Source organism: Iningainema tapete BLCC-T55, from assembly GCF_014698965.1.
Lineage (GTDB): Bacteria > Cyanobacteriota > Cyanobacteriia > Cyanobacteriales > Nostocaceae > Iningainema > Iningainema tapete.
Map to the genome: position 1 here is coordinate 57672 of NZ_JACXAE010000118.1, position 110956 is coordinate 168627.

The 110956-nt window shown below is 41.9% G+C and carries 127 protein-coding genes and 3 pseudogenes (2 of these 130 only partly in view); 79 read left to right on the plus strand and 51 right to left on the minus strand.

Annotation, left to right across the window (positions count from 1 at the left end):
* Positions 1 to 840, plus strand: partial view of a GAF domain-containing sensor histidine kinase gene (locus tag ICL16_RS38515; protein WP_190836848.1) — the 3' portion only. It extends 798 nt beyond the left edge of the window; the window shows 840 of its 1638 coding nt (coding positions 799–1638); the start codon falls outside the window, past its left edge; the stop codon is at positions 838 to 840.
* Between the two features lie 2 nt (positions 841 to 842).
* Complete coding sequence (locus tag ICL16_RS38520; protein WP_190836849.1) at positions 843 to 1469, plus strand: response regulator; 627 nt, start codon at positions 843 to 845, stop codon at positions 1467 to 1469.
* On the opposite strand, the gene ICL16_RS38525 is transcribed toward ICL16_RS38520, so the two are convergent.
* Both ICL16_RS38525 and ICL16_RS38530 read right to left on the minus strand, forming a co-directional pair.
* Positions 1464 to 2210, minus strand: a complete 747-nt coding sequence (locus ICL16_RS38525; protein WP_190836850.1) for an Ig-like domain-containing protein — start codon at positions 2208 to 2210, stop codon at positions 1464 to 1466. The genes ICL16_RS38520 and ICL16_RS38525 overlap by 6 nt on opposite strands.
* 9 nt (positions 2211 to 2219) lie before the next feature.
* The gene (locus ICL16_RS38530) at positions 2220 to 3407 is read right to left on the minus strand and encodes a hypothetical protein (RefSeq protein ID WP_190836851.1); all 1188 of its coding nucleotides are present in this window, start codon (positions 3405 to 3407) and stop codon (positions 2220 to 2222) included.
* A 309-nt stretch (positions 3408 to 3716) separates the two neighbouring features.
* Here ICL16_RS38530 and ICL16_RS38535 point away from each other — a divergent pair, with 309 nt between their 5' ends.
* A complete protein-coding gene (locus ICL16_RS38535) occupies positions 3717 to 4373 on the plus strand; it encodes an isochorismatase family protein (protein WP_190836852.1) in 657 nt (218 codons plus the stop codon).
* A gap of 115 nt (positions 4374 to 4488) precedes the next feature.
* Here the strand turns inward: ICL16_RS38535 and ICL16_RS38540 are convergent, their stop codons facing one another.
* On the minus strand, positions 4489 to 5604 hold the full coding sequence (locus ICL16_RS38540; protein WP_190836853.1) for a BUD32 family EKC/KEOPS complex subunit: 1116 nt from the start codon (positions 5602 to 5604) through the stop codon (positions 4489 to 4491).
* Between the two features lie 52 nt (positions 5605 to 5656).
* Entirely contained in the window at positions 5657 to 6391 is a 735-nt protein-coding gene (locus ICL16_RS38545) for a cobalt-precorrin-6A reductase (RefSeq protein WP_190836854.1), read from the minus strand.
* Between the two features lie 250 nt (positions 6392 to 6641).
* Between ICL16_RS38545 and ICL16_RS47060 the strand changes: the two genes are divergently transcribed.
* Both ICL16_RS47060 and ICL16_RS47065 read left to right on the plus strand, forming a co-directional pair.
* A complete protein-coding gene (locus ICL16_RS47060) occupies positions 6642 to 7145 on the plus strand; it encodes an ISAzo13-like element transposase-related protein (protein ID WP_190836855.1) in 504 nt (167 codons plus the stop codon).
* A 1-nt stretch (position 7146) separates the two neighbouring features.
* Complete coding sequence (locus ICL16_RS47065) at positions 7147 to 7836, plus strand: ISAzo13-like element transposase-related protein (RefSeq protein WP_337907203.1); 690 nt, start codon at positions 7147 to 7149, stop codon at positions 7834 to 7836.
* Between the two features lie 111 nt (positions 7837 to 7947).
* Here the strand turns inward: ICL16_RS47065 and ICL16_RS38560 are convergent, their stop codons facing one another.
* The 8 genes from ICL16_RS38560 to ICL16_RS38590 all read right to left on the minus strand — a co-directional run bounded on the left by ICL16_RS38560 (position 7948) and on the right by ICL16_RS38590 (position 12447).
* The gene (locus tag ICL16_RS38560) at positions 7948 to 8520 is read right to left on the minus strand and encodes a (2Fe-2S) ferredoxin domain-containing protein (RefSeq protein ID WP_190836856.1); all 573 of its coding nucleotides are present in this window, start codon (positions 8518 to 8520) and stop codon (positions 7948 to 7950) included.
* 85 nt (positions 8521 to 8605) lie between these two features.
* Positions 8606 to 8809, minus strand: a complete 204-nt coding sequence (gene nifT / locus ICL16_RS38565) for a putative nitrogen fixation protein NifT (protein ID WP_190836857.1) — start codon at positions 8807 to 8809, stop codon at positions 8606 to 8608.
* On the minus strand, positions 8806 to 9072 hold the full coding sequence (locus ICL16_RS38570) for a nitrogen fixation protein NifZ (protein ID WP_190836858.1): 267 nt from the start codon (positions 9070 to 9072) through the stop codon (positions 8806 to 8808). Before ICL16_RS38570 ends, nifT begins: the two co-directional genes overlap by 4 nt.
* Positions 9059 to 10192 (minus strand): homocitrate synthase, encoded by a 1134-nt coding sequence (nifV, locus tag ICL16_RS38575; protein WP_190836859.1) that lies wholly within the window; start codon positions 10190 to 10192, stop codon positions 9059 to 9061. The genes ICL16_RS38570 and nifV overlap by 14 nt, the downstream gene beginning before the upstream one ends.
* Before the next feature lie 106 nt (positions 10193 to 10298).
* Positions 10299 to 10427 (minus strand): hypothetical protein, encoded by a 129-nt coding sequence (locus ICL16_RS47070; RefSeq protein WP_273039911.1) that lies wholly within the window; start codon positions 10425 to 10427, stop codon positions 10299 to 10301.
* Positions 10428 to 10473: 46 nt separating this feature from the next.
* The gene (locus ICL16_RS38580; RefSeq protein WP_190836860.1) at positions 10474 to 10671 is read right to left on the minus strand and encodes a DUF2949 domain-containing protein; all 198 of its coding nucleotides are present in this window, start codon (positions 10669 to 10671) and stop codon (positions 10474 to 10476) included.
* A gap of 90 nt (positions 10672 to 10761) precedes the next feature.
* Positions 10762 to 11001: an Asr1405/Asl0597 family protein gene (locus tag ICL16_RS38585; protein WP_190836861.1), complete on the minus strand. Its 240-nt coding sequence runs from the start codon at positions 10999 to 11001 to the stop codon at positions 10762 to 10764.
* Positions 11002 to 11499: 498 nt separating this feature from the next.
* Positions 11500 to 12447, minus strand: coding sequence for an NAD(P)-dependent alcohol dehydrogenase (locus tag ICL16_RS38590; RefSeq protein WP_190837165.1), 948 nt, complete (start codon positions 12445 to 12447; stop codon positions 11500 to 11502).
* Between the two features lie 1053 nt (positions 12448 to 13500).
* On the opposite strand from ICL16_RS38590, the gene nifB reads away from it, so the two are divergent.
* The 5 genes from nifB to ICL16_RS38615 all read left to right on the plus strand — a co-directional run bounded on the left by nifB (position 13501) and on the right by ICL16_RS38615 (position 18176).
* A complete protein-coding gene (gene nifB / locus ICL16_RS38595; protein WP_190836862.1) occupies positions 13501 to 14943 on the plus strand; it encodes a nitrogenase cofactor biosynthesis protein NifB in 1443 nt (480 codons plus the stop codon).
* Positions 14944 to 15018: 75 nt separating this feature from the next.
* Complete coding sequence (locus ICL16_RS38600) at positions 15019 to 15363, plus strand: 4Fe-4S binding protein (protein ID WP_190836863.1); 345 nt, start codon at positions 15019 to 15021, stop codon at positions 15361 to 15363.
* A 91-nt stretch (positions 15364 to 15454) separates the two neighbouring features.
* The gene (gene nifS / locus ICL16_RS38605) at positions 15455 to 16663 is read left to right on the plus strand and encodes a cysteine desulfurase NifS (protein ID WP_190837167.1); all 1209 of its coding nucleotides are present in this window, start codon (positions 15455 to 15457) and stop codon (positions 16661 to 16663) included.
* A 103-nt stretch (positions 16664 to 16766) separates the two neighbouring features.
* Positions 16767 to 17669: a Fe-S cluster assembly protein NifU gene (nifU, locus tag ICL16_RS38610; RefSeq protein ID WP_190836864.1), complete on the plus strand. Its 903-nt coding sequence runs from the start codon at positions 16767 to 16769 to the stop codon at positions 17667 to 17669.
* 150 nt (positions 17670 to 17819) lie between these two features.
* A complete protein-coding gene (locus ICL16_RS38615; RefSeq protein ID WP_190836865.1) occupies positions 17820 to 18176 on the plus strand; it encodes a group I truncated hemoglobin in 357 nt (118 codons plus the stop codon).
* An 84-nt stretch (positions 18177 to 18260) separates the two neighbouring features.
* Here the strand turns inward: ICL16_RS38615 and ICL16_RS38620 are convergent, their stop codons facing one another.
* Positions 18261 to 18446 carry a hypothetical protein gene (locus ICL16_RS38620; RefSeq protein WP_190836866.1) on the minus strand — a complete coding sequence of 62 codons (186 nt, stop codon included), beginning with the start codon at positions 18444 to 18446 and terminating at the stop codon, positions 18261 to 18263.
* Here ICL16_RS38620 and nifH point away from each other — a divergent pair.
* From nifH to ICL16_RS38685, 13 genes are all read left to right on the plus strand, one after another.
* Positions 18445 to 19347: a nitrogenase iron protein gene (nifH, locus tag ICL16_RS38625; protein ID WP_190836867.1), complete on the plus strand. Its 903-nt coding sequence runs from the start codon at positions 18445 to 18447 to the stop codon at positions 19345 to 19347. The genes ICL16_RS38620 and nifH overlap by 2 nt on opposite strands.
* Before the next feature lie 165 nt (positions 19348 to 19512).
* The gene (gene nifD / locus ICL16_RS38630; RefSeq protein WP_190836868.1) at positions 19513 to 21012 is read left to right on the plus strand and encodes a nitrogenase molybdenum-iron protein alpha chain; all 1500 of its coding nucleotides are present in this window, start codon (positions 19513 to 19515) and stop codon (positions 21010 to 21012) included.
* A 102-nt stretch (positions 21013 to 21114) separates the two neighbouring features.
* The gene (gene nifK / locus ICL16_RS38635) at positions 21115 to 22650 is read left to right on the plus strand and encodes a nitrogenase molybdenum-iron protein subunit beta (protein WP_190836869.1); all 1536 of its coding nucleotides are present in this window, start codon (positions 21115 to 21117) and stop codon (positions 22648 to 22650) included.
* A gap of 209 nt (positions 22651 to 22859) precedes the next feature.
* A complete protein-coding gene (locus ICL16_RS38640) occupies positions 22860 to 23195 on the plus strand; it encodes a Mo-dependent nitrogenase C-terminal domain-containing protein (protein WP_190836870.1) in 336 nt (111 codons plus the stop codon).
* Between the two features lie 103 nt (positions 23196 to 23298).
* Positions 23299 to 24678, plus strand: coding sequence for a nitrogenase iron-molybdenum cofactor biosynthesis protein NifE (gene nifE / locus ICL16_RS38645; protein ID WP_190836871.1), 1380 nt, complete (start codon positions 23299 to 23301; stop codon positions 24676 to 24678).
* Positions 24678 to 25970 carry a nitrogenase iron-molybdenum cofactor biosynthesis protein NifN gene (nifN, locus tag ICL16_RS38650; RefSeq protein ID WP_190836872.1) on the plus strand — a complete coding sequence of 431 codons (1293 nt, stop codon included), beginning with the start codon at positions 24678 to 24680 and terminating at the stop codon, positions 25968 to 25970. The genes nifE and nifN overlap by 1 nt, the downstream gene beginning before the upstream one ends.
* A 101-nt stretch (positions 25971 to 26071) precedes the next feature.
* Positions 26072 to 26485, plus strand: a complete 414-nt coding sequence (gene nifX / locus ICL16_RS38655; protein ID WP_190836873.1) for a nitrogen fixation protein NifX — start codon at positions 26072 to 26074, stop codon at positions 26483 to 26485.
* The gene (locus ICL16_RS38660) at positions 26482 to 26958 is read left to right on the plus strand and encodes a NifX-associated nitrogen fixation protein (RefSeq protein ID WP_190836874.1); all 477 of its coding nucleotides are present in this window, start codon (positions 26482 to 26484) and stop codon (positions 26956 to 26958) included. The genes nifX and ICL16_RS38660 overlap by 4 nt, the downstream gene beginning before the upstream one ends.
* Positions 26959 to 27011: 53 nt before the next feature.
* Positions 27012 to 27233 (plus strand): CCE_0567 family metalloprotein, encoded by a 222-nt coding sequence (locus ICL16_RS38665; RefSeq protein WP_190836875.1) that lies wholly within the window; start codon positions 27012 to 27014, stop codon positions 27231 to 27233.
* Positions 27230 to 27547 (plus strand): nitrogenase-stabilizing/protective protein NifW, encoded by a 318-nt coding sequence (gene nifW, locus ICL16_RS38670; protein WP_190836876.1) that lies wholly within the window; start codon positions 27230 to 27232, stop codon positions 27545 to 27547. The genes ICL16_RS38665 and nifW overlap by 4 nt, the downstream gene beginning before the upstream one ends.
* Positions 27548 to 27557: 10 nt before the next feature.
* Positions 27558 to 28358 (plus strand): ThiF family adenylyltransferase, encoded by an 801-nt coding sequence (locus ICL16_RS38675; RefSeq protein ID WP_190836877.1) that lies wholly within the window; start codon positions 27558 to 27560, stop codon positions 28356 to 28358.
* A gap of 71 nt (positions 28359 to 28429) precedes the next feature.
* Positions 28430 to 28801 carry a HesB/IscA family protein gene (locus ICL16_RS38680; RefSeq protein ID WP_190836878.1) on the plus strand — a complete coding sequence of 124 codons (372 nt, stop codon included), beginning with the start codon at positions 28430 to 28432 and terminating at the stop codon, positions 28799 to 28801.
* A 49-nt stretch (positions 28802 to 28850) separates the two neighbouring features.
* Complete coding sequence (locus ICL16_RS38685) at positions 28851 to 29150, plus strand: 2Fe-2S iron-sulfur cluster-binding protein (RefSeq protein ID WP_190836879.1); 300 nt, start codon at positions 28851 to 28853, stop codon at positions 29148 to 29150.
* Positions 29151 to 29212: 62 nt separating this feature from the next.
* Here the strand turns inward: ICL16_RS38685 and ICL16_RS38690 are convergent, their stop codons facing one another.
* Positions 29213 to 29908 carry a DUF4142 domain-containing protein gene (locus ICL16_RS38690; protein ID WP_190836880.1) on the minus strand — a complete coding sequence of 232 codons (696 nt, stop codon included), beginning with the start codon at positions 29906 to 29908 and terminating at the stop codon, positions 29213 to 29215.
* Between the two features lie 315 nt (positions 29909 to 30223).
* On the opposite strand from ICL16_RS38690, the gene ICL16_RS38695 reads away from it, so the two are divergent.
* The 4 genes from ICL16_RS38695 to ICL16_RS38705 all read left to right on the plus strand — a co-directional run bounded on the left by ICL16_RS38695 (position 30224) and on the right by ICL16_RS38705 (position 31901).
* Positions 30224 to 30685, plus strand: a complete 462-nt coding sequence (locus ICL16_RS38695; RefSeq protein ID WP_190836881.1) for an ankyrin repeat domain-containing protein — start codon at positions 30224 to 30226, stop codon at positions 30683 to 30685.
* Positions 30660 to 31031, plus strand: coding sequence for a nitroreductase family protein (locus ICL16_RS47910; protein ID WP_420485327.1), 372 nt, complete (start codon positions 30660 to 30662; stop codon positions 31029 to 31031). Before ICL16_RS38695 ends, ICL16_RS47910 begins: the two co-directional genes overlap by 26 nt.
* Positions 31032 to 31278: 247 nt before the next feature.
* Positions 31279 to 31515 carry a nitroreductase family protein gene (locus tag ICL16_RS47915; protein WP_420485328.1) on the plus strand — a complete coding sequence of 79 codons (237 nt, stop codon included), beginning with the start codon at positions 31279 to 31281 and terminating at the stop codon, positions 31513 to 31515.
* A gap of 17 nt (positions 31516 to 31532) precedes the next feature.
* Positions 31533 to 31901, plus strand: coding sequence for a hypothetical protein (locus tag ICL16_RS38705; RefSeq protein WP_190836882.1), 369 nt, complete (start codon positions 31533 to 31535; stop codon positions 31899 to 31901).
* Positions 31902 to 31919: 18 nt separating this feature from the next.
* Here ICL16_RS38705 and ICL16_RS38710 read toward each other — a convergent pair whose 3' ends face one another.
* Together ICL16_RS38710 and ICL16_RS38715 are read right to left on the minus strand one after the other, a co-directional pair.
* On the minus strand, positions 31920 to 32384 hold the full coding sequence (locus ICL16_RS38710; RefSeq protein ID WP_190836883.1) for a hydrogenase maturation protease: 465 nt from the start codon (positions 32382 to 32384) through the stop codon (positions 31920 to 31922).
* A 12-nt stretch (positions 32385 to 32396) separates the two neighbouring features.
* Complete coding sequence (locus tag ICL16_RS38715; protein WP_337907204.1) at positions 32397 to 32930, minus strand: antibiotic biosynthesis monooxygenase; 534 nt, start codon at positions 32928 to 32930, stop codon at positions 32397 to 32399.
* A gap of 161 nt (positions 32931 to 33091) precedes the next feature.
* On the opposite strand from ICL16_RS38715, the gene ICL16_RS38720 reads away from it, so the two are divergent.
* Positions 33092 to 33685: a TetR/AcrR family transcriptional regulator gene (locus tag ICL16_RS38720; RefSeq protein ID WP_190836885.1), complete on the plus strand. Its 594-nt coding sequence runs from the start codon at positions 33092 to 33094 to the stop codon at positions 33683 to 33685.
* A gap of 32 nt (positions 33686 to 33717) precedes the next feature.
* Positions 33718 to 34635, plus strand: a complete 918-nt coding sequence (locus ICL16_RS38725) for a phosphotransferase (RefSeq protein ID WP_238361140.1) — start codon at positions 33718 to 33720, stop codon at positions 34633 to 34635.
* A gap of 40 nt (positions 34636 to 34675) precedes the next feature.
* Here ICL16_RS38725 and ICL16_RS38730 read toward each other — a convergent pair whose 3' ends face one another.
* Positions 34676 to 35935 (minus strand): RNA polymerase sigma factor, encoded by a 1260-nt coding sequence (locus tag ICL16_RS38730; RefSeq protein ID WP_190836886.1) that lies wholly within the window; start codon positions 35933 to 35935, stop codon positions 34676 to 34678.
* Positions 35936 to 36120: 185 nt separating this feature from the next.
* Between ICL16_RS38730 and ICL16_RS38735 the strand changes: the two genes are divergently transcribed.
* The 5 genes from ICL16_RS38735 to ICL16_RS38755 all read left to right on the plus strand — a co-directional run bounded on the left by ICL16_RS38735 (position 36121) and on the right by ICL16_RS38755 (position 39066).
* Positions 36121 to 36474: a YciI family protein gene (locus ICL16_RS38735; RefSeq protein WP_190836887.1), complete on the plus strand. Its 354-nt coding sequence runs from the start codon at positions 36121 to 36123 to the stop codon at positions 36472 to 36474.
* A gap of 49 nt (positions 36475 to 36523) precedes the next feature.
* Positions 36524 to 36961 carry a YybH family protein gene (locus tag ICL16_RS38740; protein WP_202895926.1) on the plus strand — a complete coding sequence of 146 codons (438 nt, stop codon included), beginning with the start codon at positions 36524 to 36526 and terminating at the stop codon, positions 36959 to 36961.
* Positions 36962 to 36990: 29 nt separating this feature from the next.
* Complete coding sequence (locus ICL16_RS38745) at positions 36991 to 37404, plus strand: VOC family protein (RefSeq protein ID WP_238361141.1); 414 nt, start codon at positions 36991 to 36993, stop codon at positions 37402 to 37404.
* A 12-nt stretch (positions 37405 to 37416) separates the two neighbouring features.
* The gene (locus ICL16_RS38750; protein WP_202895927.1) at positions 37417 to 38010 is read left to right on the plus strand and encodes a dihydrofolate reductase family protein; all 594 of its coding nucleotides are present in this window, start codon (positions 37417 to 37419) and stop codon (positions 38008 to 38010) included.
* 441 nt (positions 38011 to 38451) lie between these two features.
* Positions 38452 to 39066 (plus strand): hypothetical protein, encoded by a 615-nt coding sequence (locus ICL16_RS38755; protein WP_190836888.1) that lies wholly within the window; start codon positions 38452 to 38454, stop codon positions 39064 to 39066.
* A gap of 81 nt (positions 39067 to 39147) precedes the next feature.
* Here ICL16_RS38755 and ICL16_RS38760 read toward each other — a convergent pair whose 3' ends face one another.
* On the minus strand, positions 39148 to 39594 hold the full coding sequence (locus ICL16_RS38760) for a YybH family protein (protein ID WP_190836889.1): 447 nt from the start codon (positions 39592 to 39594) through the stop codon (positions 39148 to 39150).
* Between the two features lie 335 nt (positions 39595 to 39929).
* On the opposite strand from ICL16_RS38760, the gene ICL16_RS38765 reads away from it, so the two are divergent.
* A complete protein-coding gene (locus tag ICL16_RS38765) occupies positions 39930 to 40265 on the plus strand; it encodes a hypothetical protein (RefSeq protein ID WP_190836890.1) in 336 nt (111 codons plus the stop codon).
* A 59-nt stretch (positions 40266 to 40324) separates the two neighbouring features.
* Positions 40325 to 40732 (plus strand): VOC family protein, encoded by a 408-nt coding sequence (locus ICL16_RS38770; protein ID WP_190836891.1) that lies wholly within the window; start codon positions 40325 to 40327, stop codon positions 40730 to 40732.
* On the opposite strand, the gene ICL16_RS38775 is transcribed toward ICL16_RS38770, so the two are convergent.
* The gene (locus ICL16_RS38775; RefSeq protein WP_190836892.1) at positions 40717 to 41619 is read right to left on the minus strand and encodes a LysR family transcriptional regulator; all 903 of its coding nucleotides are present in this window, start codon (positions 41617 to 41619) and stop codon (positions 40717 to 40719) included. The two genes, ICL16_RS38770 and ICL16_RS38775, sit on opposite strands and share 16 nt — an antisense overlap.
* A 172-nt stretch (positions 41620 to 41791) precedes the next feature.
* Here ICL16_RS38775 and ICL16_RS38780 point away from each other — a divergent pair, with 172 nt between their 5' ends.
* A complete protein-coding gene (locus ICL16_RS38780) occupies positions 41792 to 42922 on the plus strand; it encodes an aldo/keto reductase (protein WP_190836893.1) in 1131 nt (376 codons plus the stop codon).
* A gap of 16 nt (positions 42923 to 42938) precedes the next feature.
* Here the strand turns inward: ICL16_RS38780 and ICL16_RS38785 are convergent, their stop codons facing one another.
* Positions 42939 to 43811, minus strand: a complete 873-nt coding sequence (locus ICL16_RS38785) for a helix-turn-helix domain-containing protein (RefSeq protein ID WP_190836894.1) — start codon at positions 43809 to 43811, stop codon at positions 42939 to 42941.
* A 160-nt stretch (positions 43812 to 43971) separates the two neighbouring features.
* On the opposite strand from ICL16_RS38785, the gene ICL16_RS38790 reads away from it, so the two are divergent.
* The 4 genes from ICL16_RS38790 to ICL16_RS38805 all read left to right on the plus strand — a co-directional run bounded on the left by ICL16_RS38790 (position 43972) and on the right by ICL16_RS38805 (position 46821).
* Positions 43972 to 44598 (plus strand): FMN-dependent NADH-azoreductase, encoded by a 627-nt coding sequence (locus ICL16_RS38790; protein ID WP_190836895.1) that lies wholly within the window; start codon positions 43972 to 43974, stop codon positions 44596 to 44598.
* Between the two features lie 122 nt (positions 44599 to 44720).
* Positions 44721 to 45620 (plus strand): helix-turn-helix transcriptional regulator, encoded by a 900-nt coding sequence (locus tag ICL16_RS38795; RefSeq protein ID WP_190837177.1) that lies wholly within the window; start codon positions 44721 to 44723, stop codon positions 45618 to 45620.
* Positions 45621 to 45765: 145 nt separating this feature from the next.
* Positions 45766 to 46572 carry a rubredoxin-like domain-containing protein gene (locus ICL16_RS38800; protein ID WP_238361142.1) on the plus strand — a complete coding sequence of 269 codons (807 nt, stop codon included), beginning with the start codon at positions 45766 to 45768 and terminating at the stop codon, positions 46570 to 46572.
* 81 nt (positions 46573 to 46653) lie between these two features.
* Positions 46654 to 46821 carry a XapX domain-containing protein gene (locus ICL16_RS38805; protein ID WP_190836896.1) on the plus strand — a complete coding sequence of 56 codons (168 nt, stop codon included), beginning with the start codon at positions 46654 to 46656 and terminating at the stop codon, positions 46819 to 46821.
* 5 nt (positions 46822 to 46826) lie between these two features.
* Here the strand turns inward: ICL16_RS38805 and ICL16_RS38810 are convergent, their stop codons facing one another.
* Positions 46827 to 47186: a hypothetical protein gene (locus ICL16_RS38810; RefSeq protein ID WP_190836897.1), complete on the minus strand. Its 360-nt coding sequence runs from the start codon at positions 47184 to 47186 to the stop codon at positions 46827 to 46829.
* A gap of 171 nt (positions 47187 to 47357) precedes the next feature.
* Between ICL16_RS38810 and ICL16_RS38815 the strand changes: the two genes are divergently transcribed.
* From ICL16_RS38815 to ICL16_RS38830, 4 genes are all read left to right on the plus strand, one after another.
* Positions 47358 to 47513, plus strand: coding sequence for a hypothetical protein (locus tag ICL16_RS38815; protein ID WP_238361143.1), 156 nt, complete (start codon positions 47358 to 47360; stop codon positions 47511 to 47513).
* Between the two features lie 24 nt (positions 47514 to 47537).
* Entirely contained in the window at positions 47538 to 48077 is a 540-nt protein-coding gene (locus ICL16_RS38820; protein ID WP_238361144.1) for a carboxymuconolactone decarboxylase family protein, read from the plus strand.
* A 100-nt stretch (positions 48078 to 48177) separates the two neighbouring features.
* Positions 48178 to 48588 carry a hypothetical protein gene (locus tag ICL16_RS38825; RefSeq protein ID WP_190836898.1) on the plus strand — a complete coding sequence of 137 codons (411 nt, stop codon included), beginning with the start codon at positions 48178 to 48180 and terminating at the stop codon, positions 48586 to 48588.
* On the plus strand, positions 48585 to 49472 hold the full coding sequence (locus tag ICL16_RS38830) for an RNA polymerase sigma-70 factor (protein WP_190836899.1): 888 nt from the start codon (positions 48585 to 48587) through the stop codon (positions 49470 to 49472). The genes ICL16_RS38825 and ICL16_RS38830 overlap by 4 nt, the downstream gene beginning before the upstream one ends.
* Before the next feature lie 186 nt (positions 49473 to 49658).
* Here ICL16_RS38830 and ICL16_RS38835 read toward each other — a convergent pair whose 3' ends face one another.
* A complete protein-coding gene (locus ICL16_RS38835; RefSeq protein ID WP_190836900.1) occupies positions 49659 to 50111 on the minus strand; it encodes a winged helix-turn-helix transcriptional regulator in 453 nt (150 codons plus the stop codon).
* Positions 50112 to 50212: 101 nt separating this feature from the next.
* On the opposite strand from ICL16_RS38835, the gene ICL16_RS38840 reads away from it, so the two are divergent.
* Positions 50213 to 51214 (plus strand): zinc-dependent alcohol dehydrogenase family protein, encoded by a 1002-nt coding sequence (locus ICL16_RS38840; RefSeq protein WP_190836901.1) that lies wholly within the window; start codon positions 50213 to 50215, stop codon positions 51212 to 51214.
* A 291-nt stretch (positions 51215 to 51505) separates the two neighbouring features.
* On the opposite strand, the gene ICL16_RS47920 is transcribed toward ICL16_RS38840, so the two are convergent.
* The 4 genes and pseudogenes from ICL16_RS47920 to ICL16_RS46450 all read right to left on the minus strand — a co-directional run bounded on the left by ICL16_RS47920 (position 51506) and on the right by ICL16_RS46450 (position 53611).
* The gene (locus tag ICL16_RS47920; protein WP_420485331.1) at positions 51506 to 52012 is read right to left on the minus strand and encodes a class I tRNA ligase family protein; all 507 of its coding nucleotides are present in this window, start codon (positions 52010 to 52012) and stop codon (positions 51506 to 51508) included.
* Positions 52013 to 52063: 51 nt separating this feature from the next.
* Positions 52064 to 52660 (minus strand): annotated as a pseudogene (locus tag ICL16_RS47925) (class I tRNA ligase family protein); the annotation flags it as partial.
* Positions 52661 to 52723: 63 nt separating this feature from the next.
* A pseudogene (locus tag ICL16_RS47930) lies at positions 52724 to 53428 on the minus strand (leucine--tRNA ligase); the annotation flags it as partial.
* Between the two features lie 27 nt (positions 53429 to 53455).
* The gene (locus ICL16_RS46450) at positions 53456 to 53611 is read right to left on the minus strand and encodes a hypothetical protein (RefSeq protein WP_238361145.1); all 156 of its coding nucleotides are present in this window, start codon (positions 53609 to 53611) and stop codon (positions 53456 to 53458) included.
* A gap of 118 nt (positions 53612 to 53729) precedes the next feature.
* Between ICL16_RS46450 and ICL16_RS38850 the strand changes: the two genes are divergently transcribed.
* The 4 genes from ICL16_RS38850 (at position 53730) to ICL16_RS38865 (ending at position 55070) form a co-directional block, all read left to right on the plus strand.
* The gene (locus ICL16_RS38850) at positions 53730 to 53933 is read left to right on the plus strand and encodes a hypothetical protein (RefSeq protein WP_190836903.1); all 204 of its coding nucleotides are present in this window, start codon (positions 53730 to 53732) and stop codon (positions 53931 to 53933) included.
* An 88-nt stretch (positions 53934 to 54021) separates the two neighbouring features.
* Positions 54022 to 54213: a hypothetical protein gene (locus ICL16_RS38855; protein ID WP_190836904.1), complete on the plus strand. Its 192-nt coding sequence runs from the start codon at positions 54022 to 54024 to the stop codon at positions 54211 to 54213.
* Positions 54214 to 54279: 66 nt separating this feature from the next.
* The gene (locus tag ICL16_RS38860) at positions 54280 to 54606 is read left to right on the plus strand and encodes a hypothetical protein (protein ID WP_190836905.1); all 327 of its coding nucleotides are present in this window, start codon (positions 54280 to 54282) and stop codon (positions 54604 to 54606) included.
* A 143-nt stretch (positions 54607 to 54749) separates the two neighbouring features.
* Positions 54750 to 55070: a pentapeptide repeat-containing protein gene (locus ICL16_RS38865; protein ID WP_190836906.1), complete on the plus strand. Its 321-nt coding sequence runs from the start codon at positions 54750 to 54752 to the stop codon at positions 55068 to 55070.
* 17 nt (positions 55071 to 55087) lie between these two features.
* Here ICL16_RS38865 and ICL16_RS38870 read toward each other — a convergent pair whose 3' ends face one another.
* Entirely contained in the window at positions 55088 to 55423 is a 336-nt protein-coding gene (locus ICL16_RS38870) for a XisI protein (RefSeq protein WP_190836907.1), read from the minus strand.
* Complete coding sequence (locus tag ICL16_RS38875) at positions 55411 to 55827, minus strand: XisH family protein (protein ID WP_190836908.1); 417 nt, start codon at positions 55825 to 55827, stop codon at positions 55411 to 55413. The genes ICL16_RS38870 and ICL16_RS38875 overlap by 13 nt, the downstream gene beginning before the upstream one ends.
* A gap of 65 nt (positions 55828 to 55892) precedes the next feature.
* Between ICL16_RS38875 and cobJ the strand changes: the two genes are divergently transcribed.
* On the plus strand, positions 55893 to 57605 hold the full coding sequence (gene cobJ / locus ICL16_RS38880) for a precorrin-3B C(17)-methyltransferase (protein WP_190837184.1): 1713 nt from the start codon (positions 55893 to 55895) through the stop codon (positions 57603 to 57605).
* An 84-nt stretch (positions 57606 to 57689) separates the two neighbouring features.
* Here the strand turns inward: cobJ and ICL16_RS38885 are convergent, their stop codons facing one another.
* Entirely contained in the window at positions 57690 to 58037 is a 348-nt protein-coding gene (locus ICL16_RS38885) for a hypothetical protein (RefSeq protein WP_190836909.1), read from the minus strand.
* Positions 58038 to 58343: 306 nt separating this feature from the next.
* On the opposite strand from ICL16_RS38885, the gene ICL16_RS38890 reads away from it, so the two are divergent.
* Positions 58344 to 58889, plus strand: a complete 546-nt coding sequence (locus tag ICL16_RS38890) for a hypothetical protein (protein WP_190836910.1) — start codon at positions 58344 to 58346, stop codon at positions 58887 to 58889.
* Here ICL16_RS38890 and ICL16_RS38895 read toward each other — a convergent pair.
* The 3 genes from ICL16_RS38895 to ICL16_RS38905 form a co-directional block, all read right to left on the minus strand.
* Positions 58882 to 59082, minus strand: a complete 201-nt coding sequence (locus ICL16_RS38895) for a LysM peptidoglycan-binding domain-containing protein (RefSeq protein ID WP_190836911.1) — start codon at positions 59080 to 59082, stop codon at positions 58882 to 58884. The genes ICL16_RS38890 and ICL16_RS38895 overlap by 8 nt on opposite strands.
* A gap of 156 nt (positions 59083 to 59238) precedes the next feature.
* The gene (locus ICL16_RS38900; protein WP_190836912.1) at positions 59239 to 60042 is read right to left on the minus strand and encodes a response regulator; all 804 of its coding nucleotides are present in this window, start codon (positions 60040 to 60042) and stop codon (positions 59239 to 59241) included.
* On the minus strand, positions 60035 to 62500 hold the full coding sequence (locus ICL16_RS38905) for a hybrid sensor histidine kinase/response regulator (protein ID WP_190836913.1): 2466 nt from the start codon (positions 62498 to 62500) through the stop codon (positions 60035 to 60037). Before ICL16_RS38905 ends, ICL16_RS38900 begins: the two co-directional genes overlap by 8 nt.
* Positions 62501 to 62986: 486 nt before the next feature.
* On the opposite strand from ICL16_RS38905, the gene ICL16_RS38910 reads away from it, so the two are divergent.
* A complete protein-coding gene (locus ICL16_RS38910) occupies positions 62987 to 64600 on the plus strand; it encodes a nucleoside hydrolase (protein WP_190836914.1) in 1614 nt (537 codons plus the stop codon).
* Positions 64601 to 65136: 536 nt separating this feature from the next.
* On the opposite strand, the gene ICL16_RS38915 is transcribed toward ICL16_RS38910, so the two are convergent.
* From ICL16_RS38915 to ICL16_RS38925, 3 genes are all read right to left on the minus strand, one after another.
* Entirely contained in the window at positions 65137 to 66513 is a 1377-nt protein-coding gene (locus ICL16_RS38915; protein ID WP_190836915.1) for an extracellular solute-binding protein, read from the minus strand.
* 80 nt (positions 66514 to 66593) lie between these two features.
* Positions 66594 to 67967, minus strand: coding sequence for an AAA-like domain-containing protein (locus ICL16_RS38920; protein ID WP_190836916.1), 1374 nt, complete (start codon positions 67965 to 67967; stop codon positions 66594 to 66596).
* Positions 67968 to 67971: 4 nt separating this feature from the next.
* Positions 67972 to 69306, minus strand: coding sequence for an AAA-like domain-containing protein (locus ICL16_RS38925; protein WP_190836917.1), 1335 nt, complete (start codon positions 69304 to 69306; stop codon positions 67972 to 67974).
* A gap of 169 nt (positions 69307 to 69475) precedes the next feature.
* On the opposite strand from ICL16_RS38925, the pseudogene ICL16_RS38930 reads away from it, so the two are divergent.
* Positions 69476 to 70490: pseudogene (locus ICL16_RS38930) on the plus strand (histidinol dehydrogenase).
* Between the two features lie 189 nt (positions 70491 to 70679).
* Here ICL16_RS38930 and ICL16_RS38935 read toward each other — a convergent pair.
* Positions 70680 to 70940 (minus strand): hypothetical protein, encoded by a 261-nt coding sequence (locus ICL16_RS38935; protein WP_190836918.1) that lies wholly within the window; start codon positions 70938 to 70940, stop codon positions 70680 to 70682.
* A 640-nt stretch (positions 70941 to 71580) separates the two neighbouring features.
* Here ICL16_RS38935 and ICL16_RS38940 point away from each other — a divergent pair.
* The 12 genes from ICL16_RS38940 (at position 71581) to ICL16_RS38995 (ending at position 81556) form a co-directional block, all read left to right on the plus strand.
* Positions 71581 to 71862, plus strand: coding sequence for a hypothetical protein (locus ICL16_RS38940; RefSeq protein ID WP_238361146.1), 282 nt, complete (start codon positions 71581 to 71583; stop codon positions 71860 to 71862).
* An 83-nt stretch (positions 71863 to 71945) separates the two neighbouring features.
* Positions 71946 to 72098, plus strand: coding sequence for a hypothetical protein (locus ICL16_RS46455; RefSeq protein WP_238361147.1), 153 nt, complete (start codon positions 71946 to 71948; stop codon positions 72096 to 72098).
* A 629-nt stretch (positions 72099 to 72727) separates the two neighbouring features.
* Positions 72728 to 73477 carry a hypothetical protein gene (locus tag ICL16_RS38950; protein ID WP_190836920.1) on the plus strand — a complete coding sequence of 250 codons (750 nt, stop codon included), beginning with the start codon at positions 72728 to 72730 and terminating at the stop codon, positions 73475 to 73477.
* Positions 73478 to 73778: 301 nt separating this feature from the next.
* A complete protein-coding gene (locus ICL16_RS38955) occupies positions 73779 to 74822 on the plus strand; it encodes a metal-dependent hydrolase (protein WP_190836921.1) in 1044 nt (347 codons plus the stop codon).
* Complete coding sequence (locus ICL16_RS38960) at positions 74815 to 75867, plus strand: TolC family protein (RefSeq protein ID WP_238361148.1); 1053 nt, start codon at positions 74815 to 74817, stop codon at positions 75865 to 75867. The genes ICL16_RS38955 and ICL16_RS38960 overlap by 8 nt, the downstream gene beginning before the upstream one ends.
* A 225-nt stretch (positions 75868 to 76092) precedes the next feature.
* A complete protein-coding gene (locus tag ICL16_RS38965; RefSeq protein ID WP_190836922.1) occupies positions 76093 to 76554 on the plus strand; it encodes a hypothetical protein in 462 nt (153 codons plus the stop codon).
* Positions 76555 to 77036: 482 nt separating this feature from the next.
* Positions 77037 to 77207, plus strand: a complete 171-nt coding sequence (locus ICL16_RS38970; protein ID WP_190836923.1) for a hypothetical protein — start codon at positions 77037 to 77039, stop codon at positions 77205 to 77207.
* Positions 77208 to 77326: 119 nt separating this feature from the next.
* Positions 77327 to 78013, plus strand: coding sequence for a GOLPH3/VPS74 family protein (locus ICL16_RS38975; RefSeq protein ID WP_190836924.1), 687 nt, complete (start codon positions 77327 to 77329; stop codon positions 78011 to 78013).
* Positions 78014 to 78342: 329 nt separating this feature from the next.
* Entirely contained in the window at positions 78343 to 78756 is a 414-nt protein-coding gene (locus ICL16_RS38980; RefSeq protein WP_190836925.1) for a hypothetical protein, read from the plus strand.
* Positions 78757 to 79720: 964 nt separating this feature from the next.
* Positions 79721 to 80506: a hypothetical protein gene (locus ICL16_RS38985; protein ID WP_190836926.1), complete on the plus strand. Its 786-nt coding sequence runs from the start codon at positions 79721 to 79723 to the stop codon at positions 80504 to 80506.
* 240 nt (positions 80507 to 80746) lie between these two features.
* Positions 80747 to 80950: a hypothetical protein gene (locus ICL16_RS38990; RefSeq protein WP_190836927.1), complete on the plus strand. Its 204-nt coding sequence runs from the start codon at positions 80747 to 80749 to the stop codon at positions 80948 to 80950.
* Positions 80951 to 81283: 333 nt separating this feature from the next.
* The gene (locus ICL16_RS38995; protein WP_190836928.1) at positions 81284 to 81556 is read left to right on the plus strand and encodes a GlsB/YeaQ/YmgE family stress response membrane protein; all 273 of its coding nucleotides are present in this window, start codon (positions 81284 to 81286) and stop codon (positions 81554 to 81556) included.
* A 139-nt stretch (positions 81557 to 81695) separates the two neighbouring features.
* Here the strand turns inward: ICL16_RS38995 and ICL16_RS39000 are convergent, their stop codons facing one another.
* The 3 genes from ICL16_RS39000 to ICL16_RS39010 all read right to left on the minus strand — a co-directional run bounded on the left by ICL16_RS39000 (position 81696) and on the right by ICL16_RS39010 (position 85700).
* Positions 81696 to 82337, minus strand: coding sequence for a glutathione S-transferase family protein (locus ICL16_RS39000; RefSeq protein WP_190836929.1), 642 nt, complete (start codon positions 82335 to 82337; stop codon positions 81696 to 81698).
* Between the two features lie 41 nt (positions 82338 to 82378).
* Positions 82379 to 84193: a beta strand repeat-containing protein gene (locus ICL16_RS39005; protein WP_190836930.1), complete on the minus strand. Its 1815-nt coding sequence runs from the start codon at positions 84191 to 84193 to the stop codon at positions 82379 to 82381.
* Between the two features lie 136 nt (positions 84194 to 84329).
* On the minus strand, positions 84330 to 85700 hold the full coding sequence (locus ICL16_RS39010) for a peptidoglycan-binding protein (RefSeq protein ID WP_190836931.1): 1371 nt from the start codon (positions 85698 to 85700) through the stop codon (positions 84330 to 84332).
* A gap of 149 nt (positions 85701 to 85849) precedes the next feature.
* On the opposite strand from ICL16_RS39010, the gene glpK reads away from it, so the two are divergent.
* The 4 genes from glpK to ICL16_RS39030 all read left to right on the plus strand — a co-directional run bounded on the left by glpK (position 85850) and on the right by ICL16_RS39030 (position 89268).
* Complete coding sequence (glpK, locus tag ICL16_RS39015) at positions 85850 to 87361, plus strand: glycerol kinase GlpK (RefSeq protein ID WP_190836932.1); 1512 nt, start codon at positions 85850 to 85852, stop codon at positions 87359 to 87361.
* An 80-nt stretch (positions 87362 to 87441) separates the two neighbouring features.
* Positions 87442 to 88278 carry a lysophospholipid acyltransferase family protein gene (locus ICL16_RS39020; RefSeq protein ID WP_190836933.1) on the plus strand — a complete coding sequence of 279 codons (837 nt, stop codon included), beginning with the start codon at positions 87442 to 87444 and terminating at the stop codon, positions 88276 to 88278.
* Between the two features lie 94 nt (positions 88279 to 88372).
* On the plus strand, positions 88373 to 88963 hold the full coding sequence (locus ICL16_RS39025) for a Uma2 family endonuclease (protein ID WP_190836934.1): 591 nt from the start codon (positions 88373 to 88375) through the stop codon (positions 88961 to 88963).
* 68 nt (positions 88964 to 89031) lie between these two features.
* A complete protein-coding gene (locus ICL16_RS39030; RefSeq protein ID WP_190836935.1) occupies positions 89032 to 89268 on the plus strand; it encodes a type II toxin-antitoxin system HicB family antitoxin in 237 nt (78 codons plus the stop codon).
* Positions 89269 to 89291: 23 nt separating this feature from the next.
* On the opposite strand, the gene ICL16_RS39035 is transcribed toward ICL16_RS39030, so the two are convergent.
* The 5 genes from ICL16_RS39035 to ICL16_RS39055 form a co-directional block, all read right to left on the minus strand.
* Positions 89292 to 90581 carry an SAM-dependent methyltransferase gene (locus tag ICL16_RS39035; protein WP_190836936.1) on the minus strand — a complete coding sequence of 430 codons (1290 nt, stop codon included), beginning with the start codon at positions 90579 to 90581 and terminating at the stop codon, positions 89292 to 89294.
* On the minus strand, positions 90578 to 91336 hold the full coding sequence (locus tag ICL16_RS39040; protein ID WP_190836937.1) for a PIG-L deacetylase family protein: 759 nt from the start codon (positions 91334 to 91336) through the stop codon (positions 90578 to 90580). Before ICL16_RS39040 ends, ICL16_RS39035 begins: the two co-directional genes overlap by 4 nt.
* Positions 91329 to 92546: an acyl-CoA dehydrogenase family protein gene (locus ICL16_RS39045; RefSeq protein WP_202895939.1), complete on the minus strand. Its 1218-nt coding sequence runs from the start codon at positions 92544 to 92546 to the stop codon at positions 91329 to 91331. Before ICL16_RS39045 ends, ICL16_RS39040 begins: the two co-directional genes overlap by 8 nt.
* A 170-nt stretch (positions 92547 to 92716) precedes the next feature.
* On the minus strand, positions 92717 to 93121 hold the full coding sequence (locus tag ICL16_RS39050; RefSeq protein WP_190836939.1) for a hypothetical protein: 405 nt from the start codon (positions 93119 to 93121) through the stop codon (positions 92717 to 92719).
* 129 nt (positions 93122 to 93250) lie between these two features.
* On the minus strand, positions 93251 to 93784 hold the full coding sequence (locus tag ICL16_RS39055) for a hypothetical protein (RefSeq protein ID WP_190836940.1): 534 nt from the start codon (positions 93782 to 93784) through the stop codon (positions 93251 to 93253).
* 165 nt (positions 93785 to 93949) lie between these two features.
* Between ICL16_RS39055 and ICL16_RS39060 the strand changes: the two genes are divergently transcribed.
* Positions 93950 to 94843: a Uma2 family endonuclease gene (locus ICL16_RS39060; protein ID WP_238361149.1), complete on the plus strand. Its 894-nt coding sequence runs from the start codon at positions 93950 to 93952 to the stop codon at positions 94841 to 94843.
* Positions 94844 to 94962: 119 nt separating this feature from the next.
* On the opposite strand, the gene ICL16_RS39065 is transcribed toward ICL16_RS39060, so the two are convergent.
* Complete coding sequence (locus ICL16_RS39065) at positions 94963 to 95208, minus strand: DUF4058 family protein (RefSeq protein WP_337907207.1); 246 nt, start codon at positions 95206 to 95208, stop codon at positions 94963 to 94965.
* 167 nt (positions 95209 to 95375) lie between these two features.
* Here ICL16_RS39065 and ICL16_RS39070 point away from each other — a divergent pair, with 167 nt between their 5' ends.
* Both ICL16_RS39070 and ICL16_RS39075 read left to right on the plus strand, forming a co-directional pair.
* Complete coding sequence (locus ICL16_RS39070) at positions 95376 to 95768, plus strand: hypothetical protein (protein ID WP_190836941.1); 393 nt, start codon at positions 95376 to 95378, stop codon at positions 95766 to 95768.
* Positions 95769 to 96013: 245 nt separating this feature from the next.
* Complete coding sequence (locus ICL16_RS39075; protein ID WP_190836942.1) at positions 96014 to 96916, plus strand: MvdC/MvdD family ATP grasp protein; 903 nt, start codon at positions 96014 to 96016, stop codon at positions 96914 to 96916.
* A gap of 60 nt (positions 96917 to 96976) precedes the next feature.
* Here the strand turns inward: ICL16_RS39075 and ICL16_RS39080 are convergent, their stop codons facing one another.
* From ICL16_RS39080 to ICL16_RS39100, 5 genes are all read right to left on the minus strand, one after another.
* Complete coding sequence (locus tag ICL16_RS39080) at positions 96977 to 98398, minus strand: PAS domain-containing sensor histidine kinase (RefSeq protein WP_202895930.1); 1422 nt, start codon at positions 98396 to 98398, stop codon at positions 96977 to 96979.
* 14 nt (positions 98399 to 98412) lie between these two features.
* Entirely contained in the window at positions 98413 to 98772 is a 360-nt protein-coding gene (locus tag ICL16_RS39085) for a PAS domain-containing protein (protein WP_190836943.1), read from the minus strand.
* Positions 98773 to 98972: 200 nt separating this feature from the next.
* Positions 98973 to 99587: a glutathione S-transferase family protein gene (locus ICL16_RS39090; RefSeq protein WP_190836944.1), complete on the minus strand. Its 615-nt coding sequence runs from the start codon at positions 99585 to 99587 to the stop codon at positions 98973 to 98975.
* Positions 99584 to 100822: a YbfB/YjiJ family MFS transporter gene (locus ICL16_RS39095; RefSeq protein WP_190836945.1), complete on the minus strand. Its 1239-nt coding sequence runs from the start codon at positions 100820 to 100822 to the stop codon at positions 99584 to 99586. The genes ICL16_RS39090 and ICL16_RS39095 overlap by 4 nt, the downstream gene beginning before the upstream one ends.
* Positions 100773 to 102617, minus strand: a complete 1845-nt coding sequence (locus ICL16_RS39100) for an FAD/NAD(P)-binding protein (RefSeq protein WP_238361150.1) — start codon at positions 102615 to 102617, stop codon at positions 100773 to 100775. Before ICL16_RS39100 ends, ICL16_RS39095 begins: the two co-directional genes overlap by 50 nt.
* Positions 102618 to 102977: 360 nt before the next feature.
* Here ICL16_RS39100 and cas10 point away from each other — a divergent pair, with 360 nt between their 5' ends.
* From cas10 to cas6, 6 genes are all read left to right on the plus strand, one after another.
* Complete coding sequence (cas10, locus tag ICL16_RS39105) at positions 102978 to 105224, plus strand: type III-A CRISPR-associated protein Cas10/Csm1 (RefSeq protein ID WP_190836946.1); 2247 nt, start codon at positions 102978 to 102980, stop codon at positions 105222 to 105224.
* Positions 105221 to 105694, plus strand: coding sequence for a type III-A CRISPR-associated protein Csm2 (csm2, locus tag ICL16_RS39110; RefSeq protein ID WP_190836947.1), 474 nt, complete (start codon positions 105221 to 105223; stop codon positions 105692 to 105694). Before cas10 ends, csm2 begins: the two co-directional genes overlap by 4 nt.
* Positions 105695 to 105761: 67 nt before the next feature.
* Positions 105762 to 106763: a type III-A CRISPR-associated RAMP protein Csm3 gene (gene csm3 / locus ICL16_RS39115; RefSeq protein WP_190837197.1), complete on the plus strand. Its 1002-nt coding sequence runs from the start codon at positions 105762 to 105764 to the stop codon at positions 106761 to 106763.
* 84 nt (positions 106764 to 106847) lie between these two features.
* On the plus strand, positions 106848 to 107924 hold the full coding sequence (gene csm4 / locus ICL16_RS39120) for a type III-A CRISPR-associated RAMP protein Csm4 (RefSeq protein ID WP_190836948.1): 1077 nt from the start codon (positions 106848 to 106850) through the stop codon (positions 107922 to 107924).
* Positions 107925 to 107932: 8 nt separating this feature from the next.
* Positions 107933 to 109162, plus strand: coding sequence for a type III-A CRISPR-associated RAMP protein Csm5 (gene csm5 / locus ICL16_RS39125; protein ID WP_190836949.1), 1230 nt, complete (start codon positions 107933 to 107935; stop codon positions 109160 to 109162).
* Between the two features lie 5 nt (positions 109163 to 109167).
* Entirely contained in the window at positions 109168 to 109974 is an 807-nt protein-coding gene (gene cas6, locus ICL16_RS39130; protein WP_190836950.1) for a CRISPR system precrRNA processing endoribonuclease RAMP protein Cas6, read from the plus strand.
* A 423-nt stretch (positions 109975 to 110397) separates the two neighbouring features.
* Here cas6 and ICL16_RS39135 read toward each other — a convergent pair whose 3' ends face one another.
* Positions 110398 to 110956: the 3' end of a UDP-N-acetylmuramoyl-tripeptide--D-alanyl-D-alanine ligase gene (locus ICL16_RS39135; protein ID WP_190836951.1), read on the minus strand. It continues 791 nt past the right edge of the window; the window shows 559 of its 1350 coding nt (coding positions 792–1350); the start codon falls outside the window, past its right edge; its stop codon occupies positions 110398 to 110400.

Here is a 110956-nt window from a genome sequence, read left to right on the forward strand (position 1 = left end):
GATTTAGCTAAGAATTTACACGAAAAAACTCGTAATTGGATGAGTGCAGAAGGTGTAAAATCTCTTTTGGTTGTACCTTTGCTCTTTAATGAGGAAATTGTCGGCACTTTTGGGATTCACAACACTAAATCTAACTATTGGCAACCAGAAGCGATCGAGCTAGCTCAAGCACTCGCTCAGCAAGCTACTCTCGCAATTCAGTTAACTCGACTGGCAGAGGAAGCAAAACAGGCAGCGCTGTTAGAAGAACGTAACAGATTAGCAAGCGAAATCCACGACACTCTCGCCCAAACCTTCACTGGCATCTCAATTCAACTAGAACTTGCCAAATTTCTGGTTCATCAAAATCCAGCAGAAGCTGAACAAATTCTGAATCGCATTGGCGAATTAGCGCAAACAGGATTGGATGAGGCACGACGTTCGGTTTGGACACTTTATCCAGCTACCAATGAGTATGCCGATTTGGCGCAAACACTCTCCGACAGCGTTGCTCAAATGACTAAAGGTACAGCTATTCATACTGAAGTCAAAATACACGGCAATCCCTATCCCCTTCTACCCTTCATCGGCAAAAACCTGTTACGTATTGCACAAGAAGCCATCACCAACGCTCTCAAACATGCTCAAGCAACCACTCTCTGGATTGAACTCACCTACGAATCTGCCTGTATTTACCTGTGTGTACGCGACAACGGTTGTGGCTTTTCGCTCGCGACAAACACCAATGGCTTTGGGTTAATTAGCATGTCCGAACGAGTCGATCGCATTGGTGGGCAATTAACTATTACAAGCCATCCAGGGGAAGGAACAGAGATTTTAGTTCATGTGCCGATAAGATAATTATGACTCAAGACTCTATCCGCGTTCTCATTGCTGACGATCATCCCGTTGTTCGTAGCGGTTTAGCTCGGATGATTGATTTTGGCGAAGGAATGAGTGCAGTCGCCGAAGCCGAAAACGGCACACAAGCGATTGAGTTATTCCACCAGCATCAACCCGATGTGGTTCTCATGGATTTGCGTATGCCGGAAATGAATGGAGTTGATGCGATTATCGCCATTCGACAAGAATTTCCTCATGCCCGCGTCATCATCTTAACTACCTACGACACCGATGAAGACATTTTTCGCGGACTACAAGCAGGAGCGTCGGGCTACCTACTTAAAGATGCTAAAATGAATGTTTTGTTAGATGCTATCCGCCAAGTTCATGCTGGAAAAAATTACATTCCCCCAGAGGTGGGAGCAAAGCTGGCAACAAGGTTGAGTAGCCCTAAATTAAGCGATCGCGAACTTGAAGTCTTGCAACATATAGCGCAGGGCAAAAACAACTCAGATATTGCTACTGTTCTTGGCATTAGCGAAGGTACAATCAAGTTTCACATCACCAACATTTTCAGTAAATTAGGGGTGAGCGATCGCACGCAAGCCGTTCTTGTTGCCATCAAACGCGGTCTTGTTACTCTATAATATCACAAACCCCAGATCGATCAAGCGATGGTGAACACCATGTGGTTGTTTGCCCACCACTCTATCAAATGGTTCGTTCAAATTGTTACCTGCTAAGTCTTCTAATCGAGTATTCACAACTAAAGTGTAACATCCTTGAGTCCAAGGATGCATTGGAGTAAAGCTCCATGTTTTGTCATAGTTGAGCAGATCAACCTCTCCTTCTATCCAGTTACGTCTATCATCTTCAACGTAAATAAACGTGATTAATGATACACAATCTAGAGGTTGAGGAAATTCTATAAACACTGGTTCTTGAGTGTTAGCCTTCGGTGAAACTACTTTCCAAGTATTAATATCAAGTATTTCAATATACTCATCGACTACAGTGAACTGCTTGGAAAAGTTGGATTGCAAAGGTTGTCCTTGGGCATCTAGCCAGTCTTGATCGACAACCAAATTGTAAGTTTCGCCCACTAATAATGCCCTTCCCATCTTTATATAGGCGCTAAGCCCTTTTTTGACTCTTCCTGGATGAAATAGCAAAGTGAGACGGGTTGTTGTGGGGTCCCACAGTTCTTCTACTGTATCAAGAAACACATCAAAAACTTCTTGATTTTGGGAGTTGAACAGATGGATGTGTTGTAAGGCGCTACCCCGTCGCATCGCGTTAGAAAAGTAGAAGTGAAACCGCAGTAGATTCTCAGGGAGACGATCGCACGAAGGATAGACTCTCACAAGCTGTGTTTTGGTAGAAGACACATCCATATCTTATTTGATCAGGTCTTGATAACCTTCATCTGTTTTGAGGATCTGATGAGCGTTGCGCACGTAGTTCTGCTGAAAGGCATTATCAGGATACGCATAGTCAGGAAAATCGTACTCATTAATAAAATCGCTGAGCCGGAAATAAAAGCCCTTTCTCAACGAGAGTAGATCGAGCCTACCCATATCCAAGTCGCGTCGAATCGTCAAAAAGAACTGCTCATCTTGATTGTCAATATGCATCACTCCAGCCAAAGGAACGGACGAAACAGCGACACCTGCAGTAACTTGATGCGGAAGTTGAACTGGTGTACTCAAACCAACTCCAGCATTGCTTTCCATAATATCCTTCAGCTTGAGCATCATACCGCTTCTTGCTTTATTGCTAATCAAGACATAATCTTCAACACCATCCGATCCCGGAGCGCTAAACCTAACCATATCGATAGGAGTATTACCATATCCTAACTCACCAATGGTCTTTCCCTTAACGTGCGCACCATCAAGTAGTTGATCGACCGGAATTGTCACTAGTGGTGTGCAGGTGTATGCGGCAAGCACATGAAGTTTTCCATTTAAATCCACCACTGAAAGTGTACGAATTGGCGCTCTAGTTTCATTTTGGTTGTGTACAGCGTGATAGATTTCTACGCTACTGGCTTTAATATCATCTTTAAATGGATAAGGAATCCGATACAACGTAGATGCGAAATTCCCATTTGACAATCCTGCAACATAAATCTCTCCATCAGCGTATTCAATGTCAGTAATTGTCAAACTTTGTGCTGGAACTTTGTGCCAGAAGGTAATGCGATCTGGCTGGTGATTGAGGGCGATGTGGGAGTACTTGAGGCTATCCCATTCAATGTTGCGAATCTTGCCTGCTTGGTTCACAACCAAGATAATTGGAATTGCTTGTTTACCATGACCGCGAGTTACACCAATGTAGGCTTCATGCGTGAGGGGATGCACTGCCAGATCGTTTACAGTAACTAGGTCTACGGATACGCCTAAGAAACTGGCGATTCTTTGATCGAGTCCGTAAATGTTGTATGTTAGGGATTCGCTTGCTGGCTTTTCATCTTCTAGCTCGAATGCAAAGACCTTACCACTGTAGGAATCACCGACGAATAAAATGTTATTCGCTCCGAATGTTAAAACACTGATTGATTCTATCGTTGGTGCAGTTGTCATTACTAGTTAAATATTCGTCGTCAAGCTAGTATCTCATCTTATAACTATCTGTTGCAAGGGAAGATTGACACATTAAGCAAGAACTTAAACTAGAGAAATTGGGCGATCGCGCCACCTCGATGGGGAGTATGTGAGTTTTGCACGTCTGTTGTTTATTGTGGTGTGTGGCACTAAGCGCCCACCCAAACGATCTATAGGATTTTCTCAAAATTAAGTTCTGCCTTATCTTGTTAATCGTACCTGGTTAAAACGTAGGTAGACGCCAAAACTAGATATGAAGATTTCTGGCGATCTTAAGGAATAAAAACAATGACAGTTGAAAATTCTGCTACTGCGCGGTTTTACGAACAACTAACACCACAAAACGCAGCCATGCTGCTGATCGATCACCAAGTTGGAACCTTATCTTTTGGCATCACTGACATTGATCCAGTTAATCTCAAAAACAACGCCCTTTATCTAGCTGAGGTTGCGAAGCTGTTTAACTTGCCAACACTGCTAACTACCAGCAATCCCAATGGTGCAAACGGTCCTCTTTTTCCTGAATTAATCGAGAGCCTACCAAATGTGCCGCAAATCGATCGCGTGATTATCAATGCCTGGAACGATCCTAACTTTGTTACAGCAGTAGAGCAGACAAACCGACCCAAGTTGATTATGGCAGGTGTAACAACAGATGTGTGTCTGGCGTTTCCAGCCATTTCTGCCGTGGGAGCAGGTTATGACGTGTACGCAGTAATCGATGCTTCGGGAACATGGAATCAGACAACTCAAAATGCGGCGATCGCCCGCATGAGTCAAGCTGGAGTTAAATGTGTCAATACTATTGCAGTTGCAGCCGAATTGCAGAAGGACTGGACACTGGCAACAGCACCAGGCATGGGCAAAATCTTTGCCAATCGCTTACCTAACTTCGGGTACGTCTTAACCACCATAGAACATACCAAAGAACTAGCTGCTCAATAATTCTTAATCTAAGCTTAACAACGCTCTGAGGCAGCCGCCCGCACAGTTCCTCGTACCAGACAGAGCATGGTAACGAGGAACATGAAGTAAGTTCATTGCCTGCTCAAGTAGTAATCTATTTAGCACCAGGAATAAACGCCGTTTCTTTGAGCAGCAGCTGTAGTTTTGCGTGATCGAGTTTCGTGTCCTTCAAGTTATTTCCCCACATATCAGAAAAGAAATCTTGCATCAGCGCAATTATGCTGCGATATTTAACGATGCTGGCAACATAGAAATCATCTAACTTCATCACCCCGTCAGCATGTATCTGTTTGATGTTGTCGAGTAATATGGCTCGCACTTCATAAGGTTGTAACCCTTCTTTTATGCCATATTTTTCCATTATCATGCGTTGATCGTTTTCCGAACATGAATAATAGGATGGTTGAATCAGGTGTCCAAGATTCCGCAGGACTTCTCCGTAGTCGTAAAATGTGTTCTGCTCAAAGAAAGACTCTTCATCTAGAGTCAAGGCAAAACTCTTGTCAAGTACCAAACCAAAATCGGTCAAATATATCTGCTCGCCGTCAGTGACGACGTTGCGAAAATGCGCGTCGAAGTGAATGATTCCCTTCGTCCTCAAAAAGTCAATCGTCATGCGTAAGTCATCCAGGGTTTTCTCAAGTTTGTTAGGGTTTTCCCGCAGCCATGTTTCCAGAACATGCGGTATATACTCTAAGAACAGAACCAACTCATATTTGGCGTTCGCTCTATCTAACAGATAATTGCCGGCGTTCACACTATTGCCCCAGCACTCCACATAACTTTTTACATGCTCCTGATTCACATCCGCCCGCTGCCCAGAGAACGGAATAATCCGATAATGGTACATTAGTGGGAAGGTGGCGCGAGCTTCCTCCAATACCCAGTTGGTAGTCTTGATATAAGTCACGAGTTCACGGAAAACCCCAAAACCAGTAGAACCTAAGTTGTAATTACAGTAAGTCGGCAAGTCATAGAGGTTTTTGGTGGAGAACAAGTTGTCATATTCGATGTTCGTAACCGGAAGGCGTTTCACAAAAACCTTGGATTGCCCAAGGACGATGGTGTGATTCATCCCCGAACCCGTGTTCGATTCACTCGACTCACTCTTGTCAAACAGAGAACGCAATTGCGCATTATCCAACTGAGCGATTTGTGAACTGAGCTTGAAGTATAGCTTCCTTCTCTGTTCTATACGATTCTTAGCCATTTTCTTCTGAAAAGCCACAGCATTCTTAAACTGGAATGACCCGATTTCTCTATCAATCGCTCATCCATTTTAAAGCATTCTCCACATCTGCGACTTGCTCTCCTGCTGGCATTGTGGGACGTTTAACCATGACTACTTTTATACCTAATTCCCGTGCAGCGATAATTTTAGCATAAGTGGCATCACCACCACTGTTTTTGCTGACGACGGTATCTATATTATATTGTTGGACTAGCGATCGCTCTGCAACAAGCTCAAATGGTCCTTTGTCGTATAACAGCATTCCTTTGGGTACTAAAGCATCTGGTGATGGAGGATCGATCATCCGCATCAAAAACCAAATATTCTCAAGGTGAGCAAAAGCACCAAGTTCTTGCCTACCAACAGTGAGGAAAACTTGCTTTGCTATACTGGGCAAAACTGCGGCTGCTGCTTCAGTATTATCTACTTCTATCCAATTGTCTCCCGCAACTGGTTGCCATTGTGGTCGAACTACCATGAGTCGTGGTATACCCAATTCAGTCGCCGCTGCCGCTGCATTAAAGGAGATTTGTGCGGCAAACGGATGGGTAGCGTCAATCAGCAAATCAATTGCCTCATCACGCAAATATGCAGTTAAACCGGATACTCCTCCAAATCCTCCAATCCGTACATCCCCTGATACATCTTTTGGTTGACGTGTGCGCCCTGCTAGGGATACCTTCACCTCAATCCCTGGAAGATTTGCGGCTAGTGCTGCTAGTTGAGAGGCATCACCCGTTCCACCTAGAATTAGTACGCGCTTCATATATGAACTAATTGTCAAGTTGACACATGGTTGACTGTCAACTTAACACAAGTTGAGTCGAGGCGGAGCCTTAAGCAATGCATTCCCAGTCGGAGACTGGGAACGAGGGGAACGAGGGGAGACTGGGAACGAGGATGTAGCCCGCGCAGGCGGGCTTAGGGACTTGCAAACAAATAAGATACCAGGTAAGCTAAAAAACTAACAACCCGGAGTGGGTCGAAATAATTGAACAGAGTCATCAAAGCAAGTCATGTTAAGTGAAAAAATCAAACAAACTCTTAAGGATGCAGCCACAAAATTGACCGGGCCAAAGAAAAGAGCTTTTATGGCAGAGGTGACTTTAGACTATTTTGACGCTTCAGCACGTAAAACGGAAACTTATTTAGGATGGAATCGTCAAGCAATAACTTTGGGGCTGAAGGAGAAAGAAACCGGGATAATCTGTATAGATAATTACCAAGCCAGAGGGAGGAAGAAAACCGAATTTTTGCTACCAAATCTAGAAGCAGATATCCAGAGTTTAGTCGATTCAAAATCACAAGCCGACCCAAAGTTCCAAACAACTTTTCGTTATGCACGTATTAGTGCTAGGGCGGTGATGTCAGAATTAATATCCCGAAAAGGATATGAAGAAAATCAACTGCCAAGCCGCCAAACCATCGGAGAAATTTTGAATAGAATGGGATATATTTTAAAAAAACTGTCAAAACAAAACCAATCAAAAAAATCCCAGAGACAGATGCAATATTTGTAAAGTGAAAGCTGCTAATAGCTCTTCAGATAATAATCCTAAATCATTGAGAATATCAATTGATTCAAAAGCTAAAGTTAAGATTGGGAATTTGTCTAGAGATGGTTACGACCGTACTATAGAGGCAAGAAAGGCTGACGACCACGATACTGAATGGTCAGCAGTGTTAGTTCCACTTGGAATTTTAGATGTGCAAAGTGATCGATTATCAATTTATTTTGGTCAGTCCGCAGAAACCAGTGATTTCGTAGTAGATTGTTTATCAACTTGGTGGTCAGAAAATAAATCACTTTATCGCGGATTAGAAGAGTTAGTAATTAATCTTGATAATGGTTCTGCTGTGAGAAGTGACCGTACTCAATTTATCAAACGGATGGTTGAGTTCTCTCAAACAACCCAATTAAAAATCAAACTGATTTACTATCCTCCTTACCACAGTAAATATAATCCCGACGAAAGGTGTTGGGCAGTTTTAGAAAACTATTGGAACGGAGGTATTTTAAACTCCATTGAAGCTGCTATTGCTTGGGCTAGTAATATGACTTGGAACGGTGTTTCTCCAGTAGTCAAATTATTTGAGGGTAGTTATGAAAAAGGTGTTACTGTTGGCTCTGAAGAATTAGAAATGTTAAAACACTTCTGGCTACGCTCTGTTGATTTGCCCAAATGGGATGTTACTGTAGTTCCTTGCTGATCGGTATTTTATTTACGCGCAAGTCCCTTAGTTCTTATAGCCACAGCATTCCATGCTGTGGCGTTAAATACAGATTTGGTGTAATTGTCTTCTATAACAATCGATTTCAGGTTAACTCAAGTGTTCTTCTAACAGGGATGCGATCGCCTCTGGATGAATGCGTGTGTATTGTTTGTTACCTAAGTGTAAAACATAGTTGGGGGCGCTGCTACAACGTTTTTGGCAGCCTGTATACTCAATCGTCACTTGTTCTAGAAGATTGCGCGAACGCAAAGCACTTTCGAGTTCTAACAATAGACTTGTTCCACCCCGCTTGCGGCAGCCAGACTTTTGACACACGAGAATCCTAGCTTTAGGAGCATTGCGTACAGGATCTTTTGAAGATTGTTCTTCCGTAGACATTTCTTCGGGTAGGTAATTACCAGTTGGTGACACCCCATAAGCCTTAAGTTTAATTTCGCCTGTGTGTGAGTCTAACTTACTAATTCCGAAAACACGAATTTGATCGCCTGGTACTAAAGATAAACAAACAGAATGCCGCAACTCTTTAGGAATTTTAATTTGCAACTCTTTTGACTCTAACGCCAAACGCAAGTATTTAAATTTACCAGGTGTATCACCAACAAAACCAAGTAACTTTCCTTCAACATCAAATTCTGATAATGATATATGTTTATCACTCATAAAATTCTGTATTTTAGATTGATATTGTTAGTTGTTAACTGCTAACTGTTAACTGTTAACTGTTAACTACTAACCAGTAAGCAGTTTAAGAAAGACGTTTTGCTTCTACAGTCTGGGGTAATTCTAAAGGATCTGGTAAATCAGGAAACACTAACTCCCAACCATTTGCTAAGGTAAAAATTTTCCCCTCTGCACCTTCTGTTTCCTTAACAACTTCTTCCTCAAGATCTTTTTTTGCAACATATACAACCAAGGTTCCGGCGGCATTTTGACGTAGCATGACTTTCATTTTGCTTCCTCAACTAGTTCTAGTTCTTTTTTGCGACAACCGACGATGAACCCTGTTTGTAAGAAATGGACGGCATAAATATAGGACGATTGTAAATACGTGCCTATACTGACGACGTAGCCAATATCTCCCTTTTTCGCTAAAACTGCACCGACTTCTTGACCTGGAAAAGTGCCATCATTCTTAATTAGCTTACGAAGTTGGACTTTATCACCGATTTCAAAAGCAGGCGGTTCCCCTAGCTCCAATTCATCCAATTGCATGGTAGTACCTCTGTTCTTGTACTAAGTTCAACAGTTCTTCAATACTCAAGCTGCGTTTTTTCTCAATCGACTGCTGTCGTACTGCGTCTAAAACAGACTGGGTTTCTTGAGCATTGAGAAAGATACCGTGTTCTTCTAACAGACTAGACACTAAATGTCGTCCAGAATGTTTACCTACAACTAAACGTCGCTGCCAACCCACTTCTTCAGGTGAAAATGGTTCGTAGGTGAAGGGATTTTGCAGTACACCGTGAGCATGAATACCCGATTCGTGGGCAAAGGTATTTTCACCAACGATCGCCTTCCAAGGTGGTACACTCGAACATGATGCAGCTGCTACCAGTCGCGACAGTTCTAGCAAACGTGGAGTATCTATCCCTAAATTGACGCCATAGATGCGCTTGAGAGACATGACAACTTCTTCTAAAGCTGCATTTCCGGCTCTTTCGCCTAATCCGTTGACTGTTGTATTCACCGATGTTGCACCGGCTCTAATTCCAGCCAAAGCGTTAGCAGTTGCTAAACCAAAATCATTATGCGTGTGAATTTCTACAGGAATTGTTAAAGCAGTTACCAATCGCTTAACTCGTGCAAAAGTGGCGAAGGGGTCAAGAATTCCTACTGTATCACAGAAGCGAAACCGCGATGCACCCCATTCTTGAGCGTAAAGTGCTACGTCTAACAAAAAGTTTTCATCTGCTCTGGAAGAATCTTCTCCTCCCACCGCAACCCAAAGACCATGATCGACTGCAAAGCTGATACTATCTCTAAGTTGTTGTAGAGTAATCCGCCATTGTCCTTGAAATTTGGCAGAGATTTGGATTCCCGATACGGGGATAGAAATATGCATTCGCTCCAAACCACAAGCCATCGAAGCTTGAATATCTGAGATGACAGCACGGTTCCAACCTAGTAGCTTGGCTTGCAAACCTAAGTTGGATATTGCGGCGATGGCGAATGTTTCTTCCTTACCCATCGCCGGAATACCTACTTCTATTTCATGTACGCCAATTAAGTCGAGAAAAGAAGCGATCGCTACTTTCTCTTGTAAGTTGAAGGCTACTCCAGCTGCTTGTTCTCCATCCCGCAGTGTGGTGTCATTAATAATAATTTCATGCATTGTAAAAATACCTCTAGGGAAGTGATGAATTATGAATTATGCACTTCATTATTTCTTATTCATAATTCATAATTATTCATCAATCTGTATAGTAACAGACCAGTTATTATTTCAATGGCAAATCATTCTTTTGATTTGAATCTGAGATTTCTCCAAGTAGCATGTAGCTAATATAGGTATTAGCAAGTCCAGAAAAAAGTAATAAGCTAAATCCGGCAATTAATGCTGAAATCATTGTGATATCCTCTGTAATTAAGTAGTGAGGGAGTGGGAGTGCCCTTTTATTCTTGGTTTTCCAGCCAATCAAAAATCTGCTCTAGCTGCTCAATTGAAACTAAGCCATACTGCCAAAGAAGCATTGGTAATGGATCGTGATCTAATTTCCGTTTTCGCAATGCTACAGCAATATCTCTAATTGAAAGTGCGAGTTCGTTTTGCAAAAAATTGATGAATTTTCTATCATTCGGACGCACTTCCATATTAATATGAATGTTACTTTTTTAAATGTAAATGCGCAGCGGTAAGGCAGCGCGAATGTTTGTCCTACTGTGAGGAATGTTATACACACATCAAAGCTGCCAACATCTCTCTAACCAACATACCAATTCTTGGCGAGGTGCTGTAAATTGCATTACAGCACTGCGGACAAGAATTGCTGTGAGACAATTATTGACTTGCACCCGCAAAGAACCATCTTTGTGACATTTGCACTGAATCGTCAACTCTTGTAAACGTTGGTAGATTTGCCAGCGATCGCTGACAGGAATGTGCAATATATGATCGCTACAATGAGAACTACTTTGCAACATGGTTAAAGTTCCTACTTTGCTGAAATGTCTGTTGCATCGGTACTCTCTAGTTGAAAGATCCGTGCGTTATTTTTCTGCTTATATCAGGTGACTCCAAAAACAGCAGTTTACTCTATGCCGATTGAATTTATTGGATTGATTAAGGTTGTACTCACCATCCTCAACCCATGACTTAATAGAAATTTAAAATTTTTCTTGGGGTAGGGGTGCTAGTATTTTTATGCTGGGGGTTCTAGTGTTTATGGGGCAAGGGCTAAGAATTTCTGTACTCTAGATACAATCCTTTACCTGTAAGACTTTGCTGCAACTTGGGCAAGATAATTTCGCATAACTTAACATGTACTCATCCACCCACAGAATGAGTCAAATAGCGTTAAAAGTTAGATATTTTGTATATGCAGCTACTTTTATATATTGTAAGGCTGAATCGTTGAAAACACAAGTCCTGATATTTGATCCCCCCACCCCCCCTTAATAAGGGGGGGATCTACCATTGGGTTATGCGGTAACAGCGATCGCGATTTTGCCCACAGTTCGTTCGCTTTCGCTGTAAGCATGAGCGGCGGCTAGTTCTTGTAAGGGAAAAGTACGATCAATCACGGCGCGGATTTTGCCTGCCTCAATTAACTCTTTGAGGTAAGCCAAATCTAGAGTATTGGGGTTTTCGACGATCAATTTGGCTTTTTTACCGGGAAGCAACGCTGTGAACAGAAACGGCACAAAGTTTTCGGCACTTGGTAGTGTGGTGACGTAAACTCCGTTGGGTTTGAGGACTTGCTGACAGCGAGAAAATGATTGGTTCCCAACGGCATCCAAAATGATGTCGTACTTTGTCGTGTCTTGGGTAAAGTCTTGTTGCTTATAGTCAATGTGGCGCGTGGCTCCCAAAGATTTGACTAATTCCCAATTTTTTGTACTACAAACGGCAGTCACTTCTGCTCCCAAAGCCTTGGCTATTTGCACAGCAAAAGTACCTACACCTCCAGAAGCACCATTAATCAAAACCGTTTGTCCTGACTTCAGGTGCGCCTTGTCGCGTAGGGCTTGTAGTGCTGTGAGGGCAGCTACAGGTACAGAGGCTGCTTCTTCATAGGTCATATTTTGCGGTTTAAGGGCTGCACTTTTGGATGGAAGAGCAGCAAATTCTGCATAAGATCCTCCTTTACCAACGCCAAGGCTGCCATAGATTTGGTCTAGTGGTTTGAAGTTTGTTACAGCAGAACCAACTTCTACAACTTCCCCTGATAAATCAAACCCTAAAATCATCGGGAATTTGTTGCCTGTAATAAATCTCAACATTCCCTGACGGATTTTCCAATCTACGGGATTGACGCAAGTAGCGTGAACCTTGACGAGTAATTCGTCTGGCTTGATTTTCGGCTGCTCCACCTCTTCGTACTGCAATTCCTGAGGGGAACCATAACGACGGATTACGACTGCTTTCATAACTTTTCTCTGATTTAATAAACAACGCTCCAGATCCCCGACTTCTTCGAGAAGTCGGGGATCTTGTTGATCGCGAAAAAACAACGCCACAAAATAATTTTGTTGTTTAACTAGCAATTTTGCATTTACCTGCGATAAGATGTCATTAAGCTAGGGCATGACTATTTGACAGATAATTTACGCCTGTGGGCAGATGGGGGATTGTAGAGAGGCGATTAATCGCCTCTCTACCAAAAACCGGGGGAAAAATAAAAAAAAGATAAATTGCATTTTTTCTCTCAAAAAAATGATATCTTGAATACAGAATTGAATTTCGCATTTTTCTGGATTTGTAGAGGCGCAGTATGCCTCTACAATCCGGATTTCCAGGTTACAAATCTCCCTGCGAGTATAGTTATGGGCGATCGTTTATCAGCCTTTGAGTACAAGCGAGGGGAGCTTAAAAAAAGCTAAAATTTTGCTCAAATCCTTGTCAAGGTAGACTTTGGGCTGAGTACAAAAATACTTGTCCCCATTTCTATAAATACTCGTACCCCAGTGGAAAAATACTAGTACCCCCTCCCAGAAAAAAATTTTGCGATTTGTTAAACGCAGGGAAAATGGTGGTTTGGGAGATTTGAGTACAAGCATAATCAATTCAATAAATCTTATTCGGGACACACTTGCTGCCTCTGCTTGGGACGGCTGTTATAAAACTTATATCGCCAATCACTCAAGGCGCTAACACAAAGAGCGCAGTGAGTGAGTGGAGGGATGAGATAGCACCATGCCCCTGTGAACCGAAGTCGCGACTCCAAGAGCGCAAATTCTCTGTCTTCAGCATTTGACACACACCAGCACGCAGACAATAGGATTTATGCCTGTTTTGTAGAGAAGTTGCCGACAACATCTTTACTCAAAACCAACGGGCAGCGCACTAGACGCGACTTCATTCTTGGGTTAAAGACACAAGTAAAAGGTAAAAGTAACAAGTCAAAAGAATTCTATGAATGCTTGACTTCTTACTTTTAACTTTGAACCAGCCAGTAGTCCACCGAAAGAATGCGAAATTCAATGACACAGTCTACCGGACTCCTTCACCCTCTCGTTACCGAATCTGCCCCAGCAAAATCCAGTGGTTGCGGATGTAGCAGCACTACTGTAGAAATGGACGAGAAACTCAAACAACGCATTGCCAACCATCCCTGCTACAGTGAAGATGCACATCACCACTACGCCAGGATGCACGTTGCAGTTGCCCCTGCTTGTAACATTCAATGCAACTATTGCAATCGTAAATATGACTGCGCTAACGAAAGCCGCCCCGGAGTGGTTAGCGAGTTGCTAACTCCAGAAGAAGCAGCACATAAAGTTTTGGTGGTAGCAAGCAAGATTCCCCAAATGACTGTGTTGGGTATTGCAGGTCCTGGCGATCCACTGGCGAATCCTGAAAAAACTTTCCGCACTTTTGAGTTAATTGCCGACAAAGCACCTGATATCAAGCTTTGTTTGTCAACCAACGGTTTAATGCTTCCCGAATATGTCGATCGCATTAAACAATTGAATATCGATCATGTGACGATTACTATTAACATGATTGACCCAGAAATCGGGGAAAAGATTTATCCTTGGGTTCACTATAACCGCAAGCGCTACAGAGGTATTGAAGGTGTAAAGATTCTGCACGAGAAGCAGATGGAAGGCTTGCAAGCCCTCAAGGAAGCTGACATCTTGTGCAAAGTTAACTCGGTGATGATTCCGGGTGTTAACGATCACCACCTGAGCGAGGTTAACAAGGTTATTCGTGAAAAAGGTGCTTTCCTGCACAACATTATGCCGTTGATTTCTGCTCCAGAACACGGCACTCACTTCGGCTTAACCGGTCAGCGCGGTCCTACACCTAAAGAACTCAAGGAAGTTCAAGACAACTGCGCTGGTAATATGAAAATGATGCGTCACTGCCGTCAATGTCGGGCAGATGCGGTAGGCTTGCTAGGCGAAGATCGCAGCCAAGAATTTACTAAAGATAAGTTCTTGACAATAACGCCAGAATATGATATAGATAAAAGACAGGAAGTACACGCAGGCATTGAAAAGTTTAAAGCAGAAATCAAAGCCGCCAAAGAAAAGGTTGTAGAAACACAAAATGCCGCGTCTGTGCAACACGATCCAATCCTAGTTGCAGTGGCAACAAAGGGTGGCGGATTGGTAAATCAACACTTCGGTCATGCCAAAGAATTCCAAATTTACGAAGTGAGTGGTAAGGGAGCTACCTTTGTTGGTCATCGCAAAATTGACCTGTATTGCCAAGGTGGATATGGCGAGAAAGCCACTCTAGAAAATATTATCCAGGCGATCGCAGATTGCAAAGCAGTGTTAGTAGCGAAGATTGGCGAATGTCCCAAAGAAACACTGCAAAAAGCTGGCATCGAAACTGTTGAAGCTTATGACGTGATTGAGAAGGTTGCTGGTGAGTTTTACTCACAATACGTGCAGCAACTAGAAACTGAGAATTAAGAAATTGGAATTTGTTAACTGTTAACTGTTGACAGTCAACAGTTAACAATTCCCAAGTTATTCAGGAGGATAGTGATGGCTTATAAGATAACCAGTGAGTGTATTTCTTGCAACGTTTGCCTTTCTGCTTGTCCCACAGGTGCAGTGAAAGTAGTTGAAGATCGTGTTTGGATTGACCCTAACCTTTGTACTAATTGCGTTGGTAGTGTGTACACTGTTGCTCAATGCAAAGCAGTTTGTCCTACATCCAACGGTTGTGTGAAGCAGCCTGCAGATTATTGGGAAGGTTGGTTTACCACTTACAACCGTTTAATTGCAAAGTTAACAAAAAAACAAAACTACTGGGATAAATGGTATGAATCTTATTCCCAGAAATTCTCCGAACAATTATCTCGCCGTCAGGGTGCAGTACACACCTAATCGATTATGTAGAGACGTTCCGCCGGAACGTCTCTACCGGGACGGAATTTATACAGACGTATTACGAGAAAAACCCTTTAAATTGGAAGCGATGCAAAACAACTGCATTTATTTAGACAATAATGCTACTACTAAGGTAGATCCACAAGTTGTAGAGGCGATGATGCCCTACTTGACTGATTATTATGGCAACCCCTCCAGTATGCATACTTTTGGTGGGCAAGTTGCTTCATCCATGAAAGTGGCGCGGGAACAAGTTGCATCTCTTTTAGGTGCAGATGAAACAGAATTGATTTTTACCAGTGGTGGTACAGAAGGTGATAACGCTGCTATTCGCTCCGCACTGTTGGCACAGCCAGAAAAGCGCCATATCATTACTACTCAAGTAGAACACCCAGCAGTACTTAATGTCTGCAAACAGTTGGAAAGCCAAGGGTACAGCGTTACTTACCTGGGTGTGAATCGTCAGGGGCAGTTGGATTTAGATGAACTAGAAGCCTCGCTCACAGGTAATACTGCTCTAGTGACGATTATGTATGCTAATAACGAAACTGGTGTAGTGTTCCCAATTGAACAGATTGGCTTGCGGGTGAAAGAACGAGGTGCATTGTTCCACGTTGATGCGGTGCAAGCTGTGGGCAAAATCCCATTGAATATGAAGACTAGTACTATAGATATGTTAACTATGTCTGGTCATAAGATTCATGCACCAAAAGGAATTGGCGCTTTGTACGTGCGACGCGGTGTGAGATTCCGCCCAATGTTGATTGGCGGAGGGCAACAACGCGGGCGTCGGGGAGGAACAGAAAATGTTGCCGGATTGATTGCATTAGGCAAGGCAGCTGAGCTAGAATTAATTCATCTGGAAGAAGCGACAACTAGAGAAAAGCGGTTGCGTGATCGCCTAGAGAAAACTATCATCTCGACCATTCCTGATTGTGAAGTCAATGGTCATCCAACTCAGAGGTTGCCAAATACCACTAACATTGGCTTTAAATATATTGAAGGTGAAGCAATTCTCTTATTATTGAATCAATACGGTATTTGTGCTTCGTCTGGTTCTGCTTGTAGTTCTGGTTCTCTAGAACCTTCCCATGTCTTACGGTCAATGGGTTTACCCTACACCATTTTACACGGTTCGATTCGCTTCAGTCTTTGCCGTTACACTACAGAAGCAGAAATCGATCAAGTTCTCGCGGTAATGCCCGGTATTGTAGAACGTCTACGCGCCCTCTCGCCTTTCAAAAGTGATGAAGCAGGCTGGTTGCAAGAACAAGAACAAGCACTCGCTCATCGTTAATGGTTAATGGTTAATGGTTAATGGTTAATAACAATTAGCAATTAACCATTAACCATCAGCAATCAATCTAAAATCTAAAATCTAAAATCCAAAATCTGCTATTATGTGGGACTATACAGATAAAGTATTAGAACTTTTCTACAATCCAAAGAATCAGGGTGTATTGGAAGAAACCGGCGAACCAGGAACTAAAATAGCAACTGGAGAAGTAGGTAGTATTGCTTGTGGAGATGCTCTGAGATTGCACTTGAAAATTCAGGAAGATACTGATCAGATCTTAGATGCACGCTTTCAAACTTTTGGCTGCACAAGTGCGATCGCTTCTTCTGAGGCTTTGGTAGAGTTAGTTAAGGGTAAAACCTTGGATGAAGCTTTGAATGTTACCAATAAGGAAATTGCCGGCTACCTCGGTGGACTGCCAGAAGCAAAAATGCATTGCTCGGTGATGGGACAAGAAGCACTGGAAGCTGCTATATTTAATTATAGAGGTATTCCTCTGCAAACTCATGACGATGATGATGAAGGCGCTTTGGTTTGCACCTGCTTCGGGATTAGCGAGAAGAAAATTCGCCGCGTGATTCTAGAAAACAATCTTTCTACTGCTGAAGAGGTAACAAACTACGTTAAGGCTGGTGGTGGTTGTGGCTCTTGTTTAGCAAATATCGATGACATTATCACATCCGTACATCGTGAAGCTGCCACTGTTGTGGGTAGTGCCGCAAGCAAGACTACTGCTGTAATTACTCCAGTAAAACCACTGACACCAGTGCAAAAAATTGCACTAATTCAGAAAGTTCTAGATGAAGAAATTAGACCCGTTTTAATTGCTGACGGGGGAGATGTGGAACTGTATGATGTAGAAGGCGACCGTATAAAAGTTGTACTGCAAGGTGCTTGTGGTTCGTGTTCTAGCAGTACTGCAACTCTGAAGATTGCCATTGAAGCAAGATTGCGCGATCGCGTCAGCAAAAACTTGGTAGTTGAAGCAGTTGAGCCAATGCTTTAAACTAGCACTCCGTTCAATCAAGGCAGATCAAATCACTTCCCTTGTGCCCTCTGCCTGATAATATGCATCATCCTGAAACACCAAGTAGGATTTGACTCGTAAACGACCATAATTCAGTTCGATATCCAACTCGCTTCAAAGGACAAGGATATGAGTACATTATTCGACAAACTTGGTGGACAGCAGGGTATTGAGCAATTAGTCGATGATTTTTACAAACGGGTAATGGCTGACAGCACCCTAAATCACTTTTTCGCTCATACAGATATGGACAAGCAGCGTCGTCATCAAGCTGCTTTCTTCTCTCTGATTTTTGATGGTCCAAAGCAATACACGGGTCGTCAAATGGAAGTTACACACACGGGGATGAATTTACAAGAGCCACACTTTGAGGCGATTGTAAAACACTTTCGTGAGTCACTAGCCTTGGGTGGGGCGTCGTCAGATGACATCAATGCTGCAGTTGATCGCGTCGCTACTTTGAAAGGCTCGATTTTGAACAAGTGATCTGATGAACTAATTCGTAATTATTTCTCGTTACCTTCAATTACGAATTATTCAGTCCTACTTGGTGTTTCAGGTTGATGCACATTAAAGCATATTTGTAAAGAGTAATCGAGAGAATTTTAACGAGGAAACAGATGATGCAAAAAATAGTTGTTGTAGTAGGGCGATCGCCTCCAGCGACGTTCTATAGCTGGTCACCGTTGTAACGCTACAGACGTGACTTAGATCAACTAAACCCACCAACCAACCAATTGCAGGAGAAATCATCATGTCAGTTGATGAAAAAATCAGACAAATAGCATTTTACGGAAAAGGCGGTATCGGTAAGTCCACCACCTCCCAAAATACTCTTGCTGCTATGGCAGAAATGGGTCAGCGCATTTTGATTGTAGGTTGCGACCCTAAAGCAGATTCCACACGCTTAATGCTGCACAGCAAAGCTCAAACCACCGTATTGCACCTAGCAGCTGAACGTGGTGCTGTAGAAGACTTAGAACTCGAAGAAGTAATGCTCACCGGGTTCCGTGGTGTACGTTGCGTAGAATCTGGTGGTCCAGAGCCTGGTGTAGGTTGCGCAGGTCGGGGTATCATCACCGCTATTAACTTCTTGGAAGAAAACGGTGCTTACCAAGATGTAGATTTCGTATCCTACGACGTATTGGGTGACGTTGTGTGCGGTGGTTTCGCCATGCCAATTCGTGAAGGCAAAGCACAAGAAATCTACATCGTTACCTCTGGTGAAATGATGGCGATGTACGCTGCTAACAACATCGCTCGTGGTATTCTCAAGTACGCTCACACTGGTGGCGTGCGCTTAGGTGGTTTAATTTGTAACAGCCGTAAAGTTGACCGGGAAATCGAACTGATCGAAACCTTGGCAGAACGGTTAAACACCCAAATGATTCACTTCGTACCTCGCGACAACATCGTTCAGCACGCAGAATTGCGCCGGATGACTGTTAACGAGTACGCACCTGACAGCAACCAAGGCAACGAATACCGCGCATTAGCCAAGAAGATCATTAACAACGACAAGCTCACCATTCCTACACCCATCGAGATGGACGAGCTAGAAGCCCTACTGATTGAATTCGGTATCCTCGAAAGCGACGAAGAAGCTGAAAAGCTAATTGCTCAGGCTCAGGCTGCTGCCCAAGCTCCTGTAGCATAAATCGCTGCTAAATAAGTGATGCCCTAAGAAAAGGAAAAAGGAAAAAGGAAAGAATCTCAGGTCTTACCTTTTACCTTTTACCTGGTTCCCTTGATCTTCCCCCCAACACAACAGGGAGCTAAAAGTTCCCTATATACGCATCTTTACCAGCAATAAAGGCAGAATATGACACCTCCAGAAAATCAGAAGAACATCATAGAAGAAAGAAAAGAACTAGTTAAAGAAGTTCTAGAAGCTTACCCCGAAAAAGCTAAGAAAAAGCGGGAAAAGCACATAGGCGTATACGAAGAAGGTAAGTCCGACTGCGGCGTTAAGTCTAACATTAAGTCCCTTCCTGGTGTAATGACCGCTCGTGGTTGTGCCTACGCAGGTTCTAAAGGTGTGGTTTGGGGTCCAATTAAGGATATGATCCACATCAGCCACGGTCCTGTAGGTTGCGGTTACTGGTCTTGGTCTGGTCGTCGTAACTACTACATCGGCACCACTGGTGTTGACACCTTTGGCACCATGCACTTTACCTCCGACTTCCAAGAAAGAGATATCGTCTTCGGTGGTGATAAAAAACTCTTAAAGCTGATCCAAGAACTCGAAGAACTATTCCCTCTCAACCGTGGTGTTTCAATTCAATCTGAATGTCCCATCGGTCTAATTGGGGATGACATTGAAGCTGTAGCCAGAAAAGCATCTAAAGAGATTGACAAGCCCGTTGTACCTGTACGTTGCGAAGGCTTCCGGGGTGTTTCCCAGTCTCTTGGACACCACATTGCTAACGACATGGTTCGTGACTGGGTGTTCACCAGAGCAGACAAAGAGAAAAAAGAAGGGAAGTTACAATTCGAGTCTACTCCCTACGATGTAGCAATTATCGGTGACTACAACATCGGTGGTGATGCTTGGGCTAGCCGCATCCTCCTAGAAGAACTCGGCTTGCGCGTAGTCGCTCAATGGTCTGGTGATGGCACCATCAACGAGATGTTGCAGACACCAAACGTGAAGATGAACCTCATCCACTGCTATCGGTCGATGAACTACATCAGCCGTCACATGGAAGAAGCATACGGTATACCCTGGTTGGAATACAACTTCTTCGGTCCCACCAAGATTGCTGAATCCTTGCGGGAAATTGCTTCTAAGTTTGACGAGAAAATCCAAGAAAACGCTGAGAAGATCATCGCCAAGTATCAGCCTGTAATGGATGAAATTATTGCTAAGTATCGTCCAGGCTTGGAAGGCAAGACTGTCGCTATGATGGTTGGTGGTTTGCGTCCCCGTCACGTCGTTCCCGCATTCCAAGACTTGGGTATGAAGATGATTGGTACTGGTTATGAGTTCGCTCACAACGACGATTACAAGCGTACCACCCACTACATCGAAAACGGCACCATCATTTACGACGACGTTACTGCTTACGAGTTTGAGGAGTTCATCAAAGCACTCAAGCCAGATTTAGTTGCTTCTGGTGTGAAAGAGAAGTATGTCTTCCAAAAGATGGGTTTACCTTTCCGTCAAATGCACTCTTGGGATTACTCTGGTCCATACCACGGCTACGACGGCTTTGCTATCTTCGCTCGTGACATGGATTTAGCACTCAACAGCCCAACCTGGGGACTAATCGGCGCTCCTTGGAGTAAGAAAGCTGAAGCTAAGGCTAAAGTTGCTGCGTAGGGAATAACCCATTCCCCATGCCCCACACCCAACAATTTGTAGAGACGCCCCGGCGGGGCGTCTCTACCCCACCGATCAACCAACCTAGCAAGAGATACGACAATGCCACAGAATCCAGAGAACATTAAAGACCACGTTGAGTTATTCCACCAGCCGGAGTACCAGGATCTATTTCAGAATAAAAAGCAATTTGAAAACGGACATGACCCTGAAGAAGTAAAAAGGGTTGCAGAATGGACCAAGAGTTGGGAGTATCGTGAAAAGAACTTCGCTCGTGAAGCATTGACTGTTAACCCTGCTAAGGGTTGCCAACCACTAGGAGCAATCTTTGCTGCTGTTGGTTTTGAAGGTACTCTACCTTTTGTTCAAGGTTCTCAAGGTTGTGTTGCTTATTTCCGTACTCACCTCACCCGCCACTACAAAGAACCATTTTCTGGTGTGTCTTCTTCAATGACTGAAGACGCAGCGGTGTTTGGTGGACTGCAAAACATGATTGATGGCTTGGCAAATTCCTACACTCTCTACAAGCCCAAGATGATTGCTGTCTGCACAACCTGTATGGCAGAGGTAATTGGAGATGACTTGCAGGCTTTTATCAACAACGCCAAGAATGCAGGTTCAGTTCCTCAAGATTTCCCAGTACCTTATGCTCACACTCCTAGCTTTGTTGGTTCCCACATCACTGGCTACGACAATATGATGAAGGGTATTCTTTCTAACCTGACTGCAGGTAAGAAGAAGGAAACCAGCAATGGCAAAATCAACTTTATCCCTGGTTTTGATACCTATGTTGGTAATAACCGGGAAATCAAGCGGATTTGTAATCTGATGGGTATCGAGCACACGATCCTGGCAGATAACAGCGACTATCTGGATTCTCCTAACACAGGTGAATTTAATATGTACCCAGGTGGTACTACCCTGGAAGAAGGAGCAGATTCAATTAATGCCGATGTCACAGTCGCTCTCCAAGCATACAGCACTGTCAAGACTCGCGAATACATTGAAAAAGAGTGGAAAAAACCAACAGTAGTTTCTCGTCCTTGGGGTATTAAGGGTACTGATGAGTTCTTGATGAAACTCAGTGAACTAACTGGTAAACCCATTCCCGAAGAACTGGAAATTGAACGCGGTAGAGCAGTTGATGCGATGACTGACTCCCATGCATGGATTCACGGCAAGCGCTTCGCTATCTACGGTGAACCGGATCTAGTGTACAGTGTAGTGGGCTTCATGCTGGAAATGGGTGCTGAACCCGTGCATATCCTTGTCCATAACTCCAACGAAGTGTTTGAGAAAGAACTTAAAGAGTTGCTAGATTCTAGTCCTTTTGCTAAGAATGCAACTATCTGGCCTGGTAAAGACTTGTGGCATCTGCGATCGCTGTTGTTCACAGAACCCGTAGATTTGCTCATCGGTAACACCTACGGTAAGTACCTGTGGCGTGATTGCAAAGTTCCCCTCGTCAGAATTGGCTATCCCATCATGGATCGTCACCACTTGCACCGCTACGCTACCATCGGTTATCAAGGCGCGATCAACTTGCTCAACTGGATCGTTAATACCATCTTCGAGGAAATCGATCGCAACACCAACATTCCTGCTAAGACCGATATTTCCTACGACTTGATTCGGTAGAAAGTTAGGAATTAGGAGGCGCGGAGTTAGGAATTAGGAAACAGTTGGGAATTCTTTATTACTGAATTCTAAATTCTTGATTCATAACTCATCACTCCTAACTCTCTTAATACTGCGATTTGTCCAGAAAGTAAAAAGTTAAAAGTAAATATTTTCGTGATATTTATTTTAACTTTTTACTTTTATTTCTTTTTATTTAGGAATCTACCATGAACGTTGTCAATCACACCCACAGTCACACTCATACTCATTATCATCCACCAAAATATAAGAAGAAATCTAATTCCTTTAATATTTTAAATCCATTACGTCGTTTGGTGGATGAATTCCAAGTAAAAAATGCTCGACTTGCTCATTTAATTTGCCAAATTATTCCCTGCTGTTGCCCTTTTGAAAGAGATATCCAATTACTTGGACATACTTTTCACGTTCCACCGTTATGTAAGCTTAATCCTTTGTATGACAATTTTGTATTTCTACGTTTTCGAGCGTTATCTTACCTTTCCGACGAGTGTGGAGAGGATGTTACAAAATACATTTGTTAATGGCTAATAGCTAATAGTTAATGGCAATAAAAACATCCAATTAGCAATTAACAATTAGCAATTAACAATTAACAATTAACAATTAACAATTCCTAACGGAGCTATGAAAATTACCAAAGGTAAAATCAACGAGCTACTCACTGAGCCTGGATGCGAACACAATCAGAACAAACATGGAGACAAGAAAAACAAATCTTGCGCCCAACAACCCAAGCCCGGAGCCGCTCAAGGTGGTTGTGCCTTTGACGGTGCAATGATTGCTCTTGTACCGATTACCGATGCTGCTCATTTAGTTCACGGACCGATCGCCTGCTCTGGTAATTCTTGGGGTAGTCGTGGTAGTCTCTCTTCAGGTCCAATGTTGTACAAGACGGGCTTTACCACAGACTTGAATGAAAATGAAGTCATCTTTGGTGGTGAAAAAAAGCTCTACAAAGCTATTTTGGAAGTAGAATCAAAGCGAAAACCCAGTGCAGTATTTGTCTACTCCACCTGTGTCACCGCCCTGATTGGTGATGATATAGATGCAGTTTGCAAAGCAGCTGCTAAGAAAACAGGAACTCCAGTTATCCCCGTCAATGCTCCTGGATTTATCGGGAGCAAAAACTTTGGCAACCGTCTTGCCGGTGAAGCTTTGCTCGAACACGTTGTCGGTACGGCGGAACCAGAATATACCACACCTTATGATATTAACCTCATCGGTGAGTACAATATTGCTGGTGAAATGTGGAACGTTCTACCGCTACTAGAGAAATTAGGTATCCGAGTACTGGCAAAAATTACTGGTGATGCTCGATACCAAGAAGTCTGCTATGCTCACCGTGCCAAGCTCAACGTGATGATTTGCTCGAAAGCGTTGATTAACATGGCGAGAAAAATGGAGGAAAGCTACGGCATCCCCTATATTGAAGAGTCTTTCTACGGCGTAGAAGATATGAACCGCTGCTTGCGCCACATTGCAGCGAAATTAGGTGATGCGGATTTAATTGAGCGTACAGAAAAGCTGATTGCTGAAGAAACTGCTGCTTTAAATATAGCATTAGACCCCTATCGTGCTAGACTTAAAGGTAAGCGAGTTGTCCTTTATACAGGTGGTGTAAAAAGTTGGTCGATAATTTCAGCCGCTCGTGACTTGGGCATAGAAGTTGTTGCTACCAGTGCTAGAAAAAGTACTGAGGAAGATAAAGCCCGCATTAAGCGATTGCTGGGTAAGGATGGTATTGTTCTAGAACAGGAAAGTCCCAAGGAAATTTTGCGGATCGTTAGCGAAACTAAAGCTGATATGCTGATTGCTGGTGGTCGCAATCAATACACTGCTCTCAAAGCTCGGATTCCTTTCCTTGACATCAACCAAGAACGTCATCATCCCTATGCAGGTTATGCGGGCATGGTGGAGATGGCACGGGAGTTATATGAAGCTCTTTACAGCCCCGTGTGGGAGCAAGTACGCAAGCCAGCACCGTGGGAAGAGGAGGTACGCTAATGGCGATCGTTACAAGTCCGCAAAAATCAGTTGCAGTTAATCCCCTTAAGCAAAGTCAGGCATTGGGTGCAACTTTGGCTTTTTTGGGATTGAAGGGGATAATACCACTAATGCATGGTGCGCAAGGTTGTACTGCCTTTGCTAAGGTGGTATTGGTACGCCATTTCCGTGAGGCGATTCCTCTATCCACTACAGCAATGACAGAAGTCTCGACTATTTTGGGTGGTGAGGAGAATGTTGAACAGGCAATTCTCACGCTGGCGCAACGGTCTAAGCCTGATATTATTGGTCTGTGTACCACTGGTTTGACGGAAACTAGAGGTGACGATATGCAAGGCTTCCTTAAGGATATCCGCAAACGTCACCCAGAATTGGATAGTTTACCGATTGTGTTAGTATCCGCACCAGATTTTAAGGGTTCATTACAGGATGGTTTTGCGGCTGCTGTTGAGAGTATAGTTAGGGAACTTCCCCAACCTGGTGAAACTAAATCACAGCAAGTTACGATTTTAGCTGGTTCTGCTTTTACACCTGGTGATGTGCAGGAGGTAAAAGAAATTGTCACAGCTTTTGGTTTGACGCCGATTTTTGTGCCTGATTTGTCGGTATCACTAGATGGTCACTTAGAGGATACTTATAGTGCTATAACAGCTAGTGGTACAAGTTTGACACAATTGCGAGAAGTTGGTAGTTCTGTGTTTACCTTGGCACTAGGTGAGAGTATGCGTTCTGGTGCACAAGTATTGGAAGAACGGTTTGGCATACCTTACGAGGTGTTTGGTGAATTGACGGGATTAGATCCAACAGACAATTTTTTACAAGCATTAGCCGATCTTAGTGGTAATCAAGTACCGGAAAAATACTGTCGCCAACGCCGTCAATTGCAAGATGCGATGTTGGATACTCATTTTTACTTTGGTTGTAAGCGAGTATCCTTAGCTCTGGAACCAGATTTGCTCTGGGCAACTGTTTATTTCCTGCAATCAATGGGCGCTCAAATTCATGCAGCAGTAACGACGACTCGTTCTTCCGTGTTGGAAAAACTTCCCGTCAAAAATGTGATTATCGGTGATATGGAAGACTTTGAACAGTTTTCGGTAGGATCTGATTTGCTAATTGCTAACTCTCATGGAGTGGCTGTAGCCAAACGACTAAATATTCCACTATATCGCCAGGGTATTCCAATTTTTGATCGCTTAGGTAACGGTCAGTTTACCAAAGTTGGTTATCGCGGAACCATGCAAATGTTATTTGACATTGGCAATTTGTTTCTAGAGCAAGAAGAATCGTAGAGACGTTCCGCCGGAACGTCTGTACATCCGCCGGAACGTCTGTACATCCGCCGGAACGTCTGTACACAATTCCCAATTTTTATCGATGGAAGAGAATAAGAATGAAAATTGCCTTCACAACGACAGACAGAGTTCATATTAATGCTCATTTCGGATGGGCAAAAGAAATTGACGTTTATGAAGTTGCCGATGACGGATATGAGTTTTTAGAAACCCTCAAGTTTGAGGGCGACTTAAAACAAGACGGTAACGAAGATAAAATCACACCAAAACTTGATGCACTGAATGATTGTACCATTGTTTATGTTACAGCAATTGGTGGTAGTGCAGCTGCTCGGTTAATTAAGAAGGGTGTTACTCCAGTTAAAGCGCGATCGGAAGAAGAAGAAATTGCTGATATTCTCACTAAATTAGTAAAAACATTAAAAGGGAATCCTCCGCCTTGGCTGCGTAAAGCTTTGATGCAAAAGACTCAAACCTTTGAAGAAGAACTAGAAGAGGAAACCACAGTATGAGTACAACTGATAGTGTAAACGGAACAGCTACAACCGAAGTCGTAAACTCGCTTTTTCTTAAAGCTATAGTACAACAGATCCGGGGTCAAGATACCTATGGAGTTTACCGAAATTGGTCGGATGAGTTACTATTAAAACCCTTTGTTGTTAGTAAAAAGCAGAAACGTGAAATTTCTATTGAGGGTGAAGTCGATCCAGTAACTCAAGCGCGAATTATGGCATTTTTTCGAGCCGTAGCCGCTCGAATCGAACAGGAAACAGGTTTAATCTCTCAAGTTGTAATTGATTTAAGCCATGAAGGTTTTGGTTGGGCTTTAGTATTCTCTGGTCGTCTATTACTAACTTGCAAAACCTTACGTGATGCTCATCGTTTTGGTTTTGAATCGTTAGAGAAGGTGGCAGAAGAGGGAGAACAGCTAGTACAAAAAGGACTAGATTTAGCACAACGTTTTCCGGAAGTGGGAAAAATCTAACGTAGAGACGCGATATATCGCGTCTCTACAGGAGATGTTATTAGGAGATATTTATGACTCAAGCTGGAGAAAAAACTTCTATTGAAGAGCTACAAGGACAAATAAAACGTCTTAATAGTAAGGCAGGGCAAATGAAAATGGATCTGCACGATTTGGCAGAGGGTTTGCCAACAGATTACGAAAAACTTATGGATGTTGCTGCTGAAACTTATGCAATTTTTTGTCAATTAAACGAGATGAAGCAACAACTTAAAAAAATGGAGCAGGGAAAATGAATAGAGATTTAGATACATTTAAGCAGCTTGTGGATGCAGAGGAGTATTTTGCGTTTTTTCAGCTTCCCTACGACCAAAAGTTTGTAAATGTTAATCGTTTACATATTTTGAAAAAGTTTTCTCAACTTATTCATGAAATTGATGAGAATTATACTGACTTGAGTAAAGAAGATAGGTTAAATAAATATTGTGAGGCGCTACAACAAGCCTATCAGGTATTTTTAGAATCAACACCTCAAGAACAAAAGCTGTTCAAAGTGTTTAACGAGAAGCCGAAAAATGTAGTCACGCTGACAGAACTTACATCTGATTAAGAGGTAAAAAGTGGTAAACCTAACGCCTACCGAGTTGGAACGTTATCGTCGCCAGATGATGCTCCCTAATTTTGGCGAAGTAGCACAGAAACGCCTTAAGTCAGCAACAGTTCTGGTTACAGGTGTGGGAGGATTAGGCGGTACGGCAGCGCTTTACCTAGCAGTAGCGGGCGTTGGGCGGCTGATCCTAGTTCGAGGTGGAGATCTAAGGCTTGATGATATGAATCGTCAGATTCTCATGACAGACGATTGGGTAGGTAAGCCAAGAGTGAAGAAAGCAAAGGAAACTCTGGATGCAATTAATCCTGATGTTCAGATTGAAGCAGTTCACGATTACATTACTCCAGAGAATGTGGACGATTTGGTGCAATCTGCTGACATGGCTCTTGACTGCGCTCACAATTTCACTGAGCGAGATTTGCTTAATGAAGCTTGTGTGCGCTGGCGCAAACCAATGGTGGAAGCAGCTATGGATGGGATGGAGGCTTACCTAACTACAATTATTCCTGGTGTGACTCCTTGTTTGTCTTGCTTGTTTCCAGAAAAACCAGATTGGGATCGGCGCGGATTTTCGGTTCTGGGTGCTGTTTCTGGAACACTGGCTTGTTTGACGGCGTTGGAAGCTATTAAGCTGATCACTGGCTTTAGTCAGCCTTTGTTGTCACAACTGTTGACAATCGATCTTTCACGGATGGAATTTGCTAAGCGTCGTTCTCATCGCGATCGCAATTGCCCAGTATGTGGTAACAATGCGCCCTGGAGGTACTTGCATTCCAACCCGATGGAACCTGCCAGTAATTGCCATTCGTAGTTAATGGCTCATACCATTCTTAACCATTAGCAATCAGCAATTAGCAATATCGCTACAAACCAGGAGATATCATGAGTGTTACTTTAACAGAGAAAGCAGAATTCCGCCTGAGAGCTTTCCTACGTGGCTCTGCTCCCGACAATAATACACCTACAAAAGGTATCCGCGTCTTTGTGAAAGATGGTGGTTGCAGCGGCTATGAATACGCAATGGATGTGACAAGTTCGCCGCAACCAGATGATGTGGTAATCGAGCAAGGTAAGGTGTTGGTTTACGTTGATGCGAAAAGTGCGCCGTTATTAGAGGGCGTTGTCATCGATTTTGTCGAGGGAGTAATGGAAAGCGGGTTTAAGTTTATTAACCCCAATGCGACTGACACCTGTGGTTGCGGAAAGTCTTTCAAAGCGGGGAACTGCACTCCCACTGGTGTGCCTTGCAAATAATCCCTTAATTTTTTTCACTGTGTAACTAACTTTTGAGGAGAACGAGAAAATGGCTGCGTACCAAGTAAGATTAATCAGCAAAAAGGAAAATCTTGATACCACGATTGAAGTTGATGAAGAAACTACCATTCTGGATGCAGCAGAAGAAAATGGTATTGATTTGCCCTTCTCTTGTCATGCTGGTGCTTGTTCTAGCTGTGTTGGTAAGGTAGTTGAAGGTGAAATAGATCAATCTGATCAAACTTTCTTAGATGATGAGCAAGTAGAGAAAGGTTTTGCCTTACTTTGCGTTACATATCCTCGTTCTAATTGCACGATTCGTACTCATCAAGAACCTTATCTCGTTTAAAGTTGTAGAGACGCGCCGAAAGTGCGTCTCTACAGGAATTTTGGGTTTAACAAGAAAAAACGTTAACTTCCTGCTGTCATCTGCTGGGCTTCTTTGAGATGCTTTTGCACCACTGGTGCAATTTTTTTCGCAAAAGCTTTTAACTCAGCGTTTTGTCCCTGTTGGATATAGTCTTGGTACAGAGCTAGAGTGTTGGTATGAGCTTGAACTTGAGCCTGCATATACGCAGAGTCAAACTCTTTACCTTTGAGGCTTGACAGTTGTGTTAACAAAGCTTGGTTTTCTGCACCAACGTCTTTGGGAAGTGTGACACCTCTTTTCTTGGCGATCGGCGCAAGTTGTTTGCTTGAAGTGGTATGCTCTTTAATCATCTGCTGTGCAAAGGCTTTCACCTTTGGATCTTGAGCGCGTTTAAGAGCCTGTTGACTTGTTTGAATCTCAAAATTGTCGCTTTGTGCTGCTCTAGTAATAAATTCTTTGTCTGAAACACTCGACAGCGACGAAGGTGAACCAGTAGTTCCACTGGGTGCAGTAGTGCTACGAGGAGATGGAGTGGTAGTAGTGCTTCCTGGAGTAGTTAAACCACCGGGTGTCACAGGAGTGGTTGTCGGATTTTGGGCAAGAACCGAATTAGAACTAGTGGATAAACCGGAGTTTATGTTAGCTTGTGCTATCCCTGGAACTATCAGGGTACTTAAACCAGCAACTCCGAGAAAGCTGCCTACAAACTTTTTAATTAACTTTGTGTTATTGAACATTTTCACTGTCTATCTATGTGATTGATTATTTGCCAGATGGTTGTGGTTTCTACTTCCTTTATCCCCACAAGGGATCGAGGAGCATTCACCAACGCCTTCTTCAGCAGCGAGCATTCACATCAACTTGTTCTCAAGATTAAATGACGTAGGCTGAAGTAAATTTGTTTCTGCTCAAAGCTAACTATTGTATATTTGTTCAATCTTCTATCATGTTTGGTATTTTCTCTTACATCTAGAGAGAGAGTTTAACTAGATCCCCGACTTCGTAAAAGTTGTTGGGGATCTGGAATTTTTCACGCACTAGGTAACAAAATAATGCAAGATTTAAGTGAAACAACTAGACAATGGCTGATTGCTAACAAGTACAATCCTCAAGATTTAAATCAGCCAGGTGAAAATGGCGATACAGCTGTGATCAAAGCTACTAGAGGTGGTGTTTATACAGTTGTCAAAGAACTAATTGACGCAGGGGCGGATGTGAATGTGATTAATAGCGATCGCAACAATGCTTTATGGTTTGCTTGTTTTGGCAATCACTACGATTTAATTAATTTGTTACTAGCGGCAAACATTAACATTGACAACCAAAACGATAACGGAGCAACTGTTTTAATGTATGCAGCATCTGCCGGGAAAACAGAAGTCGTTAAGTTGTTGTTAAAACACAACCCTAACCTAGAGTTGAAAAACTTAGACGACTATAAAGCTATTGATTTCGCTAGTAATGTAGAAGTTTTAAGAGTACTGAAAAATGCCAGAAAAAACACTAACGGGTAAAGCTTACCATAATACTACAAAGCATTATTACTTATTGATAATGATGAATGGCTTAAAAAGTTATATTTTATCAAAAAATCGTATAAATGGATTCATTTTTTTTGTAAGTTGTGTTTATTATAGGTCTAGTTGGAAATATCAAGAAAGGAGTTTAAGGTACTGCTTTTTAGATAGCGGACATCATCTAGGTACAATTGCCGCTTCAGCTTACGTTCATAACAGAGACATACAACTAGTTTTTGATTTTGATAAACTCGCTCTTAATCAGGATTTAGGTTTTGAGAATAAGGAGTTTATTACTGCTTGTGCGTTTTCTGGATTTCAAGCAAAGAAAACGAGTGTTTGACTTTGACAAGGAACGATTTTTTCACACTATTTGGAATAGACGCTCGATTAGGCGGTTTCAAAAGCAATCTATTTCTGCCGCAGATTATTTCACGATTTTGTAGGAAGTAGAAAAACCAATTCCAACAGAAACTGCTGAGAAGATAGAAATTTACTCTGTTGTCAATCGAGTAGAAGGAATCGCCCCACGATTATATAAAGGAAAGCATTTAGTTAAGGCTGGTGACTTCTCTAAGAGAGTGGGTTACTTGTATGTCAATCAAGCTTTAGCTAGAGATAGTGCTGTCACTTTATTTTTTGTTTCTGAATACAGCAACTACCAAACTGCTGTGCAAATTGCTGGTTTTTTAGGTCATAGAGTTTATCTGTTTAGTAATTATACAAGTATTCATTGTAGCGGTATTGGTGCTTACTATGATGATGAGACTAAGGAATTTTTAGAAACAGATAAAGACGTACTCTATGCTATGGTATTTGGGATTTAATAGGAGAAAATAACCATATGCAACATTACTTTTTACACGATGATGATTTACATCCAAATCAACTAACATCGGCTGACATAATGCTACGTCATCAATTAGAGTATTCGCTGGGCAAATACTTTTATGAAGGTAGCGATCGCACCATCCAAAATCTGTTATCTAATTGTCGGTGGTATGTAAATAGCCATCCCACTGCTTTGACATTAGTAATTGAATGTCCCGATCAAATTACTAACTGGCGTGTCTTACAAAAAATCGTGCCAATGGCGTCATTACTATATCAAGTTGTCAGCAGTGCTAAAATTCGTGTTTGTCCCCCAAATAATCAGGGAATGCCTTTTGAAATGAGGGTAGATGAACTTTCTGTATTCCGAGATATGGCATAATTCAATTTTGGATTAAATCTAAAAGTTCTGAATAATTGTAGTTATTTCTGTAAAAACTAAATTGGCAGAATCTTCGACAACAGGACTTAACTCTAATCCAAAACCAAGATTTTCTGCTTCAATTAAATAAACTATTACTTCTGTGGGAAAGTCATCCTTAAAGATTTTTATCCCAGCAGCTAAAGCATTATCCCAACGAAAATCGTGCAAGTTATAACTAGTTTCTGGTAAAGATTCTAATTCTTTACCAGGAACTTTAAACACAGCACCAGGTTGAGAACCAGTGGAACTTGCATCAATAATAACTAATTTTTCGCTACCTCTTGCCTGAAACATCACTTCCATCCCTGCTGTACCACAGTCAAAAACTTGGACATTCGGATGAGGATGTGCGGCAAGATATTTTTGTAGCCGTTGGGCAATTATTACACCCACAGCGTCATCATTGCGGTTGAGATTACCACACCCAATAATAGTCAGCATGATATTTGATTTCTAAGATTTGGAGTATAACCATTGAGCAAATAACCGCGTCATTCTGGGCATCACTACATAAGTCATAAGAAAAACAAGTATAATGGTGATGACAAAAGTCCGAAGTATCGGATGTGGCAAATATGTAAAAATTGGTGTAAACAGGAAATTAACAATTATCAGTAAGGGAAAAATTGCCAACCAAGTTAAAACTGCCATTTTGTAGCGTGGTGGTGGCGTCATAGTTTTCTTCGCTGGTAAGGTAAACCAAGTTTCTAACCCAGTTAAAATCTGATATTCAGGTTTACCTAATGTCAAACTTTCCAGTTTCTCCATCCACTGTCGTCTTTCATCCGATTCTTCCCACCGTCGCAAATTACTCATGCGATCAAATTTAAACACAATCCGATATTCTTCACTTGGGTTGGCGGGACGAAAAACATTCACACCCAAATGTCCGGGAAATTTCATGGCTACGTCGCAAATTCCCACAATTGCTTGCTCAAATGCTATTTCATAACCTGGTTTTACACGTCGCAATACTGAAACAGTCACCGATGGCGTTGGATGAGTCAATCATAGGTTATCAGTAGTAAAAGAACAGAAAACCTGAATAAGCCTGAAAATCTCATTATATTTCGGTATTCTGATGCTTTTGTTGACTATACGTTCAGTCATACATTAAACTAGCCGTAATGGCGACAACAAATAAAATAATGCCACGCACCCCAGCCGAAAATGATCGCATCCGCCGCGCCACCACAGAACAAATTCTCAAAACGGCATTGAGTTTGTTCTGCTCCAAGGGATATTACTCAACCTCAATTGAGGAGGTTGCCAAGCTTGCGCAGATCTCGAAAGGATTACTATATCATTACTTCAAGGGCAAAGAGGATTTGCTTGCCGCGCTGGTTGATGTCCGCATCAATGATGTTTTGATAGTGATGAATACAGCCACAACAAAACCAACGCCTGCTGAGCAAATCCAGCATATTGCATCCGGAGCGCTAGAGGATGTGCGCCGTCAGCCAGAAGTATTTAGATTTTACCTCAACTTGTTTACCCAACCGAAGTTCGATCCAATTGTGGCGAAATATAGTCAGAAGTTGATGGATGAACAAGCTAGACAGTTTGAAGTGCAGACTCAGATGTTTATCGAGCTTGGTGTCGAAAATCCACGGCAGCGCTCGCTCTACTTTTCCTCCACCCTCCAAGGCATCATGCTGATGTTTTCCACTTATCCAGAAAGCTTTCCGCTGGATGAGGTTAAAGCTCAAGTGATTGCGGAATTTTCTTATACTACAATGTAGTATAAAGAAGCCAGTGATTTTGTTTGTTTTCCATGTATCAAAATTCTACAGACCAAATTCCCATCATGTCAATCAAAGAACTAGATCGTTCTGCGCTCACGAACCGTGCAGTCGCAGCATCAATGGCTGTCGCTTCTGCCCACGGCATTAGTGTTGACGACCCCCATGTGCTGAATAATACTTATTCTCTGCGAGTCCACTTGCGCCCTGCACCAATAGTCGCCCGGATCAGTACTTTCACTCCTATATTGCGATCGCCAATTGAGTCTTGGTTGGCGCGTGAAATCTCTGTCACCGAATTTCTGGCAGCACAAGGCGCTCCTGTAGTTGCACCCAGCGACATTTTACCACCCAATCCACATCATTACGATGGTCTAGTCATGACCTTTTGGCGCTACGTTCAACCCATATCTGATGCTTTGCCAGAATCGGCAATTGTGGGACGAATGCAAGCCGAGTTGCACGCTGTTCTCCAAGATTTCCCAGGGGACTTACCACTTTTAGCACCACCTCTGAATGATATTCCACGAGGGCTAGAGCGGATTGAACGGATTGGCAACATCCTGACTGCAAGCGAACTCACACTACTGCACGAAACTTACGCTCGACTGCTGCCTCAATTAAGTAATCCAGTCGATTCTTTACAACCTCTACATGGAGATGCCCATGCTGCCAATTTAATTCCAACTGCCAAAGGACTGCTGTGGAATGATTTTGAAGACACTTGTATGGGTTCTATTGCCTGGGATTTGATTAATCTTGACGACGAGGGGAGAGCAGCTTATCCGAACGCTCCTGAACCCGCGATGCTAAAATTATACTCCCTAGCGCGACAGCTACACGCGATCATATGGGTATACGCTCATCTACCAGAGTTTCCTGAGTGGATTGAACCAGGCAGAACCTTACTTGATGATTTGGCAGCCGCTACCAAGGGTGATCGCTCTTGAAAATGGGGAATGCTCATGAGCTTATGCGTTAATTGTATCTCTATATAATAGGTTGGACTTCGTGCAACCGACGCTCCAGGAAGCGGCGTTCACTGTCATTGGTGACTAGCGCCAACGCACGGGCGTAAGCTTGAGCAGCGGCAACGGATGCTCCAACGCGCCGCAGCAGATCGGCACGAGCGGCGTGGAACAGGTGATAGCCATCGAGTTCGGTGGCGAGTCTATCCATGAGTGCAAGCGCCGCCTGAGGACTTTCTGCCATCGCGATCGCCACTACCCGATTTAGTGATATGATCGGCGAAGGCTCCAGGCGTTCCAGCAAATCATAGAGCCGAACGATCTGCGCCCAGTCCGTTTCTTCTGCCCGCGCTGCCTGACAATGGAGTGCGGCAATAGCGGCTTGCAGTGCAAACGAACTTGTCTTGCCTCGCAGTGCCTCCTCAACAAGCGGCAGCGCCTCGGCAATTTGCTGCTGATTCCAACGACTACGATCCTGATCTTCAAGCAGAACCAAATCGCCAGTTTCATCTAAACGAGCATCACGCCGCGAGTCGTGTAGCAACATCAGCGCCACCAGCGCTATTACTTCCCCAGGCGGTTGCGGTGCCATCAACATCATGACAAGGCGACCGAGCCGGATCGCTTCAGTACAAAGATCGGCTCTGATCATAGTCTCACCACGGGTTGCAGCATAGCCTTCGTTGAAGATGAGATAGATTACGGACAGCACCGCCGTCACCCGCGCAGGCAGGTCGGTCGTGTCGGGTACTGTGTAGGGAATACCCGCATGGAGGATCTTACGCTTGGCACGCACGAGTCGTTGTGCCATCGTCTCTGTGGATATGAGAAACGCACGGGCAATTTCATCTGTTTCCAGTCCACCTAGCATCCGCAGTGTCAAAGCAACCTGAGCCTCGATCGCCAGTGCTGGGTGACAGCAGGTAAATATCAGTCTGAGTCGCTCGTCGGGAATTTCATCGGTGTCGTAGGTTGGCTCAACGCTTGCCGGAATTAAGCCGGATACTGCGTACCATTCCAGTTTTTCCGTCAGCCGCGTCCGGCGGCGGAGGCGATCAATGGCTTTGTATCGGGCTGTTTTGATGATCCACGCACGAGGGAGATCGGGAACTCCCGTAGACTGCCACTGATTCACGGCGATGGTAAAAGCCTCTTGCGCCGCCTCTTCAGCTACATCGAAATCTCCAACCAGCCGGATCAGTGTGGCAACAATCCGTCCCCACTCAGCGCGATAAACAGAATCGATTGCTTGGCTTACATCTGATTTTACATTTGGAACCATAGCTGAAGATCAAAAATTTTTAGCAAGGTTGTCGATTTGAGCAATTGCCGTTCGACTTAACTTACAAAGGGAAAAATGGAGGCAAACTACAATCGTACCTAAATGATAAAAAATTTTTAGCAAGGTTGTCGATTTGAGCAATTGCCGTTCGACTTACTTACAAAGGGAAAAATGGAGGCAACTGAATGAAATACGTACTGCTGATATACCTGGAGGAAAACGCCCTCTCGCAATCTGAGCGAGAGCATTGCTATGTAGAATCCGCGCAACTCGCGCAGCAACTCAACTCGAAAGGGCAATATCTGGCGACTGCTCCTCTCCACTCTGTCGCGACTGCAACTAGTGTTCGGGTGCGCGATGGTAAGCCGCTTGTGACTGATGGACCTTTTGCTGAAACACGTGAACAATTGGGCGGGTTCTTCCTCATCAATGCGAAGGATTTGGACGAAGCGATCGCGATCGCGGCGAAGATTCCAGGTGCACAAGTCGGCACAGTTGAGATCCGCCCTGTGATTGAAGTTGCAGGCTTGCCACATTAACTTCTACGCTCAACTTTAACCAAACTACAAACCTACAGGAGATATAACAATGACAACCGCAATCACATCCAAAGAAACTCAGATTCGCCAACTAATCGCCGATCAACAACGTGCTATTTGTGCTAAAGATGTTGACCAAATTATGTCCCGATATGCTAACGAGATGATCGTTTTCGATGTCAAACCCCCGTTTCAAACTAAGGGTAAAGAGGCTTGGCGTCAAGTGTGGTCCGAGTGTTTACCCTACTTCCCAGACTCCTTTGAAATGGAAACACGAGACTTGACTATTACCGTGAATGATAACTTGGCAGTTGCTCACTGGCTGTTTCGATTCATAGGGAAGGAAGATCATCCAGCAATGCAGACGTGGATGCGGGTTACAGCTGTCTGCCAAAACAATCAGGGCAACTGGCAAATTCTACACGAACACCTCTCGGTTCCCTTTGAGCCAGAAACGTCTCAAGCCGCTTTCACGCTTAACCCGTAGTCCAATTCCACAAAGCACCCAAGGAGTAGATGATGAAAATTAATCCCTATCTCATGTTTAACGGCAACTGTGAAGCAGCGTTCAAGTTCTATGAGCAATGTCTTGGTGGTAAAATTGTGGCGATGCTCACTCATGGAGATGCGCCCTCGGCAGAACATGTGTCCCCTGAATGGCATGACAAAATTATGCATGTTTGTCTCGATTTGGGCGATCGCCTATTGATGGGATCTGATAGCCCGCCTGGGTATTTTGTAACACCCCAAGGCTTCTACGTGCAAATTAGCATTGACGAGCCTGCAGAAGCAGAACGTGTCTTTCATGCTCTAGCAGAAAACGGGCATGTCAAGATGCCGTTTGAGCAAACCTTTTGGGCATTTCGGTTCGGCATGTTAGTTGATCAATTTGGCACACCTTGGATGCTTAACTGCGAAAAGGCAGCTTGATCAGACAATTTCATGACAAAAGAAAACACGACAATGAGAAAATTAAAACTTCAAGTACAAATGACCGTTGATGGATACATTGCGGGACCAAACGGCGAAATGGACTTTATGGTGTGGAATTGGGACGATGAATTAAAACAATATATCGAAGATATCACTGAACCTGTTGACTGCATTATCCTGGGACGAAAACTTGCCGAAGGGTTCATTCCTCACTGGGCTACCGTGGCTGCAAATCCGGATGACCTGGAGTTTACAACTGGTAAGAAATTTACGGACACACACAAAGTTGTTTTTACCAAAACGCTTGACAATTCAGAATGGGACAATACCATTTTAGCAAAAGGCAATCTGGTTGACGAAATCACTAAACTAAAAGAACTTGACGGTAAAGACATCATCACTTATGGCGGCGCGACCTTTGTATCGTCTCTCATCAAACTTGGACTGATTGACGAGTTTCATTTATTCATTAATCCAACTGCAATTAGTAACGGAATGACAATTTTCCAAGAACTTGACAGCAAACAAAATCTGACATTAGTAAAATCAACATCATTTGACTGCGGGATTGTTGTTCTTAATTATGAGCCGAAACGCGACTAAATATGCGAAAAGCAGAATTTGTCCCTTTGCATGTCGCTATCCACAGGTGCAATTTGTTGAAATGTTTCAATTAAGACATTGCTGAATTAAGAGATGATTCTTGTGGGGTAGGCATCCTGCCTGCCTCCACTTGTGATTGAAGGGTAAATTTTATTAATTTTGCTGTTTTTCAAAACAAATATAGCAATCCTATTTGAGTTACAAACGCAAGTATCAGAAACCCGGTTTCTTAAAAGTTACCGGGTTTCTCGGTGTTCGTGAATTATTTAGGACTGCTATATCTTACGTGAATTTACACAAGTTTTATCAAAAATTTATCTTAGCTCCATTCTTAATATAGGATGATTTGAATATCAACTACATTGCATACGTCAGTATCTTTTTGATTGGAAAAGTACGAATAGCAGTGTAGTAACTTTGTTAAAACTTATAATAACCAAAATGATTTTTAATTCAATTAAAAATTGTCAGAGTACTGTGATTGGAGTAGCACTCCTAATTGTTACAACAGTCGCATCACCAGTTCAAGCAATCACATTCGTTACTGATAGGACTGCATTATCAAGTAACGACCAAGTTGATTGGTCTAGTTTGGGTAAAGTGTTCAATCCTTTTTCTCCTAACTTAGCTGCTTTTTTACCTAACTCATTTTCAGCACAATCTTCTCTTGGTTTGTCCGTAAATGTAAATATTCCACAAATACAGTCACCTGAAATTACTCCGCCATTTGTCTTTCAAACCTCGTTTCCACCTAATGGCATTCCGACCAACTTTTCTAATAACGATTTTCTCCTGTTTACAGGATTTGCACCAGGTCCTGATCCAGCGATCGGCAACCCAGGACCTATAACCATTACTTTTGCTCAGCCTGTTTTAGGTGCTGGTACTCAAATAGCTGTGGACGATACTCCACAGTTCACAGCATTTATTTCAGCATTTGATAACGCCAATAATCTCTTAGGGACATTTTCCACTCCTGGAACTTCCTCACTAGCGTTGGATAATTCAGCCGTCTTCCTTGGCGTACTTAATGATACCCCTAACATCTCAGAGTAAGGCGATCGCGATTCGGTGCATTATATTCGCGACTGCAACGGGCGATCGCTCATCCCACAAATTCTGACCACATCTAAAGTGCTAAGGCTTGAGGTCAAACAAAGCTTTGTTAGTTTCTACATCGACAGGCACTGAAACATGCTCGTGGACTACCATCCACTTGCCGTCAATCTTACGGTAGCAAACGGTCGCACGCATCCAGTTATCGATTTCCTCGCCATTTGTCGTCGTTCCACTCATCCGGTTGAGGCTGTGGCTGAAAGCAACGTCCGAACCAATAGTAACACTCAAGTCACGAATCTCGAAGCCAATCGAACCTTGGAAATAGGGGAAACACCCTTCCCAGAGTTTTCTATACGCGGAAGCTCCTTTATGTTCCAGTGGAGGCAGGATGTCGAACAACAAGCTATCTGGAGCGTAGTGCGACATTAACCCATCAATATCCTTGGCGCGTACTGCCTTTACCCAATCATCTACTAATTGCCGGATTTGTGCTTCATCAGTCGTTTTGTGATTTTCAGTTACCATAATTTCCTCCTGTGTTCAAGTAAATGCTTTTACGCTCACGGATAAATTATTTATGAACTTTGCACGACATTTGTTTGACGCTTTGATCGCCCGTGAATAACACTTTAATAGAACAAGTGTACTATAACATGGTGGCAACTCGATTGCTCTGTCCACTAAAACAAATGCACACATTTCTTAATATTCTCTTGTAAGTTGGTAAATGGTGATTCGCTGTAACGGAGCGATCGCGAATATGTGCCGCTCAAACTTTTAAAGCGCGTGTTACGTGAGAAGATTTACATAGCGCCATAATATAGCCTTTAAGTTAATCTAACTGTGAAATCAAACTTTATATGAATTCACTTAACTCCACAACTCAGTTCAAGAAGTTGTTTGTTGTCGTCATAATCTTTAGTATCATTTGTTTCAACATTATCCCAGTATTAGCTCAGACTAATCCCCGTCCGAGTATCTTTAACGAACCGCCGTACAATCGTTCCCGTAATTATCGACCAAAGTATAAACCAAAGCGTAAACCAAATACTCGAATAAAAAAACCAGAGCGTAGTTTTCGCGCTCGTAAACCATCTAATCACCGAGCGCCCATTTATATACCAGGAAAGTTACCAACATATGAATTTCGCGCTCCTGTCCCTAGTTACAAAAATGACAAGGTTTATGGTTCATGAAAAACATTGTACTAATTTGCTAAAATTGAGCAGCAGCCAGTTGTGTACAAAGCAAATCGATGTCAGATATTAAATTTGGCGCAGCCGTGATCTATGTACCAGAAGGTGCAAAGGATGTCCTCGATTTCTACTCACGAGCGTTTGGACTGAGTATACTCTCCTACGATCCAACCTATGATTTTGGCGAACTTGATACAGGTGAATCAAAGATCGCCATTGCATCTCATGTTGCAGGAGAATTCATGGTTGGTGAAAAGTATCCACAGTCTGGCAATGTTCGTCCTGTAAATGTGGAAATTGCGTTGCTCACCTCAGATGTTCCTGCCGCATTCGTGCGTGCTGTCAATGCAGGATGTACACCTCTTTGCGAACCCAAAACGATGCCGTGGGGGCAAACAGTTGCATACGTCACTAGTATCGAAGGTACCCTTGTCGGTTTATTGACACCTCCTCAAGAACAGGAGTAATCATGAATAGATTTGATTGTGTTGAACACCTTAATAAATTCGTGTACAACGGGTGAAGACTCATTCTGTCGCCATGCTAAAGCTAGTTTTAGCATCAGAAAATTTTCGATTAAAGGTCGGTAAACTACGCCTTTTGCATTGAGGTTTTGCATGTCACCCAGAACAAATGTAATTCCAACGCCAGCCGCCGCCAACCCCAAGCGAGTTTGAGCTAATTCAGCCTCCTGCACAATATTGGGCACAAACCCAGCTTGCTCACAACATTTGATTAAATTAGCATAGAGTACAGGTGCCAGCGATCGCGGATAAAAAATTAGAGGTTCTTTTGCCAAAGACTGAAGCGCGATCTGTTTCTGTCGAGCCAGCCAATGGGAAGTGGGCAGTGCGGCGATGTAAACTTCTTCAAATAATGGATGGATAGAGAGAGACGGTTCGCGGATAGGAAGGTACACAAAGCCCACATCAATTTGGTGAGTGCGGAGTGCTTCAACCTGAGCTTCCGTTCCACGACTGGTAAGAATCAATTCGACTTGTGGATAACGCTCTCGGTAAGTTCTGACGATTTCTGGCGCAAGGCTAAACAGTGTCGTTTCCGTGAAGCCAATCCTTAGTTTGCCAATTTCTCCATCCGCCACCTGTCTTGTAACTTGGATGCCGAATTCTACCTCATGCAGAATTCGGTGTGCAGTTTCGAGGAATTTTTGTCCGGCGATAGTCAATCTCACCCAATGTTTCGTCCGCTCAAGCAGTTGAATCTCTAAACTGTCTTCTAGTGCTTGAATTTGTTTGCTGAGTGCAGGTTGACTCAGGTGCAATGACTCAGCCGCTCGACCAAAGTGCAGTTCGGAAGCCACCGTAATGAAATATTTGAGTTGGCGGAGTTCCATGTGAGTAATCTGATAATAACTTAAAGTTATTACACCATAGCAAATCAGAAATAACAACTCCCTACTTTGCTTTTAGTATGAACTTGAGCAGTTAACGATTCTTATCAGCCGACAATTGTTAGACACAAATATAAAAATCTCAATCTTAATGTCAATTGTAGGAGGTACTGTGATGAACACCGATCATTCTCATCCAACAACTGAGCGATCGCTTTCTCGTCGAACTACACTTCGACTGATGGGACTGAGTGCAGCCAGCGCTGTAATTCCCTCAGTTCTTAATGAATGTGGAACTGGACAAGCACAAGGGCAAGCATCATCGTCTGCGCTCAACCAATCGTCATCAGATCTGATTACAAAAGAAATTCCGCGCACCAAAGAGAGAGTGCCTGCGATCGGGTTAGGAACTTTTCTCACCTTCGATGTGCTGTCTAATCAGCCACGCGATAACATTAAGCAAGTTATGCGCCGCTTTTGGAATGCCGGAGGGCGAATGATTGATGTTTCACCACTCTATGGCATGTCAGAGGTGAATGTGGGTGAGTTTGCCAGAGCGCTTGGCATAACTAACAATCTGTTCATTGCAAATAAGATTTGGGCAACGGGTGAGTACTTGGGAGATAGAAGTCAGGCACAGCAGCAGTATGAACAGTCTTTGCAACGGTTGTTGCGCGATCGCCTGAATTTGTTGCAGGTGCATACCTTGGTGAATGTTGATATCATTCTGCCTTTGATCAAGGAATGGAAGCAGGCAGGCAAAATCCGTTATGTTGGAGTTACGCACCACGAAATGCCGTTGTATTCTCCAGCAATGCTTAAGTGGATCGAGGAAGGCGATTTGGACTTTGTACAAATCCGTTACTCAATTCTAGAACGGGGAGCCGAAGAGAGAATTCTGCCTGCGGCGGCGGAGCGAGGAACTGCCGTGTTGGCAAATATGCCCTTTGAGAAAGCACGCCTCTTCCAATTGGTTCAAAGTCAACAGCTTCCTGATTTTGCTCGCGAGATTGGCTGCGAAAACTGGGCACAGTTTTTCCTCAAATATGTAATCTCTCATCCTGCTGTTACTGCGGCTATTCCCGCAACCACGAATCCCGATCACGTTGCTCAGAATATGGGGGCACTCAAAACAGCGCTTCCTGATCGTGCGATGCGTGCCCGGATGGTGAAGTATATGGAAAGTCTTCCGGGTTTTGACAAACTCGCACAAACGCCTCCCTATCCAGGTAAGCAATTTACTGGACTGGTTAGCCTGCCTGGGTTAGCTGCGACAAAAAATGCGAGAAGCGCCACAAGTATTTGATCTCAATAGGTAATGTTCACTTTGCTCGGTATGCTTTCGGTGTCATGCCTGTAAGCTGTCGAAACTGTTTACTCAGATGGCTGTGGCTGTTGAAGCCACATAATTCGGCAATGTTCATAATTGGTTGATCGGTTTGTTTCAACAACTGCTTTGCCCGTTCTACCCTTTGTTGAAGTAGGTATTGGTAGGGAGCAGTGCCGATCGCCTGTTTGAACAGATGGCTAAAATGAAATTGACTCATCCCTAACAAAGCAGCCAAATCTGCAAGTTTAATATCTTGATTCAGATGTTCATTGATGTACTCTATGACTTGCAGAAGTTGACGCTCTCTTAAACCACCCTCGTAAATGGGAAGATGAGGTTTGGCTACAGCGTATTGTCGAAGTAAATGCACTATCAGTATATTTCTTAGTGACTTGATGTATATTTTGCCACCTAAACTGTTTTGTTGAAGTTCCTTGAGCAGCATCATGCCAATCGCCTCTATCTGGCGATCGCGCGTCCGAAATTCTGGAAGTAATTCTAGTTTTTCGGGATTTATGGCGATCGTTTCTTGCGCAACGCTCTGGATAAACCGAGACTTAATCCGAATCTGCAAGTAGCTATCATCACTATCCCAACGAGCAAAAAGAGGCACATTAGCAGGCATTATAGAAATATCGCCTTGAGCATACAGTCCTACGTAAGTTTTGCCTCCTCTGATTTGCAGCAAGCGTACTGGACGGGATGCAAGAGACAGACAAATCGTGTGTTCATCGCTATGATAACACCTTGCTTCGCCCGGAGGATGTTGGAATTGCTCGACCAGAATATTTTCCCAACCTTGATTTTGACTAGACAAAATGGGCAAATGGGTCGGTTCAATTTGATGGATGGCTTTTGGCTTCATGATACACCCAATGTGTCTAGTTCAGATTGTATTCATTCTTGCATAATTTCTATCAAGCATTCTGAAAATTGATCGCAAGATTTTGATAGTTACACAGGAATCAGATAGTTGGATATGAATCGTTTACCTAAGCTGGAATAGTGATTGTTTAGGAGCAAGTATGGCACATCTATTACACATTGATTCTAGTCCTAGAGGAGAGCGATCGCACTCTCGCCGTTTGACTAGAGAGTTTGTCGAACAATGGAAGCAAACCCATCCAAGCGATACTGTCACCTATCGAGATATCGGTCGCAATCCTGTTCCCCATGTGGATGAACCGTGGATTGCAGCTGCTTTTACACCACCAGAGCAACGCACACCCGAACTATGGGAAGCAATTCGGATTAGCGATCAACTAGTGGATGAATTTTTAGCAGCTGATATTTACGTCATCGGCGTCCCCATGTACAATTGTAGCGTTCCCAGTACATTCAAAGCTTACATCGATCAGATTGTGCGGATAGGGCGAACCGTTGCGTTTGAACCAGATGATTCTACAAATGTTTACAAACCTCTGGTACTGGGTAAGAAAATGTTTATCATCGAAGCACGAGGTGATTCTGGCTTTCAACCCGGTGGGCGATATGAGAAGATGAATCATCATGACCCTTACCTTATCACAGTCTTCGGGTTTATCGGCATCACTGACATTACCTTTATTCATGTTGAAAATGATGAATCTGGTGGGCAAAAGTTAGCAGATTCGATCGCCTTAGCTCGTGCCAAAATTGCCGAATTGGTCTAACAAAGTGTTGGGTAGTCATCCATATTATTAAACTCTACCACGAGGAAGCATTGGCTATGCTAAGATGAAGTCATTTCGATTACGCTAAATAAATGGTTGGTTGGACAGGGAGGTTGCGAGTCATGGTGGCACAAGAGGCTTTGAGGATTGATCTGGCTCTTGGTGATAATCTTTCAATGCTTTATCCACACACAGCACTCCTGTCGAACACTTCAACAGATTGGGGTGGACTGTACCTGCAATATCATCGTCAACCGCCACCTAAAATGGTGGAACATTCCTGTCAGCAGCATCGCATTATCATTCACGATCGCACCTTGCGATCGCCCATAATTGAAACCTTTGAAGGAATCAACCAACTGAATCCAGTGAGCCGGGGGACAGTTAGAATTTTACCCGCAAATACTCGAAACTGGGCATATTGGGATGCAGAGCATCAGTTTATGGTGCTGGCATTTGAACCAAATTTATTGGCACGACACATAGCTGAAACAAACGATATTAACTGTGTGGAACTGCTCCCCATCATTAATCCGAACGATCCCCTGATTCACAGTATTGGATTAACCCTCAAAACAGAATTGGAATCTGGTGGAATTGGAGGTCGTTTGTATGTGGATGCCATGACTACAGCATTGATGGCTCATCTGTTGCGGCATTATTCTGTTCAGAAATATTCGCTGCCCCCAACTGCCAGTGGTTTACCCAGACACACGTTGCAGCAAGTCGTGGACTATATTCACGAGCATCTCGATCAAGACTTAACGTTGGCGACGTTAGCGGCTGTTGCTCACATCAGTCCAAGTTATTTCTCTCGCTTATTTAAACAATCCACTGGACTGTCGCCGCATCAATATGTGATTCAATATCGTATTAATTGTGCCAAACAGTTGTTGCGACAGGGCAAACAGAGTATCGCAGAAATTGCCGATCATCTTGGCTTCAATCATCAAAGCCATTTTAGTCATCACTTCAAACGTCTAGTTGGCAGTAGTCCTAAGGTATTCCTTAACAGTCAATAAGAATCTGCTCAAAATTACAGGAATTTGCAAGACGCCAATTTTAAAGTTTCTACATACTAAAGTTATGACTGCACTGAAATAACTGCAACAAATTTCAGCGGAGTAAACGTAACGAACCTTAAGAAACTTAAACAAGAGCCTGAATATGAGCATACAAAACTTTACGAATAGAGATTCTGCAACTTGGAATCATGAAGGCGATCGCTCCATAAACAAGGAGCCTGCCTCCTACCATCAGCAATGGGTTTGTACTACTTGTGGCTATAACATGATTGGTGAGATGCCTGACATTTGTCCGTTCTGCGGGGTAAGTCATGATAAATTTGTCACATGGGAGAAGGCAGAGCAGATTTATCGAGTGACACCGCACCAGGTAAATAACTATGTCACGCAATTGATGTCTGTGCCGCGTCTTGGTTTGGAACATGCTGCTTATCGTATTGAAACAGATGATGGTACGGTTTGGATTGATTGTCCATCAGCATTTAATCGAGATTTAGAGCCAGTAGAAGCAATCTACTTCACCCACAAGGATTTCTTGGGTGCATCCAACCAGTATCGTGAGTTATGGGGTGCGAAAGTTTACCTGCACGACCTTGATGCCTCGCATCCACTCGCGCAAAAATTTCCAGTTGATCAAAAGTTTAAGGGTGACTTCACTGAGCATGGCATAGAAGCATTCCATATTGGTGGACACTCACCGGGCTTCACGATGTATATCTATGGTAAGGTGTTGTTTATTTGTGACTATGCATTTCCGCCAGGATCTAAAATGCGACTCAATCCTTTTGGTCCACAAAAAGAGACACGTGATCGCGCAGCCCGGATACTAGAAGTAATTTCCTCGCGATCGCTTGAGACTGTATGCGGCTACAACTTCATCACAGAATTCGATAGTTGGCGTGAGGATTTCCAGCATCTACTCGATCAGTCTAGAGCAGGATTTAGCTAATCGCTACTTCAGCATTATTTCGCGCACCTGACACAGACAAAGTTCAGGTGGCGATTTACAAGGAAATTGGAGTGTACAATCATGAAAGAATTCATCATTTCATTAGTCGCAGGGTGGATTGTCGGTGTCCTGTTTGGATGGCTGAAACTGCCGTTACCTGCACCTCGGTTGATGGGATTTGTTGGAGCACTAGGAATTTTGTTTGGTGGCAGGTCGATTGAGCAATTGAAACACATTTTAACTCATTGATTTGATCACAATGTTGAGGAGGAAACAATCGCTTGCCTGCGAGAATAAATTTCTTCTAAAAGTAAATCCCGCAGCTCATTAGCAATATCATCAGGGGGATTACCTGCAAGCGCTCGTCCAATTAACTTTTCTGCCTCTCGTAGTTCTAAACATTCTATGGCAAGCGCTGCAGCACTGCGGTGAAGAACCGATCTAGTGGGTTCAAGGTTGAATAAGTTTGCCACTAACTCTGCCGCAGCTCGCTCTTGAGAAAAAGCAGCTTTAGTTAACTCCAGTGCAACAGTGGTATCACCCCTTTGGCGGGCTAAAAAAGCTTGGTCAACAAGCTCCATTGCTTCACGATGAAGAATTTCTACGTCTTGCATTTTTCAACTACACGGGTACACGGTGTGCCAAATTCGACGACGCAGACGTAGCCAGGGGACAAAGTATCCGAAGGGCTAATCTGTTCTAATTTCATTTTAACTCTGGATTGGATAATACTTTGGGAGCCTTTACGAATACCGGAAACTTCCAGGCGAGCTTTTCTTTGAAATTTGAATACTCTGCGTATTAGTAAAGCAGAGTTAGTCCTAAATCCTTTTGGTCCACAAAAACAGACACGCGATCGCGCAGCCCGGATACTAGAAGTAATTTTTGAAGCGATCGCCACAGACGGTATGCGGCTACAATTTCATCACAGAATTCGATAGCTGGCGCGAGGATTTCCAGCGCCTATGTCACAACCAGCAGCAATGATTCGTCTAATAGGTGAACGCCTATTTTACAGAACAGGAGATTCACAAATGCATCCGAGAATGGAACTTGGAGTTGAATCCGCAGCGTATCGAGCGATGCTTCAACTAGAACGGTATGTCCGTGGCAGTGGCATTAATCCAACGCTACTGGAACTGATTAAAATTCGGGCATCGCAAATCAATGGCTGTGCATTTTGTATCGATATGCACACTAAAGACGCCAGACTCAACGGTGAAACAGAACAACGGATTTATGCCCTCAATGCTTGGCGAGAAACGCCATTTTTTACAACTGAGGAACGGGCAGTTCTGGCTTTGACAGAAGCTGTCACTTTGATTGCGACTAATCCAGTTTCCGATGAAATTTACGCCGAAGTAAGCCGTTATTTTACTCCGGATGAAATTGCTAACCTGTTGATGGCGATCGTTACAATCAATGGTTGGAATCGCATTGCCATTACGACTCAAATGATTCCAGGCAGTTATGAGCCTCAGTCAAGCAGCTTTGCTGTAAATTGAGGTCATTGGTCATTTGCCAAGGACAAATGACCAATGACTATTTCAGTATTTTTAGTTTAGTGATGGCGAGTCAGTTATCAATTCATTGGGATTCGTAAAAATGCAATCTGTCATTCGTTATAGCACTATCGTTGTCGTTATCCATGCCATTGTTGTTGTCCTGCATGGCTTAGCTCACGAGAAAATACCTGTTTCTTTGTCTCCACTCCAAATTCTGTTTGTCGGTTCTATAATTGTGTTAGCTCCGATCGCCGCCATGATTTTACTTTGGACCCCGTTTCAACTCGCGGGTAGCTGGCTTTTGCTAAGTTCAATGGCTGGAGCGATGTTGTTTGGTCTCTATCACCACTTCATCGCCATCAGCCCCGATCACATTTCCCAAGTTCCGTTTGTCGGTTGGGGTGTCCTCTTCCAAATCACCGCGATTCTCCTATTCTTTACTGAAGGACTCGGATGTGGAGTTAGCTTGTGGGCGTTGAAAACTCTTCAGCAAAGAGAGCAGATTTTATGAGTCATCTGGAAACGTTTAATCAGCATCGTCCGTTGTTATTTGCGATCGCATACCGTATGTTGGGAACGGTTACTGATGCTGAAGACATGGTTCAAGAAACCTTTCTGCGCTGGCAGCAAACAACGGAAGCTACAGTGAAATCAGCCAAAACCTACTTGTCAACAATTATCACCCGCCTCTGCATTGACCATTTGCGCTCAGCCCGTGTACAAAGAGAACAGTACGTAGGACCGTGGCTACCCGAACCGCTCGTGACTCAACAAATCGACGATCCAGCCGCTCTGTTAGAGTTGGCAGACTCGCTTTCGATGGCGTTTTTAGTAGTTTTGGAACGCCTATCACCCATTGAAAGAGCGATATTTCTGCTGCGCGAAGTTTTTGAGTATGAATATGATGAAATTGCCCAGATGGTAGGGAAAAGCCCAGCGAACTGCCGTCAAATTCTGCGGCGTGCGCGTCAGCACATCACTGCTCAACGTCCTCGTTTTCCGGTTTCCCATCAGCAGCAGGAGCAAATTACAGCCAAATTCCTGGAGGCTTCCACTCAAGGTGATTTGCAAGGTTTGATGGTACTATTAGCAAAAGATGTCACCTATTGGTCGGATGGTGGTGGACAGGTTACCGCTGCTTTGAAACCGCTACAGGGGGCAATGAAAGTGGCTAGATTCTTGCTAGCAATTCGCAGCAAATGGCTTTCTACAGCGGTTGCTCAGATGATTGAGATTAACGGACAACCCGGTATACTCACACTTGTTGATGGCTCTATTCACAGCGTAACGACATTTGACATTGTAGATGGCTACATTCAATTTGTTTACACGGTGAGGAATCCACAGAAGCTCAAGCCGCTCGAAGAAATGGTTTTTCATCAAGTTTCATTCTGAGCAATGAAATTAACTGCTGATGCACATCTGTTTCTATTTGTTTACATAGTGGATTAATCAAGTCTTGAAAAAGAGTAGCTGAGATTAAACTACCATTACTATCCGGATTATTAAGCCAATTTTTTATCGTTTCAAATGATAATTGATTTAAGAACCAACTAGACGCACTATAATTCGTTGTCTAACCTACTTAGATTCCCAGTAATCATTGGGATCTGGATTGCTTTCGTAATGATTGATCGCTGTTTTTACATCTGTAATGTGTCGATATGCCCATTCACCTATGACTGCTAAAGGCTCAACAAGTGAAGTTCCCAATGCAGTGAGTGAATATTCGACTCTTGGAGGAACGGTTGGGTATACCTCTCTCTCAATTAACCCATACCGCTCCAAATTCCGCAGATTTTGAATCAGCATTTTAGGCGATACACCGACAATTTGTTGCTTGAGTTCGCTATACCGCTTTTTGCCTTGGATTAGAGCGTAAACAATCAAAATCGTCCATTTATTGGCGATGTGTTCAAGAACTTGATGTGCAGCACAGCTTGTGTCAAACAGATTCATCTTGGCAATCCGATCAAGTGCTGGCTGAGGCAAGTAGCTCAGTTGAGAGTCGTTGAAATCATGATTTAGAGCCATGTTTACCAAAAAGTAACTATTGCACTTTGCTGTAAATCCTTACGGGCAGTAGTACAGCGATCATACCATATGAATGTCAGTTTTTGCAGGAGAGCAAAACCATGAAAGCTTTAGTAATTGAGCAATTTGGCGACCCCAATACATTTAGGGAAACTAATCTACCAACTCCAGAAGTTCTTCCCAATCACGTCCTGATTCGAGTAGCTGCAACCAGTGTCAATCCAGTTGATTACAAAATTCGACAAGGAGTCGTAGCAGATATTGCCCCTAGTTTCCCAGCCGTTTTGCATGGAGATGTGGCAGGAACGATTGCAGTAGTTGGAGCAGGTGTCAATCAGTTCAACGCTGGGGATGAAGTGTATGCCTGTGCAGGCGGCATCAAAGGGATGGGAGGCGCATTAGCCGAGTACATGCTGGCTGATGCCCACTTAGTCGCCCATAAACCAAAGTCTCTGACGATGGCAGAAGCAGCGGCGCTTCCTTTGGTGTCAATTACAGCTTGGTTCGGGTTAATTGATCGCGCTCAAGTTCAACCAGGACAAAAGGTTTTAGTTTACGGAGCAACCGGAGGGGTGGGACACATGGTCGTCCAACTGGCAAAGTGGGCAGAGGCAGAAGTCTATGCTCTGGTTTCTAGTGATGAGAAGGCAGCGATCGCTCGTCATTTAGGAGCAGATATTACGATCAACTACCGTCAGCAGCCTGTTGAAGAATTTGTGGCAGAACATACAGATGGCAAGGGTTTTGATGTGGTATTTGACACTGTTGGTGACGACAATCTTCAAAATGCTTTCAAAGCCGCAAAACTCAATGGAACCGTCGTATCGATCGTTTCTCTATCTCAGCAAGATTTGACGTTACTTCATGCAAAAGGGCTAACCCTACATCTCGTTTTTATGTTGATTCCCATGCTATTTGGTGAGGGTCGCGCTCATCATGGAGAAATTCTATCGAAACTGGCTCAAATAATAGATGAAGGCAAGATACGCCCTCTGCTTGATTCTAAAACCTTCAGCATGACTGAAATTGCTTCTGCTCATCAACACGCTGAGTCAGGTCAAGCAATCGGGAAGGTTGTGCTAACGCAATCATTCAATCTTTAATAGGATGTTCACACGATGACTCCACTGACAGTCGAATATATTCCTTTGTATGTGGGGTGAAATGAGCAGTGAAGCAGGAAGGCTTGGAAACAGTTGCACTGCTCTGTTAGCGACATTCGATAGTTCGTTGCCCCAAAGGCACCCAGTTCGACTGCAATACCGCGCCCTGCGCCGCAAGTGCCTCCAGCGACGATCGCAATTTTATTCTTCAATGATTGCATCGTGAACCTCCTAAATTTCTTCTAGACGATTCAAAGAAATCTATTTCTGTCTTGAGTCGAGCAGGCACATTCACGTTACGAGATTGAGAATCCGACCTGGAACGTAAACAACACGACGAATTTCCTTGTTTTCAAAATAACGCTGAATTGCCTCTGTTTGTCTTGCCACAGCGATGGCTTCTTCTTGGTTTGCACTAGGTGAGAGGAGTACGGTTGTCCGAGTGCGTCCATTGATTTGCACCGCAATCTTCACCTGTTCTGGTATGAGAAACTCTGGATTGGCGTGAGGAAAGCTCTGTTGATGAATCGAGAATGATTCACCGATTTGATGCCAGAGTTCTTCAGTCAGGTGCGGCGCAAAGGGAGCCAGCATCAACAAATACGACTTCAATTCCACCTCACAAAGGCTTGGTTTAGATTGAAGCGCGTTAAGATACTCCATCAACGCGGAGATCGCCGTGTTGTACTTCAGCGCTTGAATATCCTCTGATACTTTGTTGATCTTTTGGTGTAGACGACGCTGCGAGTCCAAATCAGGTGAACTAGACTCAAGGCAATCCCGATGCCTGAGCGTCAATTGCCATACTCGATTTAAAAATCGCCGGAATCCGGCAATGCCGCGATCAGAAAAATCACCACCCTGATGATACGGTCCCAAAAACATCAAATAGGTGCGTAAGGTATCTGCGCCGTATTCCTCGATATATTGATCGGGGTTTACCACATTACCTTTCGATTTGCTCATTTTGGCTCCATCTTTGGTAAGCAATCCGTGAGCGCGGAAACGCTCAAAGGGTTCCTCGAATTCGATATAACCCAAATCGTGCAGCACCATTGTGATGAAGCGGCTATATAAAAGATGTAACACTGAATGTTCTGCCCCGCCAATGTACATATTTACCGGCAACCATTTGGCAGTAATTTGTGGATCAAAAGGAACATCATCGCGATCGCTTGAAGGATAGCGAAGGAAGTACCAGGCAGAATCAAGAAAATTATCAGATACGTCGGTTTCTCGACGAGCCGCGCCACCACAACACGGACAACTCGTGTTGACAAATGAATCAATTTGTGACAATGGCGATGTTCCTGTTCCCTTGGGCAACCAATCCTCAGTTTGAGGTAAATGAACAGGCAACTGATCCTCTGGCACCGGAACCGTACCGCAGGTATCGCAGTAGACAATCGGAATTGGTGGACCCCAGTAGCGCTGCCGCGAAATCAACCAATCTCGTAAACGATATTGTACGGTGCGATCGCCTAAACCCTGCTGCTCAAACCAGTCGATGATTTGCCCAGCAGCATCTGCACAAGCAAGTCCGGTAAATCTCCCAGAGTCAATCAAGGTTCCATGTTCTGTGAATGCGGTATCGAGTTGAGGTGCTTTTGACGACTCACTGGCAGGAATCACCACCTGTCGAATCGGCAACCCCATGTTTTTGGCAAACTCAAAGTCGCGATCGTCATGGGCTGGCACTGCCATCACGGCTCCGGTGCCATAACTTGACAAAACGTAATCGGCAATCCATATTGGGATACGTTCTTGGGTGAGCGGATGAATCGCATACGCACCCGTGAACTGCCCTGTTTTACTTTGGTGAGTGGCGCGAGCGAACTCAGATTGACGTGATGCCTGTTGTTTGTAAGTGGCGATCGCTTCCCTATATTCCTCAGTTACAATTTGATCGACCAAAGGATGCTCTGGAGCAAGCACCACATATGTCATGCCAAAGATTGTCTCTGGAAGAGTTGTGAATACTGCGATTTGCAACTGAGATTCAGCTATGTCCAACTGAAATTGTAAACCTTCTGAACGACTGATCCAGTTACGTTGTACTTTAACTTTTTCTGACCAGTCTAACCGATCAAGGTTAGATAATAGACGTTGAGCGTAATGGGTGATTTTGAAGAACCACTGCTCTAATTCGCGTTGAGTCACAGTAGTGCTGCACCGTTCGCATACACCTGCGATCGCCTGCTCATCGGCAAGCACCTTTTTGCAAGAAGGACACTAGTTCACCTACGCTTTTTTGCGCACTGCCAACCCCGCTTTGAAAAACTGCAAGAAAATCCACTGCGTCCACTTGTAGTAAGAGGAGTCAGTTGTTTGGACTTGATGATTCCAGCAAAAGCGATTACCAATGCGCTTTAACTGCGTTTCTCGAAATCGTTCCACATTTTGTGCCGTCAATTGGTTGGGATGAATTCCTTGTTTGATGGCATTTTCGCTGTGATGGCAAGACAGATGTTATCTTAAATATGTATACCACTTTTGATAAATATGGTTGTCACATATGGCAGGAAGAAAAAAGTTAGACCGTACTAATCTACATGCAAGGGTTGCACAGGGAACGGGAGATAAACTTAAAGAAATAGCTTATAAACTAGGTTATGTGTATGATGAAGAAGGTTCAACAGGTCAGTTGTTGGATGCGATCGCCTCAGGAGAAATTATCTTAATTGCTACTAAAAAAGCAGAAAATTCACAGATAAAATAGTTAACGCTTTTAAGTAAAAATAGTTTACAATAAATATGGGGACAATTAGTCCCCAGTTAACTAACTCAGTTGTTAAAGGAGGTGCTTATTGAGCAAAAACGGTAATGGTCATCAAGGTTTGTTTAATCCGGTAAAGATTTTCATCCGTATAATCCAAGGAGTTTGGAAAAAGCGCGATGAAGTGTCTAGAGAAACGTACCTTGTGGACTCAGAAGTTGTCGAACAAGATCTGGATGATATTGCAGATCAACCAGAACGACAAGACAACACCGATAACTAACACGTAGTTATCAACCCCTAGTCACTAGCTAGGGGCGATTATCCTGAAGATAAACCTAATTTGATTATGACAAATTCCAGCACTGTAGTTGTGTGTCCTGTTTACTATCAAATTATTGAGCGCAGAGGAAATGGCTGGGCGTTCAAGCACGGCGAACCGTTCATCAATTTATTTAATGCCCCAAATCTATCGATAGAAGAAGAATTTGCAGCTTTTGACACTTCGATGAAAAAAGTTGCCGTTGAGCTATTTAGAATAAACGGTGGTAAACAAGGCTATTACATAGCAAATATTTTGGATAAAAAATACTACTATTGTGGTACTGAGTGGTCAGATGTTAAAGCCAAACTTCAAGAATTGGGAATTGGTAAACCAGATCCAATGGGGGACTAAAGGTGCGTGTTTCTCGAAGGTTTAAGAGATCGCACAGCAGCTCGTGTATAATGGAAATATGACCATTGACGAGTTGCTGAGCGCGATATACTGCTGGTGAAAGGGATTTTTCTAGAATCCAAGTCAAGTTAGCTAGTCCTTTCATGGAACTTGGTGACTGGTATTTCAAGGGAGTTAATCTGAGCAGAACTGACTTGCAAGAAACCAAGTTCACCCACACTAATTTGAGTGGATGTAATTTTGGTGAAGCCAAGATACTGGAGACTAGATTTATTTGTGCCAACTTGACCGATACTGACTTTAGAAATGCCAAGATAATCTTGGACGTTTCTTTCACTGAGGCTAACTTGACTAGAGCTAACTTCTTCGGAGTTGATAGTCGTGAAATTTTGAAAGCTATCTCCGACGATGCCTACTTTCAGGATACCATCATGCCCAATGGCACTATTCTAAGTAGTGATTGATTCTATATTAACAAAGTTTACGCTACACCAAATCCAGTGTATTCTCTTACATAAGGTGCTTGAAAGCCCAACACAATATCTTCTTTAGGAATACTCATTGCAGCTAATTCATGAGCAATGCGCAATTCTGTTGTATTTTGTTGCACCCAGATTTTGCCATCTTTGATGTCTAAGTGTAAGACACAACCGTGTACTCGACGATTGCCATCCCAGCCAACATTCATTACTTGATAGTGATCTTGTTGTAGATCAAAAACAGTTTGTGATTCAATTTCACCATTGGAGATCGGTATAGCGACATAATTGCTAAGTAAGGTTTGAATACACTGGCGATACTTTTCTAGTTTATCCATTGCAAAATAACCTCTTGAACTGGATCGTAAATTAGCCGCTTAATTTGATAACGTTCAACTGACAGTTGAGCAAATTCTCGTTGAAAGAAGGCTTGATGAATGGCAACTGGAATTGCTAAATATAAGGTGCGATCGGGTTCACTAATTTCTAGAGCAAGACGATAATTAAGGAATTGACCTAGTGCTGCATGGTAATCTGTGACAGGCGAGTCGCCTAAAAATGTTTTGATTTCAACGGCTATTTTCTCTCCTGCTCGTTCTGCGGCTAGAAGACGCTCTGCACCTAAGTCAATCTCTAGCTTTACACCTCCTACTTCTACTTTGAGTGGGTCGTCAGTTATAACCCATTGTTCCTTTTCCAATGCCCGCCTAACCGCTTCATGGAAACGATCTTTCGCTGCCATTTTTATTCTATTATTGTTTTCAATTCCATTGTACAATGCTTCTTTCTTCGCCTCACGTATGGTATATGCACAACAGCCCTAAAGTACCAGCAGCAATCATCATTTTAAATCAAAACAGCGTCTCGCTGGCAAGGCAGATGATAACAGTTGTGCCAGCAACACTCTACGGGTTGGCGCAAAGAACATCGGATGTTGATGTCAGTTTCACCGATTTTGGTTCTACTTTACGAGAATTGTTTACCAGTGGAACTCCAATTATTGGTATTTGTGCGGCAGGAATTCTCATCCGCACTCTTGCCCCAGTTTTATCAGATAAGCGTCAAGAGCCACCAGTTTTGGCAGTAGCGGAAGATGGTAGTGCAGTGGTACCGTTACTGGGGGGACTTCAGGGTGTGAATGATTTGGCAAGGCAAATTGCAGCGGTGTTGCAAGTGCAAGCGGCAATTACAACAACGGGAGATATCCGCTTTCGCACGGCGCTTTTGGCTCCTCCTCAAGGATATCACTTGGCTAACCCGGATGATGCAAAGGGGTTTATTTCCGATTTACTGGCGGGGGCAACAGTTAAATTAGAGGGAACTGCTTCTTGGTTGGTTAACAGTAAACTGCCTTTTGACTCAAATGGACGATTGATGATTCGGGTGACGGAATATCAGGTAGAGTTGAGTCCAAATTGTTTGGTTTATCATCCGGCAACTTTGGCAATTGGAGTAAGTAATGCGCGGGGTGTTAATCCAGATGAGGCAGTAACTTTTGTTCGTCGTATACTTGTTAATGCTGGACTTTCCCCTGCATCTTTGGCAGGAGTTTTTGCTTGGGCAGAAGAGAGGAATGCACCTGCAATTGATGCGATCGCCAACTCTTTCAACATACAAGCTCGTTTCTTAGATTGTCAAGATGCAGTGGCAATTGCCCTGGCAGCAACAGGTGCGTCAGAATTACTCGTACAAGAACTTGAAAATGGAATGAGCGTGGCAATTGCTACTGCTTCTGATATAATTGATACTAATAATATAGGTCAAGCAAGGGGACAGCTATTTATTGTTGGCACTGGACCCGGTGCAGCACAATGGATGTCACCTGAAGTTAAACAAATTATCAGTGAAGCTACTGATTTAGTAGGTTATAGGTTTTACTTAGACTTAGCTGGGACATTAAAACCAGGGCAGCGGCGACACGAGTTTGATAACCGTGAGGAACTGGCAAGGGCAGAGATGGCTTTGGATTTAGCAGCCGGGGGGCGAAAGGTGGCGATCGTTTCCTCTGGCGATCCCGGTATATATGCAATGGCGGCGGCAGTGTTTGAAGTGTTGGATTCCAACCCTAAGCCAGAATGGCAAAGAATCAAGATTCAAGTCGCCCCTGGTATTTCAGCTATACAAGCTGCTGCAGCTAGAATTGGTGCCCCCATCGGGCATGATTTCTGCGTTATTTCTCTATCTGATATTCTCAAACCTTGGTCTGTAATTGAAAGTCGAATTATTGCCGCATCAAAGGCAGATTTCGTTATCGCCTTTTACAATCCTGCCTCAAAACAGCGTACTTGGCAATTAGCATCTGCACGAGATATTTTACTACGCGATCGCTCCCCCCAAACACCCGTCGTGCTTGCCCGTAATCTTGGGCGTGTGGGAGAATCGGTTCTGGTGCGGACTTTAGCAGAGTTATCGCCCGATGAAGTAGATATGCGGACTCTTGTGCTAATTGGCTCAACTAAGACTAGGATAGTGCAGCATAGTGGGGGAATTTGGGTTTATACGCCGCGTCAGTATGAGTAGACGCGCTCAGAGACGCGAAATTTCGCGTCTCTACATTTTTGCGACGAGTGCGTCTTTGCGCGAGATTTTCTCTCGAACTTTGTTTTATTGATCAGCGTTAGCGCTTCTTTCAATGGTATCTGGGTACAGCTTACCAAAATCTTTTACCGCTTCTGCTGATTCTTTGGCAATTTTTTTAACTCTTTCACCAGGATTACCTTCTGTCTCACGAGCTTCCCGATTCCATTGTCCTGTTGTTTTTGGTCTTTGGGAATCGTTTTGATTTACAACTTCTTTAACCTTCGCGGTAACAGCGTCGGCAGTACTCTCAGGAGCAGCGTTTGTTGTCAGCAGTAAAAATCCAACTAGGACAACTCCTACAAAACGCTTTACCTGAAACCCGTTAAGTACGGAACTGATGCGAGCGATCGCCTTTGAAATTAAGTTTGCCATAACTTGACTCCATGTTAATACTTTTTACAGACTAAGACTAGCTGTAAAAAATTATTCACGCCTCTAGCATAAGTCATAAAATCGCCATAAAAGAATGCACGTTTTGATAGAAGAAGGATTTAGCGAGATAATCGTCAGTACTTTTATATCATCAAAACTCCCGTTCACTCATTTGTATGTATTGACAATTTCTTACTAGTCATGTTATGCGATGAATCTATCTGTACCTGATTGGGAACACTGGAGTTATAATTTCACTCTGAATCACAGTGGCGTTTGTTGATTAAATAGCTAGGAAGTTATGAAATGCTTTCAATTACTGGGATAATATTTTTACTTTTCTTTCCGGCAAGTCTTGGTATATTGATACAAGTTATTTGGGGACAAGAATTAACGCATCAACTACTAGCTTCGGGATTGTTTTTATTTAGTATAGAACAAGCACGGATGGCAGATCAGGATTTGCAACTAATCGAGAAAGCAAAACAGCAAGTTAAGGATATTCGTTTGAATACTTTCTCCTTCATCACTATTAGTACAATTTTTCTAGAACTTATAGGATTTTATCTATCATCTGTGTGGCTGGGATGGGGTGTAATTTTGATTGTACTGAGCCTGATTTGGTTTAATTTATTTGCACCAATAAAAATTCATCCAGAGGCTGAAATTGTCATTCAGCCTTGGAAAATTTCTGAACGTTTACCAGTATTAATTGCCGATGCGATCGCATTTGTTTTACTGACTCTATGGATATGCCAAATTGCTTCTATTTGGATAAGCTGGATGATTTTTGGCATGGTGCTAGTCTACTGTAGTATCAAGTTAGTTTTGTTTTTACGAGTTCTTATTTAGTCCGTTTTAACGGTTTGGGGGCGCTACTCGCTCCATGTACTTTAATACATGGCGGAATGAAAATTATCACTCCTCTTTCAAGTACGAGCGCATCCTGATTTGCATCATAAATTATTTGCCAAAAAATGCGATCGCCATAAAATTTATCAGCTATTTTTGCTAATGTGTCACCATCTTCTACTATATAAAACATAACTGCTCCCAATTATTTTTTTAAGTTTTAATTAACACAAGCTTTGGTTAACGCACGCCATCTACACCCTTGAGGATGCCGATTAAGCAGACAACCAATCTTGCTAACTCTAAATAATTGTCAGCATACTAAACTTACGCACTCTAAATAATTTACTTAGAGAGTCCGGACACTGCTACAATGGTATTCTTGACCATTGAGTTCTATGTAGTTAACAGTTATCTCTACGCTGAGTTCCTTACCATCTTGAGTGACGTGAGTAGATGCAAAAGTGAAAGAGTCTTTGTGTCTAAACTTATACCATTCTGAGTGCCAAGTTGCGCGGGGAAAATTTGGGTTAATATCGTGAATAGTCATGGATAGTAGTTGTTCGCGACTGTAGCCAAGAGTATGACAAGCGGCTTCATTCACGTAGATAATCTGGGCATCAGAATTAACGAAGTAGACAGAATCCTTAAACCTGTCTAGATAAAACTGCGAAAGCTTGAGTGCTATCTGAGCTTGTTGACGCTCACGCATTTCTTGTTGCAGACGTGCATTTTGTTCGGTGAGTTGCTTTTGCAGCCGCCGGATTGTTAAGTTATTTTCTACACGGGCAAAAACTTCTTCTTCACTAAAAGGTTTCGTGATATAATCCACTCCACCAACAGCAAAAGCTTTGACTTTATCAAGAACCTCATCTAAAGCGCTAATAAAAATCACCGGAATATCACGAGTGAGAGGAGAAGCTTTCAGATGTTGGCAAACCTCATAGCCATTCATATCTGGGATCATGATATCGAGTAAAATTAGATCCGGTGGTGCAGCTTGAGCAGTTTTCAAAGCTGTTTGCCCATTAATTACTTTGCGAACTTCATACCCCATCTGAGTTAACATTGCCGACAGAAGTCGCAGATTATCTGGTGTATCATCAACAACTAAAATGTTGGCTTTAGGCAGTTGAACCTCATGATTATTCATTTTCCTGTATTTGTGTAATATCAATAACTTTATCAATCCGGAAATTATTCACCCAATCAGTAAGAGCATGTGCCAGTGGCGCACATTCTTCAGGAATTTGCTCAATCAAGCTAAAAATCTGCTTTTCATCGGTACATAGTGCAGCCTGGTGTAGCTGTGCCACCCATTGAGTCGGCATCTGAGCTAAATAATTTTGTAATAATGACGAAGATAATTCAGTATTTTCACTTTTTTCGCTAGAAGGGATTTCCTGTTCATATACATAACGTACCCCTAGATATTGTCCCATCTTTTCTAAGATTACTTCTTCTTGGAAAGGTTTGCGGACAAAATCGTCACAGCCAATTGATAAAATTATATTACGTTGTTCATCAAAAGCACTTGCAGTCAAAGCAATGATGGTAGTAGCTTGACCTTTCAAATGTGCTTTAATTTGTTTAGTAGCTTCATATCCATCCATTACAGGCATCCGCATATCCATCCAAATCAAATGTGGTTCCCAAGTTTCCCAAATTCTTACACCATCAAGTCCATTTTCTGCTTCACGTACTTCAAAACCAAGTGGTAAGAGCATCTTGAGCAGCAGTTGACGATTCTCCCACTTATCTTCCACCACTAAAATGCGATACTTGGGTTGGTTAGGCTCCAAACCAATTACCCGTCTATTAATTCGTGCAGTTTGAACTGAATCTACTTCTACTAGACTAATTTGTATATCAAAATCAAAAATCGTTCCCTTACCCAAGGTACTGCTTACAGAAATATCGCCTCCCATTAAGTTCACAAATTTTCGACTAATAGTTAAACCTAAACCAGTGCCTTGCTGAGATATCCTACCTGCATGGGTTTGCACAAAAGGTTTAAACAAATTTTCTATCTCAGTTGCAGCAATTCCAACACCTGTGTCTTCGATTTGAAAATGTAGGGAGTGGGGGAGTTTGGGAGTGGGGGAGTTTGGGAGTGGGGGAGTTTGGGAGTGAGGTATTGTTACGCGCAGGGTAATGCTACCTTGTTGAGTAAATTTGATGGCGTTACCAAGGAGGTTAATTAAGATTTGACGTAATTTACTTTCATCTGTTTGCACATATCTGGGAAGATGAGGATTACGCTCAACAATTAGTTGTAAACCTTTGGATTCGGCTTTTTGCGTAAACATTTCTGCAACTGAGTCAAGCAAACTATACAAATCGAAACTATTTTCGTTCAATGTTGTTCTGCCTGCTTCAATTTTTGCCATTGATAAGACATCATTAATTAATGTCAGTAAATGTTCACCACTACGACTAATGATTTCTAAATTTTCCAAATGTGCTTTTGTGGTTGAGCGATCGCGCTGCATTAATTGAGCAAAGCCGAGTATACTGTTGAGGGGAGTGCGCAATTCATGGCTCATGTTGGCTAAAAATTCACTTTTAGCCAAGTTTGCTGCTTCAGCTTCTTGAGCTTTCACCTCCAATTCGTGACTGTAATTCTCTAACTGCTGTCTTGCTATTTCTAACTGTCGCGTCAGCCAGTAAACTCCAACAAATAGAAACATTGCTGATGCCAATCCTACTCCCGTAATTGTGCCTGCCAATTGACGAGCCGGAGCAAAGGCTTCTTCTTGATGCATCTCTACTAGTAAAGCAAGATTTTGGTTGTTGAGCCAACGATACACTCCAATTACAGGCACTCCGGCATAATTTTTATATAATTCTTGAGCGCTAATACCATTCATTGCCTTATCAATACCTTGAGAATGAACTCCTTGAGGAAATTTACGAGTATTAGCTTTTGGTTTGGAGATAAAATCGTATTTAGTTACTAAAGATCCTACCAAGTAGGTTTCGCCACTCTTACCCAAACCCGTGTTTTGCCGCACAATCTCATCGATTCGTTCTAAGTTAAGATGAGCTAAGATAATGCCAATACGTACTCCATCTTTATTCAGCACAGGAGTTGCCAAAGTCACCGCAGGCTTACCAGTGACGGGTGAGACATAAAAGTTAGGAGAAAATCCCAACTCAACTTGCTTAATGTAAGTAATATTGGCAGAAACTTCATACTGTTGTTCATGCAGTCGATCTGTGGATAGGATCACCCTACTGCTGCGATCGAGAATGAAAATCTCCCTGAAGTTAGGTTGCAGCTCGACTATATCCTTAAAGTATTTAGATAAAACCGCTTTGGCGGCTGTTTGATTTGGCTGGGATACATCTTGATTTAATAGTGTCTTAAGGTTTGCTTGTACATCGGGAAATTTAGTTGTCAGGAGAAAATCCCGTTGTTGATCCTCAAACCAACGGCTAATTTCTTCCTCCTTGAGTGCTGCAGAAACACTAAGTTGACTGTAAGAAGCTCGTTTGAGCGCTTCTCTGGCTTTGAGGAAAGCAACGCCTCCCACGACACCAACAGTAACTAGAGACAGGATTAAGAAGGAACTGGCGACTTTGGTTGTTAAGTGCTGATTCCAATTCATATTAATTATTGCTTGTCCCTAGAGAAATTATCGCCTTGTTTTATAATACTTACACTGGGAATTTTTTGGCTTTATGCGTCATACGCGCTTGAAGAACGCTATGTTTGTACAATCCTCTGGAAAAAGTTCATTACTATGGTGTTAGCGATCGCCTACAATTTTCTTTACACATATTTCTTTGTTCTTGTCAATGCATCTAACAACAGATCACCGACTTCTTCAAGAAGTCGGTGATCTGCTCACCTTGGGCAATTCAGTTTATAGAAAATTTATACATAGGTACTATATTTCTGTATTATATTGAAGACTTAAATTATTCACGAGTAAGGAAATACCCTGATTTTCTGGTAAGTTGGGTATTTAGTGTGGCTATTTTTACCAGATTTTAGTTTCAAAGTGATTCAAAAAATATAGACACGATCAACTGTTGGTTGCTGGAATTTAATTTGAAAATTATTTGTTTCATGCACTTAGGAGAAATTAACAATGACACAGGATACATCAATTTCAGTTAAGCCAATTCCTCTGATTGTTGACGATGATGGTAGTCAAGACGGGCTGACAGCACTAGCATATACGCTAGCTAATCCCAAATTCAGCATTGAGGCGATTACAATCAATCAGGGAATTGCCCGTCCTGAATTCTTTGTGAATAATAATTTATCCCGGATGCTAGCACGACTGGGAGAAACTGATATCCCGGTGGGAATAGGCAGGGAAGATCCCTTGTCGGGAAACAACACCTATCCAAGCTTCATTCGGGAAGGTTCGGATACCTTTTGGGCACCGTTTGTCACCCTGCCAGATACAGCGCCACCACTCCAGACACGGAATGCGGCAGAATTGATTGTGGAGACAGTAAAACAATCATCAGAACCAGTGGCGATTCTGGCAACTGGTTCTCTGACTAACATTGCTGAAGCTCTGCGCCTCGATCCCTCAATTATTGACAACATTTCTGTTGTGCAAATTTTGGGTGGGGCAGTCTTCGTGCCAGGAAATTTAGGTGTACTGCCAACTCCACCGTTTTCTACCAACGAAGTTGCCGAGTTTAACATTTGGGTTGATCCGGTTGCAGCCGGGGAAGTGTTTGCGGCAGGAGAGCGGGGTTTAAAAATACAATTGACTCCTCTTGATGCCACAAACCAAATTTCATTCGATCAAGATGATTTGCAAGCGTGGCGGGCGACAAAAACTCCGGAAAGTGCGATCGCCTCAGAGTTTTTAGACTTTGCACTGACAGTGATTCAAAGTGGTAACGATCCTAACCCCGTGTGGGATCTGATTGCTGCAATCAACCTCAGTGAGACAGACTTCTCACCAGAAACTCCCCTATATATTGAAGTTGACACAGAGTCAGATCCAGGTACAACCCAAGGTCAAACAAAAGCAGTACCAGGTTTACCACCTAATACTTTGGCATCTTTGAATCCAAGTTTCAATAATATTTCCTACAGTGCTAGCGAAATTTTTGCAGTACTTGCAGCCCAAGCTTCTGTACCTGGATTTAGCGTTGGAACAACAGGTGATGATACTCTTTTCGGCACTGATGCTGCCGATACAATCAGTGGTCTAAGTGGCGATGATATTATTTACGGTAATGGTGGCGAAGACACCTTATTAGGTGGACGAGGTAACGATATCATTTTCGGATCTTCCAGCAACGAATTTATTTCCGGCGGCGCGGGAAATGACACTATCTACGGTAACGGTGGAGAAGATCAACTCTATGGTGGCGATGGCGACGACTTAATTTACGGTGGTTCCCAAGCAGACAGAATTTTTGCTGGTGCTGGTAATGACACCATCTTTGCTGGCGGTGGTAACGATTTCATTAACACTGGTGCTGGTAATGATACTGTTTGGTTGGGTACAGGTGCTACTACCATTGTGTTGGAGAAAGGCGTTGGCTACGACACAATCAATAACTTCCAACTTGGAGCCACCAAATTTCAGGTAGGTAGCTTGGATAATCTACAGTTTGCTAATAGTGCCAATGGCGCTCAAATCTTACTTGCAGATGACTTGTTGGCAGTTCTTCCTGGGCAGTCAGCAAGTACGATCAACAGCAATGCTGATACAATTTTCGTAGTGGTTTAACTTAAACCAGATCCCCGACTTTCTCGTTTCTCGTTCCCAGCAGTAACGGCTGGGAATGTAGTTCGCGAGGCTCTGCCTCGTACGTAAAAATAATCCGCTCCAACGAGTGATAGTTTCAATTGCTACATTTTGAGGTATGGTAGGTGTATTGCTTTCAAATCCAGACCTTGAAGGGTCATTGATATTTGTAATCCCGTAGTGGTTAGCACCATCAATGGTAACAAATAATTTGGGCGGCGCTTGAATTTGTGCGTAAGTTAACTTTGCTGTCTCAATAGTTATGCATATTTTTATTTTTTTGTCAATGCCTGTAAAACTATTTAGTACCTTTATATAAAATTTATACAAAGGTGCTAGATTTCTGTATTATATTCATCTACTGAAGTCTTAAATTATTCACGAATAAAGTACCTAGCTTCTCTGGTAGGTTTGGTATTGATGTACCTTCTGTAAACTTAGGATCTGTGAAACTTCAGCTTGGACAGTAGTTTTCAGTCCAGAATATTTATAGAGACGTTTCATGGAACGTCTCTACATTATTGCCAACTGTTGAATATTTGCTTAATCTGCGCAATTGCTCTATCAGCTGCTTGTTGAGGAGAGATACCGTTAACCACCACCTGATTAACAGCAGTAGCCCAAATTTTTTGCTCCACAACTTTACTGTACGCCGGGTTGAGAGCAGTGTAAAATGGACGTGTTTGTCCTTTGATGATGGGCAAAGCAGCGGTGGAAATGTGGCGATCGCTTTTATCACTCCAAAAAGGATCTTGCCACACTTGCCGATTGACTGGTAAAAAACGTCCTCCAGCAGCTTTAAGATAACTTCCGATCACTTTTGGTTGAATTAAATATGCCAAAAAGTCCTTAGCTAACTTCTGATTTTTAGCATCAGCGAGAATCACCGCTTGCCTAACTAAAGCTACATAACGCATGGGCTTACCACTGGGTTTATTAGGATACCCGATTGTGCCGAGCTTGTTACGGTAAATATCCGGATTTTGGCGTACCGCAGCAGGAATCGACAAAGAGTTGTTGGCAGTCATGACTATCTGGCGGTTAAGCAAACTGCGATTATTATCTGGATTGAGCCAATTCACTGCTTCCCGTGGCACATAGCCAAGCTTGTAAAATTTAGTATACCACTCGATGCAGTTAATAATACCCTGACGGACTTTAGCATCGTCAACTTGCAACTGACCGTTAGCATCTATAATTTGCACATCATAAGCTTCCAAAATTTGCTCAAAAACCTCATAAGTATCTCCCGCCCCAACCGACATGGGAAAGCCAATGCCATAAATCTTGCGTGGCAAATTCTTCTGCACTTGTTTCCAAAACTCCCAGAAGCCATCCCAATCCTTGGGAATATCCAACTCACTTTTACGAGCTTCCTGAATTAGATCCCGCCAGTAAAAAATCTGCGGAATATTTTGATGAATTGGGACAGCATAATAACTCTTCTGTTTTTTGTTATTCAGGTTGTTGCGTAAATAAACATTTGCTAGTACAATATCAGAAAAATTAGACTTAATCGGTTGAATTAGATCCGAAACATCTGCTAACTTACCCTCACTTGCAAGACGAGGACTTAGTACGCGATCGACATTATCACTCATCAAAACATCAGGAGGACTACCAGCCTGAATTGCCCTTTGTGCCTTCTGCGATAACTCATCATTATTATAGAAAAAAACCTTAGCTTTATTGCCAGTTTTTTTCTCCCATTCACTCACTACTTGCTGTAACGCTTCATCTTCATCCAACGTAAAACCCTTATCCCACCAAATCTTCAACACATTGCTCTTAGTAGAAGAATCATTAACAGGAAATATATCTGTTGTGACATCTTCAGCACAAGCAACAAAAATCAAACTTAAAAAGAATAGTAACACAAACGTCCAAATCTTCACTTATTTAAACCACACCTTTTTGCAATACGCCCGCCCGCACCCTATAAGGGTGTTGGTTAAAAACAAAGATGCTCCCAAATCTACCTCACAAAAAGAATAACACCCAACCCTAAAGCGATCGCCAACGCACTACAAAGAGCAACTAAAGAAATCTTTTGCCGCATATTCGCCTTTTTCTCTTCAAGCAATTGCGCTTCTAATTCCTTAATTCGTTCCGCTGCTAATAATGCTTGAGAAGAAGGGCGCAATTGCGTTAATTGTTTTTCTACCCAAGCTAAGTTAAACACTTCTTGATAAATACGGTTTTTCACCTCCAATTTACCTTGATGCTTAACTACTAAGCCAGAAAGAAGTAGTTCAATTTGCTCACGAGAGTCATCTGTGTATACATCCACCCCTTGTAAAATTTGTTGATATAGCCCCAGCAAACAACCAGCATGCTGTCTTAATAAGCGATCGCGAATCGTGCGCAAATGTTCTGGTTCATCCTGAGCTTCCCAATTATCAATAATATGCGTTTGTACAAGCTTTTCTAAAATAAACGCAGGAAATTGATAATAAATGTTGATCAAATGATAATTAACTATAGGTAAATGGTAATCTAACTTGTAACGGTCTTCATTTTTTTGTAGAGACGTTCCATGAACCGTATCTACATGGCGCGTCTCTACAGAATTCTGTCTTTCTTGTATAACTATCTGACACAGTTTCTGAGTGAGAAATGGTTGCCCGTTTGTCCAAGCTAAAATCTCTTTAAGAACAGCCATAGGATTAGCTACCTTACCCTCTAACCCGGCAGCCAATGATGCAACTTCTGTTAATTTAAAACCTTGTAAATCAATAGATTTACCAATATTAAATGGAGTACAAGTTGGATCGGCAATTAAATCAGCAGGTGTTGCTACTCCAAACAAAGCCCAAGTGAGGCGATTGTATTCGGGATTTTCTGCGCGTTGATTGTAGCAAGAACGAATGAGAGCCAAAAAATCTTTGACTGAAAAGTTTAAGCCGAGAACACTATCAATTTCGTCAATAAAAATAAAGATTTTTTCACTTTTGAGGTGGACGAATAAAATGTCTTCAATAAACTGACTCAACCGTTGTAAAGCAGATAAATCTTCTCGTTCATTCCACCAAGCTTTTAAATCAAATTTACCTAAAAGATTGAAACCCCGCAACAAATCAACTACCACACCCTTATACCATTGATTCGGGGTAATATTTCCGCTGCCAATGCGAGTCATGTCTACAGAGGCACAAACGAAACCTGCTTGTTGCAATCTTTGCTTGGTGCGCAACCGCAAGCTAGACTTGCCCATTTGCCGTGAGCTAAACACGTAACAAAAATCACCTTTAACTAAGCTATTGTAAAGGTCAACGTCAGCCTGTCGCTCCGCGTAGCTAGGAGCATCCGTCTTCAAACTACCACCGACTTGATACTCATATGTATGCATCTTTTTATCCCAATTGCTTGTGAAAATACAGTCGGTACAACTCACAGGTGGGTATTGCCTGATTTCCCTCCAATTTTATCAAACCCATGCTTTCTAATTTATAGGCAGCGATCGCTTCTAACTGTACATTTGTTTGTGTAATCACCTTCAAGAATGCTGCGGCTAATTCCGGATGACTTTGAACATTTGCTAAGTGATGTCGCAGATAGCTGCTATAAATTCCGGCAATTGTGGGAGCATCTTGTAGTAGCTGCTCTAAAGTCACTTCTTCTCGGGCAAGATGGTATAAAGCAATACGCACTAAATAAGGATGTCCGCCAATCATAGCTGTGAGAGCAGCCAGCTTCCCCGCTCCTACCTCGCCCCTCGCCCATTCTAGTCCATGAAGTAGTGCTAAATTTTGTACCTGCTCTAAAGTAAATTCTGGTAACTTAATTGATAGTCCAACATTAAAAGGAGATTGATTGATATCCAAAGGGATATAAGCTTCAGTAGCATGAACTACTATCAGTCGGAGTTTTTGCCAAATCTCCAGTTCTCTTGCATCTTCATACCACGAACGTAGTAAAGGGAGAAAATCGTGAGAGATTTCTGGATACTCAAAAATTCGATTCACTTCATCTAAAGCTAAAACTATTGGAGCATCAATTTTCTCTAGCAAATACCCTTGAAAGTATAAAGTGCAACTAACTTTACTGCCAATATCCTCATCCCAATATTCATCCAGTCTTGGCTCTAGCTTTAACTGCCGACTAACATTAGCACAAAACCAGCGTAAGAATTTATCTAAGCTAGTGAAAACTTGGTGATCTGCTCGTTGTAAACTAATTAGTACCGTGTGTACTGAGCAAGTTTGTTTGGCATGAGTGAGAATTCTGTGCATGAGGGAAGTTTTACCCATTTGCCCTGGGGCTTTAATTCGGATTAAACTTCCTGGTTTGCAGATTTCGGCATAGGTTTGTGATTCAATGGGGTAACGCTCAATATAAAAAGAGGAGTTGAGCGGTACTGAGCCACTGGGAATTTCTAAGTTAGGGGATATGTCTTGCTGATGTGCTTGCGCTACAGGTACTTTTACCACAACAGGATTACTTTGCGCACGCCGCCTCAGCACCGAGCGAAAATTACTTTTTGTGACTTCTTCCGCGAAAGCCTGTGAAAGCAACTTCCACAGTTTAGAACCCACATCCTTAATATAGTTAGCGTCATAATCAGAGCTTTCCGCCATCTCCGGGTAAGTTTGTCCCTCCCAAGAAGAACGGAATACCAACTCTTGAACGTTATTTAAGCCTTGATCTAGAAATTTATCTAAAAAAATTAATGCTTCTTCAACAGTCATTTTAAAAAAAGTATGATAAAGTTTATCCCAAATATGACTTTATCTGACTTTTTCCGACTTTTTTTACTTGTTCACGTAAATTTAACACCAATCCGCTATCCAATTGAATAAAAATTTTGCCACACAACCTCTTACAATAATAGAACCCCCTACTTCAGAGTAGCTGTCCATGCAAATACTGAAAAACACCGACCAAGATTTTTCTGCGAAATTCCAAGCGCTTGTGAACGAGCGAAGAGAAGTAACGGTTGATGTCAGCGGGACAGTACGAGAAATTATCGCGCTCTGTCAAAGAGCGTGGGGATACAGCGGTAAAAGAATATACCAACAAGTTTGACCATTACAATCCGCAGTCCTTTCGTTTGAGCGAAACTTTTATTGCACAGCAAGCCGCGCAATGTCCGGCTGAAGTTAAGACGGCACTGGAAGTAGCGGCGCAGAGAATCGTCGCTTTTCATGAAAAACAACTACCGCAAAATATTGCCTACACCGATGCAGTGGGAGTGAATTTGGGATTAAATTGGGTTGCACTGCCTACAGTAGGAATTTATGTACCAGGTGGACTGGCAAGCTATCCCAGTTCTCTATTGATGAATGTACTGCCTGCCAAAATTGCCGTAAGAATAATCCTGACTGGATTGCTTGGGACTTGCTATCGCAAGCAGAACACGACAAGAGCGCTCAATCAATTTTGATTACTGATTCAGAAAGCTTCGCGAAAAGAGCGATCGCATCTGTAGACGAGATTTTGGCTAATCTGCCTACCAAAGAAGTAGCCAGCGCAAGTTGGGAAAATCATGGTGCAGTAATTATTGTCAGTCACTTAGAAGAAAGTATTCCCTTGTTGAACCAGTTAGCACCAGAACATGTGGAGTTGTGCGTAGACGAAGCCCAACTGTTTGCCAGCCAGATTAAATGTGCAGGCAGCATGTTTTTAGGACGCCATACTCCAGAAGCGATCGGTGATTATGTCGGTGGGCCAAACCATGTGTTACCTACAGCACGTTCCGCCCGCTTTGCCTCTGGCTTGAGCGTCTATGATTTCGTCAAACGGATTACCTATTTGCAATGTGATGAACAAGCATTGCAGAATATAGGTAAGGCGGCGATCGTTCTTGCACAAGCAGCTATGATTACCAGCCCACGCAGGTAGTGTGGCTGTACGGTTAACAGATATCAATTAAATATACATCATTAAAACTTTATATAAATAGCTCAATGAGCATTACTTTCAAGTTCTCATCAATTACAAATCACAAAATTTTCATCGCTAAAATTTTAGGACTGAAGTCAGTTTTTAACTCCAGCCCTAACAACCTATTAAAATTTAAATAGGAGTAGTTTTTTCTACCTGTACAATAACAGTAAAATCCTTAAAAACGGAAGAAAATATCATCGCTTATTCCTGTTATAGTATTATTTAGTCCATTTACACCACTTGCTGGAATGTCAGCAATACCATCCTGGGTTGCTCCTGTTGTGGTATTAGTTAATCCACCTGTGGCATTAGTAACCACAGTTTTCAAACCTTCTGTGACTGTACCTAATACGCCACCTACGACTGTCATTAAGTCAGCATCGCTCAGTTCTTCAAATAACTCTGTAGATTGCAATTCAACTTTTTGGTTAGCCATAAGTTCTCGAAATGTGTGTAAAGAATGATTGTGTACGTAAAATAATATACACCAACATATTTTTAATTAAAATCATACCTTAGTAAGAAGACAAGCGTAAGTAATAAGTATGTCTTTAGATATATTTATTTTATGGATTTACCAAATTTCACGTAGTTACCTCAGGCAATTTGAGCTTTAGCATCTCCACCTCTTAGACTTGCACTCCTTGAAGATCAGCTTTTTGACAAGCACTTCACCGCCGAATCTTGCACAAGCAGCTATGATTACCTGCCCATGCAGGTAGTGTGGCTGTAAGGTTGACAGATATCAATTAAATGTACATCAAAAAAATTTAATGCAACGTATAGCCACTGGAGAATCAGTATGATAGTAACTGTGCGTGACTTCCTATACTAATGGCTCGGTAACTTCCTCTGCTTCTGGCTCCACAGGACGATCATTAGCTGCATCTAATAGTTGCTTAAATTTACTAATTATGGTATAATCTCATTGCCTACTTTCACATAATTACCCCAGGCAATTTAAGCTTTAGCGTCTCTACTCTCGTAAACTGGTACTCCTAAAAAAAATATTTTTTATATAAAAATAGCCTTGTAAAAAAATATGTAAATTGTTACGTTATTAACTTAAAACTAAAATGGAAACGATAAAACTGCAAGCGCAAATTGGGACAGATGGCATATTACAAATTCAAACGCCTACTAACTTTAAAAATACTTCTGTGGAGATAGTGGTGTTAATACAACTTATCAATAATGTCATTGCACCATCAGAGGAAGCTCAACCACGTTATAACGCTTGGGGGAAGAAAACAACTAAAAAATCGATAACAGAAGCGCGAAGCGCAAATGCAAAAACTACGCCAAGAAAATGCGCTTCCTCAAGCATTAATTGGAAATTTAAAGATTCAGGAGAATGATTAAACAAATATTAACGAATAGAAAAAATCAACTTAGAGCTATTACTTACAGTATAGATTTATTAATACCAGGATTTTATTTTTTGTCACCATATTTGAATATCCGTATCGGTGGAAGTGTACCTGATGACAATCCTGACAAATATCCTGGTATGATTCACACCTCTATGGGGATCGCGCTAGTATTACCAGGATACAAAATATTTACAACATATCAAGGTAGTTATGACGCTTGATAAACACTTATTTTCAGGGATTATCAGCATTTACTAACAAAACATTACCGGATGACGAGAATTTGAAAAAAGAACGATTAATGCTGGCTATATTGCAATAAACTTTTATAAAAAGAAACAAAACTTTAGCATTTTTGAGTTTAAATTACGAGCGCTTCACGTTACAACAATTTTGGTATAGTAATCCTGTTTAATTTTTGAAACATACGTAAGTAGGGCGCAAGCGCACAAAAAATTCAGAAGTGGTGGGCAATGACGCCGCATTTACTTGAAAAAGCAATGCCTCCACATAACTCACTCACCGTCATTACAGCAGTTTTCACTATTTTTTAGCGTTCTTCTTAGCGTCTGAGCGCCTACCCTCCGGGAAGCCGCTCCGCGTCTATGCGTGAGACAAAAAATTTTTATTTACCAGAAAATAGCTGTAAAATTGAGTTTTTGAGTCTTAAATGCTACATTATAGTACTTACTTTTTCATCAAAGAGTTGTTACCACTCGGTTATCGCCGACCCGACAAGCCTATCCATACAGAATCTTTAAACATAAAGCCGAAGTTACACAGTATAGGAAATTGTATGCATTTGTTTATTATAGAATCGCAAAGAAATCTAACCACCAGAGGAAATTTAATGACTGATAACTTAAGTAAATTTACTGGAGACTCAATGGATAAGTCTGAGTTCCAAACACTTGAAGATTTAATGCAACGCTATAGTATTAAGAAACCAGCAGTAAGCGCTCGCTTGAAATTACTCAATATCAAGCCGTCAAATGGTGGAGCGCCTGCTCTGTATAATAAAGAGCAAGTAGCTGATATGGATGGTTTGCATCAGCATATCCTACGTACAGGAAAGAAAGACGGTTATCGTAAACCAACACCTAGTGAACCTGATGAGCCAGTAACTGATACAGTCTCTGATGAAAATTTGACAGAAGAACAAACACCACCTGAAGAATTACCATCATTAGAAACAGCATCGCAATACGTGGAGCAAGAATCTATTATGCACTTACCAGAAGAATCAGTGGAAATAAATAAAAAAGAAGAAATCTTATCAGAAATAGGCAAAAAATTAGAAATACCACCACTAGAAACAATATTGCAGCAATACACAGATGAAGAGTTAAAGGTAATAATCGCACAGGCAGAACATTTTGGCTTAATAAAGAACCTTGCAATTCATAAATTAGCTGATTATTTCGCCTATACTGGGAATTTTTCCAATCCAGAAATAATTGAGATGGTGCGACAAAGTAGGAAACAATCTCAGCAAGAGTGGGAGGCGGCGCATAAAAGCGCTAACCCAAAGGCTCTGGCTCAGATCCTGTTTGCACGAGCCAAACAAAAGGCTGTGGGACAGAAACCAACAGAGGCATAACTATTGCTAGGGTTGGGTTGCCAATGTTATTTTTCACCAGTGTAATTGTTGCAGTTAATGAAGTATCACTGGTAGTTATTTCAGTAGTTGGTTTTGCACTCATACTTTTCTCTTTTTGGTTGAACAAAAGTAGAAGGTAAGGCATTAACAGCCGAGCAGTTAAAACGGGTGATCGCATCATATTTTGACAATAATACTGCATTTTTCATCATCGATGATGCTCACCGTTTTGAGAACAAATTTCGTCTTTAGCTAAAACAATTACGTCGTCAAGGAGGAGTACCAAAATGAGGATTCGCCGATGATCGGAATAAACCACATGCTCATTAGCGGTACAGCTGGTTCACTTTTATTGGGAACTGCTAGCCCAACAATTATTGCCATAGCCGCTGCAGCAGGTTTACTTCCTGATATAGACATCTCCACTTCTCCCGCAGGTAGAGTATTGCCGTGGGTAAGTGCTTACTTGGAAAAACGAATGCCTCATCGTAGTTGTACTCACAGCTTTGTCGCAACAGGTGTTGTGGCAGCAGTTAGCTACGGTGTGGCATTTTTTATCAGTAATAGATGGATGCAAATCGCTCATGCAGTTACCATTGGTTACTTCTTCGGTTGGTTTGCTGATGCTTTTACTCGTGGTGGAGTGGAGATGTTTTGGCCCAATAGTGTACGCTGTGTATGCCCTGGGAATAGGAATTTACGCCTGCGCACAGGGAGCAACGCTGAGTACGGTATTTTAGTTGTACTCTTGGCGCTTGCTCTGGCGGTTTTTAACATCAATAATAGTGGCGGATTACTAACTCAGTTCAACCGATTCCTCGCCAGCCCATCGGGTGTTCAGCAAGTCTATAACAAAGATGGTTCGACCCATCTAATTCAGGCTCAGATCAAAGGAGTCAGGAGTAGCGATCGCGTTCCTGTTAATGGAAAATACACAATTATCCAGGCTCATGGTACTGGCTTTATTGTGCAGTCAGAGACAGGAGAATTATACAAAGCTAGCACAGAACCAGACACACAGATATTAATTAAAGAAATTACAGCAGATGTAGGTGCAAATGCGATTACCAATATTGAGTCACTAACACTAGAAGAGGAAGAACTAGGAGAAAAGCTCGCACCCTTTAATCGTACTGGAACCCAAGCTTTTGTGAGTGGAGAAATTTCCATTGATGACGCAGATAACATCACAATTATCCGAAATCCTCACCAATTTCCTTTTATTAGTAAAACACAAAACACAATCAAGTTGGAGGTAGCACCAATAAATTACGTAATTCAAAAAATAGGCGAACAATTTGCCACAGGACAACTATCAATCAGGAGCATCACCAAAAATGGTTAAACCAACACTATCATTATTACTCTCAAACCCCTACAAATCTACCTATCTTATTCTTGGCGTCCTTCTCTTCGAGACGCTTTGCGAAGGCGTCTTAGCGATTCAGATAAAAATAGCCCAACCCACACCAATAAAACCAACAACACCATCAACTGAAGGCGAAATTATCCTTGATGAACAGCAAGATAATCAAGAGCAACAAGAGCGCAGTGAAGAGGAACAGCAACAAGTTGAAGAACAAGCAGATTCAGTTGTACCAAAAACGCAACAAAACCATGAAGCTAAACCAGATATAGATAAGTTGACAACAATGCAATTTAATGATGATATGTGGAGGATAATGCGGGGTGGACTGCCTTGCTTGGAAACATCAGCGGATTGTTTACAAAAACTACAAGAAAAGGCTGTAGGGCAATCCTTATTATTGAAAGAGATTGATAATCGTATTCAAGAAGCCAACCAAAAGATTGAGGAAGCTAAATCTCGAAATCAGCGCTCAATTAAATTATCTATCCTGACTCCTGCTTTGCAGTATATGCTGGGACCAACATCAACGAGTACAGAAGCGAAAACACCAGGGCTACTGGATAATATTGCCGCAATTTTTCGCGGCGATTTGGGGATCATTAATGGATTGTTGCGCGTGATTGGCGTGCCTTTGTTTCAGGGAACGCAGGGTGGGAATGCAGAGGCGCAGACAAGAGCGATCACCATCTCTGATATTAGCGTTAAAGTTGCCGAACTTCAACGTTCTAGAGCGCAGTTGGCAGAAACAATCCGGGAAAAGGTAGCTCAAGCTTTAGTGAAGTTTGATGAAGCCCGCACTGACTACCAAACTAGTCAAGTTGTGGCTGCTAGAGCAGTGCAACAATTTCAGGTATATTCCATGCGCTATGTGAGTGGAAATTCAGATACGGAATCTTACCTTGCAAAGCTTAACTCTTTAGATCGTACCAAATCTCAAACCTATGCAGCCTGGGCAAAGATGCGGAGGGCGCTGTTTGAAATTAAGCTGCTGGTTTTAAATGTCAAGGATGCTGAGATTTAGGGGGCGATTACTGAGCATCCTTGCCTACTCAGATTAAAGCAGGCAGGGATGCCTGCTTCCACAAAAATAATATTTCAGTGAATGAGCAAAAAGGACACAATGAGAATATCTCATTTTTATCTAAAATTTACATATTTTTCGATTTATAGTCAGAAACTTTATCAAATTCACAAATAATTTAAGGAAAACTACTTATGTGGAAGAATTTTGCAGGTATTAATTAGTATGTACAGAAAAATAGTACTGGCGATCGCTACTGCTGTTCTATGGGTTGCAACGCTAGAAACTAAACCAGCTCAAGCTGCGACTTTTACGTTTTACAGTCCAGGAATCTACCCGTTTGGGTTAAATTACTTTACAGGGGAAGATACCAACGCAAATGGCTTGATAGAATTAAACGAATTGTCAGATTTTTTCGCCGATAAAAGACAGTATTGGGGTCAATTTGCATTATACGATTTAACTGATGTACGTAGCTTTAGATATCCGTTAGGCGCTACTAGTGGCTTATCTTATGTGATCGGAAATAACAACCCTAAACCAGAATTGTTTGGATTTGGGGGTTTAGTAGCATCCATTCCATCTCCTCAACCTCCTACTTCAGTTCCCGAAGCTAGTACAATTATTGGACTAGGTGTTATAAGTCTCTACGGACTGTTAAAAAAAGGATCGTATAACTGCGATTAGCTTTCTTGTGCGCGATTACATGGTAGTATGACTCGTGCGATCGCGCCTACCTCATTAAATTTTGGTACAAGCCCGTCTCATGGCAAGCAGAGGCAGGTAAGCAAAAAGTACTTGCAACACAGGTTGACAGAGTAATAGGTAGCGTGAGTTGTTTTAGTAGTTTTTTCATGATTCTTTCTTATAAGTACTGAAATTTACAGGGTAATTTTACTATAAAAAGGTCAACAAAAGGGGATTAGTACAACCGCACAAGCTTCAACCTCACTTTTTCAGACTTTTACTAACTTGTTTACTTAAGTTTACAAAATAATTACTGCAAAAGTCATGACTCCTTATGACATTTTCATACTGCGCCAAGAGAATATTTAAATTAAATTATATTCATAGGTGAAAAGCACAAAGAGAAGCATAATTTTGTTCTAAAAATATTTGCATTACAGTGTTTTAACCAACTATTTATCATAATTAATAAGGAGCAAATCATGAGTGCATTAATTACTATACAATCAACCTATGAAAAGAGTACAATCTTAACACAAGAAGCTCAAACATCATTAATCGATGTTCAAACAACACAAAAAAAGCCTAATTTAATGGCTAAATGGATACTGAACGAGCAATCTCAGCTTCAGTGTCAATGGGTAATTGAATAGCGAATGGTGGGCATTGCCCACCCTTTGATTTTCATCATGGGTGATCTCATTCGATCAGGTGAGCCAATTTGTGCAAAAGATGACTAAGATCGGATCAGGTGTACGATTGGAGTCAAAAAATGCAGTATATTGCACAAGAGTTGATGCTCCTAGCGGTTCACGATGAAAAAGGAAGTATTGTATCATCAGCAACTCAATCTCTACCCTATGGCTTGATAGGTGCTGTGTTATTGGAACTTGTTCTGCAAGGAAAGCTTATTAGTGAAGATGGGAAACTATTCGTTGTTAATGCCACTACCACAGGCGACGAATTTTTTGATGACTGTCTAAATGAGATTTTGACGGCTCGACGGAACAGAGACGCTCGCTTTTGGGTAACCCATTTGGTGCGTAAGTTTAGAGGATTTCAGTACGCGGTACTGAGTAACTTGGTTGAGTTAGGTGTTCTCAAGCAGGAAAAACACCGAGTATTAGGACTATTTTCTGTCCAGCGCTATACTATGATTAATCCTCGAGCAAAACATGTTATTGTTGATAGGGTACGTAGTAGTGTCCTTAATAAAACTAAACTCGATTCACGAACTGTCTCGCTAATTAGCCTCATCAAAGCTTGCAACCTCACTAATTACCTGTTTGCACCTGAAGAACGAAAACAAGCTCGTCAAAGAATTGCAGAAATTGTCAGTGGTGAATTAGTAGGTAACGCGGTTTCAGAAACTGTAGCGAGTGTGCAGGCGGCAGTAAACGCTGGAATTACTGCCGCCGTTGTTGCTTCTACTGTGAGTTCCTCCTCATCCAACAGCTAAAATTATGATTAGCGGAACTTTTTCACACTTTGAAGTTAGATTTTGACGAAATTCAAAGACTCAGAACGCATGCAGGCGGTTTTTACTCGCATTTAGTGGTGAAAGCTCTATATTTTATTGCTGAGTTCGGCTTACAATAACTATATGCGACATCTATCTAAAATGATCTTAATAGCGGCTTGCTGTGACAAAGAATGTAACCACTTAGTTTTGAGTTAAGTAGACAACTAGTTTCTTGCCGTTCAAATTTGAATTGAGCTAAATAGACTTTCATCAGGCAGAAATCATTCAAGCCATTGAAGACTTTCATAACGGGAGGATAAGTTCCATTGACTTCTAATACACTTCAAGGACGAATAAGTCAACACCAATATCTGCGGGATTTGCGCAACAAGTTGCTACGTATGCACTCCTGTTTACTTGATACAGAACGCATCATTTACGAACAGGAACATGGACGAGTATCGAACGGAGAACTCCTTCATCTCGTTCTGGAGCATGAACAATTTGCTTGGCTACATCGTATTTCTCAACTTGTTGTCAAAATTGATGAAATACTTTCGGCAGATGAACCTGTTTCGCACGAAGATGCCCAAAATCTGATTGCCAACGCCCGCACGCTCATTGCGCCATCAGAATTAGGTAATGCATTTGCCAGAAAATACTATGCTGCGCTCCAGCGTGAACCTGATGTTGTGTTAGCACATGCACAATTGTCAGAACTTCTTGCGGCTAGCAAATAAACATTATTTAACGGGTTGACAACAAGGAGTTGGGAGCGCAAGGCTATGAGGTTTTACCGTTGGGGCTTGAGTCACTAGGAAAATTTCTCATGATTGAATTGAAAATCTAGCCTTGCGCTTCGACAATCGATTTACTAGCTTTTAAGAAGTTAAAAGTATGTTTCCAAAAAGCTTTTTAAACGACTCTGAGCTAAACACATTAATAAATTTATAGACTGCTTTCGTACTCACAATTAGGTTTGTGGCTAGGAGCGAGTGTAAGCGGCATGAACTAATTTTTGAATTCCACACACAACTAAACTCATTAAATATACTGGGCTGGAAAATAGTCAGTCTTGCTAGAGCTTGCACTTTTGCATATACCCTGAGCGTCACGGTACTACGAACGTAGAGTTTATTTTCTACTTAATTTTACCTACTTACATATTGTTGAGGATACATTGAAGTCACACAAGAGACTCTATACTGTCCGGGACTTTCAGCCGATTCTAAAATAGTACATTTGTTCGCATTAAAAGGGCTAGCAGTACCCACTCTACTTCTGACTAGCTTCTTTTGCTATGTGCATAAGTTATTTTATCTTGCAGCTATTAAGAGCTAGATTAAACATTTGTTCAATTATGTAGCTTTTGATGGATTACCTAAATGCAATGCCAAGTGAAACTCTCTTTAAAAACGACATCTAATGTAGAAATAGGAGATGTCGTATCTCTATAAGATATATTTTTGCGTATTAGTATTATTTGATACTACATTTTGGGTATTTAAGTAATCTTTGTTTTACACAAGAAATTTTGTGAGTTAATTAAAAAATCTTTCTAAAGAAAGATGATCATCCTACCAAAGTTATATGTTAAAACTCTAGGATGATATAGGGGTTCAGACCTCCTATTATCCAGGTTAAGTCCACAACCTCTTTAAAATTACACAACAGTACTTGAGCAATTTTAAATTGGAACAAAAAATGATGAACTTTGAACTTAACAGTGATTTCGAGGCAGCTACGGCTAAAATTGCCAATGCCGTGTTCCCCAATATTCAGTTTCAGATCATAGCTCAAGAAATTGGCATTGGTAACTTGTCTATTACTTGTAAGAATCCAAGATATTTTGGAGATAATTTTAGAATCAAATTTTATCCCAAGCTCAAAACGCTAATTGTTTCTGGATACTCACATGAAGGAATGGTACACTTAACTTACACTCCAGATAATAATTATGAGTGGCGTAATGGCTCCGGACTGAAAATAAGTAAGCCTTCTTCTGTTGGAGACAAATTTGAATATTTGGCAAGAACATTTTATCCATTTCTACAAGAATTCTATTTGGTAGAAGTGCTCACGGACTTCTCTTTTTCTTTTGAGTTGGAGACAGCGCTCGCTCTTATTGCCGCACAGAGTTTTCCTCATTATAATTTTAACTTTAGGTATTGGCAAAATCAAAATAAAGAAGTTTGTCTCCATTTTCAAGGTAATAGAAACATAGAGCAAACATTAAACATTATTCCCGACCCATTATGTCAAAAAGAATCAATACTTTTTGATGTAGATTTTCGCAGTCAGCCAAAGTTATTAACTATTAACACTAGATGGAATGACGACCAATACTTACTTTTTTATGATTCTGTCGGCTACTTGTCTTGGAATACATTGCAATTAGAGAACATTCATCCTCCCTCAGTATTGGGTAGAAGAATTGAAAATATTGCAGTTAAACTTTACCCTATTTTGGAGGAATTTTTTGCGGAATAAATTACTAATTATGTATTATACCGCGCACGTTCGCTCTTCGTTACTATCTCGTGTTTCGTTGAAAGGGAGGATCGTGATCGCTAATGTCAGCATGTGTTGTTGATACCAGTGTGGTTATTCAGTATGCGATCGCCTGACTGATTGAAACTCATATTTTATGTTGAAGTAAAACACATTTCTGATACAATCGTGCTAAAGTTAATTTTTCCTTGCTGTAATTTTTAACAAAAATTTACAAATATGATTGTTCAAGATTACAATTCAACACATATAGAAGACAGCCTACTTCGACAAATAAATATCAAAGAACGACAGATCAAGATTGCGCAAGAATTGAACATGCTTCACGTAGCTGAAGCGTTACAAAGTCAATTGTCAAGTTTACATCAGTTGTTATCGCCAGATCCTCAATTTGAGGCATTGATGAGTTTGTTAGATAACTAAGTAAGCGTCAAAAGAATTTGGAATTAAGATTGTATAATTCCGAATTCCTCTGACTTGCTTAGCAATAAGCATCTCGATCAGAACTATCAGTGTCTAGTGCGATCGCTCCACTTGATAAAATAATTTTATCTGCCCCTAGTTAAAGTCCGAATAGAGGCTTTTTCAGCATTTTTGATTCCCTACATTTAGATGTATATCTTAAGAAAGTATAGTATTTCCTTTTCAAGTATTTCTTCGGATAAATACTAATTAGTTCTGAAGGTAGATTAGCTCCTACTGTTTGAATTGTTATTGTGTAGACATCAACAGGAAACATTAACTAAGTTAACAAAAATGAACATTCTTGCTTGGATTGTTTTAGGTTTAATTGCTGGTGCTATTGCTAAAGCTATCTACCCTGGTCATCAAGGTGGTGGATTTTTAGGCACAATTCTTTTAGGAATTATCGGTGCTTTTGTTGGTGGTAGCTTGGGTGTATTCTTTAGTACTGGACAATTCGCACTTGCCGCTCCTACTCTAAGTATTCCTGGTGTAGCAGTAGCAGTTTTGGGTGCAATTATTGCTGTTTTCATTTGGAACTTGATTACCAGCAGATCTGCTGTTTAAGAACTTAAATTACGTTAATTAATCATAAGACTCAGGGAACGCATTTGATTATTTATTATCCCTGAATTTAATAAAAATGAGTAGCGTTACCTATAATTATGGTAACGCTATTCTTGTTGAGGAATTAGTAATACGAGAATTATTGAATACTGTTGGCAAAGTCGTATTTACCTCCACGAGCAAGCGCACGTTGGTAACCCAGGCGCTCATGGATGCGACTGAGAAATTCTTTAAGCTTTGGACGGCTCTCAATTTGTTCTGCTTGCATAGCTAGCAGTTCAAGGGGAAAGCTCATTTGAATGTCAGCGGCTGTAAATTCCTCACCTACAAACCATGTACTTTTACTGAGTTCGCCTTCTATATAATCATAGTGAAGTTTGATTTGGGGTGCAATGAATGCGCTCATAGCTTCGCTGTCCCCTACTCCAAAACGTTCAAAGATTAGTCTAAGCAGCAGCGGTGGCATTGCAGAGCCTTCGGCGTAATGCAGCCAATAGGTGTAGCGCAGACGCTCTGGCGTACTAGGTGCTGGAATTAGCCGACCGTTACCGTAGCGATTTACTATGTATTCGATGATAGCACCCGATTCAGCAATGGTGAGGTCGGCATCTGTAATTACTGGTGATTTGCCAAGAGGATGAATTTGGCGCAGTGATGCTGGTGCGAGCATCGTATAAGGATCTCGTTCGTAGAATTTGATTTCGTACTCGATACCTAATTCTTCCAGTAGCCACAGCACGCGCTGCGATCGCGAGTTGTTTAAATGGTGGACAACGATCATAAAACATTTCTCCTAGTGGTAGCTATTTGCTATCCGACCTCTTAGCTTAGCGTGAGACTGCCCAGTATATCTCCAGTAGCACCAAATCCAGTACTGCCTGTACTGTCACCAATTAAATTGTCGCCCAAGCTTGTGAAGTTGCCAGATACGTCAGGGTTGATACCATTCGCACTCAGTAGGTTTCCGGCAATAATCGTGTTCCGCGCAGAGGCAGAACCGCTATCATCATTGAATACGCCTCCACCATTAGCAGCTTGGTTCAGGGTAAGAGTACTAAAAACCAGATCTAGGTTAATGCGCCTGTTAAAAATGCCACCACCATTATTACCAGCAGAGTTACCACTGATAGTACTATTGTTTACTTTTAGGATGGCATCACTAGAGATGTAAAAGAAAGGATCTTCGCGGTTATATATACCGCCACCGTTCTCGCCTGCTTTGTTGCCACTGATGGTACTGTCGTTTATTTCCAAGCCAATCGGGCGATCGCGTCCAGAGTTAGCGTTATAGATGCCTCCACCCGAACCGACAGCAGTATTACCACTGATGGTGCTGTTACTCACTTTCGCGATATTGAGTACAAATGTATTATAAATACCACCTCCGCCCGTACTTGAACCAGGTAAAGATGGAGAGGTTGCTGAATTATTGCTAATCGTACTATTACTTACTTCAAGATTACCACGAAAGTTATATATAGCACCGCCTGATCTTGCCGAGTTACTGTTCAGAGTACTATCAATTACTTTTAAAGTATTTGAATAACCAGTGTTATTGATACCTCCGCCAACATTATCTGCCGTGTTACTGCTAATCGTACTGTTACTTACCTCGACAGTGCTAAAATTGCCACCGTGCTCAATACCACCGCCATTGCCGTTAACTGCCCTATTACTACTTAGAGTGCTGTAGCTTACCGTTAAAACTGAATCACGCCCAGAACTAGCAATACCACCGCCGGATCTTGCCGAGTTACCGCTAATAGTACTGTTATTCACCGCTAAGATGCTGTTAGTAAAACTTTCACCGCCAGAATCGTCGATGCCGTTAAAGATACCACCTCCGTAGATACCTGCCGAGTTATCGGTAATAGTACTATTATTTACCTCAATCTTAGTAATAGAAGTACTGGTATTGTTACCTAACCCTATAATGCCTCTGTTATAAATACCACCACCCCTATTGCCAGCTTGGTTATTACTGATGGTGCTGTTGCTCACTTTAACGGTGCTTCTGTCGCCACTATTTAAAATACCGCCACCGTCGCCTAAAACGTAGATATCGTAGGTGCGCCTTGCTAAGTTGTTGATAATAGTGCTATTGCTCACCGTTAGGGTTGCACCACCAGAGTTGGAAATGCCTCCGCCACCATTTTGGGCAAAGTTATTGCGCACAATGCTGCTGTCTATGTTCAGGATACCGCTGTTTTTGATTCCACCACCATCACTGGTTGCATTGCCATCGGCGATAATTAGTCCGGAGATATCTACTGTTGCACCAGAGCTAATCTCAAACACTCGTGAAGTATTGTTACCACTTACTGTCACCAAGTTTCCACCTGTTAACGTGTCTCTGGGCGCAATAATGTTTAAGTTGTGGGTGATGCTGAGTTGTCCTAAACTTAAGCTAATAGTTTGTGGTGTTGCAAACAGCGATCGCTCGAACAAAATTACATCATCTGTAGCATCGGCATTGGCAAAGTTGATTGCTTCACGTAAAGTCGTCACACCATCAAAATCATCCACCACGTCGGCTGTACTGTTTACCGTAATCACGCCACCAGGATGTCTGGCTATTGGGCTGATTGGCTCGGACAAACTGTCTAAGTAGAACAATGGTGTAACAGATGCATTCAATGCAGATGATGAGAGAGTATTATCTGTGGCAGTTCCTGATAAAAAATCCATAGATTTAGGAATCCGTGAGGGATTTTTGGGAGTTTACACTAGTATTTTAGTTGCTTTGATTGTTGAGGCGATCGCACAATAAGCACTAAAAATTGTTTTTCCCTCTATGGTAAGAGATTGCTCTTTGTATAATCTTAGCTACTTCCGTTGCCATCCTCGCATCAAGTTCCACTACTTCGCGGTTGAGATCTCTTGGCTGTTGCGTCCTTGCTCCCCGCAAAGCCATACTTAATGTCAACATTTTAGCTGGTTTCAACTTATTTGGGTTACGCACAACAAACTGTACCAAAGCGACATAAACAGCTTCAGTTCTCTTTCTTAAAATTGTTGTCCCATTGCCAATTTTTGAGAGAATGACTACAGAATCGAGGTCATTTTGTAAACCTAACTCTTTGATTGCTAAATCTGTCAAACGTGCTGAATCAGTTCCCATCGCTGTGATGACACTTTCCAGGTTTTTCCACTTCACTCCTGGTAGCCGCGATTCTGCAGGAATATAATTGTGCCAACCTAGCATTGAGATCATTCTTGTTAAATCATAGGCAGATATAGTATTATCTGTCCAATTAGGATTAATTGGTTCTGTATCTGCCATTAATATGGTTTTTTCTGTGTTTCGTTCTGTTACTTTTGGTTGTTCAATTAAAACCTTTTCTCCATAATCACCCCGGAAAATCAAGTTTTTATTACCTGTAATACTTTTTAGCCAATTTTCTAATTCTATTTGAGAAGAAAATCTCTTAAAAATTTCTGCTAAAGCGTTTGATGTGGCAATATTTTCTTCATAGCTAACTATATCTCTGGCTAACTCATATATGTTAAAACTTCTTGGCATTTCTTGCTGGTCTATCCCGCTTATTTTATAATAATCAATATCTATATTCGGTTGATGTTTGTGTAGTAAATAGATAACATTGAGAATAGGTATAAACTTAGTAGCACTCCAAAACTCCTGATTACTTAGTGCATTTCTTCCTAACCATTTCGTCTTGAATTCTCCCTCAGAAAAGCTACCTAGACAAATACATGCTTCTTTAATATCATGATGAAGAAAATCTAGACTGTTTTCGTCAATTGTTGGAATTTTGCCAACGATTGGATAAGAATTGAATGTAGCGTCAGCTTCTATGCAATCCACTAAATTTTTTCCATTAGGTTTCAGTTTTAAACGAGTAGGATATGAGTTAATTTGTTTTTTGTATGGAGATGTCTGAATGCCTTGATATAAAAGTGCTGGGTTGCCTTCAGAGCCACCTTGAGCCGCTTTGAGAAAATTCTGATAAATTCGCTCTTTGTCAATGTTATATTTTGGCAACACATCAGGTGCGATCGCCAGTTCTTTCTTCTGATAACCTTGAGAAGACTTCTTTCTCAATAATTGACGATCGCTGCCAAAACCAAAGATGATTAAGATAGTGGTGAGGGTAAAAATGCTTTTACGTCTTGACAGTTTCATTATATTATGCTGTTTTACTGTATTGAGCGATCACCAGGAAAGGGATGCGATCACTTACCATCTTCCCAGGATTCAGTCCGAAATATTACCATAAATATAAGTAATTTTTTGGTTGGAGTAATTTTTGCGAAAGGTAAACTGTTGACGCTATGCAGGTATTTGGTAATATACGGACAACCGTGAGTTATATTTTGGCATTAGATTTAGGTACTACAGGTAACCGCGCCTTTTTGTTTAACCCAGAAGGCAAGATTGTTGGGCAGGCATATAAAGAACTAAAGCAGCATTATCCTCAACCAGGATGGGTAGAACACAATCCACAAGAAATTTGGGCTGATACCTGCTGGGTAATACAAACTGCCATCGCCAATGCCCAAGTTAAACCAAATGAAATTGCTGCAATTGGACTAACCGTACAACGCGAAACTTGTCTGCTCTGGGACAAAACAACAGGGCAACCACTGCACAACGCCATTGTCTGGCAAGATCGTCGCACTGCTCCACTTTGCGATCAACTGCGAGAACTTGGCTATGCTCAGGAAATATATAATCGCACTGGGTTAGTCATTGATGCTTACTTCTCAGCCACAAAGCTCAGATGGTTGCTCGACTTGACAGGTGTTGACTTGAACAATGTTCTTGCTGGGACAATTGATACTTGGATACTGTGGAAACTTACAGGTGGAATTCATGCCACCGATCATAGCAACGCCAGCCGGACAATGTTAATGAACTTGACAACTTGTGCATGGGATGAGACGCTTCTGGACTTATTCAAAATTCCTGCTCATATTTTGCCCCAGATTCAACCAAGCTTAGGAAAATTTGGAGTTACCAGTGCTAATTTACTAGGCGTGGAAATTCCCATCACTGCCATTTTAGGCGATCAGCAAGCAGCTTTATTTGGTCACGGTTGCGATCGCCCTGGTTTAATGAAATGTACTTACGGTACTGGTAGCTTTTTAGTTGCTCACACTGGAACTGAGATTGTCCGCTCCCAACATCAACTGCTAAGTACCATAGCATGGACTAAAAACAACAACGGTACTTTAGATGTAGGCTATGCCCTAGAAGGCAGTATATTTACTAGTGGAGCTTGTATTCAATGGCTACGCGATGCGGTCAGGTTAATCACCACAGCTGCCGAAACTGAGGTTATGGCAACTCAGGTTGCTGACAATGGTAGGGTATACTTTGTGCCAGCATTGAACGGGTTAGGCGCACCACATTGGGATATGAGCGCCAGAGGAGCCTTTTTCGGAATTACAGCTCTCACACAACGAGAGCATATGGTAAGATCTGTACTAGAAGCGATCGCTTACCAAGTCAAAGAAGTTGTGCAGGCGATCGATGCATCTGGCAATGCTCCCATTCAGAAATTAGCTGTAGATGGTGGTGCTTGTGAAAACAACTTCCTCATGCAGTTCCAAGCAGATGTGTTGGGGATAAAAGTTGAACGTCCCGTAATGCGGGAAATGACTGTACAAGGTATTGCATTTGCTGCTGGTATTGCTGCGGGATTTTGGCATAATTATGAAGAATTGGTACGTCAACGCCAGATAGAGCGGGTTTTTGAACCTGGTGTAGGGGTTAGTCAAGCCCAAGCTAACTTCACCATTTGGAAGAATGCTGTGGAACGCACAAAGTACTGGGTGGAGTAGCGATGAAAAGTCAGGGTACAACTGAGGTTGTGTCCACAGCTGCTGATTGCGTAAAATGAGAAGCGCTACATATCCGACTTATGACCGATCAAAAACAGACTACATTTAAAGCTAGCCGATCTTTACCACAGAGAGATCCCGAATTTATTCAGTTAATGATGCCTATATGGGAATGGTTTTACCACTACTACTTTCGCGTCAAAACCGATGGTTGGCATCACATCCCAAAAGAAGGGAAAGTACTGCTAGTGGGTTCCCACAATGGCGGAATGGCTTGTCCCGATTTACACATGATGGTGTACGATTGGTACCGCCGATTTGGAACTAAACGTTTGGTGTATGGACTCATGCACCCCTATGTTTGGAAGATAAGTCCAATGCTGGCTTATTTAGCCGAGAAAGCAGGAGCAATTCCCGCACATCCAAAAATGGCAAGTGCTGCTTTTGACATGGGTGCTAGTGTTCTAGTATATCCTGGCGGACAATACGATATGTTTCGTCCTCACGATCAACGTTACAAAATCCAATTTGCTGGGAACAAAGGCTTTGTCAAGCTGGCGTTAAAGGAAGAAGTCCCCATCATTCCCGTTATATCTGTGGGCGCTCATGATACTCTCATTATTTTAACTGATTGCTACGATCTGATGAAGCAGTTGAATCAATGGGGATTACCTTGGTTGTACAATCTAGATCCAGGCGTGTTTCCCATTTATCTGGGTTTACCTTGGGGCTTAAGTATTGGTTCTTTACCAAATATACCTCTACCCGTACAAATTCACACTCGCGTCTGTGCGCCAATTGTTTTTGAGCGATATGGTAAACAAGCAGCTAGAAATCGCAATTATGTGGATGAGTGTTATGAATTAGTTCTCACGCGAATGCAGCATGAATTGGACGAGCTAGCGAAAACGGTGTAAAGACGCGAAATTTCGCGTCTCTACTAAAACGGTGTAAAGACGCGAAATTTCGCGTCTCTACTAGAAATTCTCACCCATAACTTTGAATTATTTTATGCAAGTACAAACACGAAAACACTACTACACTCCAGAAGAATATTTAGAACTTGAGTCCAAGGCGGAATATAAAAGTGAATATCGAGATGGAGAAATTGTACCCATGACGGGAGGCACAACCAATCATAATAAGATTGCGCTTAATTTCGCAGCCTACTTAAAGTTTGCTTTAAGAGGAAAAAAATACGATGTTTATATTGGTGAAGTAAGGTTGTGGATACCTCGTTTTCGCCAGCACACTTATCCTGATGTGATGGTAATCCAGGGAGAACCTATCTACACTAGTGCAAGTACGACTACAGTCATGAATCCGTTACTAATTACTGAAGTTTTATCTAAATCTACTAAAAATTATGACCAAGGTGATAAGTTTCTTTACTATCGGTCAATACCAGAATTGAAGGAATACATCTTAATAGACCAATATCAATATCATGTTATGCAGTATGTTAAAACTTCTGAAGGTAAATGGCTGTTCACTGAGTTTGAATCTGAATCGGCAATTTTATCACTTCAGTCAATCGATTTTCAAATTGCTTTTAGCGAACTTTACGAGCAAGTAAATTTTGCAGATAGTGTTGAGGATTAATGTTAGGAAGGCGATAAAGTCGTGATGTTATACTAAGTAAAAATAGAGATAAAAACACAATCAAGCTTATGAATACTCGTAGCTTTACGGCTGTAGTCTATCGAGAGGAAGATATGTATGTGGCTGAATGTCCGGAAGTTGGTACTGTAGATCAAGGCGAAACAATCGAACAAGCGATGTCTGACGACAAGCCGCAAAGCGTCTACGCAAATCTTCGAGAAGCAACACGACTCTATCTTGAGGAGTTTCCTTTACCTGAGACATCTCCTCGATACGTGACAAGCATAGAGGTTAGCTATGCCTAGATTGCCACGAATTTCAAGTAACATCAAACCCGTTCAAACAAGTCAAGGCGATATTCTTCCTCGCGCTTACCTTGAAGATGTCGCAGTTGAGTGGGAGCCAACTCGAAAAATGAGTTGTGAACTTCATCACCGCTGAGGGGATAATCACGAGCATAAAGTGTCCAGTGAACTAAAAGCAAATGTCCCCCCGGTTTGAGGTGTTGGAGAATTGCAACTTGTGCTTTTTTCAAATCTTCATAACACCAGTAATAGCCTACTTCGGAAACTAGAACCAAATCAAACATTTCGTCAGGAAACTGCTGTGGTACGCACATAATTTCAAAGCGTACATGCGGTAGGTGTTGACAGCGCTGAATTGCTTGTTTTTGAGCTAAATTTGATACATCAACTGAGAGTAGTGAGTCACAGCGATCGCCTAACTTCTCGGTTAAAACGCCTATAGATCCGCCAGTTTCCAACGCAGATTGATAGCGTTGTTTAGGTAATGCTGCGATTGTGGCAGCATATTTTTTAGCTTCGTATTCACTGGTTGCAAAATTCCAAGGATCGGGGTTATTACCGTAAAGGGCTTCAAAATAGCTTGGGGGAAGGGAATTTTTTTGTACCTGTAATGGTTTGTCTGGTTTGGGGATGCTAGCAGTATTTAAAGCTGCTAAGAAGCTTTCATCTAAGAAGTTTTCAATGATATGCTCAACTCCTGCATTCTGCAATACAATCTTTTGTTGCCCGGTGGCGACTCCAACAAAAGGTAGTTGTAGTTGAATAGCCGTCAACACATCCCAAATTCCATCACCGATGTATACTATTTTTTCAAAGTCTGATTGAGCATAGAATGTCTTAGCTCTGGATATGGCGGTGTTAACTATATCTTCTCTAGAAATACCATCGTCAGCAGACGCTGTTGGTATTCCGCTCACATCTAACGCCGCACTGTTTAGCTTCAAGTCTGCTGACGCACGCCATCCTCCTGTAGCAATGGCAATCGCCCAATCTTCTTGCTCCAACTTCCGTAATATTACGCCAGCACCAGGTACTTCGGCAAACTGTGTATGATTTGCTGTGTATTGTTCCTGCAATAATTTTACAAAGCGATGCTGCAGCCTGGACAATTCACTGGCTTCTGGCACACGTCCAAAGCGTTCCTGAAAAATCTGTATAGTAATACCAGAGTCTGTGGTATGTCCGTAACTAGGCCAGTTGGTGTTAATGTCTCCAATTTGAAATTCATCAGCAAATGCTTGTACAAAGCATTGGTTATCTACATCATCTGTTTTAGTGAGGGTTCCATCAATATCGAAAATTGCTAGTTTCATCCTTTTAGTTCTAAATATACTTCCCAAGGACGGGTAAAGTTTGATAACATCTCTGGTGTTAAGCGAAAGCCTTCGGGATCGTCGTCAATTAGGTCGGTAGTTTGGGAACGATAGGCAGCGATCGCTTGCTGTTTCAACTCTACCACTGTGTTAATATCTAGTCGCCAAGACTTTACTTTCTGTTGTTGAGGCAGGTTTCCCCGTTGCTCTTCATCCCAATCCCAGATTGGATATTCTATCAATCGGGACGATAGCGACAATTGGCGACAAGCAGTGTAAATTAAATTCCAAGTAGCGCGATGATCTGGGTGAGGATCGTAACGCCAAGGTAGAAATATGATTTGCGGAGCTATTTGTGCTAAGTAGAGCCGACAAGCAGCTACCGCACTTGTAATTTCCGCAGAGCCAGGTATCGGAATTGACCCATCTGGTAGCCCCAGAAAGGTGACATCGTTAGCGTCTACTCCCAACACCGACATTGCTATCAGAGTTTCTCCAAAGCGTAGTGCTTGCAGTGCTGCTGCGGGAAACTTCTGAGAATTAGGGTGAGAAAGAGTACCGTCACTAATTACCAATACACGGACATCTACACCCAGTGAACGTAGTAAAGCGATCGCACCTCCACAACCCAATGTCTCATCATCTGGGTGAGGTGCAACCACAACAGCACGATTGGCGACGATTTCCCTAATTGAGCGTAAGGGCAAAATGCTAGGATTAGTTAGGGGTGATGCAGTAGTAATCAAGTTACTCATTATACCACGAGTGAGCAGGGTGAGATTGAGACAGGGTATACTGTCCGACATTGGCAAGCGCGGCATCAAAAGCAGGTTGACGCAGATATAAAGTTAAATCCCGAATGATACGTTCCATCGGATGTGGTGGTAGCAAACCGCGAGTACCAACACAACGTTCGCACAACTGCATCACATCCATGCATATTTGTTCAATTGCCGTGCGCATCATGTTTGCATAGGCGACAAGTTTTTCTGCTTGCTGGTTGGTAACTGTAGGATAACCACCAAAAACAGGAGCATAGGCGGCTACCATATCAGCAGAACCCCGTAACCAGAGATTACCGCTTTCAATTGCGATCGCCATTTTGCCAATTCGTTCTTTTTGGTATGGATCGTTTGTATAATCCTCATAGCGAAGATATTGGCGAGTTGCATCAAACAGTGCTTCCGCCCCACCCAATTGCACCGCAGCAAACCGAATTACTCCTGCTGATAACCAGGGCTGTCGGTGGTAGTCACCTGGTTTGCCAATTAAGGCACTCTCTTCTAATTCAACACCGCTAAAATCTACTTTATAGCTAGCAGTTGCCCGCATTCCAGCAGGTTGCCACCAATTAGGATCGCTCACTGTAGCAACTTCATCCATTGGTACAACGCACATCTGCCAACTACCATCAGGTAATACCCCGTTGACAAAAGGACGTTCAACGTATCCCGAACCGGAACAAAAGGTTTTAGAACCTTCTAAACGATACCTTCCACCCTCTAGGGGAATCACTTTGACACCATCGGCTGCTTCAGCATTCCAAACGCCGAAAATTTTGTGGCGATCGCGTGCATCTTTAGCGTATGCTTCAATTTGTGCGCTAGTACCAAAAGTTTGAATCAGTTGCAGAGCGTTGACATGTCCCTCATAAATTCTACCTACTGCCAAATTACCACGCCCGATCTGCTTCAACAGCATCAGCAGTTCATAAGTACTTTCGGCATCAATTCCCGCACCCCATCCACCTAACTCTCGGTTTAATGGTACAGCTAACAAGCCAGCAGAGGCAATTAGCTCAAACTCGCTTCTAGGAAAAGCGCCATTGTAATCTATACTAGAGGCGTTAGCCGCGCAGTAATCAGCGATTTCCTTAACTTTGATTAAAGATTGGGCAATACTTGATTCTTGCCATGCCGGGAGATAAACACCCCTAGTTGTTTGAGTAGTAATAGACGCCTCCATCTCACATTTCTTCATATCTTGTTGAAGATAGTAAAATTAAGTCGGCTACTAAAACCTCTATCTAGTGCGTGATTTCACGCTAGTTTTCCTTGTCTCGTTCCCATACTCAGGCGAAATTGTCGTAGGGGCAAAGGCAATGCCGTGCCCCTACCATGCGATTAACTACTTAATTACTTAGTCAACAAGTGAATTGCCGCACCTGCAGCTGCACCGCCAATAGCATTCTTACCAGCACGTCTGGGGTTAGTAACAGTACCAGATAAAGTACCAGCAGCAGCACCCACACCAATATCTTGAACTACATTGCGTTTTTTGTCTCTGTTTCTGCTAGTATTTCTGATCCCATTAGCACCATTGACAGCTGCACCAGCCGCAGCACCATTAACAGCATTACCGAGTGTAGAACCGTTACCAGTAACGGCTCCAGAGATTACACCAGCCGCAGCACCAATACCCACATCTCTGAGTATTTTATCATCTGCTGCAGCAGGTTGAGTGGTAGGAAGTACGGTGACACCGATTAGACTTGTAGCCAACAGGTTGGGTAATAGTATGCGCTTCCAAGTCAGATTCATAAAACGTCCCCTCTTTGTTCAATCCTTAATACATCTTCACCTAAGTTAGCAAAGTTTTCCGTGGAAACACAGCTAACTATTTACAGATAAAAATCTGTCATAAGGATGGTATTACCGAGTTATGATGTGCTACTTAGCGGCAACTACATCAAACTCAAACTTACCAACAGGGCGATTATCGATAGAGACTTCTATAGTATGTTTACCTGTGGGATCTCCAGGAAGAACAGTCCAAGTGTTTCCAATCACGCCGTTGCCAGTGTATACTGTACGGCGCGTTACTCCTTCAATGTTGTCTGCTGATGTTGAGAATTCTGCTTTCTCGTTATTTTTCCAAGTTTTCGCAGCTTTTGGCAGTCGATAAACCTCGCGCCAAGTTACCTGACCTTGGTAATCTTTAAGTTGGATACGCCATCCGTATGCCGTGCCTTCTTTTAACAACACTTTATTAGTAGGCGTAAAGGAAACGGTATAATCTGCTGGATTAACTTTAACAATGCCAAACTCAGTCTTTTCTACAGCAATCTTTTTGTCAGAGGCAGGTTTGGTAATTTGCTGAATCTGTTGTTGAGCTTGATTCCATTGCGTGGGAACTTGCTCACAGGCAGTTACTGAAAGTGATCCAGCAAGTACAACGATTGTAGTATAAGCTTTAAAACGCATAAGCAATGTATATTAATTACGACTGTACTATCAGTTTTTTGAGAGTGCGTTTATACGTATATCACAATTTGCTGAGTTTTCACGCTGGAATGAGAATTTTTTTACGGGAAGTGCGATCGCCTGTTAGATACAATTAGGGTAAGCTCCATCGACCAACATATGATTATGCTGCAACAGCGTCCTTCCATTCCGCAAACAGATCCGCCCCTTGCTGCCAAATTGACGCTGCCGACCATGTATGATTTACCTAGTGAAGATCCCTTGGAGCCTGGTTTGCCCGACGAATTCCACGATTTACAACCCCAACTACTTAGCCGGACATTACGGTTAATAGACTACACAAATGACCGAGTATTTACAGGAACAGATCTCAATCTGTACTATGATGTAAGGCATCCTTTATGGCACAAGCGTCCAGATTGGTTTTTAGTACTGGATGTGCCACGCTTGTATGAAGAAACTGATTTGCGCTCTAGCTATGTTGTTTGGCAAGAAGGAGTAAATCCCTTTGTTGTTATAGAATTGCTTTCACCTGGTACTGAGAAAGAAGACTTGGGTGAGAATGCTGAATTGGAAGAAGTGGTAACAACTTCTGAATTGGAGAGTATAGTGATTGAATCTGAGAACATTAATGGACAAGCTGTAAAAGAAACTCCTCCCAAAAAGTGGGATGTATATGAACGCATTTTACGAGTACCATATTATATAGTATTCAGTCGCTACACAAATCGCCTACGTGGTTTCAAACTAGAAGGAGGACACTACCAAGAGCAAACCATCAATCCTGACAATCCACGCTTTTGGATTCCTGAGTTGAAGTTGGGATTGGGTGTGTGGGAAGGAGAGTTTGAAGGTATCACTCGTAAATGGTTGCGCTGGTATGATTCGGAGGGTAACTGGATGCCAACGGATACAGAATTGGCTTTTGAGGAGGCACAGCAAGAACGGCAACTGAGAGAACAAGAACGGCAAAAGCGACTTAAGCTGACACAAAAGTTGCGTTTTCTGACTCCAGAGCAGTTAGAAGCTTTGGGTATTGACCCTCAGGATTTAGAATAACTCAGATCTTGCACCTTCACCCGAATACGCCTTGACTTATGTAAGGGCTAATAGCTCAAGTCCGTTAAAACGGACTGAATATATATCCAGTAAGCTGTCTTCTTACTTAAGCTATTAGCCTAGAAATTTATTTCTAGGCAGTCAGGAATTCCGATCAAAAGAGCATCTTCTCCACTCATCTGATAAACCCGCTTTTCTACCCCAACTCGGTATTTTGGTAGCAATTGGGAGTTCAACGACTCAGCAATTATTCCTATCAGCAAGTGATGGACTTCAAACCAGAATTTAGGATTTTCTAAATAGGGGTTCATCCCTGGAAACGGATATGGGATTCCGATTTGCGCTTTGAGGTTTGTCGTGAGGATGTTTCTATCATACCCTTAAACTGCATAAATTGATAGTAATAAACATATTCAATAATAAAGATGGAAGCAAAGAAAGCGAATCCATTCTATTCAGCTAGTAATGACTTTTTTGTGCCAAAACTAAGCTGAAATTGTCATGCAACTCAATTTCTTATGGGTAAACAAATATGTATTACATTCATCCTTTTCAACTAGAACTTCATCAACTAGAAACTCTCGTTGTGCATGTGCAACAATCCAATCAAGAGGTGCAAAAATCCAACCTTGAGATTAATACCAAAGCCATTGCTAAAAAAGGTGATACTGTTACAACTCAAGCTGTGGGCGAAGAAGGTGGTTCTAAAGTCACAACTCGGGCTGTGGGCGAGGAAGGTGGTTCTAAAGTTACTACTTACGCTGTGGGTGAAGAAGGTGGTTACAAAACCACAACTCAAGCTGTGGGTGAGGAAGGTGGTACGAAAGTTACTACTTACGCTGTGGGTGAAGAAGGTGGTTCTAAAGTCACTACCTACGCTTTTTGTGAAGAGGGAGGTAGTAGTTGTAACAATTTCAGTTTTTAATGCTTGTAGAGACGTTGCCTGCAACGTCTCTACAGGGATTTGGGAAAATTACAAATTTGTGGAAGGACGTAATTCATTCCCAAATTTAGCTAATTGTCTTTGTTGGCGTTTCTAAATTAAGATATGAATTTAAAAAATCACGATTTTACGGAGACGCCCCACCGGGGCGTCTCTACAGGTGTGAATTTTATTATCGTCTATATTTAGAACACAATTAACCGTCACTCATTTATTATGTTTTAAAAATGAATATTTTAATTCTAGGTGATTCTTCAGATGCTCATGCTGCACATGTGAAAGATTATCTTACACAAGCAGGAGCGACGGTAGATTATTTAGATACGAGTATGTTTCCTACTCAGTTGCGCATGTCTTGGCAACCAAATACTCAAGTAGGATCTATAAAGTTGTCTTCACGTCAATTGGAATTCCAAGATATTCACAGTGTTTTTTGGCGTAGTTTTGCTGGTGTTGGCGTTCCTCATTTAGAAGATTCACATCAGCTTCAGATTGCGTTCAATGATTCTATGAGTACGGTGCGAACTTTGATGAAAGCTTGCCCTTGTCGTTGGGTTAATTCTTGGGAGGCGTATCAGTTTCATAAAGAGAAACCACTGCAACTTCATGCTTGTCAGCGTATAGGAGTTAAAATTCCCGAAACTCTAATTACTAACGATCCAGAACAAGTGATTAGGTTTGCTAAATCTCATGAGCGAGTGATTTTTAAACCAGTTTATGGAGGTGCTCATACCCAAATTTTGACTGAATCTCATTTAGATCCTCATCGGCTAAATTTAGCTCTCTCGTTGTCTCCTGTTACTATTCAAGAGTATATTGGTGGTACAAATATTCGCAGTTATGTCATTGGCAATTCAGTTTATTCTGCGGAAATTTGCAGTAACTTTTTAGATTTTAGGGAAGATTTAAATGCTAAGTTGATTCCTCATGAGTTGCCAAAACAGATTCAACAGCAGTGTCGAGATATTACCCAAGCTTTATACTTAGAGTGGACTGCGATTGATTGGCGTCTAACTCCTTGGGGTGAATATGTCTTCTTAGAAGCAAATCCTAGCCCAATGTTTCTCCACTTTGAGCAACAAACTGGTTTTCCCATCACTGAGAAGTTAGTTCAGTTGTTGATGAGTTAATTTTCTAGAAATGCATTCATAGACAAAATTCATCTGTATCGCCATTAACCTGAAATGGTATTAGACTTGAAACAGGTACTGCTGCTGGATAGGAATTTGAATGACAAATTCCGTCCCCATTCCTGGTATTGAAAAACAGGCTAGCTTACCGCCATGATTTTCGGTGATAATTTTGTAACTGATAGCCATTCCCATTCCTGTTCCCTTACCGACAGGTTTTGTTGTGAAGAATGGATTAAAAATATGTGGTTGAATTGCTTCGGGAATTCCAGTCCCATTGTCGGCAATCACAACTTTTACCCATTGTGAGTCAACCACAGATGTCTGAATCGTGATTTCGCTGGGGCGATGGTTAATTTCCCGATCGGTTCGTTTAGCGTTGAACTCTTCAATCGCATCGATCGCATTTACCAGAATATTCATGAAAACTTGGTTAAGTTGTCCACAATAACACTCTACCAATGGCAAGTTACCATAGTCTCGGATTACCTTGATTTCTGAACATTCCGATGTCGCTTTCAGTCGATGTTGCAGAATTAGTAAGGTGCTATCAATACCTTCATGGATATCAACTGCTTTGATTTGAGCTTCGTTCAGGCGTGAAAAATTACGGAGTGACGTCACAATCTGGGCAATTCGCTCAGTACCTATTTCCATTGAACGCAGAAGTTGGGGAAAATCTGCTTGCAAAAATTCCCAGTCTATTTTCTTCGCTGCTGTCTCAATTTCCAATACTGGGTTAGGGTAATGCTTTTGATACAGTTGCACGAAATCCAATAGATTCAATGCATATTCTTTCACGTAAATCAAGTTACCATAAACAAAGTTAACCGGGTTATTGATTTCATGGGCAATCCCTGCTACTAATTGTCCTAGACTAGACATTTTTTCCGCTTGAATCAGTTGGGCTTGGGTCTGTTGGAGTTCAATGAGTAACTTTTGCAGTCGTGCAGTTTCCATCTGTAAACAGGTATTAGCTTCACGCAACTCTTGAGTACGTTTAACTACCTGTTGTTCCAAAGCTTCATTAACTTTTTGGAGTCGGCGCTCTGCTTCCCTTTGGTAAGTGACGTCTCGTAACACTAAAACTGAACTAACGGAGTCATCTGTCTCTATCAAGTTGTTGGGAATTTCTACAAACGACCAAGCAATTTCTAGAATTAGGTATTGGCTTGATTGATGATATTCATAACATTGTTTACCACTTTTTCTGGTTTCCAGAGCGATCGCCACAGGATGAGCATCACCTGAAACGACTTGTCCATCCAGTAATAAAGGCAATTTCTCTGATAATGATTTTCCTAAAAGTAACAAACGAGTCTGCCCAAAAAAACGTTCGAGGGCAGCATTACACCACTTGATTCTACCTTGACGATCTGTCCAAACAATACATTCCTCAACCGTGCTGAGCGCAATTTCCATTTTACTCAGGGTTGAGCTAAGTTGTTTGAGTTGGGAATTTGAGTCAGATATCTGGGACATTCAATCCTGACCACCTATGCCATTTCCAAGGGACGTAATGTTGCAGCAAAAAGCCAGCGTCCCTCTTGTTTCTCAGCAATAATAAAGTGTTCAGATTCAATTTCTTGATGAGCTTTTGTAACTGCCTTCAGATTTAATGGGTGATTGAGGACAGTGGCTTGTCCAGTAGCAGAAAAGCGGGCAAATCCTAAATTATGGGAGTCATGAAAGAACGGTGGGAGAATTAGTGTCAATGGTTGACCAATAATTTCTTGAGCAGTCCACCCAAAAACATTTACAAAATGAATGTTGATATCCACCACAATTCCTTCGTGATCGGTGACGATCACAGGTACATCACTTTGTTTAAGTTGCTCAATCGTTGGAGTTAACATTCTATTCCTCACCAAAAACTTGTCTAAATAGATTGTTTCTATTAAAGAGTGAAAACTAAAAATAGCTATATATAACTTTATAGCCGCAACTATTATATGTAGTAAATGTGGGAAATACTGAAGTTTAGACTCAGCAACAAGAAAAGACCCAGCAGGGCTGAGTTGAGAACCCCCCTAAACTGTTACATTTATGATGATAGTTACTTGCTAAGATACCTCGACTTTACGCGCAGAATTTCTGGTGTAGTTAAGGCAAAACTGTGACGCAATTGAAAAGTACTCAGTCGTTCTATAACTTTTGGATGCAAATAAGATTGTACTAAATTAGGGAGACGGAAAGTGAGGTAATCTAAAGCTACAGCTAATTGCAGGCTGGCTAAATCAGGGGCTTCTTTGGCAGAAAAATTTGGTAAATCATACTCTGAAAGAGTATTTAATGCTTGTTTTAGAACTTGCTCTGTTCTGGCAATAAAAGGATGTGGGGTAATGTTTTCTGGGGAATAACGTGTCAAACTGACATGACGAAACGCGGTTTCTATGAGCATTTTACCCAAAGCAAAACGCTGATATTCTAGTAATGTGTGCCTTGTTGAATTAGATGTCAAGTAGGTAGCAATGATACTGCTTTCATATAACACATCTCCATTATCTAATTGTAAAACCGGAACAGTTGAAAATGGATTTATAGCCAACAAATTTGTTGGCATTTCCCAAGGGTCAACCCAAATCAATTCTATTTCTTTAATGTTGTATTCTAGCGCACAAATCAAAATTAAGCGTGCGAATGGGGAAGTATCGTTTAAATAAAGCTTCATGTGTTCTGCTTCAATTGTGGGGAATCCTCGGGATGAGTAGCCATTATGCATAAAATTGAAATCACTAAAGCTGTAGCACTGATGGCATATAAGGGTAAATAAGAATCGGCATGACTAATTAACAACGCCATGCAGAACCCACCAAAGGCTTGAGTTAAGGCAAATGAAAAAGTCATAGTACTCCATACAAAACGATGTTGCTTGGCTCCAACTAGTTCTAGGGCGTACATTGAGACTAAAGTTACAATCCCTGGTGTGAACATCCCCACCAAGAACGCAGAAAAATGTAATACCCACAAGGTAGTAGTTATCAAAGGTAACGCCACACCAAAAGCTTTCAGGGCAAAACAGACTAATAGACTTCGCCGAAATCCCCAGCGATCGCCCAATATACCAGTTAACAACGGACCAAGAGCTGCACCAATGCCAAATAATGACCAAGACACACCACCCACCGCCAGAGAAAACCCTAACTCCCGCACCATAAAGTCCACCCAAAATAATGTGTGCGGCAAAAAACCAACTGCGTTAAATGCGTATGCTATCAATAAATACCACATACTATGATTTCGCCACAAGTTGACTGCTGTGTCACCCATGTGCGAATGATTGACATAAGTAGATACAGTCGATTCAACAGATATATCTGCCCAAGTCTTCCATGTCATGAAACTTAACAAACTGCAAGAAATACCCATTGTCAACCACGCAAAAACGACGTTAATATTCACCATCAAAGGAATCAGCAAGCCAGAAGCAGCCGCACCCAGTCCAATACCTGAAAAAATCACTCCTGCAACACGTCCCCGTTGAGCGGTGGGTACGTGCGGCAAAATCATCGGTGCAGCTAAAACCATCAAGATTGCTCCACCAAAACCCGCCAAAAATCTCCAACCATAAAACCATAGAAAACTCATGTTTGGGAATGAGCAAGCAAGGTAGCTTAGAGAACATAACACCATGCCACATCCCACTAAAATCGTGTTACTGATTCTTTTGATGACACGTTGAATGAATATTGGTCCGAGTAAATAACCGATTAAGGTAGCTACACCCAGTTGAGCTGCATCTTCCTTGGAGAACCAGTTAGCTTGAATCAGTGCGGGCATCAATGTGATATAGGCAAAACGCCCAATACCATTGCCAATAAAAGTCGCAGCTAACCCAGCCAGCCAGAAACCAGGTTTATATAGTGTTATAAACTTTTGATCTTCTCTGATTCTGAATAGGAGCATATTTTGCGTTGATTTGATTTACCAAAGATTGCACAACTCTATCTGCATCAAGTAATGCAGTTGAGTTAACAAAAGGTCGTGGCAAAATAAAGGTGTAAAACTTGGGTCCCTCGGTAGGTGTTCCTAATACCCAAAAGTTTTTGTAAACATCACCTTCTCTGCTAATTAAATTAAAATCTTGTGAAATATCTAAACCATTGGGATGGAATCGATTATTAAAAAATGGACGAGCCAAACCATCTGCTATAAGCTGTTGCAGTAAGAGATTTGAGCTTTCTTGAGGGAGAGGCATGGCAATGCGTGAACGAATAAAAACCTCAGCTTCAACAGTCTCAAACTGACCAGTAATTACAAATAGATTACTTTTTTTGTCAAACCTCCATTGAGGGTTTGGTCCCAGATCCATTTTTAAGATACCGGCTTTTTTTAATGCCAGCATTTCCTCAATTCTGACTTTTGGAGGACCTACAGCCAAGCGATTCATCACAGGAATAAATGAGGATAAAAGCCAGCGATGGCTGCTTTCTGTTAGTCCAGCAAAATCAATAGCATATCTGAGATTGTCCCTTAAGTCTCTCAAAACATCACAGGCAGCTTTTAGAGGATTTGAGACATTACCTTCACTAGCATTCCTGACATCTTCATCTAAATAATTATCGAGCCATTCATTAAAACAATTTTTTGATTCTAGGGCATAATCCGGTATTGGATTTACCAATTTTTCCCAATTAAATTGATGCCAGGGTGGAATAAAATTAAAAATTAAAGATTTACGTTGATCCTCTTTTGCAGTTAAATACGCCTGAGCAAATTTACTAGCTGCAATGTATCCATGATGTTTTTTAATATAAGTTTTACTATAAATAAACTCCAGATCACTTAATAATAACGGCAGAAGATGCTCAGTAAAATCTATTTTTTGATACTTTTCTTTCAGTTCACTAATTGCTTTACGTGTGAGAAAATTAGCTTTATATTGTTCCCGGACTTCTTTTTCATTGCTGGCTCTGGCAGATAAGGGTAATCCCGAACGAGAAAAGGCGATTATTTTTGGTTCTTTTTGTGATGCTTGATAGCAAATAACCCCTTCTTGATTGCGGATGAATTTTCCTCCCCGACCTACTGTTAGCATAGATAAAATATCGCATGTTGATAATCCCAAACCTTCCAGTGCTACCGTTTCGTGGGATTGAATACCTGATGTCGATAGGTGGAGAGGATAAGCAGAGAATAGACGACGGTTTTCTTCATCCTTTTTCAAGATTTCATGTTCATGTCCTGTCGTTAAAAAAACATAGTTTTGGTGGTATATTTCACCATTTTCTGTCTTAATACACCATCTGGTAAGGGAAGAATAAGCAGAAATAACACGCTGTGAAACCGTTGTAATATTTAGTGTTTCAGATGCAAGTTCGCATAAATAATGAAAGCCCCATTGTAGGTATTCACCTAATAGCTTTCTGGGATAATAGCCATTGGGATCATGGGATGAGGAAGTATGGTCACAAAGCCATTCATAAAAAGAAGGACCCTCCAAAATTAAGCCTGAACCTTGAACTGTATGGTCTAAAAAAATAGTTATTTGACTGGCGATAGTATTAACCAGCAAATGCTCTGGTTGGTCAGTAAAATGACAACCCGCGCCCAAAGGATTGGGATCAAAAATATTGATATTCACGTTAACATCGGGTGGAAATTGTTTTGCTCTGGCAAATACAACAATCCGCTCCAGAATGCTTAAACCCCTGGGTCCCATACCAATAATTGCAATGTTAACTGCACTCTGTTTTATCATTGACTAAACTCAAATACAAAATTTGTTTGCTTATTTATAAATTTTTACCTAATTGTATTAGGCAGAAAATATTGCCAAAATCTTTGCCAATCGGCACAAAATCCCACTAAATGGGAAGAGCCGAACAATATCTTCCTTATCCTCAAATGTGAAAGTTTTTTAGAACTCCCTGAATCTTATATTTACCAAAAATCAGGGGTTAGGCTAGGGCAAGTATACTTATTTTTTTTGAATAAATAAAAATATTAATTAAGTATTTTCCACATGTACTACATATAATAGTTATGGCTATAAAGTTATATATAGCTTTTTTTAGTAAATATGTAGTGAAAATAGAGTTATCAAACAAGTTTCTGTTTCATGAGCAACCCAACACCCGCATCTGATGCCGCCTTGCGAGTTTCTCAACAAGCTGTTACCCTACTCACAAAGTGGGCTGCTCCAGATTTAGCCAATAAATGCCCTCCTTTAAATGAGGAGGCTTTGTGGTTGAATGATTTCCATCCAAAACCATTAAAGTTACTTTTTTCATCTGTATGGTTATATAGCCATACAGATATGATTGGTCATTACTGGAAACCTAAGTCTATTCTAGACAGAGAACCAATCATTCCCTACCCCCAAGCACAAAAACCAGCACCGGAAGATTTCAACTCACTCAAACAAGAAATCCGCTCAGCTATAGAATCTTTGCACAAAGACGATTGGCAAAATCTTTCTCTATTAACTCTGATTTTAGAAAAATTCGGCTCTTTTATAAGCGTTGACGAAGCTGATGTGGCACTAGTAGATATAGTAAAGACTACCGCTGCGATCGCAGCTGCTACCAATCATACTCCAACTACCGAACTAAGTCTAATCGCCGGCGATTTATCTGGTATTCAAAAATTTATTTACACCATATCTTCTGATGGAGCGCTCAAATCTCTACGGGCACGCAGCTTCTACCTAGAGTTAGTCACAGAAGAAGTAGTGCAACAACTGCTGACAGCGTTACAGCTTCCTCGCACCAACGTAATTTATGCAGGGGGTGGCAACTTATATATATTAGCGGGAGCAGAGAATACAAAAGAAATTGTTGAGCAAGTGCGTCAGCAATTTAATGAATGGCTTCTAGATGAATTTCAAGGCAAAGTCTTTCTCGCCCTTGATTGTTTACCATTTCCCCTTGCAGATGCTACAGAAGCATTTGCTCAACATTGGTCAAATGTTACCCAGAAGCTAGCTAACCAAAAATCTCGTAAGTTTGCCGAACAGATTACCAGTACTCAGTTTATCAAACAACGGCACAGTTATGAACCCTGCCGCGTCTGTCACAGAGATGATGAGGAATTAGAAAAGTTGAATTCAAAAGAACCAGATTCTGTGCTTGCTTGTAAAACTTGTCGCAGTATGTTTGAATTGGGAGGGCAACTGTTGCAAGTTGAAGCGATTGTGCGATCGCCACGACAATTTATACCAGGAGCATTGCATACACTGCCGTTTAAACTACCTACTACCAACATATACTACCATCTATTTCGCAACTGGAAACAAATCGATACCGAAGCTGACACAGTTTTACTTGTCAACGATTGGACATTAGAACATTACAAATTTCGGCATTTTCCTCAAGCTGTTCCCTTATTATTAGGAAACTACGGTAAACCGACAAAAGAACCAGAAGAAAATAGCTTTATGCGGGCAAACGAAATGGCGCAACAAGCCCAAGGAATTAAGAGAGTAGGCTATTTGCGGATGGATGTAGATAGACTGGGACAAATTTTTGCCAAAGGATTGAGAGAAAAACAAACATTACCAAGATTAGCTGGGCTATCTCGGCAAATGAGTTATTTTTTCAAGGTTTACTTGAAAAGCGTAGCAGAAAACCCTGGGGAAAATTTACCACAAAATCTGGTAGGCGATTGCCCAAGGGGCAGTGCCGGAGGCAATCGCACTTCAACTCAGGAATCGCGAAATTTACTATTTATCTATGCTGGTGGTGATGACTTATTCGTGAGTGGCGCATGGAATGAAGTCGTTGAATTTGCCTTTGATGTTTACCAGTGCTTTCGCGCCTACACTGGGGATAATCCAGACATTACCTTATCGGGAGGAATTAGCATAGCAGATGCCAAATATCCCCTTTACCAAGCTGCTCAGGAATCAGGAGAAGCGGAAGACGCTGCGAAAGGAAACGGTAGAGACAGTTTAAGCTTGTTTGGACAAGTTTTCAAGTGGGATGAATGGTTAGGTACTGCCACTACTAGTTGTGAGCATCATCACCTCAAAGAAAAAATGCCCAAGTTATTGGGTGTATTACCATTTGTCAAGAGATTAGAAAAGCAGAATATAGGCATTAATTATGCTCGTAGCTTTGTCCGAAATCTACTGATTACGGCACAAATTCAAGAACAAGCATTAAAGAAATTTGCCGATAAAAAAACTCCAGAAGCTTTGGATACTCGTTACTATTTGCATTTACCAAAGATAGCTTATACTCTAGCAAGATTGCCAAACAAGGTACGGAATGATAGTGATTTTCGCACTTCTTTGAAAAGTCCATATAATGCACCGTACTTTCGAGCGATCGCTACCTGGATAGAAATACTCAACCGTGAAGTATGACAGAACTAAACAAACCAAAGCCACCTATACAAATTATAAATCAAAAGCAATCAATTCCACCACCCAGTCAGCAAAAAGATATTGTTGATGAAATTGTGAAAACTATTACGGAACTAAAGGATGGCTTAAAAGCTTATCCTATTAGGGTTCTAGTTAAACATGCCGAAGAATTTGGTCCTTATCTCAAACGACAAAGATTAGAAACCAATCAAATTCGTAAATTCCTAGATGCGGTGAATAGGCTAAAAGCAGAATTAGCCGAGAAAGGAGATTTCGCGAAAATTGAAACAGAAGTCGTTTTACTCAAACCCAAATTAGCCTACGCTGCTGCGAGACAAAAAGCAGCTAAACCCTTGGGAGAAGTTATATCAACTGCGATTGACAAAGTATATAGTGTAGAAGACTTTGAGCGGCTAGTCCAATTTATTGAATCAATTATTGCCTATCACAAAGCCGAAGGCGGAAAATAACACCGTTCGTAGAGACGCTCCGGCGGAGCGTCTCTACAATCCAAAATTCAAAATCCAAAATCCTTATATGCCAGCATCAACAGCAAATAAACCCTTACTTGGAAAAATTCGCCTCACCAGTCACATAAAAGTAGAAACAGGATTGCATATTGGCGGTGGAGGTGAGAATCTAGATATTGGTGGACTAGATAAACCTGTAATTCGCGATCCACTGACACAATATCCTTACCTACCTGGTTCATCAATAAAAGGCAAACTGCGCTCAATTTTGGAAAGATTGTTAAACAAACCCCTGAATCGAGCCGGAGGAAGTAACACTTTTCGTTATGAAAGTGATGATTTAGCAGATGGTTTCACCGAAATTGACGCATTGATTATTCCCTATCAAGGAGCGCGTACCTGCCCAATTAGCCGTGTTTTCGGTTCTACAGGAGGTTCCCAATTTTGGATGGCGATTGATACTGCAAGAACAGAAGAACTATTTGACGAAAATAGTCCAACGCGCATAATCCAATCACAAAATTGTACCAAAATTACTCGCGGACGTAACGCTCCAGCACGTCTAATCATCCGGGATTGTCACTTGCTTCCAGATTCAGCGGAACAATTGAAGAGAATTGACACCGGATTATATATGACTGAGTGGAAATTCGAGAATGGGATTGACAGAGTAACAGCAGCAGCAAACCCCAGACAATTAGAACGTGTACCAGCAGGAGCAAAATTCCAGTTTGAATTAGTCTATACTGTTGAAGATGCTGAACAAGCGATTGAAGACTTGCAGAACATTGCGATCGCACTTGCTATTTTAGAAGATGACGCACTTGGTGGGCATGGCTCCAGAGGTTACGGCAAAGTCAAATTTCTCAACTTCGAGTTTTCCTACCGTAACTTAGAGCAATATCGCCAAATTACTAACACTCCTGTTGGCGCATCCGGTTTACAACCCATTGCACCCGTTGCTGACATACAAGCACTGTTAGATAACTTTGGGCGTTTGCGTGATGATATCAAACGACGGTTACAACCACCGAATGGATATTTAGAACCACAGATGCACACAGATTAACACAGATAATTTATCTGTGTGCATCTGTGTTAATCTGTGGTTTCATTTTTCTAAATTTGAATTAATACAAGAGATTTTTTGAACATGAGTAGCTGGAAATTAGTTAAACTTAATTTCGGACACTCTCCTGCTCACTTTGGTGAATTAGGTATTGGTATAGAAGAAACAAGCGAACGAGTACGCTCGGATAGTTTATTTAGCGCTTGGGTGAGTATTTATGCACGGTTACTTGGGCAAGAGGCGGTTGAATCATTGTTACAGCGTTTCCACCAATCTCCACCAGTGCGGATAAGTTCTACTTTTATATATAGAGAAGAAGCAGAACATACTATATATTATCTCCCTCGTCCCCTCAAATTTCCCATCAACTACCCCAAAGATGACTTAGAGTTTTTTAAAACTTACAAAAAGCTCAACTTCCTACCACTGGAAGTCTGGCAGCGATGGTATCAAACAGAGGGATTTGCCGAGAGCGATGCAAGAGAGTTGATTGCCGAAACTACAGGTAAATCTCAGGGACTTTTGCGCAAAGCTGGAGCTTTTGACTATAAAAATACCTTCAAAATCGGTCAACTACCAAAAATTGCCGTCGATCGCATTACCAGAGCAACCAATCTCTATCATACAGGTTTTGTCCAATTCGAGACAGAAAAAAACCGTTCTGGTTTATACTTCTTACTCTATTTTCCCAATAGTGAGCAACAGTTAGAACACAACCTTCGTGCTGCTTTAAACTTGCTCGGTGAGGAAGGATTGGGCGGAGAACGTTCTAGCGGTGCAGGGCGATTTGAAGTAGAGTGGTTAGAATTACCGCTCATTTGGCAAAAAGTTGTCAATTTTTCTGAGCAACCAGTTTACCACTGTTTAATTAGCTTATTTTGGGATGATGATGCGTCTAATTTAAAGCAGTTAATTACGAATGAAAGTAGTTATGACATTCAAGAAAGGGGGGGTTGGATTGCTTCTAGTGAAAGACAGCTACGACGCCAGTTTGTGCGGATGTTTGCTGAAGGTTCTGTTTTTCCCACAAATCCACAGGGTAAGCTTGCTGATGTGACGCCTAAGGGGTTTACAATACATCGTGTTTATCGTAGTGGTATTGGTTTGAGTTTGCCGATAAAGGTAAATGAACCGCCAAGACGCCAAGAGCGCCAAGGTTAAAATTTTATATGATTATTTCTAATTTAGCTCTTAAGAAACCTGATGTTTATGAATCAAGAAGGATACGGTTAGAAAGTCCTATTTTGCATATAGGTTCGGCGGTATCTAAGTTGAATCCGTTTGAGTATGTGCAGGCTAATCAAAAGGTTTACTTTCCTAATGAAGAAGCATTGGCGAAGGGTTTGCAATGCCAGGGAGGACGGTTTTTAGATGATTATATTTTAGCTATTGAGTCGCGTCAAGATATTAGTAAGCTTTTACGACAAGCGTTTGGTTATGAGTGGTGGGATGCTATTGATGCTGATGGAGTGTCTATTTTTCCTCAAAATGCTATTAGTCAAAAGTTGACGGAGGCTTATATTTCAGATTTGCGTCCGATGATTCGTAATGGGATGGGACAATTGTTTGTACCTGGTTCTTCGATTAAGGGCGCAATTAGAACTGCGATCGCCTATCATTTACTTAAAGCACAACGCTTGTCTGTTAGTGAAATTGAAAAAACTTTAAGGCAAAGGTTAGGACAAGTTAATCACTATCAGCAAAAGTTTTTGGATGATGATTTTATGGATAGTTTGTTTTCGGATTTTTCTCTAGTATATCAAGAGAGAAAGTTTTTTGGTAAAGGTCAGAATACAGATTTTTTAAGAGTGCTTAAAGTTAGCGATTCTGAACCGCTTTTAGAAGAGCAAATTTCAACTAATATACCTGTTGTTGCTGAGGTGCTAGTTACGAGTCGATTTCCTGACTACTTGGCTAAGTATAGAGCGTCTATTTATGTTGAAATGGTACGCAATGTCCAAACAGAATTTACTCTCTCTTTAGATACAGAGATGCTTTCTTGGTTTAAGCATAAACAGGGAATTAAGTTACCTTTCTCTACTTTAGATGAACTTGTACAAATATGTCAGGAATTTACTCAAGAACAGTGGAAGTATGAGCAGAGTTACTGGCAACAAGTTAAAAACAATTCCACATCAGGGAGAAATTTAGACTTTAATTATATTCGTGAATTTTATGCAGCGGAAAAATGTCCTTATACCCTAAGATTGGGATGGGGTAGTGGAATGATGGGAACAACAGTGGATTTACTATTAGATGATGAATTGAGAAAAGATATCCGCGATACTTGTGGTTTAAAAGCGTCTGGTTTTGAAGCACCAAAATCAAGGCGTACTGTGATGAATTTCAATGGTGAAATCAGATTTGTACCAGGATGGGTTAAGTTTCAGTCTTTATAAATTTTATGCTAATTCGTTCTACTTGGACATTATATGTAACCGAACCAACAGTTTTACCTCGTTCCTATAGATTGGAACTAGTAAAGCTACTACATCAACAATTAGGTTTAGAGATGGGAGGCGAGGCGATTCCCTCTACTTGTTTCTCCGGAATTCTTGGTTCATATTCTACTTCTAAAGAGTTTTTCACTTTCCATCCCGAGCAGTTTTACAAGTTATCTTTGTGTGGCTTGCAAGAAGTTGCAGCAAAGGCAGTATTATCTCTTAATCTTTGCCAATTGGAGTTTCTCGGATCTCAGTTTAACGTTATCAACCGTGAAGATGAAACTACTAGCTATGAAGAACTATATACAACTTTAGTGGCGAATGAGCCAGAGCCAGTGCGGAGATTTGATTTGCAGTTTGTTACTCCTACAGCTTTTGCTCAGAATAACACGCACTTACCTTTACCTCTACCCTCCTTGATGTTTCGCAGTTGGTTAGAGCGTTGGAATCATTTTGCGCCTATATATTTAGGAGGTGATGAGTTAATCTCCTACCTAAGTGAGTCAATTATAATTAAACATCACAAAATTCAAACGCGATCGCTTGTATTGCACAAGGGTTATATAAATGGATTTGTTGGCGATGTGTCACTACAAGTTCTTAGTCGTGCTGATGAGTTGGTGGTGAATGTCGCTAATTTGCTAGTTCAATATGCGCAATTTGCCGGTACTGGAATGAAAACTCGTTTAGGTATGGGAACAACACAAGTCAATTTAGCTTTTAGAACTTCTTCCCCTTCCGGAAATGGAAATATTCCTTTGACTTAATCAAATATTTGTGCTAATCTTATTTTCTGATTTAAATTTATTCCTGCTTAAATCAGAGGCAAATAGTGACAAGCGGCAAAACAGTTTTCATAACTTCCCCACTAGGGGATTGAAAATCCTCGTTTTGTCATTGCACTACTCCTCAGATTTTCCAGTTTTCATTTTCTTCCCCGTAAGGGGACATCAACTTAAAGCACAGAGATTATTATCTCGCGCTAACCATAATCGTAGAGACGCGAAATTTCGCGTCTCTACATTTCTTGGCGTTTCCCTGGGGTTTAAACCCCAGGCTAGGCGTCTTCTCTTCTCCTGTCGGAGACGCTTCGCGAACGAGACACTGCGCGTTCGCAAAGCGTCCCGAAGGGAAGGCGGTTTCATAAACTCAGCGGTGCGTTATACTACCAAGAGCGCACCCTACTTAACTTAAAACTCAGCACGAAACTGACTCACAACTTTATCCAAACCTACTGAATGAGCAGCTTTGAACAAAATTCTATCTCCCTCTTCAACAAACGTCTTCAACCTAGCTAACAAATCGGCATGATTGGTGAAGCATTCTGAAAGTATACCTTCTGCACTGTTGGCGATCGCCATTGCATCAAGTCCATCAACTAAAACAAACAAGGCATCCAAATTCAGGTTTCGCACTGTTTCACCTACGTGCTGGTGTAAGGAGTGCGATCGCTCTCCCAATTCTTTCATTGCGCCGAGTACCGCAATCCGTCTTTTCCCTGGCGTTTCTGCCAACAAGTTTAGTGCTGCCAACATAGCTTCTGGTGCAGCATTATAAGTCTCATCTAAGATTACCACATCATTGGGTAAAGTAAAACGTTGCGCCCTACCTCCTGGCATATCAACTTCCACACCTGATTTCAAGCTTGACCAATCAATCCCCAAGACTTGGGCTACTGCCAAAGCTGCTAAAAAATTGGTGGCGTTGTGACGACCTGGTAAAGGTAAAGGTAACTGTATACCAGCAACT

What these genes read in the sequence shown, in the direction of transcription:
- ICL16_RS38520 (WP_190836849.1), top strand. Translation starts at nt 843, where the DNA reads ATGACTCAAGACTCTATCCGCGTTCTCATTGCTGACGATCATCCCGTT.
- ICL16_RS38530 (WP_190836851.1), bottom strand. Translation starts at nt 3,407, where the DNA reads ATGACAACTGCACCAACGATAGAATCAATCAGTGTTTTAACATTCGGA.
- ICL16_RS38535 (WP_190836852.1), top strand. Translation starts at nt 3,717, where the DNA reads ATGACAGTTGAAAATTCTGCTACTGCGCGGTTTTACGAACAACTAACA.
- ICL16_RS38540 (WP_190836853.1), bottom strand. Translation starts at nt 5,604, where the DNA reads ATGGCTAAGAATCGTATAGAACAGAGAAGGAAGCTATACTTCAAGCTC.
- ICL16_RS38545 (WP_190836854.1), bottom strand. Translation starts at nt 6,391, where the DNA reads ATGAAGCGCGTACTAATTCTAGGTGGAACGGGTGATGCCTCTCAACTA.
- ICL16_RS47060 (WP_190836855.1), top strand. Translation starts at nt 6,642, where the DNA reads ATGTTAAGTGAAAAAATCAAACAAACTCTTAAGGATGCAGCCACAAAA.
- ICL16_RS38560 (WP_190836856.1), bottom strand. Translation starts at nt 8,520, where the DNA reads ATGAGTGATAAACATATATCATTATCAGAATTTGATGTTGAAGGAAAG.
- nifT (WP_190836857.1), bottom strand. Translation starts at nt 8,809, where the DNA reads ATGAAAGTCATGCTACGTCAAAATGCCGCCGGAACCTTGGTTGTATAT.
- ICL16_RS38570 (WP_190836858.1), bottom strand. Translation starts at nt 9,072, where the DNA reads ATGCAATTGGATGAATTGGAGCTAGGGGAACCGCCTGCTTTTGAAATC.
- nifV (WP_190836859.1), bottom strand. Translation starts at nt 10,192, where the DNA reads ATGCATGAAATTATTATTAATGACACCACACTGCGGGATGGAGAACAA.
- ICL16_RS47070 (WP_273039911.1), bottom strand. Translation starts at nt 10,427, where the DNA reads ATGATTTCAGCATTAATTGCCGGATTTAGCTTATTACTTTTTTCTGGA.
- ICL16_RS38580 (WP_190836860.1), bottom strand. Translation starts at nt 10,671, where the DNA reads ATGGAAGTGCGTCCGAATGATAGAAAATTCATCAATTTTTTGCAAAAC.
- ICL16_RS38585 (WP_190836861.1), bottom strand. Translation starts at nt 11,001, where the DNA reads ATGTTGCAAAGTAGTTCTCATTGTAGCGATCATATATTGCACATTCCT.
- ICL16_RS38590 (WP_190837165.1), bottom strand. Translation starts at nt 12,447, where the DNA reads ATGAAAGCAGTCGTAATCCGTCGTTATGGTTCCCCTCAGGAATTGCAG.
- nifB (WP_190836862.1), top strand. Translation starts at nt 13,501, where the DNA reads ATGACACAGTCTACCGGACTCCTTCACCCTCTCGTTACCGAATCTGCC.
- ICL16_RS38600 (WP_190836863.1), top strand. Translation starts at nt 15,019, where the DNA reads ATGGCTTATAAGATAACCAGTGAGTGTATTTCTTGCAACGTTTGCCTT.
- nifS (WP_190837167.1), top strand. Translation starts at nt 15,455, where the DNA reads ATGCAAAACAACTGCATTTATTTAGACAATAATGCTACTACTAAGGTA.
- nifU (WP_190836864.1), top strand. Translation starts at nt 16,767, where the DNA reads ATGTGGGACTATACAGATAAAGTATTAGAACTTTTCTACAATCCAAAG.
- ICL16_RS38615 (WP_190836865.1), top strand. Translation starts at nt 17,820, where the DNA reads ATGAGTACATTATTCGACAAACTTGGTGGACAGCAGGGTATTGAGCAA.
- nifH (WP_190836867.1), top strand. Translation starts at nt 18,445, where the DNA reads ATGTCAGTTGATGAAAAAATCAGACAAATAGCATTTTACGGAAAAGGC.
- ICL16_RS38620 (WP_190836866.1), bottom strand. Translation starts at nt 18,446, where the DNA reads ATGATGATTTCTCCTGCAATTGGTTGGTTGGTGGGTTTAGTTGATCTA.
- nifD (WP_190836868.1), top strand. Translation starts at nt 19,513, where the DNA reads ATGACACCTCCAGAAAATCAGAAGAACATCATAGAAGAAAGAAAAGAA.
- nifK (WP_190836869.1), top strand. Translation starts at nt 21,115, where the DNA reads ATGCCACAGAATCCAGAGAACATTAAAGACCACGTTGAGTTATTCCAC.
- ICL16_RS38640 (WP_190836870.1), top strand. Translation starts at nt 22,860, where the DNA reads ATGAACGTTGTCAATCACACCCACAGTCACACTCATACTCATTATCAT.
- nifE (WP_190836871.1), top strand. Translation starts at nt 23,299, where the DNA reads ATGAAAATTACCAAAGGTAAAATCAACGAGCTACTCACTGAGCCTGGA.
- nifN (WP_190836872.1), top strand. Translation starts at nt 24,678, where the DNA reads ATGGCGATCGTTACAAGTCCGCAAAAATCAGTTGCAGTTAATCCCCTT.
- nifX (WP_190836873.1), top strand. Translation starts at nt 26,072, where the DNA reads ATGAAAATTGCCTTCACAACGACAGACAGAGTTCATATTAATGCTCAT.
- ICL16_RS38660 (WP_190836874.1), top strand. Translation starts at nt 26,482, where the DNA reads ATGAGTACAACTGATAGTGTAAACGGAACAGCTACAACCGAAGTCGTA.
- ICL16_RS38665 (WP_190836875.1), top strand. Translation starts at nt 27,012, where the DNA reads ATGACTCAAGCTGGAGAAAAAACTTCTATTGAAGAGCTACAAGGACAA.
- nifW (WP_190836876.1), top strand. Translation starts at nt 27,230, where the DNA reads ATGAATAGAGATTTAGATACATTTAAGCAGCTTGTGGATGCAGAGGAG.
- ICL16_RS38680 (WP_190836878.1), top strand. Translation starts at nt 28,430, where the DNA reads ATGAGTGTTACTTTAACAGAGAAAGCAGAATTCCGCCTGAGAGCTTTC.
- ICL16_RS38685 (WP_190836879.1), top strand. Translation starts at nt 28,851, where the DNA reads ATGGCTGCGTACCAAGTAAGATTAATCAGCAAAAAGGAAAATCTTGAT.
- ICL16_RS38690 (WP_190836880.1), bottom strand. Translation starts at nt 29,908, where the DNA reads ATGTTCAATAACACAAAGTTAATTAAAAAGTTTGTAGGCAGCTTTCTC.
- ICL16_RS38695 (WP_190836881.1), top strand. Translation starts at nt 30,224, where the DNA reads ATGCAAGATTTAAGTGAAACAACTAGACAATGGCTGATTGCTAACAAG.
- ICL16_RS47910 (WP_420485327.1), top strand. Translation starts at nt 30,660, where the DNA reads ATGCCAGAAAAAACACTAACGGGTAAAGCTTACCATAATACTACAAAG.
- ICL16_RS38705 (WP_190836882.1), top strand. Translation starts at nt 31,533, where the DNA reads ATGCAACATTACTTTTTACACGATGATGATTTACATCCAAATCAACTA.
- ICL16_RS38710 (WP_190836883.1), bottom strand. Translation starts at nt 32,384, where the DNA reads ATGCTGACTATTATTGGGTGTGGTAATCTCAACCGCAATGATGACGCT.
- ICL16_RS38720 (WP_190836885.1), top strand. Translation starts at nt 33,092, where the DNA reads ATGCCACGCACCCCAGCCGAAAATGATCGCATCCGCCGCGCCACCACA.
- ICL16_RS38725 (WP_238361140.1), top strand. Translation starts at nt 33,718, where the DNA reads ATGTATCAAAATTCTACAGACCAAATTCCCATCATGTCAATCAAAGAA.
- ICL16_RS38730 (WP_190836886.1), bottom strand. Translation starts at nt 35,935, where the DNA reads ATGGTTCCAAATGTAAAATCAGATGTAAGCCAAGCAATCGATTCTGTT.
- ICL16_RS38735 (WP_190836887.1), top strand. Translation starts at nt 36,121, where the DNA reads ATGAAATACGTACTGCTGATATACCTGGAGGAAAACGCCCTCTCGCAA.
- ICL16_RS38740 (WP_202895926.1), top strand. Translation starts at nt 36,524, where the DNA reads ATGACAACCGCAATCACATCCAAAGAAACTCAGATTCGCCAACTAATC.
- ICL16_RS38745 (WP_238361141.1), top strand. Translation starts at nt 36,991, where the DNA reads ATGATGAAAATTAATCCCTATCTCATGTTTAACGGCAACTGTGAAGCA.
- ICL16_RS38750 (WP_202895927.1), top strand. Translation starts at nt 37,417, where the DNA reads ATGACAAAAGAAAACACGACAATGAGAAAATTAAAACTTCAAGTACAA.
- ICL16_RS38755 (WP_190836888.1), top strand. Translation starts at nt 38,452, where the DNA reads ATGATTTTTAATTCAATTAAAAATTGTCAGAGTACTGTGATTGGAGTA.
- ICL16_RS38760 (WP_190836889.1), bottom strand. Translation starts at nt 39,594, where the DNA reads ATGGTAACTGAAAATCACAAAACGACTGATGAAGCACAAATCCGGCAA.
- ICL16_RS38765 (WP_190836890.1), top strand. Translation starts at nt 39,930, where the DNA reads ATGAATTCACTTAACTCCACAACTCAGTTCAAGAAGTTGTTTGTTGTC.
- ICL16_RS38770 (WP_190836891.1), top strand. Translation starts at nt 40,325, where the DNA reads ATGTCAGATATTAAATTTGGCGCAGCCGTGATCTATGTACCAGAAGGT.
- ICL16_RS38775 (WP_190836892.1), bottom strand. Translation starts at nt 41,619, where the DNA reads ATGGAACTCCGCCAACTCAAATATTTCATTACGGTGGCTTCCGAACTG.
- ICL16_RS38780 (WP_190836893.1), top strand. Translation starts at nt 41,792, where the DNA reads ATGAACACCGATCATTCTCATCCAACAACTGAGCGATCGCTTTCTCGT.
- ICL16_RS38785 (WP_190836894.1), bottom strand. Translation starts at nt 43,811, where the DNA reads ATGAAGCCAAAAGCCATCCATCAAATTGAACCGACCCATTTGCCCATT.
- ICL16_RS38790 (WP_190836895.1), top strand. Translation starts at nt 43,972, where the DNA reads ATGGCACATCTATTACACATTGATTCTAGTCCTAGAGGAGAGCGATCG.
- ICL16_RS38795 (WP_190837177.1), top strand. Translation starts at nt 44,721, where the DNA reads ATGGTGGCACAAGAGGCTTTGAGGATTGATCTGGCTCTTGGTGATAAT.
- ICL16_RS38800 (WP_238361142.1), top strand. Translation starts at nt 45,766, where the DNA reads ATGAGCATACAAAACTTTACGAATAGAGATTCTGCAACTTGGAATCAT.
- ICL16_RS38805 (WP_190836896.1), top strand. Translation starts at nt 46,654, where the DNA reads ATGAAAGAATTCATCATTTCATTAGTCGCAGGGTGGATTGTCGGTGTC.
- ICL16_RS38810 (WP_190836897.1), bottom strand. Translation starts at nt 47,186, where the DNA reads ATGCAAGACGTAGAAATTCTTCATCGTGAAGCAATGGAGCTTGTTGAC.
- ICL16_RS38820 (WP_238361144.1), top strand. Translation starts at nt 47,538, where the DNA reads ATGTCACAACCAGCAGCAATGATTCGTCTAATAGGTGAACGCCTATTT.
- ICL16_RS38825 (WP_190836898.1), top strand. Translation starts at nt 48,178, where the DNA reads ATGCAATCTGTCATTCGTTATAGCACTATCGTTGTCGTTATCCATGCC.
- ICL16_RS38830 (WP_190836899.1), top strand. Translation starts at nt 48,585, where the DNA reads ATGAGTCATCTGGAAACGTTTAATCAGCATCGTCCGTTGTTATTTGCG.
- ICL16_RS38835 (WP_190836900.1), bottom strand. Translation starts at nt 50,111, where the DNA reads ATGGCTCTAAATCATGATTTCAACGACTCTCAACTGAGCTACTTGCCT.
- ICL16_RS38840 (WP_190836901.1), top strand. Translation starts at nt 50,213, where the DNA reads ATGAAAGCTTTAGTAATTGAGCAATTTGGCGACCCCAATACATTTAGG.
- ICL16_RS38850 (WP_190836903.1), top strand. Translation starts at nt 53,730, where the DNA reads ATGGCAGGAAGAAAAAAGTTAGACCGTACTAATCTACATGCAAGGGTT.
- ICL16_RS38860 (WP_190836905.1), top strand. Translation starts at nt 54,280, where the DNA reads ATGACAAATTCCAGCACTGTAGTTGTGTGTCCTGTTTACTATCAAATT.
- ICL16_RS38865 (WP_190836906.1), top strand. Translation starts at nt 54,750, where the DNA reads ATGGAACTTGGTGACTGGTATTTCAAGGGAGTTAATCTGAGCAGAACT.
- ICL16_RS38870 (WP_190836907.1), bottom strand. Translation starts at nt 55,423, where the DNA reads ATGGATAAACTAGAAAAGTATCGCCAGTGTATTCAAACCTTACTTAGC.
- ICL16_RS38875 (WP_190836908.1), bottom strand. Translation starts at nt 55,827, where the DNA reads ATGGCAGCGAAAGATCGTTTCCATGAAGCGGTTAGGCGGGCATTGGAA.
- cobJ (WP_190837184.1), top strand. Translation starts at nt 55,893, where the DNA reads ATGCACAACAGCCCTAAAGTACCAGCAGCAATCATCATTTTAAATCAA.
- ICL16_RS38885 (WP_190836909.1), bottom strand. Translation starts at nt 58,037, where the DNA reads ATGGCAAACTTAATTTCAAAGGCGATCGCTCGCATCAGTTCCGTACTT.
- ICL16_RS38890 (WP_190836910.1), top strand. Translation starts at nt 58,344, where the DNA reads ATGCTTTCAATTACTGGGATAATATTTTTACTTTTCTTTCCGGCAAGT.
- ICL16_RS38895 (WP_190836911.1), bottom strand. Translation starts at nt 59,082, where the DNA reads ATGTTTTATATAGTAGAAGATGGTGACACATTAGCAAAAATAGCTGAT.
- ICL16_RS38900 (WP_190836912.1), bottom strand. Translation starts at nt 60,042, where the DNA reads ATGAATAATCATGAGGTTCAACTGCCTAAAGCCAACATTTTAGTTGTT.
- ICL16_RS38905 (WP_190836913.1), bottom strand. Translation starts at nt 62,500, where the DNA reads ATGAATTGGAATCAGCACTTAACAACCAAAGTCGCCAGTTCCTTCTTA.
- ICL16_RS38910 (WP_190836914.1), top strand. Translation starts at nt 62,987, where the DNA reads ATGACACAGGATACATCAATTTCAGTTAAGCCAATTCCTCTGATTGTT.
- ICL16_RS38920 (WP_190836916.1), bottom strand. Translation starts at nt 67,967, where the DNA reads ATGCATACATATGAGTATCAAGTCGGTGGTAGTTTGAAGACGGATGCT.
- ICL16_RS38925 (WP_190836917.1), bottom strand. Translation starts at nt 69,306, where the DNA reads ATGACTGTTGAAGAAGCATTAATTTTTTTAGATAAATTTCTAGATCAA.
- ICL16_RS38935 (WP_190836918.1), bottom strand. Translation starts at nt 70,940, where the DNA reads ATGGCTAACCAAAAAGTTGAATTGCAATCTACAGAGTTATTTGAAGAA.
- ICL16_RS38940 (WP_238361146.1), top strand. Translation starts at nt 71,581, where the DNA reads ATGGAAACGATAAAACTGCAAGCGCAAATTGGGACAGATGGCATATTA.
- ICL16_RS38950 (WP_190836920.1), top strand. Translation starts at nt 72,728, where the DNA reads ATGACTGATAACTTAAGTAAATTTACTGGAGACTCAATGGATAAGTCT.
- ICL16_RS38955 (WP_190836921.1), top strand. Translation starts at nt 73,779, where the DNA reads ATGATCGGAATAAACCACATGCTCATTAGCGGTACAGCTGGTTCACTT.
- ICL16_RS38960 (WP_238361148.1), top strand. Translation starts at nt 74,815, where the DNA reads ATGGTTAAACCAACACTATCATTATTACTCTCAAACCCCTACAAATCT.
- ICL16_RS38965 (WP_190836922.1), top strand. Translation starts at nt 76,093, where the DNA reads ATGTACAGAAAAATAGTACTGGCGATCGCTACTGCTGTTCTATGGGTT.
- ICL16_RS38970 (WP_190836923.1), top strand. Translation starts at nt 77,037, where the DNA reads ATGAGTGCATTAATTACTATACAATCAACCTATGAAAAGAGTACAATC.
- ICL16_RS38975 (WP_190836924.1), top strand. Translation starts at nt 77,327, where the DNA reads ATGCAGTATATTGCACAAGAGTTGATGCTCCTAGCGGTTCACGATGAA.
- ICL16_RS38985 (WP_190836926.1), top strand. Translation starts at nt 79,721, where the DNA reads ATGATGAACTTTGAACTTAACAGTGATTTCGAGGCAGCTACGGCTAAA.
- ICL16_RS38990 (WP_190836927.1), top strand. Translation starts at nt 80,747, where the DNA reads ATGATTGTTCAAGATTACAATTCAACACATATAGAAGACAGCCTACTT.
- ICL16_RS38995 (WP_190836928.1), top strand. Translation starts at nt 81,284, where the DNA reads ATGAACATTCTTGCTTGGATTGTTTTAGGTTTAATTGCTGGTGCTATT.
- ICL16_RS39000 (WP_190836929.1), bottom strand. Translation starts at nt 82,337, where the DNA reads ATGATCGTTGTCCACCATTTAAACAACTCGCGATCGCAGCGCGTGCTG.
- ICL16_RS39010 (WP_190836931.1), bottom strand. Translation starts at nt 85,700, where the DNA reads ATGAAACTGTCAAGACGTAAAAGCATTTTTACCCTCACCACTATCTTA.
- glpK (WP_190836932.1), top strand. Translation starts at nt 85,850, where the DNA reads ATGCAGGTATTTGGTAATATACGGACAACCGTGAGTTATATTTTGGCA.
- ICL16_RS39020 (WP_190836933.1), top strand. Translation starts at nt 87,442, where the DNA reads ATGACCGATCAAAAACAGACTACATTTAAAGCTAGCCGATCTTTACCA.
- ICL16_RS39025 (WP_190836934.1), top strand. Translation starts at nt 88,373, where the DNA reads ATGCAAGTACAAACACGAAAACACTACTACACTCCAGAAGAATATTTA.
- ICL16_RS39030 (WP_190836935.1), top strand. Translation starts at nt 89,032, where the DNA reads ATGAATACTCGTAGCTTTACGGCTGTAGTCTATCGAGAGGAAGATATG.
- ICL16_RS39035 (WP_190836936.1), bottom strand. Translation starts at nt 90,581, where the DNA reads ATGAAACTAGCAATTTTCGATATTGATGGAACCCTCACTAAAACAGAT.
- ICL16_RS39040 (WP_190836937.1), bottom strand. Translation starts at nt 91,336, where the DNA reads ATGAGTAACTTGATTACTACTGCATCACCCCTAACTAATCCTAGCATT.
- ICL16_RS39045 (WP_202895939.1), bottom strand. Translation starts at nt 92,546, where the DNA reads ATGGAGGCGTCTATTACTACTCAAACAACTAGGGGTGTTTATCTCCCG.
- ICL16_RS39050 (WP_190836939.1), bottom strand. Translation starts at nt 93,121, where the DNA reads ATGAATCTGACTTGGAAGCGCATACTATTACCCAACCTGTTGGCTACA.
- ICL16_RS39055 (WP_190836940.1), bottom strand. Translation starts at nt 93,784, where the DNA reads ATGCGTTTTAAAGCTTATACTACAATCGTTGTACTTGCTGGATCACTT.
- ICL16_RS39060 (WP_238361149.1), top strand. Translation starts at nt 93,950, where the DNA reads ATGCTGCAACAGCGTCCTTCCATTCCGCAAACAGATCCGCCCCTTGCT.
- ICL16_RS39070 (WP_190836941.1), top strand. Translation starts at nt 95,376, where the DNA reads ATGTATTACATTCATCCTTTTCAACTAGAACTTCATCAACTAGAAACT.
- ICL16_RS39075 (WP_190836942.1), top strand. Translation starts at nt 96,014, where the DNA reads ATGAATATTTTAATTCTAGGTGATTCTTCAGATGCTCATGCTGCACAT.
- ICL16_RS39080 (WP_202895930.1), bottom strand. Translation starts at nt 98,398, where the DNA reads ATGTCCCAGATATCTGACTCAAATTCCCAACTCAAACAACTTAGCTCA.
- ICL16_RS39085 (WP_190836943.1), bottom strand. Translation starts at nt 98,772, where the DNA reads ATGTTAACTCCAACGATTGAGCAACTTAAACAAAGTGATGTACCTGTG.
- ICL16_RS39090 (WP_190836944.1), bottom strand. Translation starts at nt 99,587, where the DNA reads ATGAAGCTTTATTTAAACGATACTTCCCCATTCGCACGCTTAATTTTG.
- ICL16_RS39095 (WP_190836945.1), bottom strand. Translation starts at nt 100,822, where the DNA reads ATGCTCCTATTCAGAATCAGAGAAGATCAAAAGTTTATAACACTATAT.
- ICL16_RS39100 (WP_238361150.1), bottom strand. Translation starts at nt 102,617, where the DNA reads ATGATAAAACAGAGTGCAGTTAACATTGCAATTATTGGTATGGGACCC.
- cas10 (WP_190836946.1), top strand. Translation starts at nt 102,978, where the DNA reads ATGAGCAACCCAACACCCGCATCTGATGCCGCCTTGCGAGTTTCTCAA.
- csm2 (WP_190836947.1), top strand. Translation starts at nt 105,221, where the DNA reads ATGACAGAACTAAACAAACCAAAGCCACCTATACAAATTATAAATCAA.
- csm3 (WP_190837197.1), top strand. Translation starts at nt 105,762, where the DNA reads ATGCCAGCATCAACAGCAAATAAACCCTTACTTGGAAAAATTCGCCTC.
- csm4 (WP_190836948.1), top strand. Translation starts at nt 106,848, where the DNA reads ATGAGTAGCTGGAAATTAGTTAAACTTAATTTCGGACACTCTCCTGCT.
- csm5 (WP_190836949.1), top strand. Translation starts at nt 107,933, where the DNA reads ATGATTATTTCTAATTTAGCTCTTAAGAAACCTGATGTTTATGAATCA.
- cas6 (WP_190836950.1), top strand. Translation starts at nt 109,168, where the DNA reads ATGCTAATTCGTTCTACTTGGACATTATATGTAACCGAACCAACAGTT.